The organism is Nocardia fodinahabitans (genome assembly GCF_052983615.1).
In genome coordinates this window covers 3999906-4112934 of record NZ_JBRJJC010000001.1, presented here as the reverse complement: position 1 = coordinate 4112934, position 113029 = coordinate 3999906, and the positions used below count along the sequence as shown (strand labels likewise).

114 protein-coding genes (2 of these 114 only partly in view) are annotated in these 113029 nt (G+C 68.4%); 48 read left to right on the top strand and 66 right to left on the bottom strand.

Annotation, left to right across the window (positions count from 1 at the left end):
• Nucleotides 1-145, top strand: partial view of a sensor histidine kinase gene (locus NV348_RS19190; protein WP_447148129.1) — the 3' portion only. The gene continues 1307 nt to the left of window position 1, outside the view; 145 of the gene's 1452 nt are visible here — the last part of the coding sequence; its start codon lies off the left edge, out of view; its stop codon occupies nt 143-145.
• A gap of 50 nt (nt 146-195) precedes the next feature.
• Here NV348_RS19190 and NV348_RS19185 read toward each other — a convergent pair whose 3' ends face one another.
• The 5 genes from NV348_RS19185 to NV348_RS19165 all read right to left on the bottom strand — a co-directional run bounded on the left by NV348_RS19185 (nt 196) and on the right by NV348_RS19165 (nt 5175).
• Nucleotides 196-750 (bottom strand): hypothetical protein, encoded by a 555-nt coding sequence (locus NV348_RS19185; protein WP_447148128.1) that lies wholly within the window; start codon nt 748-750, stop codon nt 196-198.
• 62 nt (nt 751-812) lie between these two features.
• Nucleotides 813-1868, bottom strand: coding sequence for an aromatic ring-hydroxylating oxygenase subunit alpha (locus NV348_RS19180; protein ID WP_447148127.1), 1056 nt, complete (start codon nt 1866-1868; stop codon nt 813-815).
• Between the two features lie 17 nt (nt 1869-1885).
• A complete protein-coding gene (locus NV348_RS19175; protein ID WP_447148126.1) occupies nt 1886-2839 on the bottom strand; it encodes a hypothetical protein in 954 nt (317 codons plus the stop codon).
• Between the two features lie 85 nt (nt 2840-2924).
• Complete coding sequence (locus NV348_RS19170) at nt 2925-4055, bottom strand: cytochrome P450 (protein ID WP_447148125.1); 1131 nt, start codon at nt 4053-4055, stop codon at nt 2925-2927.
• A 4-nt stretch (nt 4056-4059) separates the two neighbouring features.
• On the bottom strand, nt 4060-5175 hold the full coding sequence (locus NV348_RS19165; protein ID WP_447148124.1) for a cytochrome P450: 1116 nt from the start codon (nt 5173-5175) through the stop codon (nt 4060-4062).
• A 201-nt stretch (nt 5176-5376) separates the two neighbouring features.
• Between NV348_RS19165 and NV348_RS19160 the strand changes: the two genes are divergently transcribed.
• Nucleotides 5377-7029, top strand: coding sequence for an acyl-CoA synthetase (locus tag NV348_RS19160; protein ID WP_447148123.1), 1653 nt, complete (start codon nt 5377-5379; stop codon nt 7027-7029).
• A gap of 19 nt (nt 7030-7048) precedes the next feature.
• Here NV348_RS19160 and NV348_RS19155 read toward each other — a convergent pair whose 3' ends face one another.
• Nucleotides 7049-9043, bottom strand: a complete 1995-nt coding sequence (locus tag NV348_RS19155; protein WP_447148122.1) for an SDR family oxidoreductase — start codon at nt 9041-9043, stop codon at nt 7049-7051.
• Nucleotides 9044-9366: 323 nt separating this feature from the next.
• Between NV348_RS19155 and NV348_RS19150 the strand changes: the two genes are divergently transcribed.
• Nucleotides 9367-10377, top strand: coding sequence for an oxidoreductase (locus NV348_RS19150; RefSeq protein ID WP_447148121.1), 1011 nt, complete (start codon nt 9367-9369; stop codon nt 10375-10377).
• Nucleotides 10378-10458: 81 nt separating this feature from the next.
• Here the strand turns inward: NV348_RS19150 and NV348_RS19145 are convergent, their stop codons facing one another.
• The 12 genes from NV348_RS19145 to NV348_RS19090 all read right to left on the bottom strand — a co-directional run bounded on the left by NV348_RS19145 (nt 10459) and on the right by NV348_RS19090 (nt 22016).
• Entirely contained in the window at nt 10459-10944 is a 486-nt protein-coding gene (locus NV348_RS19145) for an Rv1363c family protein (RefSeq protein WP_447148120.1), read from the bottom strand.
• Nucleotides 10941-11777, bottom strand: a complete 837-nt coding sequence (locus tag NV348_RS19140) for an Rv1363c family protein (protein ID WP_447148119.1) — start codon at nt 11775-11777, stop codon at nt 10941-10943. Before NV348_RS19140 ends, NV348_RS19145 begins: the two co-directional genes overlap by 4 nt.
• A complete protein-coding gene (locus tag NV348_RS19135) occupies nt 11774-13177 on the bottom strand; it encodes an MCE family protein (protein ID WP_447148118.1) in 1404 nt (467 codons plus the stop codon). The genes NV348_RS19140 and NV348_RS19135 overlap by 4 nt, the downstream gene beginning before the upstream one ends.
• Nucleotides 13174-14391 (bottom strand): MCE family protein, encoded by a 1218-nt coding sequence (locus tag NV348_RS19130; RefSeq protein WP_447148117.1) that lies wholly within the window; start codon nt 14389-14391, stop codon nt 13174-13176. The genes NV348_RS19135 and NV348_RS19130 overlap by 4 nt, the downstream gene beginning before the upstream one ends.
• Nucleotides 14388-15650 carry an MCE family protein gene (locus tag NV348_RS19125; protein WP_447148116.1) on the bottom strand — a complete coding sequence of 421 codons (1263 nt, stop codon included), beginning with the start codon at nt 15648-15650 and terminating at the stop codon, nt 14388-14390. The genes NV348_RS19130 and NV348_RS19125 overlap by 4 nt, the downstream gene beginning before the upstream one ends.
• Nucleotides 15647-16714, bottom strand: a complete 1068-nt coding sequence (locus NV348_RS19120; protein ID WP_447148115.1) for an MCE family protein — start codon at nt 16712-16714, stop codon at nt 15647-15649. The genes NV348_RS19125 and NV348_RS19120 overlap by 4 nt, the downstream gene beginning before the upstream one ends.
• The gene (locus NV348_RS19115) at nt 16707-17735 is read right to left on the bottom strand and encodes an MCE family protein (protein ID WP_447148114.1); all 1029 of its coding nucleotides are present in this window, start codon (nt 17733-17735) and stop codon (nt 16707-16709) included. The genes NV348_RS19120 and NV348_RS19115 overlap by 8 nt, the downstream gene beginning before the upstream one ends.
• Nucleotides 17732-18931 (bottom strand): MCE family protein, encoded by a 1200-nt coding sequence (locus tag NV348_RS19110; RefSeq protein WP_447148113.1) that lies wholly within the window; start codon nt 18929-18931, stop codon nt 17732-17734. The genes NV348_RS19115 and NV348_RS19110 overlap by 4 nt, the downstream gene beginning before the upstream one ends.
• A 4-nt stretch (nt 18932-18935) precedes the next feature.
• Complete coding sequence (locus NV348_RS19105; RefSeq protein WP_447148112.1) at nt 18936-19787, bottom strand: MlaE family ABC transporter permease; 852 nt, start codon at nt 19785-19787, stop codon at nt 18936-18938.
• Nucleotides 19788-19792: 5 nt separating this feature from the next.
• A complete protein-coding gene (locus NV348_RS19100) occupies nt 19793-20557 on the bottom strand; it encodes an MlaE family ABC transporter permease (protein WP_447151091.1) in 765 nt (254 codons plus the stop codon).
• A 324-nt stretch (nt 20558-20881) separates the two neighbouring features.
• On the bottom strand, nt 20882-21784 hold the full coding sequence (locus NV348_RS19095) for a 3-oxoacyl-ACP reductase (protein ID WP_447148111.1): 903 nt from the start codon (nt 21782-21784) through the stop codon (nt 20882-20884).
• 43 nt (nt 21785-21827) lie between these two features.
• Complete coding sequence (locus NV348_RS19090) at nt 21828-22016, bottom strand: ferredoxin (protein ID WP_447148110.1); 189 nt, start codon at nt 22014-22016, stop codon at nt 21828-21830.
• A 188-nt stretch (nt 22017-22204) separates the two neighbouring features.
• Between NV348_RS19090 and NV348_RS19085 the strand changes: the two genes are divergently transcribed.
• Both NV348_RS19085 and NV348_RS19080 read left to right on the top strand, forming a co-directional pair.
• Nucleotides 22205-23398, top strand: coding sequence for an acyl-CoA dehydrogenase family protein (locus tag NV348_RS19085; protein WP_447148109.1), 1194 nt, complete (start codon nt 22205-22207; stop codon nt 23396-23398).
• A gap of 22 nt (nt 23399-23420) precedes the next feature.
• Nucleotides 23421-24518 (top strand): acyl-CoA dehydrogenase family protein, encoded by a 1098-nt coding sequence (locus NV348_RS19080; protein WP_447148108.1) that lies wholly within the window; start codon nt 23421-23423, stop codon nt 24516-24518.
• Between the two features lie 95 nt (nt 24519-24613).
• Here NV348_RS19080 and NV348_RS19075 read toward each other — a convergent pair whose 3' ends face one another.
• From NV348_RS19075 to NV348_RS19065, 3 genes are read right to left on the bottom strand one after another with little or no spacing between them, the layout of a single operon-like run.
• On the bottom strand, nt 24614-24985 hold the full coding sequence (locus NV348_RS19075) for a type II toxin-antitoxin system death-on-curing family toxin (RefSeq protein WP_447151090.1): 372 nt from the start codon (nt 24983-24985) through the stop codon (nt 24614-24616).
• Nucleotides 24982-25179 carry an antitoxin Phd gene (locus tag NV348_RS19070; RefSeq protein ID WP_447148107.1) on the bottom strand — a complete coding sequence of 66 codons (198 nt, stop codon included), beginning with the start codon at nt 25177-25179 and terminating at the stop codon, nt 24982-24984. Before NV348_RS19070 ends, NV348_RS19075 begins: the two co-directional genes overlap by 4 nt.
• A 42-nt stretch (nt 25180-25221) precedes the next feature.
• Entirely contained in the window at nt 25222-25878 is a 657-nt protein-coding gene (locus NV348_RS19065) for a TetR/AcrR family transcriptional regulator (protein ID WP_447148106.1), read from the bottom strand.
• A 99-nt stretch (nt 25879-25977) separates the two neighbouring features.
• Here NV348_RS19065 and NV348_RS19060 point away from each other — a divergent pair, with 99 nt between their 5' ends.
• A complete protein-coding gene (locus NV348_RS19060; RefSeq protein WP_447148105.1) occupies nt 25978-27156 on the top strand; it encodes an FAD-dependent monooxygenase in 1179 nt (392 codons plus the stop codon).
• Nucleotides 27157-27217: 61 nt separating this feature from the next.
• Here NV348_RS19060 and NV348_RS19055 read toward each other — a convergent pair whose 3' ends face one another.
• The gene (locus NV348_RS19055) at nt 27218-28861 is read right to left on the bottom strand and encodes an acyl-CoA synthetase (protein ID WP_447148104.1); all 1644 of its coding nucleotides are present in this window, start codon (nt 28859-28861) and stop codon (nt 27218-27220) included.
• A 59-nt stretch (nt 28862-28920) separates the two neighbouring features.
• Between NV348_RS19055 and NV348_RS19050 the strand changes: the two genes are divergently transcribed.
• Complete coding sequence (locus NV348_RS19050; RefSeq protein ID WP_447148103.1) at nt 28921-29703, top strand: crotonase/enoyl-CoA hydratase family protein; 783 nt, start codon at nt 28921-28923, stop codon at nt 29701-29703.
• A gap of 177 nt (nt 29704-29880) precedes the next feature.
• On the opposite strand, the gene NV348_RS19045 is transcribed toward NV348_RS19050, so the two are convergent.
• Nucleotides 29881-30294 carry a VOC family protein gene (locus tag NV348_RS19045; RefSeq protein WP_447148102.1) on the bottom strand — a complete coding sequence of 138 codons (414 nt, stop codon included), beginning with the start codon at nt 30292-30294 and terminating at the stop codon, nt 29881-29883.
• A 153-nt stretch (nt 30295-30447) separates the two neighbouring features.
• On the opposite strand from NV348_RS19045, the gene NV348_RS19040 reads away from it, so the two are divergent.
• Nucleotides 30448-31446 carry a sigma-70 family RNA polymerase sigma factor gene (locus NV348_RS19040; RefSeq protein ID WP_447148101.1) on the top strand — a complete coding sequence of 333 codons (999 nt, stop codon included), beginning with the start codon at nt 30448-30450 and terminating at the stop codon, nt 31444-31446.
• 13 nt (nt 31447-31459) lie between these two features.
• Here the strand turns inward: NV348_RS19040 and NV348_RS19035 are convergent, their stop codons facing one another.
• Together NV348_RS19035 and NV348_RS19030 are read right to left on the bottom strand one after the other, a co-directional pair.
• Nucleotides 31460-32995, bottom strand: a complete 1536-nt coding sequence (locus tag NV348_RS19035) for an acyl-CoA synthetase (protein WP_447148100.1) — start codon at nt 32993-32995, stop codon at nt 31460-31462.
• A 21-nt stretch (nt 32996-33016) separates the two neighbouring features.
• Nucleotides 33017-34054 carry an LLM class F420-dependent oxidoreductase gene (locus NV348_RS19030; protein WP_447148099.1) on the bottom strand — a complete coding sequence of 346 codons (1038 nt, stop codon included), beginning with the start codon at nt 34052-34054 and terminating at the stop codon, nt 33017-33019.
• A gap of 61 nt (nt 34055-34115) precedes the next feature.
• On the opposite strand from NV348_RS19030, the gene NV348_RS19025 reads away from it, so the two are divergent.
• Genes NV348_RS19025 through NV348_RS19005 form a run of 5 tightly spaced genes read left to right on the top strand, consistent with a single transcriptional unit; the run spans nt 34116 to nt 38591 of the window.
• Nucleotides 34116-35090 carry a Zn-ribbon domain-containing OB-fold protein gene (locus NV348_RS19025; protein WP_447148098.1) on the top strand — a complete coding sequence of 325 codons (975 nt, stop codon included), beginning with the start codon at nt 34116-34118 and terminating at the stop codon, nt 35088-35090.
• 9 nt (nt 35091-35099) lie between these two features.
• Nucleotides 35100-36119: a thiolase family protein gene (locus NV348_RS19020; RefSeq protein ID WP_447148097.1), complete on the top strand. Its 1020-nt coding sequence runs from the start codon at nt 35100-35102 to the stop codon at nt 36117-36119.
• Nucleotides 36116-37285, top strand: a complete 1170-nt coding sequence (locus NV348_RS19015; RefSeq protein WP_447148096.1) for a thiolase family protein — start codon at nt 36116-36118, stop codon at nt 37283-37285. The genes NV348_RS19020 and NV348_RS19015 overlap by 4 nt, the downstream gene beginning before the upstream one ends.
• Entirely contained in the window at nt 37282-38172 is an 891-nt protein-coding gene (locus NV348_RS19010) for a TIGR03619 family F420-dependent LLM class oxidoreductase (RefSeq protein ID WP_447148095.1), read from the top strand. The genes NV348_RS19015 and NV348_RS19010 overlap by 4 nt, the downstream gene beginning before the upstream one ends.
• On the top strand, nt 38169-38591 hold the full coding sequence (locus tag NV348_RS19005) for a nuclear transport factor 2 family protein (protein WP_447148094.1): 423 nt from the start codon (nt 38169-38171) through the stop codon (nt 38589-38591). The genes NV348_RS19010 and NV348_RS19005 overlap by 4 nt, the downstream gene beginning before the upstream one ends.
• Nucleotides 38592-38826: 235 nt before the next feature.
• On the opposite strand, the gene NV348_RS19000 is transcribed toward NV348_RS19005, so the two are convergent.
• Nucleotides 38827-40125: a cytochrome P450 gene (locus tag NV348_RS19000; RefSeq protein ID WP_447148093.1), complete on the bottom strand. Its 1299-nt coding sequence runs from the start codon at nt 40123-40125 to the stop codon at nt 38827-38829.
• Between the two features lie 132 nt (nt 40126-40257).
• Between NV348_RS19000 and NV348_RS18995 the strand changes: the two genes are divergently transcribed.
• The gene (locus NV348_RS18995) at nt 40258-41421 is read left to right on the top strand and encodes a steroid 3-ketoacyl-CoA thiolase (protein ID WP_447148092.1); all 1164 of its coding nucleotides are present in this window, start codon (nt 40258-40260) and stop codon (nt 41419-41421) included.
• Between the two features lie 365 nt (nt 41422-41786).
• Nucleotides 41787-42203 carry a helix-turn-helix domain-containing protein gene (locus NV348_RS18990; protein ID WP_019044759.1) on the top strand — a complete coding sequence of 139 codons (417 nt, stop codon included), beginning with the start codon at nt 41787-41789 and terminating at the stop codon, nt 42201-42203.
• A 130-nt stretch (nt 42204-42333) separates the two neighbouring features.
• On the opposite strand, the gene NV348_RS18985 is transcribed toward NV348_RS18990, so the two are convergent.
• The 5 genes from NV348_RS18985 to NV348_RS18965 form a co-directional block, all read right to left on the bottom strand.
• Nucleotides 42334-43368, bottom strand: coding sequence for a hypothetical protein (locus NV348_RS18985; RefSeq protein WP_447148091.1), 1035 nt, complete (start codon nt 43366-43368; stop codon nt 42334-42336).
• Nucleotides 43365-43880 carry an ImmA/IrrE family metallo-endopeptidase gene (locus NV348_RS18980; RefSeq protein ID WP_447148090.1) on the bottom strand — a complete coding sequence of 172 codons (516 nt, stop codon included), beginning with the start codon at nt 43878-43880 and terminating at the stop codon, nt 43365-43367. Before NV348_RS18980 ends, NV348_RS18985 begins: the two co-directional genes overlap by 4 nt.
• An 11-nt stretch (nt 43881-43891) precedes the next feature.
• On the bottom strand, nt 43892-45142 hold the full coding sequence (locus tag NV348_RS18975; RefSeq protein WP_447148089.1) for a hypothetical protein: 1251 nt from the start codon (nt 45140-45142) through the stop codon (nt 43892-43894).
• A gap of 201 nt (nt 45143-45343) precedes the next feature.
• Nucleotides 45344-46258, bottom strand: a complete 915-nt coding sequence (locus tag NV348_RS18970) for an SDR family oxidoreductase (protein ID WP_447148088.1) — start codon at nt 46256-46258, stop codon at nt 45344-45346.
• Between the two features lie 185 nt (nt 46259-46443).
• Entirely contained in the window at nt 46444-47220 is a 777-nt protein-coding gene (locus tag NV348_RS18965) for an SDR family oxidoreductase (protein WP_447148087.1), read from the bottom strand.
• Between the two features lie 70 nt (nt 47221-47290).
• On the opposite strand from NV348_RS18965, the gene NV348_RS18960 reads away from it, so the two are divergent.
• The 4 genes from NV348_RS18960 to NV348_RS18945 all read left to right on the top strand — a co-directional run bounded on the left by NV348_RS18960 (nt 47291) and on the right by NV348_RS18945 (nt 50835).
• Nucleotides 47291-48055, top strand: a complete 765-nt coding sequence (locus NV348_RS18960; RefSeq protein WP_447148086.1) for an enoyl-CoA hydratase family protein — start codon at nt 47291-47293, stop codon at nt 48053-48055.
• A gap of 5 nt (nt 48056-48060) precedes the next feature.
• A complete protein-coding gene (locus tag NV348_RS18955) occupies nt 48061-48942 on the top strand; it encodes a CoA transferase subunit A (protein ID WP_447148085.1) in 882 nt (293 codons plus the stop codon).
• On the top strand, nt 48939-49685 hold the full coding sequence (locus tag NV348_RS18950; RefSeq protein ID WP_447148084.1) for a CoA-transferase subunit beta: 747 nt from the start codon (nt 48939-48941) through the stop codon (nt 49683-49685). Before NV348_RS18955 ends, NV348_RS18950 begins: the two co-directional genes overlap by 4 nt.
• Nucleotides 49686-49749: 64 nt before the next feature.
• Nucleotides 49750-50835 carry an NAD(P)H-dependent flavin oxidoreductase gene (locus NV348_RS18945; RefSeq protein WP_447148083.1) on the top strand — a complete coding sequence of 362 codons (1086 nt, stop codon included), beginning with the start codon at nt 49750-49752 and terminating at the stop codon, nt 50833-50835.
• Between the two features lie 140 nt (nt 50836-50975).
• On the opposite strand, the gene NV348_RS18940 is transcribed toward NV348_RS18945, so the two are convergent.
• Nucleotides 50976-51119: a hypothetical protein gene (locus tag NV348_RS18940; RefSeq protein ID WP_447148082.1), complete on the bottom strand. Its 144-nt coding sequence runs from the start codon at nt 51117-51119 to the stop codon at nt 50976-50978.
• Nucleotides 51120-51161: 42 nt separating this feature from the next.
• Entirely contained in the window at nt 51162-53132 is a 1971-nt protein-coding gene (locus NV348_RS18935; RefSeq protein ID WP_447148081.1) for a molybdopterin-containing oxidoreductase family protein, read from the bottom strand.
• Between the two features lie 179 nt (nt 53133-53311).
• On the opposite strand from NV348_RS18935, the gene NV348_RS18930 reads away from it, so the two are divergent.
• Complete coding sequence (locus tag NV348_RS18930) at nt 53312-53647, top strand: hypothetical protein (RefSeq protein WP_447148080.1); 336 nt, start codon at nt 53312-53314, stop codon at nt 53645-53647.
• A 39-nt stretch (nt 53648-53686) separates the two neighbouring features.
• Here the strand turns inward: NV348_RS18930 and NV348_RS18925 are convergent, their stop codons facing one another.
• From NV348_RS18925 to NV348_RS18905, 5 genes are all read right to left on the bottom strand, one after another.
• The gene (locus NV348_RS18925) at nt 53687-54316 is read right to left on the bottom strand and encodes an Rv0361 family membrane protein (RefSeq protein WP_447148079.1); all 630 of its coding nucleotides are present in this window, start codon (nt 54314-54316) and stop codon (nt 53687-53689) included.
• Nucleotides 54317-54591: 275 nt separating this feature from the next.
• Nucleotides 54592-55752 (bottom strand): acetyl-CoA C-acetyltransferase, encoded by a 1161-nt coding sequence (locus NV348_RS18920; RefSeq protein WP_447151089.1) that lies wholly within the window; start codon nt 55750-55752, stop codon nt 54592-54594.
• 46 nt (nt 55753-55798) lie between these two features.
• Nucleotides 55799-56410, bottom strand: a complete 612-nt coding sequence (locus NV348_RS18915; protein WP_447148078.1) for a TetR/AcrR family transcriptional regulator — start codon at nt 56408-56410, stop codon at nt 55799-55801.
• 64 nt (nt 56411-56474) lie between these two features.
• Nucleotides 56475-57272, bottom strand: a complete 798-nt coding sequence (locus NV348_RS18910; protein WP_365010086.1) for an SDR family oxidoreductase — start codon at nt 57270-57272, stop codon at nt 56475-56477.
• Nucleotides 57269-58456: an acyl-CoA dehydrogenase family protein gene (locus tag NV348_RS18905; protein ID WP_447148077.1), complete on the bottom strand. Its 1188-nt coding sequence runs from the start codon at nt 58454-58456 to the stop codon at nt 57269-57271. Before NV348_RS18905 ends, NV348_RS18910 begins: the two co-directional genes overlap by 4 nt.
• A gap of 55 nt (nt 58457-58511) precedes the next feature.
• Here NV348_RS18905 and NV348_RS18900 point away from each other — a divergent pair, with 55 nt between their 5' ends.
• The 8 genes from NV348_RS18900 (at nt 58512) to NV348_RS18865 (ending at nt 66998) form a co-directional block, all read left to right on the top strand.
• Entirely contained in the window at nt 58512-60062 is a 1551-nt protein-coding gene (locus NV348_RS18900; protein WP_447148076.1) for a FadD3 family acyl-CoA ligase, read from the top strand.
• A complete protein-coding gene (locus tag NV348_RS18895) occupies nt 60059-60928 on the top strand; it encodes an enoyl-CoA hydratase (protein ID WP_447148075.1) in 870 nt (289 codons plus the stop codon). The genes NV348_RS18900 and NV348_RS18895 overlap by 4 nt, the downstream gene beginning before the upstream one ends.
• The gene (locus tag NV348_RS18890; RefSeq protein WP_447148074.1) at nt 60929-62071 is read left to right on the top strand and encodes an acyl-CoA dehydrogenase family protein; all 1143 of its coding nucleotides are present in this window, start codon (nt 60929-60931) and stop codon (nt 62069-62071) included.
• A gap of 109 nt (nt 62072-62180) precedes the next feature.
• Nucleotides 62181-63239, top strand: coding sequence for an acyl-CoA dehydrogenase family protein (locus NV348_RS18885; RefSeq protein ID WP_447148073.1), 1059 nt, complete (start codon nt 62181-62183; stop codon nt 63237-63239).
• A gap of 67 nt (nt 63240-63306) precedes the next feature.
• Nucleotides 63307-64359, top strand: coding sequence for an acyl-CoA dehydrogenase family protein (locus NV348_RS18880; protein ID WP_447148072.1), 1053 nt, complete (start codon nt 63307-63309; stop codon nt 64357-64359).
• Between the two features lie 119 nt (nt 64360-64478).
• Nucleotides 64479-64931 (top strand): MarR family winged helix-turn-helix transcriptional regulator, encoded by a 453-nt coding sequence (locus NV348_RS18875; protein ID WP_447148071.1) that lies wholly within the window; start codon nt 64479-64481, stop codon nt 64929-64931.
• 31 nt (nt 64932-64962) lie between these two features.
• Nucleotides 64963-66159 carry an MFS transporter gene (locus NV348_RS18870; protein ID WP_447151088.1) on the top strand — a complete coding sequence of 399 codons (1197 nt, stop codon included), beginning with the start codon at nt 64963-64965 and terminating at the stop codon, nt 66157-66159.
• Nucleotides 66160-66248: 89 nt separating this feature from the next.
• Nucleotides 66249-66998 carry a DUF427 domain-containing protein gene (locus tag NV348_RS18865; RefSeq protein WP_447148070.1) on the top strand — a complete coding sequence of 250 codons (750 nt, stop codon included), beginning with the start codon at nt 66249-66251 and terminating at the stop codon, nt 66996-66998.
• On the opposite strand, the gene NV348_RS18860 is transcribed toward NV348_RS18865, so the two are convergent.
• Both NV348_RS18860 and NV348_RS18855 read right to left on the bottom strand, forming a co-directional pair.
• Nucleotides 66999-67331, bottom strand: coding sequence for a hypothetical protein (locus tag NV348_RS18860; RefSeq protein ID WP_447148069.1), 333 nt, complete (start codon nt 67329-67331; stop codon nt 66999-67001). It lies immediately after the preceding gene.
• A gap of 2 nt (nt 67332-67333) precedes the next feature.
• Entirely contained in the window at nt 67334-68512 is a 1179-nt protein-coding gene (locus NV348_RS18855; RefSeq protein ID WP_447148068.1) for a 3-ketosteroid-9-alpha-monooxygenase, oxygenase component, read from the bottom strand.
• Between the two features lie 194 nt (nt 68513-68706).
• Here NV348_RS18855 and hsaA point away from each other — a divergent pair, with 194 nt between their 5' ends.
• The 6 genes from hsaA to NV348_RS18825 all read left to right on the top strand — a co-directional run bounded on the left by hsaA (nt 68707) and on the right by NV348_RS18825 (nt 73449).
• A complete protein-coding gene (hsaA, locus tag NV348_RS18850; protein WP_447148067.1) occupies nt 68707-69870 on the top strand; it encodes a 3-hydroxy-9,10-secoandrosta-1,3,5(10)-triene-9,17-dione monooxygenase oxygenase subunit in 1164 nt (387 codons plus the stop codon).
• A 3-nt stretch (nt 69871-69873) separates the two neighbouring features.
• The gene (gene hsaD / locus NV348_RS18845; protein WP_447148066.1) at nt 69874-70746 is read left to right on the top strand and encodes a 4,5:9,10-diseco-3-hydroxy-5,9,17-trioxoandrosta-1(10),2-diene-4-oate hydrolase; all 873 of its coding nucleotides are present in this window, start codon (nt 69874-69876) and stop codon (nt 70744-70746) included.
• Entirely contained in the window at nt 70743-71648 is a 906-nt protein-coding gene (gene hsaC, locus NV348_RS18840) for an iron-dependent extradiol dioxygenase HsaC (protein WP_447148065.1), read from the top strand. The genes hsaD and hsaC overlap by 4 nt, the downstream gene beginning before the upstream one ends.
• An 18-nt stretch (nt 71649-71666) precedes the next feature.
• Nucleotides 71667-72242, top strand: coding sequence for a 3-hydroxy-9,10-secoandrosta-1,3,5(10)-triene-9,17-dione monooxygenase reductase subunit (gene hsaB / locus NV348_RS18835; protein ID WP_447148064.1), 576 nt, complete (start codon nt 71667-71669; stop codon nt 72240-72242).
• A 166-nt stretch (nt 72243-72408) separates the two neighbouring features.
• A complete protein-coding gene (locus tag NV348_RS18830; protein ID WP_447148063.1) occupies nt 72409-72990 on the top strand; it encodes a YdeI/OmpD-associated family protein in 582 nt (193 codons plus the stop codon).
• A 258-nt stretch (nt 72991-73248) separates the two neighbouring features.
• Nucleotides 73249-73449, top strand: a complete 201-nt coding sequence (locus NV348_RS18825) for a hypothetical protein (RefSeq protein WP_447148062.1) — start codon at nt 73249-73251, stop codon at nt 73447-73449.
• Nucleotides 73450-73466: 17 nt separating this feature from the next.
• Here NV348_RS18825 and NV348_RS18820 read toward each other — a convergent pair whose 3' ends face one another.
• Nucleotides 73467-74291, bottom strand: coding sequence for a GNAT family N-acetyltransferase (locus NV348_RS18820; RefSeq protein ID WP_447151087.1), 825 nt, complete (start codon nt 74289-74291; stop codon nt 73467-73469).
• Nucleotides 74292-74516: 225 nt separating this feature from the next.
• Here NV348_RS18820 and NV348_RS18815 point away from each other — a divergent pair, with 225 nt between their 5' ends.
• Nucleotides 74517-75272 carry an ADP-ribosylglycohydrolase family protein gene (locus tag NV348_RS18815; protein WP_495885072.1) on the top strand — a complete coding sequence of 252 codons (756 nt, stop codon included), beginning with the start codon at nt 74517-74519 and terminating at the stop codon, nt 75270-75272.
• A gap of 64 nt (nt 75273-75336) precedes the next feature.
• Here NV348_RS18815 and NV348_RS18810 read toward each other — a convergent pair whose 3' ends face one another.
• From NV348_RS18810 to NV348_RS18795, 4 genes are all read right to left on the bottom strand, one after another.
• Entirely contained in the window at nt 75337-76005 is a 669-nt protein-coding gene (locus tag NV348_RS18810) for an endonuclease domain-containing protein (protein WP_447148060.1), read from the bottom strand.
• A gap of 644 nt (nt 76006-76649) precedes the next feature.
• The gene (dmpG, locus tag NV348_RS18805) at nt 76650-77699 is read right to left on the bottom strand and encodes a 4-hydroxy-2-oxovalerate aldolase (protein ID WP_447148059.1); all 1050 of its coding nucleotides are present in this window, start codon (nt 77697-77699) and stop codon (nt 76650-76652) included.
• A gap of 12 nt (nt 77700-77711) precedes the next feature.
• Nucleotides 77712-78617: an acetaldehyde dehydrogenase (acetylating) gene (locus NV348_RS18800; RefSeq protein ID WP_447148058.1), complete on the bottom strand. Its 906-nt coding sequence runs from the start codon at nt 78615-78617 to the stop codon at nt 77712-77714.
• 24 nt (nt 78618-78641) lie between these two features.
• Nucleotides 78642-79427 carry a 2-keto-4-pentenoate hydratase gene (locus tag NV348_RS18795; RefSeq protein ID WP_447148057.1) on the bottom strand — a complete coding sequence of 262 codons (786 nt, stop codon included), beginning with the start codon at nt 79425-79427 and terminating at the stop codon, nt 78642-78644.
• Nucleotides 79428-79679: 252 nt separating this feature from the next.
• Between NV348_RS18795 and kstD the strand changes: the two genes are divergently transcribed.
• The 3 genes from kstD (at nt 79680) to NV348_RS18780 (ending at nt 82778) form a co-directional block, all read left to right on the top strand.
• Nucleotides 79680-81359 (top strand): 3-oxosteroid 1-dehydrogenase, encoded by a 1680-nt coding sequence (kstD, locus tag NV348_RS18790; RefSeq protein ID WP_447148056.1) that lies wholly within the window; start codon nt 79680-79682, stop codon nt 81357-81359.
• A 37-nt stretch (nt 81360-81396) separates the two neighbouring features.
• Nucleotides 81397-82257, top strand: a complete 861-nt coding sequence (locus NV348_RS18785) for an enoyl-CoA hydratase ChsH3 (RefSeq protein WP_447148055.1) — start codon at nt 81397-81399, stop codon at nt 82255-82257.
• A 104-nt stretch (nt 82258-82361) separates the two neighbouring features.
• Nucleotides 82362-82778 carry a pyridoxamine 5'-phosphate oxidase family protein gene (locus NV348_RS18780; protein ID WP_447148054.1) on the top strand — a complete coding sequence of 139 codons (417 nt, stop codon included), beginning with the start codon at nt 82362-82364 and terminating at the stop codon, nt 82776-82778.
• 6 nt (nt 82779-82784) lie between these two features.
• Here NV348_RS18780 and NV348_RS18775 read toward each other — a convergent pair whose 3' ends face one another.
• The 6 genes from NV348_RS18775 to zapE all read right to left on the bottom strand — a co-directional run bounded on the left by NV348_RS18775 (nt 82785) and on the right by zapE (nt 88095).
• Nucleotides 82785-83216: a hypothetical protein gene (locus NV348_RS18775; protein ID WP_447148053.1), complete on the bottom strand. Its 432-nt coding sequence runs from the start codon at nt 83214-83216 to the stop codon at nt 82785-82787.
• Nucleotides 83213-84487 (bottom strand): DUF58 domain-containing protein, encoded by a 1275-nt coding sequence (locus tag NV348_RS18770; protein WP_447148052.1) that lies wholly within the window; start codon nt 84485-84487, stop codon nt 83213-83215. The genes NV348_RS18775 and NV348_RS18770 overlap by 4 nt, the downstream gene beginning before the upstream one ends.
• The gene (locus NV348_RS18765; protein ID WP_218720579.1) at nt 84484-85446 is read right to left on the bottom strand and encodes an AAA family ATPase; all 963 of its coding nucleotides are present in this window, start codon (nt 85444-85446) and stop codon (nt 84484-84486) included. Before NV348_RS18765 ends, NV348_RS18770 begins: the two co-directional genes overlap by 4 nt.
• 17 nt (nt 85447-85463) lie before the next feature.
• On the bottom strand, nt 85464-85985 hold the full coding sequence (locus NV348_RS18760; RefSeq protein ID WP_447148051.1) for a hypothetical protein: 522 nt from the start codon (nt 85983-85985) through the stop codon (nt 85464-85466).
• 70 nt (nt 85986-86055) lie between these two features.
• Nucleotides 86056-86991, bottom strand: coding sequence for a DUF4129 domain-containing protein (locus tag NV348_RS18755; RefSeq protein WP_447148050.1), 936 nt, complete (start codon nt 86989-86991; stop codon nt 86056-86058).
• A 138-nt stretch (nt 86992-87129) separates the two neighbouring features.
• Nucleotides 87130-88095 carry a cell division protein ZapE gene (gene zapE, locus NV348_RS18750; protein WP_447148049.1) on the bottom strand — a complete coding sequence of 322 codons (966 nt, stop codon included), beginning with the start codon at nt 88093-88095 and terminating at the stop codon, nt 87130-87132.
• Between the two features lie 63 nt (nt 88096-88158).
• Between zapE and NV348_RS18745 the strand changes: the two genes are divergently transcribed.
• Complete coding sequence (locus NV348_RS18745) at nt 88159-88755, top strand: TetR/AcrR family transcriptional regulator (protein ID WP_447148048.1); 597 nt, start codon at nt 88159-88161, stop codon at nt 88753-88755.
• Here NV348_RS18745 and NV348_RS18740 read toward each other — a convergent pair.
• Genes NV348_RS18740 through NV348_RS18710 form a run of 7 tightly spaced genes read right to left on the bottom strand, consistent with a single transcriptional unit; the run spans nt 88725 to nt 96094 of the window.
• Nucleotides 88725-89165, bottom strand: a complete 441-nt coding sequence (locus NV348_RS18740) for an NUDIX domain-containing protein (protein WP_447148047.1) — start codon at nt 89163-89165, stop codon at nt 88725-88727. The two genes, NV348_RS18745 and NV348_RS18740, sit on opposite strands and share 31 nt — an antisense overlap.
• A gap of 10 nt (nt 89166-89175) precedes the next feature.
• Nucleotides 89176-90345 (bottom strand): lipid-transfer protein, encoded by a 1170-nt coding sequence (locus tag NV348_RS18735; protein ID WP_447148046.1) that lies wholly within the window; start codon nt 90343-90345, stop codon nt 89176-89178.
• A complete protein-coding gene (locus NV348_RS18730) occupies nt 90342-90764 on the bottom strand; it encodes a MaoC family dehydratase (protein ID WP_447148045.1) in 423 nt (140 codons plus the stop codon). The genes NV348_RS18735 and NV348_RS18730 overlap by 4 nt, the downstream gene beginning before the upstream one ends.
• The gene (locus tag NV348_RS18725; protein ID WP_447148044.1) at nt 90761-91720 is read right to left on the bottom strand and encodes a bifunctional MaoC family dehydratase N-terminal/OB-fold nucleic acid binding domain-containing protein; all 960 of its coding nucleotides are present in this window, start codon (nt 91718-91720) and stop codon (nt 90761-90763) included. The genes NV348_RS18730 and NV348_RS18725 overlap by 4 nt, the downstream gene beginning before the upstream one ends.
• Before the next feature lie 15 nt (nt 91721-91735).
• On the bottom strand, nt 91736-92899 hold the full coding sequence (locus NV348_RS18720; RefSeq protein ID WP_447148043.1) for an acyl-CoA dehydrogenase family protein: 1164 nt from the start codon (nt 92897-92899) through the stop codon (nt 91736-91738).
• Nucleotides 92884-93966 carry an acyl-CoA dehydrogenase family protein gene (locus tag NV348_RS18715; RefSeq protein WP_447148042.1) on the bottom strand — a complete coding sequence of 361 codons (1083 nt, stop codon included), beginning with the start codon at nt 93964-93966 and terminating at the stop codon, nt 92884-92886. Before NV348_RS18715 ends, NV348_RS18720 begins: the two co-directional genes overlap by 16 nt.
• 4 nt (nt 93967-93970) lie before the next feature.
• A complete protein-coding gene (locus NV348_RS18710; RefSeq protein WP_447148041.1) occupies nt 93971-96094 on the bottom strand; it encodes an acyl-CoA dehydrogenase family protein in 2124 nt (707 codons plus the stop codon).
• Between the two features lie 127 nt (nt 96095-96221).
• On the opposite strand from NV348_RS18710, the gene kstR reads away from it, so the two are divergent.
• The 7 genes from kstR (at nt 96222) to NV348_RS18675 (ending at nt 104594) form a co-directional block, all read left to right on the top strand.
• Complete coding sequence (gene kstR, locus NV348_RS18705; RefSeq protein ID WP_218720591.1) at nt 96222-96836, top strand: cholesterol catabolism transcriptional regulator KstR; 615 nt, start codon at nt 96222-96224, stop codon at nt 96834-96836.
• A 312-nt stretch (nt 96837-97148) separates the two neighbouring features.
• Nucleotides 97149-99719, top strand: a complete 2571-nt coding sequence (gene otsB, locus NV348_RS18700; RefSeq protein ID WP_447148040.1) for a trehalose-phosphatase — start codon at nt 97149-97151, stop codon at nt 99717-99719.
• Nucleotides 99720-99896: 177 nt separating this feature from the next.
• Complete coding sequence (locus tag NV348_RS18695; protein WP_447151086.1) at nt 99897-100760, top strand: metal ABC transporter solute-binding protein, Zn/Mn family; 864 nt, start codon at nt 99897-99899, stop codon at nt 100758-100760.
• 5 nt (nt 100761-100765) lie between these two features.
• Nucleotides 100766-101617, top strand: a complete 852-nt coding sequence (locus NV348_RS18690; RefSeq protein WP_447148039.1) for a metal ABC transporter ATP-binding protein — start codon at nt 100766-100768, stop codon at nt 101615-101617.
• Nucleotides 101617-102483 (top strand): metal ABC transporter permease, encoded by an 867-nt coding sequence (locus NV348_RS18685; protein WP_447148038.1) that lies wholly within the window; start codon nt 101617-101619, stop codon nt 102481-102483. Before NV348_RS18690 ends, NV348_RS18685 begins: the two co-directional genes overlap by 1 nt.
• A gap of 63 nt (nt 102484-102546) precedes the next feature.
• The gene (locus tag NV348_RS18680) at nt 102547-103719 is read left to right on the top strand and encodes an acyl-CoA dehydrogenase family protein (protein ID WP_447148037.1); all 1173 of its coding nucleotides are present in this window, start codon (nt 102547-102549) and stop codon (nt 103717-103719) included.
• A 74-nt stretch (nt 103720-103793) separates the two neighbouring features.
• A complete protein-coding gene (locus NV348_RS18675; protein ID WP_447148036.1) occupies nt 103794-104594 on the top strand; it encodes an enoyl-CoA hydratase/isomerase family protein in 801 nt (266 codons plus the stop codon).
• A 3-nt stretch (nt 104595-104597) separates the two neighbouring features.
• Here the strand turns inward: NV348_RS18675 and NV348_RS18670 are convergent, their stop codons facing one another.
• The 6 genes from NV348_RS18670 to carD all read right to left on the bottom strand — a co-directional run bounded on the left by NV348_RS18670 (nt 104598) and on the right by carD (nt 109500).
• Nucleotides 104598-104876, bottom strand: coding sequence for a DUF4190 domain-containing protein (locus NV348_RS18670; RefSeq protein ID WP_447148035.1), 279 nt, complete (start codon nt 104874-104876; stop codon nt 104598-104600).
• Nucleotides 104877-105250: 374 nt separating this feature from the next.
• Nucleotides 105251-106234, bottom strand: coding sequence for a 23S rRNA (guanosine(2251)-2'-O)-methyltransferase RlmB (gene rlmB / locus NV348_RS18665; protein WP_447148034.1), 984 nt, complete (start codon nt 106232-106234; stop codon nt 105251-105253).
• A complete protein-coding gene (gene cysS, locus NV348_RS18660) occupies nt 106234-107637 on the bottom strand; it encodes a cysteine--tRNA ligase (RefSeq protein ID WP_447148033.1) in 1404 nt (467 codons plus the stop codon). Before cysS ends, rlmB begins: the two co-directional genes overlap by 1 nt.
• A 102-nt stretch (nt 107638-107739) precedes the next feature.
• Complete coding sequence (gene ispF, locus NV348_RS18655; RefSeq protein ID WP_447148032.1) at nt 107740-108207, bottom strand: 2-C-methyl-D-erythritol 2,4-cyclodiphosphate synthase; 468 nt, start codon at nt 108205-108207, stop codon at nt 107740-107742.
• The gene (ispD, locus tag NV348_RS18650) at nt 108204-109010 is read right to left on the bottom strand and encodes a 2-C-methyl-D-erythritol 4-phosphate cytidylyltransferase (protein WP_447148031.1); all 807 of its coding nucleotides are present in this window, start codon (nt 109008-109010) and stop codon (nt 108204-108206) included. The genes ispF and ispD overlap by 4 nt, the downstream gene beginning before the upstream one ends.
• A gap of 1 nt (nt 109011) precedes the next feature.
• Nucleotides 109012-109500 (bottom strand): RNA polymerase-binding transcription factor CarD, encoded by a 489-nt coding sequence (carD, locus tag NV348_RS18645; RefSeq protein ID WP_019044685.1) that lies wholly within the window; start codon nt 109498-109500, stop codon nt 109012-109014.
• A 352-nt stretch (nt 109501-109852) separates the two neighbouring features.
• Between carD and NV348_RS18640 the strand changes: the two genes are divergently transcribed.
• Nucleotides 109853-110560: a copper chaperone PCu(A)C domain-containing protein gene (locus NV348_RS18640; protein ID WP_447148030.1), complete on the top strand. Its 708-nt coding sequence runs from the start codon at nt 109853-109855 to the stop codon at nt 110558-110560.
• A 79-nt stretch (nt 110561-110639) separates the two neighbouring features.
• Nucleotides 110640-112040, top strand: coding sequence for a DNA repair protein RadA (radA, locus tag NV348_RS18635; protein ID WP_447148029.1), 1401 nt, complete (start codon nt 110640-110642; stop codon nt 112038-112040).
• 155 nt (nt 112041-112195) lie between these two features.
• Here radA and NV348_RS18630 read toward each other — a convergent pair whose 3' ends face one another.
• Nucleotides 112196-112876, bottom strand: coding sequence for a hypothetical protein (locus tag NV348_RS18630; protein WP_447148028.1), 681 nt, complete (start codon nt 112874-112876; stop codon nt 112196-112198).
• Between the two features lie 82 nt (nt 112877-112958).
• Nucleotides 112959-113029, bottom strand: partial view of a carbonic anhydrase gene (locus NV348_RS18625; RefSeq protein ID WP_447148027.1) — the 3' end only. The gene runs 553 nt beyond the window's last position; 71 of the gene's 624 nt are visible here — the last part of the coding sequence; the start codon falls outside the window, past its right edge; it ends in the stop codon at nt 112959-112961.

The window sequence follows — 113029 nt, the reverse complement described above, 5'->3', positions numbered from 1 at the left end:
CAGCAGCGGCGGCACGGGCCTCGGGCTGTCCATCGTGGCCGCGCTGGTAGCGGCCCACAACGGCACAGTGGCGGTCGCGCCGACACCGGGCGGTGGCGCGACCTTCGTGGTCCGGCTACCCCGAGACAACCGCGGCCCGGCCTGAGTTCAGGCCGGGCCGACGGGCACGGAGGATGCGCTACGCGACGCGGTGGATCAGCCTTGCAGCAGCACGGCGGCCGTCGTCACGACGTGCTGCATCGGCACCGTGATGCAGTTCTCGTCGAGGTGATCGGGATCCGGGCCCGACACCGACGCGGTCGTGAGCTTGTACCCACCCGCGGCGCCCGTCATCAAGCCGAAGGGGCCGACGCCGCCGTAATAGAGCGTGCCGGACAGTTCGAAGGGCGTGCCATCGGACGCGGTGAGCGACATCGTCATTCGGCCGGTACCCGTGTTGGCGATGCAGTCGCTGATATTGCGGATTCCGAAAATGCCCAGCCCGGTCTGGGCATCCCACGTCGCAAAGCCGGGCTTCCCGTCGAATGTCTTCCCGCCGAGCCGGCCGGTGCAGGTGATCGGCCCGGACCCGGAATCATTCAGCGGTTCGGGCGTCAGAGTCGCAGGCGGCGTCATCACCTCGCGCGCGTTGAACGTGCACAGTGCCAGAGATGGCGATTCGTTCGGATCGGCTGTCGCGGCGGCAGGGTATACGGCAGCCGCCGCGCAGAAGATCGCCGATACGGCGCCGATGAACATACGTGTACGCATGCGAAGATTCCCACCTTGTTTCCGACGGCCATGGTGAGCCCATTGCCATAGTTGAATTTCGGTTATTCCGACGGATAGAACTGACGGGTCCAGAGACGGAACCGGCTCAGGGTCGACTCGCCCGCGACGAGGCGCGGATGGGGGTTGTAGCGCTTGTTCTCCCAGATCGGAATGTCTTCTCCGAGCACCTTGACCACTCCACGCAGCGCGGCTCGAGCGACCACCGGGGCGAGCGCCTTGGACGCGGCCCCACCCGTGCCTTGGCAGGTGACCACCGAGTGTAAATGCGTGCGCCACGGCCCGATCGGCGTCTGCAGGCCCCACATCTGGGCGACCACACCCAGTCGCGGGATCGTGAACCGAATATGGGTGTAGCCCAGGCCAGCCATGACAATCGTTTGCTGGTTGTCGAGGAACCCGGCGCCGCTCTGCCCGGTCGATCGGGTATGCACCCGGAACACCGGCCCGTCGGCCTCACACGGCTCGGCCTCCGCCATATGGACGCCGTGCAGGATTGACAGATGCCGGAAATCGGCGGCGTTCTCCGCCATCTCCTGGGCGTGGGTCGGGATCTCTCCCGACCACCGAAACATCGGCACCACCGCGGGATCGGCGACCTCGGGCAACTCCCAGGTCGGCGCCCGGCCCTCCGGACCGTGCCAGACGAACACCATGCCGTGCTGCTCCCGCACCTCGTAATGGCTCAACCCGGCCGGAATCGTCGCTCCGTCGGGGCTGTCCACGCAACGCCCGTCCGGGGCGAATTCGAAATGATGGAACGGGCACACCAGGTTCTCACCCGTCACCGCGCCTCCCACTCCTAGATGCGCACCCAGATGCGGGCAATACGGTCGCACCACACGCACCAGGCCCGAGCGCGTCCGATAGACCACGACCTCGCCGTCCATCAGCCGCGCCCGCCGGACTGTTCCCGGCTTCAGATCACGAATATCGGCGACCCAGAACCAGCCGGTCGGATACCCCAGCGGGTCAACGGATTCGGCGGGCCGAACCGCGCCCGATGGCGAGGACGTACCCTTGGCTCGAAGAGCGGATTCCTGCGTGACGCGCGGCATCAGCCCGGCCACCTCCGTCGGCAACTCGTAGTTGTCATGCATGGATCAGGTCTGTCTTCTCAGACGGTCTCAGCGCGGATTCCGCCGAGTATCTCGAGCAGTTCGGCCCGCCGATCGAAGTCGGATGGCTGGGTGAAAAGCTCGACCAGAAACGGCTGGGCCACAGGCGCGGGCAAGCCGGGGCCGATCACCAGCGCGGCCTGGCTGCCGAGATTGTCCATCTCCTCGACCAATGGCTCGTATCGCGCGGGCAACAGGTTGTGTCCCAGCATGAACTCGTGGACTTCGTGCGCGGTGGTGAGTGACCGCCGGTTCACCGGGGAACAGATCGGTACCTTCGGGTCTCGAAATGTCATGGCGTCGATGAACGGTTTCATGAAATCGGCGGCGTACTGCTGCAACGGCGAATGAAATGCGCTGTGGTAGCCCGGGAACAGGAACATATGGACTCCCTCGGGCGCGGCCGCCTGCAACTTGTGCAACGAGGACTGATAGCCCGAAACGACGAAGGAGCGCCGCTCGAGATCGACCGGACCGGTGTCGACGGCGAGATACACGCCCGGATGATCGGGTCCATAGTAATTCTCCGGACGGTCCGATACAGCCGTGCCGATCAGCATCATGCCCTGTTCCGGCGAATCAGGGTCCGACGGCGGCACCAGTCGGCGCTGATGAAGCATGGCGTACAACTCATGTCGCTCGATCGCGCCCGCCACGCAGGCACCGATCAACGCGCCCAGGCTCAGCCCCCCGACCGCGTCGGCTTCGAAACCGCCTTCGGTCAGGTCATCGACCAGCCCGAGCGTTAATGCCGCATGTCGCAGCGCATTACGACTGTGTTCATCCTCCGATGCCTCGTCCTCACCTGCGACGCGGAACTCAGATTCCGATACGCCCACTACGGCGGCAGCCTCCGCATACGCCTTCCGGACGGCCGGGCTGCGACGGTGGAATTCCTCCACTACATCGGCCTCGACGGTTACCTGACCCCCGAAAATAAATGAAACCCGCATGATCTCCCCTGACCCCCTGACAGATGACCGCACCTTTCTCGAGCACGGCCGGCTATAGATGATTTTGGCGTCACGCCAATCGGCTTCACCAGATGACGGGAAGCTCGGCGACCCCGCCGGTGAAGGTATCTTCTCGCATCCGCACATCGGCCGGATCGACTGCCAGCCGCATAGTGGGGAATCGTGAAACAAGCTGCGAATAGACGACTTGCAGTTCGACCCGGGCAAGGGGCGCGCCTACGCAATAGCGCAGTCCGTACCCGAATGTCAGATGCGCCGCCTCTTTCCGGGCGATGTCGATACGGTCCGGATCTGTGAACACCGCTGCATCGTGATTGGCCGCTGTGAGATCCAGTACCACCAGATCGCCCGCGCCGATCCCGACGCCGTCGACCTCGAAATCCGCACGGGCATATCGGGGCAGTCCCACGGCATTCGGCACGCGCAGCAGCTCTTCCGCTGCGTTGGCGACCAACTCCGGGCGATCCACCAGCGCCTGCCATTGCTCCCGGTCCTGCAACAGATGCATTGCGCCCATGCCGATTTGCACGACCGAGGTCTCATGCCCGGCGAACAACATGACCATGGCGAGCAGAGCTGCCCCGGAGTCCGTGAGGTCGTCGCGCTCACACAGTTGCGAGAGGACGTCATCGGCTGGGTCCGCCCGCTTGCGCACCACCAATTCCAAGCAATAGCCCAGCATTTCACCTGCCGCGGCAGCCGCTTTGAGAGCGTCGGTGGCAGTGGCCATGGCATCAGTCCAGCTACGCAGCCTGTCGCACTCCTGCACAGGCGCACCGAGCAGCTCACAGATAACCATCAGCGGCAACGGCGACGCCACCGCGGCGTAGAGATCCGCCGGCGAGCCGGACTCCGCCATGGTGTCGAACAGCCCAGAGGCGATTTCCTCGACTCGCCCGCGAAATGCACGCATCTTCGCCGGCGCGAAATGCGGCTGCAGAATGCTGCGCATTCGCTCGTGCTCGGCGTGCTCGGTAGCGAAATCACCCATCGGTCCACCGAAGAACGTCGATTCCGCGACCCGGGCTGCCGTTTCCGGTGCCGGATGGGCGCGACCGAGGTTCGGATCGGAGAACAGTTTTCGCACCTGGTCGTATTGCGATACCAACCAGCCCTCGTGTCCCGTCGCGGTCGAGATCCGGCGGATACCGCGGTGGTCGATCGGGCAACCGGGCGCAGACGTTTCGCGTGTCATTCGGTCACCACTCCACCGGCAAGGCGACCAGGCCCTTGGTGGCCACGTCCTCTCGCATCGTCAACGTCGCCGGGTCGACCGCGAGCCGCATCGTCGGGAACTTCGCGATCAGCTGGGCGAACAGGACGGAGAGCTCGATGCGGGCGAGCGGTGCACCGACGCAGTAGCGTGGCCCAAAGCCGAACGCGAGGTGTGCTCCCTGCTTACGAGTCACATCGACTTCGTGTGGCTCGGTGAAGACCTCGGGGTCGTGATTCGCCGAATCCACGTCGAGCAGCACGAGATCGCCGGTCGAAACTGTCTGGCCTTCGATATCCATGTCCGTACGGGCGTAGCGAATGAATCCCGTCGAATCCTGCACTCGCAGTATCTCTTCCACAGCGGTGGCGAGAAGTCCCGGATTGTCTACCAATCGCTGCCACTGGCTACGATTCTCGAGCAACTTCATGAGTCCCAAGCCCATTTCGACGACCGTCGTCTCTTGCCCCGCCAGCAACAGCATCATCGCCAACGTGGCGATCGAGTCGTCGGTGAGCTCAGGGTTCTCACACAGTCGGGACAGCACGTCCGGGCCCGGCTCAACACGTTTGCGCTGGATCAGCGTCATGCAATAGACGAACCACTCGGCGCCCGCCTGACCGGATTTCTGCCCGTCGTACTTGTCGAATATCGCCGCGCTCCAATGCTGGAACTTCTCCCGATCTTCGAACGGCGCACCCAGCAGTTCGCAGATCACCAGCACGGGTAGGCGACTCGCGACATACTCATGAAAATCGGCCGGCGATCCGAGGGCAGCGAATTCTTCCAGCACCTCAGTGGTTACCGATTCGATGCGGGGCAGCAGTTCGCGCATCGCAGACGGCGAGAAAAGCGGATTGAGCAGTGTCCGCAACCGCTCATGATCCTCCCACTCGGTATCGAAGCTGCCGATCGGACCGCCGAACATCGTCGACTCAGTCTTACGAGGCGCCATGTCCGGCGTCGGATGTGAACGACCAAGTCTCTTGTCGGAGAACATTTTTCGCACGTTGGAATAGCCACTTACCAGCCATGCATCATCCCCGGTCTCGGTGGTGATGTGGCGAATCGGGCAGCTCAGCGCGGTGGATTCCGTACTCAATTTTGCTACTCCCCCAGTAAGAACGCGTAATCGACCGCAGGACAGGCAGATCCATCTCCACCCCTCGATCTACTCCCGCAACGAGGGTAGAACACGTTCCAGTAGGATGCAAGCGGTAGGCGATACTGGTTGCGCAGCGTGAGGTTCGGCATCGCTTCACCGTCGTTGCCCTCAACGGAAACTCGTTCTACCTTGTGCGGCATGGCTTTCAACGTTGCGGATCTATTCGAGCACGCTGTCGACGCGGTGCCGGAGCGCATTGCTGTCCACTGCGGCGATCGTCGGGTCACCTACCGGGAGCTCGATGAGCGGGCGAATCGTCTGGCGCATCATCTGGCAGCCCATGGCATCGGCTACGGCGACCATGTCGGCGTGTACGCACGCAACTCGATCGAGGCAATCGAGGCGATGTATGCCGCATTCAAACTGCGTGCGATTCCGGTGAGCGTCAACTACCGCTATGTGGCCGACGAGGTCCGGTACATCGCCGATAACGCCGACCTGGTCGCATTGATTCACGAACGCAGGTACTCCGATATCGTCGCCGACGTCATATCTCAGCTTGTCAAGCTCGATCAGGTGATCGTTGTCCAGGACGGGTCAGACCTGGATTACTCCCGGTACGCCGGTGTCGAGTACGAGGACGCGCTGGCTGCCCAGTCGTCGGTGCGTGACTTCGATGAACGCAGTTCTGAGGACACCTACATCCTCTATACGGGCGGCACCACCGGGTATCCAAAGGGCGTGGTGTGGCGGCATGAGGACGTATGGCGCGCGCTCGGCGGCGGCATCCAGCATGTCACCGGGGAATACATTACCGATGAGTACCAGTTCGCGAACCAAGCCAAGGCCACCGACTACATCATGACCTGGCTGCCGGCAGCGCCGCTGATCCATGCCGCGCAGTGGATTGCTTTCATGGCGTTGAACTCTGGCGGCACGGTGGTCTTGGTACCGCAGTTCGACCCGGCTGCCATCTGGCGCGCGGTTGAAAAGCACAGGGTCCATTTCCTGCAGATCGCAGGCGACGCGATGGCACGTCCGCTGCTCGACGCCCTTCAGGCGGGCGACTACGACACGTCATCACTGGTCGCGCTGAGCAGCGGCGCGGCACTGTTCTCCCAGTCGCTCAAGCTGCGGTACATCGATACGTTTCCGAACCTGGTCATCACCGACAACATCGGCTCCTCGGAGAGCGGGTTGACCGGAATCGGCTTGTTGGGCAAGGGCTTCGATCACTCAGACGGGCCGCGCGTGAACGTCAGCAAGCAAGCGGTGCTGATCGGCGACGACGGCGAGCTCGTCGCGCCCGAGCCCGGTGCGGTGGGCAGGCTGGCCCGCAGTGGCCCCGTGCCGCTGGGCTACTACAAAGACCCGGAGAAGAGCAAGACGATATTTGTCGAGATCGATGGGCAACGATACGTCGTGCCCGGCGATTTCGCTCGCTACGAGGAGGACGGCACGGTCACCTTGCTGGGGCGCGGCTCGGAATGCATCAACACCGGTGGCGAGAAGGTGTTTCCAGAGGAGGTCGAAGGTGCGCTGAAGTCGCATCCTGATGTGTTCGACACCGTGGTGATCGGCATTCCCGATGACCGTTTCGGCTGGTCGGTCGCTGCCGTCGTGCAGCCGCGAGAAGGTGCGACGGTCGATTTCGCGGACCTGAGCAGCCATGTTCGATCCAAGGTCGCGGGCTACAAAGTGCCGCGCACCTGCTGGATTGTCGACGAGATCGACCGCCACCCCAGCGGCAAGGCCAATTATCCGTGGGCGAAGAAGTACGCGGAGGCGAACCCGGAGAAGGCATTGAAGCGATCCACCGCCCCCGACCTGGGTTCCGGTGTGGCCGGATGAATCGCTCCCACGTGCGCTTCTACCAGTAGGCACCGGGGATCAGCGTGGCGGCGCGGCGGGCGGCGCGCACGATGACGCGCACCGCCTCCGGCCGGGCAGGTCGAGCGAGGCCTGACTTCGAGAGTGCGATCGGCGGGTTCGCACCTTTTCGCTCTGCTTCGCCTTTGGCCGCCGCCGAGTCAGGGAAGCGGCGGTACAGGTCGTGCAGGGTCCGGGCCATGATGCCGGGGGTGAACAGCGAGCCCAATTCACCCGCGGTGCCGGCCGGGGTGTCGATGCGCCTGGGGCGTTCGACGAGCGCACGGACGACGACGGCGGCGGCCCAGTCGGCGGAACGGCTCGGGAAGACCTCGTAGTTCTTGCTGGGTGCGCTCATCGGAGTGTCCACCAGCGGCATATGGATGGTGGTGAACGTGACCCCGTCGGACATCATTTCCACGGCGGCGACCTCGGTGAACTTGTCCAGCGCCGCCTTGCTGGCCGCATACGCGGCGTAACGTGGTGGAGCGACCTGGACTGCGGAGCTGGACACGTTCACGATATGGCCGAAGCGACGCTCCCGCATCTGCGGGGCGAGGGCGAGAACCAGGCGGACCGCGCCGATGTAGTTGACGGCCATGGTGCGATCGAAGTCGTGCACGCGATCGGTGGAGCGGTGCAAGGATCGGCGGATGGAGCGGCCCGCGTTGTTGACGAGCATGTCGACGTGACCGTGCTCGGCCAGAATGTCTTTGACGGTGCGGTCGACCGCCTCGGCATCGGTGATATCGCAGGGATAGCCGAAAGCCTCTCCACCTGCGGCGCGAATCTCCATCACGACCTCGTCGAGTTCGGATTCGCGCCGGGCCAGGAGAAGCACCATCGCCCCTTTCGCTGCGACCGCCAGTGCGGCGGCGCGACCTATTCCGGAGGACGCGCCGGTGATCAGCACATGCCGACCCGTGAGCGGTCCCCCCGCTGGGGTCCTGCGATTGCGGGCCGGGTCCACTTCGCGCTCCCAATAGCGCCAGAGATTTCCGGCGTACTCCGCGAACGCCGGAACTCGAATACCGCTTTCGGCCAGCGCGTTCCGAGTCTCGACACTCGTGAACACGGCGCGAACAACGATAGCGCGCAGTAGGGAGCTCGGGATGTGATAGCGCTTCATCGCGGTAGCGAGCAGGTGCGAGGACTGCAACAGCTTGACCAACACCTGCACCGGCACGATCACGGTGCGGTTCGGGCCTCCTGCAGCGGCGACCAGGGATGCACCGATCTCGACGGATGACTGCATACGCGGGTTGGCCAAGTGGAAGGTCCGGCCGTCCAGGTCGGATCTGCGCATCAGCTCGACCATCGCGTCGGCGACGTAGTCGACGGGGACTACGTTCGTGACGCCCAGGTCGGTCATTGGCATCGGCAGAGACGAGGGCAACTGGGCGAATATCCGGAACAGCGGAAAGAAGAAGTACAGGCCATCGACCTCTGCGATCTCGCCGGTCCGCGAATCGCCGACGATGGCGGATGGGCGGTATACGCGGTGCCGCACACCGGATTCTCGGACGATCTTCTCTACTTCGAATGCCATGCGGTGATGGAGAGTTGGGAATCCCTGACCCAAATCGAAGTCGCGCTCGGAGAATTCGCCACACCAGTCGCCCGCTACCGCGATGGACGACACATGGTGCAGTGTCGCATCGCACTGTCGCGCGAGCTCGACTACGGCGCGAGTGGCCGCGACGTTGGCGGCGGCCTGATCGTCACCTACGGTCAGGCCATAGTCGGCGGACAGGTTCAGCACATGGTCGGCGGACGGCGCCGGGCGGTCCAATCCAAATCCCGGCGCGTTGAAATCACATGTCAACGGGCGCACGCGCTCGCCGCCGTCCCACTCGTGCGCAAGCTCGTTCAATGTCTCGACCGAACATGCTCGGACCAACACGAACACCTCGGCTTCCGGTTCCAGTATCAGGAGCCGGGGCAGCAGGTGGCGGCCGATGAAACCTGTCCCACCTGTGACAATGTAGATCGACATGCCTGCACCACTCCTTCGAATTAGCCTGCGGCACTTTCCCACACGCGGGACACGAACAAGGCCCGGCGATTGCCGTCGGACTTTGCCGCGACGAGGACGCCGTCTCGGCGTCGAAGTTGTCGGCAGTACTCAACCCCATCAAGGTGCTCCCGCTTCCCGGCATGCACGTAATCGACTGTGCACCACAGTAATTAGCGGGTCGCCGTCGAGACACCCCCTCCACACAACCGTAGAACGTGTTACAGTTCGACGCAAGTGCATACATCGACAACAAGTGCATGCGGAAGCCCGTCACAGACAAATCAGCAGTTGAAGATTCGAGGATGGCCGGCATACGCTCGGCTCGTGGGGGATCAGCTTTGACAGCAAGACAGACCTCAGAATGGACTGCGGACGCGATCCCGGACTTGTCCGGCAAGACAGCCGTTGTTACAGGGGCTAATACAGGTCTGGGTTTCGAAACTGCGCACATGCTGGCCGCACACGGCGCTCTCGTCGTCATGGCGTGTCGCAACCGATCGAAAGCGGCAGACGCCGCCGAACGGATACTCACCTCGATTCCGTCCGCGAAACTCCAGGTAGTCGCATTGGATCTGAGCTCACTGGAATCGGTTCGAGCAGCTGCGGAATCAATCCGGTCACAATGCGATCGAATCGACCTTCTCATCAACAATGCCGGGACAGCGAACATCCGGCGCGAGGTCAGCCCGGACGGCTTCGAACTGACCTTGGCCGCCAACCACCTCGGACCCTTCGCGTTCACCGGGTTGTTGCTTGACCGCGCGATATCGACACCCGGCGCCCGCATCATCACCGTCAGCAGCCGAAGTCACGCCCGTGGCGTCCTCGAATTCGACGATCTCCATTTCAGCCGCCGGCCGTACACATTGGCGACGGCATACGCGCAATCCAAACTCGCCGGGCTGCTGTTCACCCACGAACTGCACCGACGACTCGTGGGCACCGACACCATCGCCGCAGCAGCGCACCCTGGAACAGCGATCACGGACTTCGCCAAAAACATGAGCCGTCCGGTGCGGGTCATCAGCGATGTCGCCCGGAAGCTCGCAGCCCTGGCGACCCTACCCGGGCGCGAGCCCCTGGCGATGGGGGTGAACACAGCCGCGCAGGGTGCGTTGACCACCCTGCGCGCGGCTGCTGATCCGACGGTGCGCGGCGGCGAGTTCTATGGGCCGCACCAGGGCTCGAAAGGCCACCCTGTTCGCATCGAACCCGCGCCTAATGCGCGCGACGAGACGGCCCAACGTCGATTGTGGAGCGAATCCGAACGATTGACCGGCGTGCGATACCCCGCCAGAGCCGACGAGTTGTGAACAGTCCGCACTCAGGCGTTGCTCAGAACTGGCCGAGTTCATCCGGCATCTCGTAGTGACCGCCGAGATGCCACGCTGAGATCAGACCGGGGTGACCTGGGCGACCAACCAGCGGTCGTCGGACTTGTCCAGCGATACCCGCACCCGGCTGCCCGACGTGGTGCCATCGGGGGTGTCCTTGCTGGTGGTCAGCTGGTTCAGGTACAGCAGCACCACCGCGTGCTCGGGATCGGCGGACACGACGCCTTCGGCCTGGGTGGTGGCTTTGACGGTGAGCTGCTTCTCCTTGGCGCCCGGCGCGATGGCTTCCTTGATCAGCTTCAGGTAATCGTTGCGGAAGTCTTCGGTCAGGCCGTCGGCCGCCTTGGGCAGCTCGGTGTCGACCGTGGCGGGCTCGTAGGTGAACATGGCGCTGACCGTGCGGCTGGCCGTGCTCATCGCGTCGGCGCGGGCCTGCTCGGTCCGGTCGTGCTGCCAGAGCTGGTAGCCGCTCACACCGAGCACGATCGCGGCAATCAGGCCGAGGGCGGCGAGGCTGCCGAAGACGATCTTCATACGCTGAGTCATCCGACGAACTCCACCTTCGAGACGGTCATTCCGGAATCGGCGTTGGACACCGTGACCCGGAACCGGTACTGCCGCGACTGCGGTTCGGGCGAGCCGTTGTTGCTCACCATCTGCTTCGCGGCGACGAGCACCTGCGCGGATTCGTCATCCGCGGTGACGATGCCCGACTCGACCACCTCGCCGGTGGAGACCACATTCGCCTGCTTGACGACCTCCATGAAGGGATCGACACGGCCGTCGAACTCGGTCTTGAAGTCACCGGAGGCCACCGACAGGATCCGGTCGATGTCCTCCTTGGCCGTATCGGCGCGGATCGTGGTGAGGTTCAGCACCGCCTGGCGGGCGGTCTCGGTGTACTGCGCGCGCAGGTCCTCGTCCTTGTTCACCGAATAGGCGGTGAAGGCGGCGAAACCGGCGCCGACGACCAGGGCGAGCACGAGCACGCTCGCCGCGACGAGCGCCAGGATGCGGGCGCCCGAGCGGGGTGCCTTGTCGTCGGCGGACTCACTCGGGTCGACCGGCTCGCTCGCGGCGAGCTTCACGGTGGCATCCGCGGAGGACGCCGCGGTCTCGGCGGACTTCACGGTGACGTCCGCCGGCTTCACCGTGGCCTCGGCGGACTGCACGGTGGCCTCGGCGAGCTTCACGGTGACGTCCGCGGACTTCGCGGGAGCGTCGGCGATCTTCGCCGTGATCTCGGCATCTACGTCCGCCACCGGCGATGCGGTTTCGCTCTTGCTGATGGTGACCGTTCCGGCCGCCGTCTCCTCGACCGGCGGACCGGCCGAGCGTGCGGCCCGCCTGCGCGAGCGGCGGTTGTCGTTGTCGTTCATCGTTGCTGCTCCTCCAACATCGCCTGCCAGCTGGCCGGAACGGTGCCCGAGCCATCCGCGGCGATGTCGCCTTGGCGGTACGTGCGTCCGTCGGTGCCCAGATAGCTGCCCGTGGACGGATCATAGGGGCGCGCTGCGGCGGGGGTCACACCGCCCGTCGATGCGCCTGCCGGTGCCGATGCCGGAGCGACCGGCTGGACCGGTCCGAACGGCGGGTTGTTGCCTTCCGGGACGTACCCGGTCCGGCACAGTTCCGGCGTGGGTGCGCGGACGCCGGGGAACTCCATGCACGGCGTGTTGCGGATGCCACGTACCGCGATGTTCGAGTCCTGCGGCACCTTGCAGTACAGCCCGGGTGGAGTCTCCATCGGCGATAGGTCGCTCGGCTGCCGCCACTGGTCCGCGGGCAGGAAGCCGGTGGTACAGGCGGGTGGGTCCTGGACGGCGGTCATGAAGTCGACCATCAAGCCGTATTCGATCGGCCCGCGGATGGCGGTCCGCAGCGCCGCGATCAGCGGCGGGAAGACGACCATGAGCTGTTCCAGGCTCGCGTTGTACGTCACGCCGACCTGCCCCAGACTCACCAGATTGCTGGCGAGCAGCGGCAGTGTCGGGCGCAGATCCTGGAACTGCTTGTTCACCGTCTCCATCGCGGAAGGGCTGTTGTTCAACAGGTTTCGCAGCGCCGGATCGTGCGCACGCAGCTGATCGGTGACCGTAGCCAGATCCGCTGTCCAGGAACGGATATCGTCGGCGGAGCGAGTCTGCGTGTCCAGCAGCGGACCGATCTGGTCGAGCAGCTTCTTGGTCGGCTCGATATCGGTTTCGGCCTGCTGCACCAGCAGCGCCGCCGAGTCGATGAACCGCTGCAGATCGGGCCCGGCGCCGTTGAACGCGAGGAAAGCTTCGTCGATCACCTGACGCAGGCGGGTGTCGGCGACCGTCGCGAGCAACTGGTCGGCCTGGTCCAGCATCGCGCCGACATCCTGGGGCAGGTGCGTGCGCTGCTCGGGGATCACCGAGCCGTCGCGCAGATGCCCGTCGGCCGGCTGTTCGGTGGGCACCAGGTCGACGTACTGCTCGCCGATGGCCGAAACACTACGCACCCACGCGCTCGAATCGGCGGGCACCTTGTAGTCGCTGTCGATCGACAGATCCGCTTCGACCCCAGCCGTAGTCAGGCGCACCGCCTCGACCTTGCCGATGTTCTGCCCGCGATAGGACACATTGGCGGTGGGGTAGAGCCCACCCGTGGCGGCCAGCTGCACAGTCACCGCGTACCGGCCGATCCCGAGCATTGCGGGCACCTGCAGGTAGGTACCGCCCATCACGACGAGACCGACCACGGTGAGCACCGCGAAGATCGCGAGCTGGGCTCGCACGAACCGGGTGAGTGTCATCGACCCGCCCCTTCCTGGCCGGGCAATGGCGCGGTGATACCGGGTATGGCGGGCAGGCCGGGAATGGATGGCAGCCCTGGAATAATCGGCGTGGGTGCGGGGGCCGCGAAGGGCGCGGTGGCGGGGTCAGCGGCTCCGGTGGCGGTCGTCGGCGCGAACGAGCCGACGATACCCTCGACACCACCGAAGCGACCGCCGAGTGGGGTACCGGTGAGCCAGTTGCTGTCGAGGCGGCTACCGGTCAGATCGAGCGTGACGAACAAGTTCAGGTAGTCGCCCATAATCGCGTTGTCGATGTTCCTGATCGGGAACGGGAAGGTCGGCAGGATGCCGAGCGCCTGGATCAGGTTGTTTCCGGTGTCGGCCAATGTCTTCAGCACGGGACCGAGGCTGCGAAGATTGGCCACCAGATCGTCACCGCTGGTCTTGATGAGTCGTTCGCTGACGTCACCGAGCTCACCGAGTGCGGTGATCGCCGCGGTGATATTCGCCGACCGGTCGGCCAGCGCGGTGAGTGCGGGATGGATCTGTTCGATCGCCTCGGCGATCACCTCACGCTGACCGGCCAGTTTCACCGAGAGCTGGTCCAGGCCCTCCATCGCGGCGATGATGCTGCCGGTCTGTCGCTCCAGTCCGGTGGTCAGCTCGTTGAGCTGCGGCAGCAGGTCGGCGATCTCATCCTCGCGGCCGTTCACCATCGCGTTCAGTTCGGTGGTGATGGTCTCGAGCTGCGCGATGCCGCCGCCGTTGAGCACCACCGACAGCGAGGAGAGGACCTGCTCGGTGGTCGGATAGGCGCCCGCCCGCTCGAGCGGGATGACGTCGCCATCGCGCAACTGTCCCGTCGGTGCGACGGTCGTCGGCGCGGACAACTCGACGTGGTTGCTGCCGAGCAGACTGGTCTGGCCGATCTTGGCGACCGCGTTGGCGGGCAGGCGGACATCGGGGTTGAGCGAGACCGTCACCAGCGCGTGCCAGCCCTCGACCTCGATCCCGGTCACGTTGCCGACCTCGACGTCGTCCACCCGGACCGGCGAATTCCGGGTCAGGGTGGTGACATTGGGCATCTGGATCCGAACGGTATACGAGCCGGCCATGCGCCCCTCGGAGCCCGGCATGGGCAGCGAGTTGAGCCCGTCGAATTGGCAGCCGGTGGTGCCGAGCGCGACGGCGACGCCGACGGCCAGCCCGGCGAGTGTGCGTTGCCGCCTCATCGCTGTCCTCCTGGAACGGCAAGCCCGGCAAGACCTTCGGGCACGGTGATCGGAGCCGCCGCCGGCGCCCGATCGGGCTGTCCCGCACCGGCCAGGCTCGGGTCGCTGTACACCAGCTGCTCGGGGAAGGCGGTCACGCCGCTGGCGGGGTTGGTCATGATCGGCACGTAGTTCATCGCCAGTGAACTGATCACCGGTGCCAGGAACTCCGCGCACAGATCCGCGGACCTGTCGGAGTTGTTGTGCTCGAGCGCCCGGATCGAACCACACAGGAAGCTCAGCGGACTGGCCGAGTTGTTCAGCGAGACCGAGCCGGTGAACGAGCCCTGCGCGGGCTTGTAGAGCTGGTAGAAGTTCACCATCGCGGTGGGGCTGGAGTGCAGCACCCGTTCGATCTGGGGCCGCTTGTCGACCAGGGTCTGGGTGACATCGGCGAGCTTCTCGACACCCTCGGTCAATTCACCCCCGGTGCCGTCGAGGAACCTCTTCACATCAGCCAGCGCCACATCGAGACTGTCCAGTCCGGCACCGAGATCCGCCGACGCGCCGGCCAGCACCGACGACACCGAAGCCAGCCGGCCACTGAACTGCACGATCTGCTCGTTGCTCGCCGAGAGCACCTCGACGAACTTCTGCAGGTTGCGGATAGTGCCGAACAGGTCGGTCCGCCCGTCGGACAGGGTGGTCATGGTCGCGGACAGTTCACGCAGGGTGTCGCGGAATTTCTGGCCGTTGCCGTCGAGGTTGTCGGCCGCGGTGTCGACGAAGCGGCCGAAGGAGCCCTGCTTGTCGTCACCGACCGGACCGAGCGCCGCCGACAGTTTGGTCAGTTCGGCCTTGATCTCGTCCCACTCCACCGGCACCGCGGTGCGCTCGAGCGGAATCTGGGCACCGTCGGCCAGTTTCGGGCCGCCGCTGTAGGCGGGCGCGATCTGCACGAAACGCGCCGACACCAGCGACGGCGCGATGATCACGGCGCGCGCGTCCGCGGGCAGATCGACGCTGCTGTCGATGCTCATCTGCACGCGCACCTGGCCCCGACCCGGTTCGATCGAGTCGATGCGGCCGACGGTGACACCGAGCACCCGAACCTCATCGCCTTTGTACAGGCCGGTGGTCGAGGTGAACGCGGCGGTCACCGTGTTCTTTCCGCCGCCGGTGACGAGGTAGACGCCGACCGCGACCAGCGCCGCGATCACTACCACCGCCACCGCGATCGTCCAGCGCGGCAACCCGCGCACCTGCTGGGTCAAGCTCATCGCGGGGGATCCTCCTCAGCAGGAGCGATGTATGGCGTCCTCGGGTTGGTGAAGATATCGATCAGGTCCTGTGGCACTTGTTCCGGCCAGACCAGCGCGTCGACGAGCGGGCGAATCTGGGGACTGTCGACGTTCACCACGTAGGCGTTGAACCAGGGCCCGCTGCCGACCTGCTCACCGAGCGCGGCGGCGTAGGGGCCGAGGCCGTCGAGGGCATCGTTGAGGTTCTGTTCATTGCGCTGGAGCAGGGCGAGTACCGAATTCAGGCGGTCCAGCGTCGGCCGCATCTGCGGCTCGTTGTCGGCGACCAGACCCGAGAGCTGCCTGGCCACATCGTCGATGTAGACGACGAGCTGGTTGATCGCGGCCCGGCGCCGGTCGAGCTCGCCGAGCAGCTCGTTGCCGTCGATGAGCAGCGTATTGAGCTGGGTGCTGCGGTCGGCCAGGATCTTGGTGACGTTCTGCGCCCTGGCCAGCAGGTCGGTCAGCGCCTGATCGCGCACATTGATACTGCGCGACAGAGCGGTGACACCGTCCAGCGCGTTGCGCAGCGGGCCCGGCGTGTCGGCGAAGGCCGTCGACAGGGTGTCGAGGGTCTGGTCGACTTGATCCAGATCGAGATCGCGCACGGTCCCACCGAGGTCGCTCAGTGCTTCGTTGAGCGAGTAGGGCGAGGTGGTGCGGTCGACCGGGATGGTGTCACCGGTGCCGATCGCGCCGGGGCCGTTCGGCACCACGTCCAGCGATTTGCGGCCGAGCACCGTGTTGGTCTTGATCGCGGCGGTGGTCTTCTCCCCCAGCACGATCGACTCGTCGAGGTCGAACTTCACCAGGACCTTGTCACCGTCGAGGCTGACCGCCCGCACCTCGCCGGAGCGCACACCGGCCACATGCACCGGGTCGCCCGGTACCAGACCACCGGCGTCGAGGAAGTTCGCGGTGAAGGTCGCTCCCGAGCGGATGAAGGGCAAGTCGGTGAATTGCAGCGTCGCGAGCGAGATCGTGACCGCCAGCACCACGCCGACGATACCGATCGTCGCTGCCGACGATTTGTTGTCATTCATTGGGCGCGCACCTTCCGGTCGCCTGCAGACCCGGCATGTGGACTTCCATCGGCTTGCCGTCGGGGCCGGTGATCAGGAGGTTGGCACCGCAGACATACAGCTGCAGGAAGGAACCGTAGGCACCGATCCGGATGAGCTTCTTGTAGGTATCCGGCAGCTTTCCGAGCACCCATTCGATGTGATCGGAGCCCTCGTCCAGGTTCGTGGCGAGCCTGCCGGTCTGTTCGATGGTGTTACGCAGATCGGGACGGGCCTGCACCAGCAGGTCGTTGAGTTCCTGGGTCGCGCCCGCGATCCGCGGCAACGCGTTGCCGATCGGGTCGCGCTGTGCCGACAGGTCGCTGACCAGGCGCTGCAGTTCATCGATGGTGGTGGCGAACTGGTCACCGCGATCGTCGATGGTGGCGAGCACCGTGTTCAGGTTGTCGATCACGCTGCCGATCAGCGCGTCGCGGTCGCCCAGGGTCTTGGCGAAGTTTCCACCGCTGTTCAGCAGCGAGACCAGGGTGCCGCCCTGGCCTTGGAAGATCTGCAACAGTGCCGCGGTGAGGTCGTTGACCTGAGCCGGGTCGAGTCCGCGCAGCAGCGGCTTGAATCCGCCGAGCAGCAGATCCAGATCCAGGGCGGGCTGGGTCTGCTCGCGGCCGATGGTGTCACCACCGGAGAGCCGCCGAGCAGAGCCGGGACCCTCCAGCAATTCCATGTAGCGGTCGCCGACCAGGTTCTCGTACTTGATCGCCGCACGGGTACTGGCCAGCACCGCGTACTTGCTGTCGACATCGAACTCGACGTGCGCGAGGTTGTCGTCACCGACCTTCACCGAGGTCACCGAACCCACCGGCACACCGGCGATGCGCACCTTGGCGCCGGGCAACATGCCCGAGGAGCTGGTGAACACCGCGCGATAGCCGTTCTCACTGGAGAACCGCGCCTGACTCAAGACAATCGCCAGGCCGGCGAACACCAGCGTCATCACCACGGTGAAGATCGCCAGTTTGATCGTCGTTCCCGTGTTCTTCACCGCGTCACTCCCGGCAGTCCGTCCAGCAGCAGCTGGAATACCTTTGGCACACCGTGGAATTCGTGCTGGGTGTTCGGCGTATACACCGAACCCTCACTGGTGTCGGTCACCAGATAGTCCGAATGGCTGTCCGGTACCCGGTCCACCACGCCCTCGCAGCGCGGGCCGCCGGTGGCGTTCACCTTGGGCAGGTCGTTCGGGTAGGTGTAGGGCTCGGCACCGAGCATGAAGCTGGCGTTCATACCGACACCCGGCATGATCCCGCCGAACATGTCCTCGGCGATCGGGATCAGCGGGCCGAGGCCGTTGATGACGCAGCTCAGTGCGGGCGCGTACTCGAACAGCAGCGCGGTCGTCGGGCGCAGCAGGTCGAGCGCGGTCACCAGATCGTGTTCGTTCTCACGCAGAACCGAACCGACCGTGTCGGACAGCCCGATCACATTGACCAGCACGTTGTCGAGCTGACCCTGCATCTCGGCGATGGTCTGCGAGGTGACCGTCGCGTTGTCGACGGTGCGCAACAGCGGGTCGGCGACCTCACCGTAGAGCCCGGTCACCGCAGCGGTCTTGTCCAGATCGGACTGCAGGGTGGGCAGGTACGGATTGAGTTCGCGCAGATAGCGATCCGAACGCACCAGCAGGTCGCCGAGCTTGTCGCCGCGGCCTTCCAGCGCGGTGCCCAGCGCGGTCAGCGTCGCGTTCAGCTTCTCCGGCTCCACCTGGGCGAGCACATCGGACAGGTGCTGGAACAGCGTGTTGAACTCGACGGTCACCGAGCTCACCGACACGGTGGTACCGGGGGCCAGCGCCGTGGACGATGGCTGCTCGGGGACGATGAAGTTGACGTACTTGGCGCCGAACACCGTGGTCGAGCGGATGTCGACACCGGCGTTGGCCGGTACCAGCTTCAGCTGGTCGGGGTCGAGCTCCAGCCGCAGCTGGGCGCCGTCGTCGCGCAGGTCGATGTCGGCGACCCGGCCGATCTCGACACCGCGCACCTTCACCTTGGCGTCGGGGTCGAGGACCAGACCCGTGCGTGGCGTGTCCACCAGCACCACAGCGGTGTTGGTGAACGCGCCCTGGAACAGTGCGATCGCGAGCGAGGCGCCCGCGACGAGCAGGCCGACCAGCGCGAGCGCGGCGAGCTTGCGCCCGAGCCCGCCCTGCAGTGCGGCAACAAACCGATTGGTATCCATCGCGCTATCCCGAGAGGTGGAAGTTGCCGGAGGTGCCGTAGATGGCCAGCGAGATCAGCAGCGTCACTGTGACGACCGCGACCAGCGAGGCCCGCACCGCGTTACCGACCGCGACACCGACGCCCACCGGGCCGCCCGCGGCGGTGAAACCGAAGTAGGTGTGGATCAGCATGACGGCCAGTGCCATGACGATCGCCTGGGCGAACGACCACAGGATGTCGCTCGGAATGAGGAACGTCGAGAAGTAGTGGTCGTAGACACCGGCCGACTGTCCGTAGATGACCACCGTCGCGAAGCGGCTGGCGATGAAGGAGGCGATCACCGCGAGCGCGTAGAGTGGCACGATCGCGATCAGACCGGCCAGCACCCTGGTGCCGACCAGGAACGGCACCGGCCGGATCGCCATGGACTCCAGCGCGTCGATTTCCTCGGCCACGCGCATCGCGCCCAGCTGGGCGGTCGCGCCGGCGCCGATGGTGGCGGCCAGACCGATGCCGGAGATCACCGGTGCCGCGATCCGGACATTGATGAAGGCGGCGAAGAAGCCGGTCAGTGCCTCGACGCCGATATTGCCGAGCGAGCTGTAGCCCTGGACCGCGATGGTGCCACCCGCCATCAGGGTCAGGAAGCCGACGATCACGACGGTGCCGCCGATCACCGCCAGTGCGCCGCTGCCCATGCTGATCTCGGCGATGAGCCGGATGGTCTCGGTGCGGTAGTGCACCAGTGCGCGCGGCACCGAGCCGAGCGCCTTGACGAAGAAGATCGCCTTGTCGCCCAGAGAGTCCACGGATTTCGACGCGCGCTCGAAACGACGGACCGTGCGCGGGAACTTGCTGCGAACAATGAATGCCATTTCGGTCACCGCACCGTGAATTTCAGGCCGATCGCGGTGACAACCACATTCACCACGAACAGCGCCATGAAGGCGAATACCACCGTTTGGTTCACCGCGTCGCCGACACTCTTGGGTCCGCCTTTCACCTGCAAGCCCAGATAGCAGGCGACCATTCCGGCGATCAGCCCGAACAGACCGGCCTTGATCTCCGAGATGATCAACTCGGGCAGGTTCGTCAGCAGCGGAATGCCGTTGACGAACGCGCCGGGGTTCACCCCCTGCAGGAAGACCGAGAAGGCGAAGCCACCGACGATGCCGACGGTGCACACGAGGCTGTTGAGCATCAGGGCCACGAACATCGAGGCGAGCACGCGCGGCACCACCAGTCGGCTGACCGGGTCGATGCCGAGCACCTTCATCGCGTCGATCTCTTCACGGATGGTGCGGGCGCCGAGGTCGGCGCAGATCGCGGTGGCGCCGGCGCCCGCCACGATCAGCACCGTGACGATGGGGCCGACCTGCGTGACGGCGCCGAACGCGGCGGCCGCCCCGCTGAGGTCGGCGGCACCGATCTCGCGCAGCAGGATGTTGAGGGTGAACACCACCAGCACCGTGAATGGGATCGCGACCAACAGCGTCGGCACGATCGAGACGCGAGCGACGAACCACGACTGGTCGATGAACTCACGCCACTGGAACGGGCGCCGGACCGCGGCCTTGGCCACTTCCGCGCCGAGTTCGAAAAATCCGCCGACCGCCCGCAACGGGACAGCAAGGAGGTCGTTCACGCTTTTTCCTCCTTGTTCGACGGGCGGGCCGATGTGCCCGCATACCCGTACTTCACCGCCACCCCGATCTGAAGACTGCCCAAAGACTAGAACATGTTCCTGTTGATGTCTGCCATTTGGGGAGACTATTACCAGGACTTTTTTGCGAAATCTGCCGCCGAAACTGAAACGAATACTGACCGAATGCCGTTTACCTCCTGTGAGGCGCCACACACCCCGACGCTCATGTCTACCAACACCTGGACCTGTGATCAACACAACTCGGCAGACATGCCCGTCGTGGCGCGCGGCGAGCCAACACCCGGCAAATCGGTGGCGGGCAGATCAGCCCAGATCGCGGAGCGAACGGGCCGAGAACGTGTGGTCGGCGGGACGCTCGGCAAAGTAGCCGTGCAGCGTCGAGGCGAGGTCTTCCTCGGACCATTCGGCGCCCGCGGCGTCGAAGCGGGCCTCTACCTCGGGAGCCGCCATCAGGGCGACCATCGGGCCGTAGACGACGAAAACCTGACCGTTCACCGCGTCGGCGGCGGGCGAGGCGAGATAGGCGACGAGCTTGGCCACATGCTCGGGCGCGAGCGGGTCGACCGAGCCCTCAGGCGCATCGGAGAAGACGGCCTCGGTCATCGCGGTCCTGGCCCGGGGGCAGATCGCGTTGGACCGTACGCCGAAGCGGGACAAGCCACGCGCGGCCGACAGCGTCAGCGCGGTGATGCCCGCCTTCGCGGCGCCGTAGTTCGCCTGACCCTCCGGCCCGAGCAGACCGGCCTCCGAGGAGGTGTTGACCAGCCGGCCGAAGACGGGCGCACCCGCGGCCTTGGACGCCGCGCGCCAGTAGGCGCCCGCGTTGCGCGAGAGCAGGAAGTGTCCGCGCAGGTGCACGGCGATCACCGCGTCGAAGTCCTCGTCGGACATGTTGAACAGCATGCGGTCGCGGGTGATACCCGCGTTGTTGACGACGATGTCGAGGCCGCCGAGGGATTCCTGGGCGGTCGAGATCAGCGCGTCGGCGGTGGCGCGCTCGGCGATGCTGCCGCCGACGAACTCCGCCTTGCCGCCGAGCTCGCGAATCGCGGCGATGGTCTCGGCGGCGGCGTCCTCGGTGAGGTCGTTGACGACCACCGCGGCGCCCGCCGCGGCCAGCGCGAGGGCCTCGGCCCGGCCGAGACCGGCGCCCGCGCCGGTCACGATCGCTACCCGGCCGTCCAGTGAAGTCTGCATCACACTCATCCGGCCGACTTTAGAACGTGTTTCACTTTACGACAAGAGCCGATCACGCCAACCTCAGCGCGGCCTTGGGACACTGCGCCACCGCTTCCTCGATGTCGGCGACGCGATCGTCGGGCACTTCGCCCTCGAGTACGTGCAGATTGTCGTCGTCATCGAGTTCAAACATGTCAGGGGCGATTCCTACGCACACGCCGTTCGCTTCGCACCGGTCGAAATCGACGATGATCTTCATGAGAACTTCCTTCCACGCGGTCTCCGCGACACTAACCCAGACAGCACAGCCCGCGAGGCGGAACAGCTGCCGATTCACTGTCAATACTGGAACATGTTCCAGTTGATATGCAATGATCGGTTTCGGTGGGGCCCATCCCCTGCGCCCCGCCGACGTCCGTTTTCGCAGCTGAGACCGAGGTAGGAACCATGCGCGTCGCGTATACGCCGCAGCAGGAAGAATTGCGCGCCGAGCTGCGCGAGTATTTCGCCCAGCTGATGACGCCGGAACGACGCGCGGCGCTGAGCCTGCAGACCGGCGAGTACGGCGAAGGCAACGTCTACCGCGAGGTTGTGCGTCAGATGGGCCGCGACGGCTGGCTGACGCTGAGCTGGCCCAAGGAGTACGGCGGCCAGGACCGCACGACGATGGATCAGCTGATCTTCGTCGAGGAAGCCGCCATCGCCGGCGCGCCCGTCCCGTTCCTCACCCTCAACTCGGTCGCGCCGACGATCATGCAGTACGGCACCGAGGAGCAGAAGAAGTTCTTCCTGCCCAAGATCGCCTCGGGTGAGCTGCACTTCGCCATCGGCTACTCCGAGCCCGGCGCGGGCACCGACCTGGCCTCGCTGCGCACGGCCGCGGTGCGCGACGGCGACGACTTCGTCATCAACGGCCAGAAGATGTGGACCAGCCTCATCGCCTACGCCGACTACATCTGGCTCGCGGTGCGCACCGATCCGACGGCCAAGAAGCACAAGGGCATCTCGATGTTCATCGTGCCCACCGCGACCGAAGGGTTCTCCTGGACGCCGGTGCACACGATGGGCGGCCCCGACACCAGCGCCACCTACTACCAGGACGTGCGAGTGCCCGCCACCTCGATGGTCGGGCCGGAGAACGGCGGCTGGTCGCTGATCACCAACCAGCTCAACCACGAGCGCGTCGCGCTGACCTCGGCCGGGCCGCTCTCGCTCGCGGTCAACCAGACCGTGCAGTGGGCGCGCGAGACCACCGGGCCCGACGGCAAGCGGGTGATCGACCAGGAGTGGGTGCGCCTGAACCTGGCGCGCGTCTACGCCAAGGTCGAATACCTCAAGCTGCTCAACTGGGAGATCGCCAGCCGCGCCGACCAGGGCGGCGAGGCGGCACCCAAGCCGTGGGACGCCTCCGCGTGCAAGGTCTACGGCACCGAACTGTCCACCGAGGCCTACCGCCTGCTGATGGAGGTCGTCGGCTCGCACGGTTACCTGCGCCAGGACTCCCCCGGCGCAGTGATGCTCGGCAGGCTCGAGCGGATGCACCGGGCCGCGCTGATCCTCACCTTCGGCGGCGGCACCAACGAGGTGCAGCGCGACATCATCGCCATGACCGCCCTGCGCCAGCCCGCGTCCGCCCGCTGATCCCGAAAGCCGGTATCTCCTCATGGATTTCACACCCACCGAAGCCCAGCTCGATCTCGCCCGGCTGACCGGCGAGATCTGCGCCAAACTCGTCACCGCCGACCGTCTGCGCGAGCTCGACACCTTCGGCCGCTACGACGAGCAGCTGTGGAAGTCGCTCGCCGAGACCGGCGTGCTGGCCGCGGCCCTGCCGGAAGACCTGGGCGGCAGCGATTTCGGCATGCTCGAGCAGACCGCGATCCTGCGTGAGCTGGGCCGCGTCGTCGCCGCGGTGCCCTACCTGTGGTCGATCGTCATCGGCGCCGGTGCGCTGGCGAAGTTCGGCGACGCCGACCAGCGACAGCTGGCCGCGCGGGCCGGCGCGGGCGAGATCGTGCTGACCGCGGCGCTGGCCGAGGAACTGCGCGCGACCACCGCCGCGCCGGGCATCGTCGCCGAGCCCGCCGGTGCGAACTGGACGCTGACCGGCACCGCGACCACCGTCGCCTTCGCCGATCGAGCCGAGCGAATCCTGGTGCCCGCCATCACGTCCCATGGTGTCGGTGTCTTCGTGGTCGACCCGGACCACGCGTCGGTCACCCGCACCGCCCAACAGGTCGTCGACCTGAGCGCCGAGTTCGTCGTCGACCTCGCCGCCACCCCGGCCACGCTGCTCGGCAGCATCGAGTCCGGCGCCGACATCCTCACCTGGCTGCGCGAACACGCCTGGCTCGGCCTCTCGGCCCTGCAGCTGGGCACCCTGGAGCGCGCGCTCGAGCTGACCGCCGAGCACACCCGCACCCGCGAGCAGTTCGGCAAGCCGATCGGCTCGTTCCAGTCCGTCGCCCAGCGCCTCGCCGACGCCTACATCGACATCGGCGGCCTGCGCCTGACGGTCACCCAGGCCGCCTGGCGCCTGTCCGAGAACCTCCCCGCCGCCGAGTCCATCCACATCGCCAAGTTCTGGGCGGCCGACGCGGGCCACAAGGTCGCCCACACCGTCGTCCACGTCCACGGCGGCCTCGGCATCGACCGCGACCACATCACCCACAACTACTTCACCGCCGCAAAGCACCACGAATTCGCCCTCGGCGGCGCCACTCCCCACCTCCTCGCCCTGGGCGCGGAACTGGCGAGCTAGCCACTCGCACCCGTCGGCAGGGCCCGTGCAGATCGAATCACGATCCGCGCGGGCCCGCTTTCGTTGTACTGCTTCAAGTGCGAGCGCCGTGGGCGTTATCGAGCGAAGCGGACGAGTTCCTTCGCGATGGCCGGCACATCGAGGTGGCCCTGACACACGGCGAGCACGAATTCCTCAGCGCGGTCAACGTCGAATGTCTCGTCGAGCGGGGCTCCATTGAGGTGCAAGAACACCCAGGTCGCGTACCAAGCGAGTCGCTTGTTCCCGTCGACCAGGCCGTGATTGCGGGCGAGTGATTCCATCAGCGCGGCAGCCTTCTGCCACAGATCGGGATAGGCGTCCTGCCCGAAAACGCTCGACTGGGGCCGCGCCGATGCGGAATCGAGCAGCCCGTAGTCACGGACGTCCGGGGTGCCGAGCCGCTTGGCCAAGCTCAGCAGCTCCGACAACGTCAGATACTGCATCAGGCAAGCCTTCGGTTCAGCTCTTCACTGACCCGGAGCACATGATCTGCCGCCTCGTTGAACAGTCGTGCCCGCTCGTTGACCGCTGCGACCACCGCATCGTGCGCAAACTGCTGCATACTCCGCCCCTCAGCCTCGGCGCGCTGCCTGAGCGCGTCCAATTCCGCATCGGTGAATCGCACATTGAGACCAGCCATGCCCCGATGGTACCGCGTGGTACCAGCTGGTTTCTGCAGGTTTTACGCTTGCCCCGACGTTCGCCAGGGCGAACTCGAATCGACAAGGTCGCCGGATTTCCCCGCATCACCGATAGCGCCCGAGGGCTCGGGAGTCAGGTAGCGCTGGAGGGTGGGGGCGATGTCGGTGACTATCTGCGCCGGTGTCAGGTCGACTACCGGGGGGATGCGCAGGACGTAGCGGCACAGGGCCAGGCCGAGGAGTTGGGTGACGATGAGGGCGGCGCGGCGGGGAGCATCGGCGGGGGTGCCGAAGCGCAGGACGGCGGGCAGCACTTGCTGGGCGAAGACCTCGCGGAAGCGGGCGGCCACCGCGTCGTCGGTGATCGAGGAACGCAGCAGGATCAGCAGGACGGTGTTGTCGTTCTCCTCCCAAATCGTCAGGAATCGGCGGATCAGCATCTCCCCCATGGCGTCCGGGTCGGCGGCGGCGAGGTCGGGCAGGTCTAGGTCGATCTGGGCGGCGGCGGCGAAGAGGCCGTCCTTGGAGCCGAAGTAGCGCATGACCATCGACGGATCGATCGCGGCGTCGGCGGCGATCGCGCGGATGGTCGCCTTCGCGTAGCCGTCGGCGGCGAAGCGGGCGCGCGCGGCGGCGAGGATGGCGGCGCGGGTGGCGTCCGAGCGGCGGGCCGGGGTCTCCTGGTCGGCGGAAGTCATGTCAACAAGTGTAGGCCAACAACTGTTGACTTTCATCGACGGTCGGGTTTACCGTTATGCCTACAAGCGTTGGCAAACAAGCGTTGACCAGGAGTCGTCATGACCGCCACCCCACTGCCCGAAGCCACGTCCGTCGTCATCGTCGGCGCGGGTCCCGCGGGTCTCACCGCCGCGATCGTGCTCGCCGAAGCGGGCGTCGATCATGTCCTCATCGATCGGCTGAGCGAGGGCGCCAACACTTCTCGCGCCGCGGTCGTGCACGCCAGGACCCTGGAGGTCCTCGACGAACTGGGCATCGCGAAGGAGCTCGTCGCGCGCGGCATCCAGGTCCCCACCTTCAAGGTGCACGACGGCCCGAAGACGTTGGCCACCATCGAATTCGACGCATTGCCGACCGCCTACCCCTACACGCTGATGATCCCCCAGGACGTGACCGAGCAGGTCCTGCTCGACCGGCTGCACCAGCTGGGCGGCACCGTCCACCGCCCGTTCACCGTCGAGCGCGTCGGCGACGAGAACGGCCGTGTCACTGTCGAATACACCACCGCCGACGGCACGGCGGGCACCATCGCCGCCGGCTACGTGATCGGCGCCGACGGCATGCACAGCGTCGTGCGCGAACAGGCGGGGATCGACTTCACCGGCGACACCTACCCCGCGTCGTTCGTCCTGGCCGATGTCCGGATGAGCTGGCCGACCCCGCGTTCGGAAGTCTCACTGCATCTTTCGCCGGAGGGCGTCACGGTGGTCGCCCCGCTCCCCGATGCGGCGCAGGAGCGTTACCGCGTCGTCGCCACCGTCGACGACGCCCCCGAGCACCCGACCCTGGACGACATCCAGACCCTCCTCGACGCCAGGGGCCCCGCGGGCGAGGTGCGCGTCGACGAGGTGCTGTGGAGCTCGCGCTTCCGCGTGCACCACCGCGTCGCCGACCACTACCGCGCGGGCCGCGTCCTGCTCGCCGGCGACGCCGCCCACGTGCACAGCCCGGCGGGCGGCCAGGGCATGAACACCGGCATCCAGGACGCCGCGCTTCTGGCCCGGCTGCTGGCGAAAGTGGTTGCCGGCGCACCGGATTCGCTGCTAGACGAGTACGAGACCGTCCGCAGGCCGATCGCGCTGGACGTCGTCGCCTTCACCGACCGGATGACCCGCATGGCCACCCTGCAGTCGGCCCCGGCCCGCACCGCGCGCAATACCGCGCTGCGCCTGCTCACCGGCATCCCCGTGGTCCGCGGCAAGCTGGCCTATCAGCTCGCCGAACTCGCCAACCGCTGACACACGAGAGAGGGGCCCTCCCGGCCACGTTGCCGGAAGGGCCCCTCTGCTGTCGATACCTCTACGCCGAGCCCGCGTCGGCGTGCTCGTCGGCAGGCCGCTCCTCGGTCTGCGACTTCGCCCACCGGTAGTCCGGCTTGCCCGCCGGCGAGCGCTTGATCTCGTCGACGAACCACAGGCTGCGCGGCTGCTTGTACGACGCGATCTCCTGGGTCAGCACCGGCTTCAGGTCGGCCAGGGTCGGCCGCTTGCCGCCGCGACACTGCACGACCGCGACCACCCGCTGGCCCCACCGCGCGTCCTCGACGCCGACGACCAGCGCGTCGAAGATGTCCGGATGCGCCTTGAGCGCGCCCTCGACCTCTTCGGGGTAGATCTTCTCGCCACCGGAGTTGATGCTCACCGAACCACGGCCGAGCATGGTGACGGTGCCGTCCTCCTCGACGCGCGCGAAGTCGCCCGGGATCGCGTAGCGAACCCCGTTGAACTCCTTGAACGTCGCGGCCGACTTGACCTCGTCCTTGTAGTAGCCGAGCGGGATGTGGCCGCTGCGCGCCAGCAGGCCGACGACGCCGGAACCCGGCTCGACCGGATTGCCTTCCTCGTCGAGCACCTGGGTGGCCGCGTCGATCTTCACCCGCGGGCCGCCGGTGTGGGTCTGGCCCTTGGCGATCGTCGCCAGACCACCGAAGCCGGTTTCCGAGGAGCCGATGGAGTCGGTGAGCAGCCGGTTGGGCAGCAGCTCGAGGAACTTGTCCTTCAGCGGCGGCGAGAACAGCGCGGCGCTGCTGGCGAGCACGTACAGCGACGAGAGGTCGTAGGGCTCACCGGTTTCCGGATTACCCTCCTCGAGCGCGTCGAGCATCGGCCGCGCCATGGCGTCGCCGGTGATGAAGATCAGGTTGATCTTGTGCTTGTCGACGGCCTGCCAGACGCCGTGCCCGCTGAACTCGGGGATCATCACGGCCTTGCCGCCGCCGAACAGGCTGTGGAAGGTGGCCCACTGCGCGCCGCCGTGGATCATCGGCGGGATCGGGTAGCGCACCATCTGCGGGTTGGCCGCGCCGATCTTGGCCAGCTCCCACTCGTCCTTGGTGTACTCGCCGGTGATGAAGTTGATGCCCGCGCCGAGCACCCGCCACACGTCCTCGTGCCGCCACATCACGCCCTTGGGCAGGCCGGTGGTGCCGCCGGTGTAGAGCATGTAGATGTCGTCGGGCGAACGCTCGCCGAAGTCACGCTCTCCGGAGGAAGCGGCCAGCGCCGCCTCGTACTCCACCGTGCCGGGCGCGGTCGGCCCCTCGGTGCCGTCCTCGACGACGAGCACGGTCTTCAGGCCGGGGACCTTCGGGAGGACCGCCTGCACCTTGTCGGTGTAGCGGCGCTCGTGGATCAGCGCGACCATGTCGGAGTTGTCGAAGATGTGCAGTAACTCGTTCTCGACGTAGCGGTAGTTGACGTTGATCATCACCGCCCGCGCCTTGAAGATCGCGACCATCGCTTCGACGGCTTCGACGGTGTTCCGGGAGTAGATTCCGACTTTGTCGCCGGGTTTCACACCCTGTTCCTGCAGGTAATGGGCCAGCTTGTTGGCCCGCTCCTCCAGTTCGGCGTAGGTCGACTCGCGATGTTCGCCGACCAGCACGATCCGGTCGGGCATCAGGTCGACGGCGTGTTCGACGAGATCGGCTATGTTGTAGCTCACAGGAACAAAAATAGAACGTGTTACTGTTTCTGACAAGCTCGAACGTCAGGAGATATCGAATGGCCCACTGTCTGGTCGAGAAGCGAGACCATGTCCTCATCGTCACCATGAACCGGCCGGAGGCGCGCAACGCCCTCTCGGGCGAGATGATGGCGATCATGCGCGACGCCTGGGACCAGGTGGACAGCGATCCCGATATCCGCGTCGCGATCCTCACCGGCGCGGGCGGAGCCTTCTGCGCGGGGATGGACCTGAAGGCGATGAGCTCGCAGCATCCGGGGGACACCGCCTCCTCCGGCAGCTGGGACCCGGCCTACCTCCCCGCGCTGCTGAAGGGGCGGCGACTGGCCAAGCCGCTGATCGCGGCAGTCGAGGGCCCGGCCATCGCCGGTGGCACCGAGATCCTGCAGGGCACCGACCTGCGCGTGGCCGGGGAAAGCGCCAAGTTCGGCGTCTCCGAGGCCCGCTGGGGCCTGTTCCCGCTCGGCGGTTCCGCGGTGCGGCTGGCCCGGCAGATCCCGTACACGGTGGCCGCTGATCTGCTGCTGACCGGTCGGCACATCACTGCCGCCGAGGCCAAGGAGATCGGCCTGATCGGCCACGTGGTCCCCGACGGAACCGCCCTCGACAAGGCCATGGCGCTGGCCGGCCAGATCGCTGACAACGGCCCTCTCGCCGTCCAGGCGATGCTGCGCACGCTGCGCGAAACCGAAGCGATGCCGGAGAACGAGGCGTTCCCCATCGAGGCGAAGATCGGCATCGAGGTGTTCAGATCAGCCGATGCCAAGGAAGGGCCGCGCGCCTTCGCGGAGAAGCGCAAGCCGAACTTCACCGGGCAGTAGGACGTTCGCCGGTCGCACTGCCACTGCGCCCCGACCTCGAGGAGGGGCCGCCGCGCAGCGGCGGTTCGCGGCCGTCCCGCCGGTCAGGTGCCGTTGCGTAGGCGACGAAGGAGCAAGCAACGGTGCCTGACCGGCGGGACACAAGGGGCCGCGAACTCGAGCGCGCCAGCGCTCCAACTACACCGGGTAGTTCATGTAGAACGGCTCCCACTGGTGACCGTCGGGGTCGAGGAACGTGCGGCCGTGCATGCCCACCTGGGCCTCCTGGGCGCGCTTGTCCTCGTTGGTCTGCTCGGTCGCGCCCGCGGCGACGGCCGCGTCGGTCAGCGCGTCGACTTCCTCGGCGCTGGCCAGCGAGAGCGCGTAGCCCGCGGCGGCGGTATTGATCGTGTCAGCGATAGGGCGGGTGCTGAAGGTCGAGAAGAACGGCTTGGTCAGCAGCATCAGGCAGATGTTGTCATCGATGACGATGCACGACGCGTTCTGATCGGTGAAATCCTCGTTGACCTTCCAGCCCAGCGCCTCGTAGAAGCTCTTCGAGCGGTCGAGGTCGGCGACGGGGAGGTTGACGAAGATCATCTTGCTGCTCATGGTGGTGAACCTTTCGGGAGCGTCGTTGCGGTCTCGTTCATGTAGACGCGGCCACCCCGGCGGATTCATCGCTGGACAGCGAAGTTCGCGAAATCTCGATGGTCCGTTTTCTCCCCTGTCGACTGTCGGACCCCTGTGGCATCGTGGGAAACTATGAGCGACGCCACAACCGCTACCACCGGCCCGGACCCCGCTGTACTGGCCGAATTCGAAACCCACCGGCGCGAATTGTGCGCGTACGCCTACCGCATGCTCGGCTCCTCGTTCGAGGCCGAGGACGCGGTGCAGGAGACGTTCACCCGCGCCTGGCGCTCCTACGATTCGTTCGAGGGCCGCGCGAGTCTGCGCTCGTGGCTGTACAAGATCGCCACCAATATCTGTCTGGACATGCTCGACCGGCCGCAGAGCCGGGCCAGACCGATGGACCTCAACGGTCCAGGGCGTCCGGATTCCCCGCTGCCCGCCCCGCAGCCCGACTACGTGTGGATCGAGCCGATCCCGAACGCGCTCGCCTTCGGCGCCGACCCGGCCGAGCACGCCTCGACCAAGGACACGCTGCGCCTGGCGTTCGTGGCCGCCTGCCAGCATCTGCCCGCCACCCAGCGCGCGATCCTGATCATGCGCGAGGTGCTGCGCTTCTCCGCGGGCGAGACCGCGGAGGCGCTGATGATGTCGCCCGCGTCGGTGAACAGCGCGCTACAGCGCGCCAGGGCCACCATGTCCAAGGTGCAGCCGACCGTCACCGACGGCTTCGACGAGTCCGATCCCGACCAGCGCAAGCTGATCGACGATTTCGTGAAGGCCTTCGAGGCCTATGACATGGATGCGCTCACCACGCTGCTGAAAGCCGATGTGGCGCTGTCGATGCCGCCCTTCGATCTCTGGATCTCCGGCCCCGAGAACGTGGCCGCGTTCATGCTCAGCACGGGCAGCGCGTGCCGCAATTCGCGGATGGTGCCGCTGGCAGGCGCCAACGGGCTGCCCGCCTTCGGGCACTACAAGCCGAGCGAGGAGCCCGGCGTCTGGGTGCCGTGGTCGATCACCGTGCTCGAACTCCAGGGCGACATCATCTCGGGCCTGAACTTCTTCCTCGACACCGAGAAGTTGTTCCCGCTCTTCGGGCTCGCGCCGGAGTGGCGCGAAGCCGTCTGAGCGGGAACATCTTTCACAGCAGGCGGCGCTTGTACAGCTTGCCGTTGGGATCGCGGGGCAGCTCCGCACGGTATTCCACCGTGCGGGGCAGCTTGTACTTGGCGAGCTGGCCTGCCGCGAACTCGAGGATCTCGGCGGTGAGCGCGTCGTCGCCCGCCGCACCGTCGACCGGCTGCACGAACGCCTTGACCTGCTGGCCCCAATCCGGGTCGGGCACACCGAGGACCGCCACGTCGGCCACCTTCGGGTGGCTCATCAGCACACCCTCGATCTCGGCCGGGTAGATGTTCACGCCGCCGGACAGGATCAGGTCGGAGCGGCGGTCGCAGAGGAACAGGTAGCCGTCCTCGTCGAGGTAGCCGATGTCGCCGACGGTGAACAGGTCACCGACGCGCGACTCCTCGGTCTTCTCCTTGGCGTGGTGGTACTCGAAGCTGGAGGCACCCATCCTCATGTAGACCATGCCCTCCTTGCCCGCGGGCAATTCGGAACCGTCGGTCTCGTCGAGGATCTTGATGACCGACCACGGCCAGGCCTTGCCGACCGACCCGGGCTTGGCCAGCCACTCGGTCCCGTTGATCACCGTGCCGCCGCCCTCGGTGGCGGCGTAGTACTCGGTGACGACCGGACCCCACCATTCGAGCATCTGCCGCTTGGTCGCCTGCGGGCACGGCGCGGCGCCGTGCACCATGCTGCGCAGCGAGGACACGTCGTAGCGGGCGCGCACGTCCTCGGGCAGGGCGAGCAGGCGGTGGAACTGGGTGGGCACCATGTGGCTGTGCGTCACCTTGTGCCGCTCGATCAGCGCGAGCATGTCCTCGGGATCCCACTTGTCCATCAGCACCAGCTTGTGGCCCATCTGGATCGAGATCGTCGAGAAGTTCAGCACGGCCGTGTGATAGAGCGGCGAGCCGCAGATGTGCACATGCTCGTCGTAGGGCGCGAGTTCGAACAGGGCGAAGAAGGCCTTGTTCGGTGCGGGGACCTGGTCGGGATCGGCGCCGGTCAGCGGGCGGCGAACGCCCTTGGGGCGACCGGTGGTGCCCGAGGTGTAGAGCATCGGCGCACCGACCGAACGCTCGTCCGGGCGGCCGGTGTCGGCGGCACCGAGCCACGACACCGGGCGGAAGCCCTCGATGGTGCCCGCCGAGAAGCGGGCGTCGGCGGGCAGTTCGGCCAGGTCGGCGGCCTCGGCGGCGGTAGCCGCGAACCGCTCACTGGCCAGGAAGGCCGAGGCCTCGCTGTCGCCGAGGATGTAGGCGATCTCCGGCGCGGTGAGGTGCCAGTTCACCGCGACGATGTACAACCCCGCCTGGTAGGCGGCGAAATACGCGGCGATCGCCTCCACACCGTTGTGCAGCATGCTGACGACCACGTCGCCGGTGCGCAATCCGATGCCACGTAGTCCGTTGGCGTAGCGGTTGGCGAGGGTGGCCAATTCTCGATAGCTGATCTCCCTGCCGTCCGGGTCGACGACGGCGATCCGCTCGGGATCGGCCGCGGCGATATTCCACAGTCCGAGGACTTCCGTTGTCTGCTGGCTGCTCACCCCTCGAATTTAGAACCTGTTCTACTCGGTTACAAGAGCCTGGAGCCGACGAAGTTGATCGGCGTCGGAAACCGAGATCAGCATCATCGTCACGCCGGCGTCCTCCCATTCCTTCAGCCGCGTGCGCACGTGCGCCTCGTCGCCGAAGATCGCGGTGTCGGTGATCAGCTCGTCCGGCACCGCGGCGGCGGCCTCGGCCTTGCGCCCGGCCTGGAACAACGCGGAGATCTCGTCGACCTCGGCGCTGTAGCCCATCCGCTTATAGACCTGCGCGTGGAAGTTCAGCTCGGGCGCGCCCATGCCGCCGATGTAGAGCGAGGTCACCCATCGCATCCGCTCGATCTCGGCGCCCGGGTCGTCGGTGAGGACCACCTGCGCGCTCGCGGCGATCTCGAAATCGGCCCTGCTGCGCCGGGCACCCGGCCGCGCGAAGCCCTCGTCGAGCCACTCGTTGTACATGCCCGCCAGGCGCGGGGCGTAGTAGATCGCCAGCCAGCCGTCGGCGATCTCGGCGGTCTGGGCGACGTTCTTCGGACCCTCCGCACCCAGCCAGATCGGCAGGTCGGCGCGCAGCGGATGCACGATCGGCTTGAGCGGTTTGCCCATGCCGGTGGCACCGGGACCGGTGTAGGGCAGGCCGTAGTACTTGCTGTCGGAGGTCACCGGCGCCTCGCGGGCCAGCACCTTGCGCACGATGTCGACGTACTCGCGGGTGCGGCGCAGCGGCTGCGCGAACGGCTGCCCGTACCAGCCCTCCACCACCTGCGGCCCGGAGACGCCGAGGCCGAGGATGGCCCGGCCGCCGCTGAGGTGATCGAGGGTGAGCGCGTGCATCGCCGCCGCTGCGGGCGTGCGGGCCGAGAGCTGCGCGACCGAGGTGCCAAGGCGCACCCGCTCGGTCGACGAGCCCCACCAGGCCAGCGGCGTGAAGGCGTCCGAGCCCCACGACTCGGCCGCGAACACCGCGTCGAAGCCCGCTTCCTCGGCCGCGATCACCAGCTCGCCGGCGTTGGCGGGCGGCTGCGCACCCCAGTAACCGAGTTGCAGTCCGAATTTCATGACCGACGCCCTTTCCGGCGAATCCTTGCCAGCAGAATAAGAACCTGTTCTACTCGATATCGTGACCCAGGGGAATACCGCAGTGGAAGTATTGAGTGCACCCCTTCGGGTGCAGTTCGACTACACCAGGTCCGTCGGACCCATCATCGGCGCCTTTCTGACCGGACTGCGCGACCGCCGGATACTCGGCGTGCGCGGCAGTGACGGCCGGGTATTGGTGCCGGCGCAGGAATACGACCCGATCACCTCGGCCCCGCTGGCCGAGCTGGTCCAGGTCGAGCCGACCGGCACGGTGCAGTCGTGGACGTGGGTGGCCGAGCCGCTGCCCGGGCAGCCGTTCGACCGCCCGTTCGCGTGGGCCCTCGTCCAGCTGGACGGAGCCGACACGGCGATGTTGCACGCGCTGGATGTGACCGACCCGAGCCAGGTGCGCACGGGTCTGCGCGTGCGGGTGCGCTGGGCCGAGGAACGGACCGGCACGATTCAGGACATCGCCTGCTTCGAGCCGGGCGAAGGCGCCGCGGCCGCGACACCGTCCGAGGACTCCACCGCCGAGCCGGTGACCATGCTGACCACACCGGTCGACATGAACTACAAGCACACAGCCTCCCCGCAGGAGAGCGTCTACCTGCGCGGTCTCGCCGAGGGCAAGCTGATCGGCGGCCGCTCCGAAGCGGGCGGGCGGGTCTACTTCCCGCCGCGCGGCGCCAACCCGACCGACGGCACGCCCACCGACGACCTGGTGGAGCTGCCCGACAAGGGCACGGTGACCACCTTCTGCATCGTCAACGTGCCGTTCCTCGGCCAGCGGATCAAGCCGCCGTACGTGGCCGCCTACGTGCTTCTCGACGGCGCCGACATCCCGTTCCTGCACCTGGTCCTCGGCTGCGAGGCGTCCGAGGTGCGGATGGGCATGCGGGTCGAAGCCGTGTGGAAACCGCGCGAGGAATGGGGCCACGCGCTGGCCAATATCGACCACTTCCGGCCGAGCGGTGAGCCCGATGCCCCGTACGAGTCCTACCAGCACCACCTCTGAGAGGCGACGTTGAGTACACCAGAAATCGCGGTGGTCGGGTTCGCCCACGCACCGCACGTGCCGGAGACCTTCGGCACCACCAACGGCGTCGAGATGCTCGTGCCGTGCTTCCAGCAGCTCTACGCCGACCTCGGCATCACCAAGACCGATATCGACTTCTGGTGCTCCGGGTCCTCGGACTACCTGGCGGGACGGGCGTTCTCGTTCATCTCCGCGGTCGACGCGATCGGCGCGGTGCCGCCGATCAACGAGTCGCATGTGGAGATGGACGCCGCGTGGGCCCTCTACGAGGCCTGGGTGAAACTGCTCTCCGGCCAGGCACAGACCGCGCTCGTGTACGGCTTCGGCAAGTCGTCGGCGGGCACCCTGCGGCAGGTGCTGAGCAGGCAGCTCGACCCGTATCTGGTCGGCCCGCTGTGGCCCGACGCCGTCTCGGTCGCGGGGCTGCAGGCCCGCGCCGGGCTGGACGCGGGCCGCTGGACCGAGCGGGAGATGGCGGCCGTCGCCGGCGGTGACATCGAATCCCTGCTCGCCGAGCCGTATGTCGCCGATCCGCTGCGCGCGCACGATATCGCGCCGATCACCGACGGTGCGGCCGCGATCGTGCTGGCGGTCGGCGATCGAGCCAGGGAGCTGTGCGAGCGCCCGGCGTGGATCACCGGGATCGCGCACAATATCGATGCCCAGGCGCTCGGTGGCCGCGACCTCACCCGCTCACCATCCACCACCAGGGCGGCCGCCGCCGCGACCCGTGGTGACACCGCCTTCGACCTGGCCGAACTGCACGCGCCGTTCAGTCATCAGCAGCTGATCCTGGCCGAGGCGATCGGCCTGTCCCCCGAGACCCCGGTCAACCCGTCCGGCGGTGCGCTCGCGGGCAACCCGATGTTCGCGGCGGGCCTGGAACGGATCGGCAACGCCGCCACGGCCATCATCTCCGGCACCGCCGACCGGACCCTCGCTCATGCGACCAGCGGCCCCGCGCTGCAGCAGAACCTGGTCGCCGTTCTGGAATCGGAGGCACGATGAGCTTCCCCGCGGCGGTGCTCGGCACCGGCCAAACTCATCACGTGACGAAGCGCGCGGACGTATCCATGGCGGGCATGTGCCGCGAAGCGATCGATCGGGCGCTCGATGACGCGGGCCTGACCATCGACGACATCGACGCCGTCGTCGTCGGCAAGGCCCCCGACTTCTTCGAGGGCGTCATGATGCCCGAGCTCTATCTCGCCGAGGCCCTCGGTGCCATCGGCAAGCCGTTGCTGCGCGTGCACACCGCCGGCTCGGTGGGTGGCTCGACCGGTGTCGTCGCCGCCAACCTGGTGCAGGCCGGCGTGCACGGCAAGGTGCTCGCGATCGCGTGGGAGAAGCAGTCGGAGTCGAACGCCATGTGGGCGTTGTCGATTCCGGTGCCGTTCACCATGCCGGTCGGCGCGGGCGCGGGTGGCTACTTCGCCCCGCACGTGCGCTCCTACATCCGGCGTTCCAATGCCCCGATGCACATCGGCGCGATGGTCGCGGTGAAGGACCGGCGCAACGGCGCGAAGAACCCGCTCGCCCATCTGCACCAGCCCGACATCACCCTCGAATCGGTGCTCGCCTCCCAGATGCTGTGGGACCCGATCCGTTTCGACGAGACCTGCCCGTCCTCCGACGGCGCCTGCGCCCTGGTGATCGGCAATGCCGAGGCCGCGGCGGCGGTCGAGGCCCAGGGCAAGAAGGTCGCCTGGGTGCACGGCACCGCGATGCGCACCGAGCCGACCACCTTCTCCGGTCGTGACCAGGTCAATCCGCAGGCGGGCCGGCACGCGGCCGCCGCGCTGTGGAAGGCGGCCGGGATCACCGACCCGCTCGAGGAGATCGACGTCGCCGAGATCTACGTGCCGTTCTCCTGGTTCGAGCCGATGTGGCTGGAGAACCTGGGCTTCGCCGCCGAGGGCGACGGCTGGAAGCTCACCGACAAGGGCGAGACCGAGATCGGCGGCCGGATCCCGGTGAACCCGTCCGGCGGCGTGCTCTCCTCGAACCCGATCGGCGCCTCCGGCCTGATCCGCTTCGCCGAAGCGGCCAAGCAGGTCATGGGCCGGGCGGGCGCCTACCAGGTCGAGAACGCCCGCAAGGCGCTGGGCCACGCGTACGGCGGTGGCTCCCAGTACTTCTCGATGTGGGTCGTGGGAAGCGAGCGACCGGAATGAAGTTCACCCTCGGTATCGCGCTGAGCCCGCTCGACCAGCTCACCGAGCTGGCCAAGACGGCCGAAGAATGCGGATTCACCTCGATCGGCCTGCCCGACTCGCTGTTCTATATGAAGTCGCAGGCCGCCGACTATCCGTACACGCCGGACGGCAGCCGGTTCTGGGGTCCGGAGACGCCGTGGGTCGACCCACTGATCGCCGCGGCCTCGATGGCCGCGGTGACCACGACGCTGCGGTTCTACACCAACGTCCTCAAGCTCGGCTCGCGCAGTCCGCTGCTACTGGCTCGCCAGGTCGGCTCGATCGCCAACATGTCGGGCAACCGCTTCGGCTTCGGCATCGGGATCGGCTGGGCACCGGAGGAATTCGAGTGGTGCGGGGTCCCCTACGCCCGCCGCGGCGCCCGGGTCGACGAGATGATCGAGATCATCCGGCTGGTCCTCGACGGCGGCATGGTCGAGTACCACGGCGAGTTCTTCGACTTCGACGAGCTGCAGATCAGCCCGGCACCGAGCGAGCGGGTGCCGTTCTACGTCGGCGGGCACACCGGTCCGGCACTGCGCCGGGCCGCCAAGATCGGCGACGGCTGGACCTCGGCGATGATGAAGTTCGACGACCTGGTCACCACCATCGACACCCTGCGCGAACTGCGCGCGGAGTACGACCGGTCCGACGTGCCGTTCGAGATCCAGGCCGTGTGCATCGACAAGTTCGGTCGCGACGGCTACCAGGATCTGGCCGACGCCGGCGTCACCGACACCATCGTGGTGCCGTGGCTGTCCGACGGTATCGGTTTCGACGGCGAGCTGGCCGCCAAGCAGGACTCGCTGCGCAAGTTCGCGGCGAAGTACATCGCCGACCCGATCGTCGCGAAGGGCAAGCCATGAGCGAGACCACGGTGGATCGTTCGGCACGTGCCGCCGGCCTGGCTTCCCAGGCCGCGGTAGGGGCCAGGGACAAGGCGGCCTGGGTCGCCTTGTTCGCCGCGGACGGCATCGTCGAAGATCCGGTCGGCCCTTCGGGTTTCGACCCCGAGGGCGTCGGCCATCGCGGCCACGAGGCGATCGGCGCGTTCTGGGACAAGGCGATCGCGCTGACCGAATCGATCGAGTTCCTCTTCGAGGACTCCTTCGCCTGCGGCAACGAGATCGCCTTCACCGGCAAGATCCGCACCACCATGGCGGGCCACGTGATCGACGCCGAGGGCGTGTTCACCTACAAGGTCGACGCCGAGGGCAAGATCGCCGCCCTGCGCGCATTCTGGGAGGTCGACCGCGCCATGGCCACCACCCGCAAAGTCTCCTGAACACACCACACACACACAGAACAGCCCCGGCACCACTGAGGTACCGGGGCTGTTCCACATCCACATGACCCGACCACCACGCCCCGACCCCGAGGAGGGGCAGGCCGACGCAGTCGGCCGTCGCGGCCGTCCCGCCGATCAGGCGCCGTTGCGCAAGCGACGAAGGAGCAGCAACGGCGCCTGATCGGCGGGACAGGAGGGGCCGCGACCTCGAGCGCGCCAGCGCTCCAACAACTCACTGCGCGACCGGGCAACCCGAGGTCTTGTAGTCGACCGGCATTTCCTTGATGCCGTTGAGCCAGCCCGAGCGCAGGCGCTTGGGCGGGGCGATCTTGGTGATGTCGGGCAGGTGGTCGGCGATGGCGTTGAAGATCAGTTCGACCTCGAGCCGGGCCAGGTTCGCGCCGAGGCAGAAATGCGCGCCGGTGCCGCCGAAGGCCAGGTGCTGGTTGTCGGCCCGGGTGATGTCGAACTTCTCCGGGTTCTCGAAGACGTCCTCGTCGAAGTTGGCCGAGCGGTACAGCATCACCACCCGCTGACCCTTCTTGATCTGCACGCCGCCGAGCTCGGTGTCCTCGAGCGCGGTGCGCTGGAAGGAGGTCACCGGGGTCGCCCAGCGGATGATCTCGTCCACCGCGCCGGCCGGGCGCTCCTTCTTGAAGAGCTCCCACTGGTCGGGGTTCTCCATGAAGGCGATCATGCCGTGGCTGATGGCGTTGCGGGTGGTCTCGTTGCCCGCGACCGCGAGCAGGACGACGAAGAAGCCGAACTCCTCGAGCGTCAGCGCCTCGCCGTCGACATCGGCCTCGATCAGCAACGTCACCAGATCGTCGGCCGGGCAGGCCTTCTTGGCCTCGGCCATCTGGTACGCGTAGCCGAGCAGCTCCATCGACGCGGCGAGCGGATCGACGTCGGCGTTGTCGGGATCGTCGTAGCCGGTCATATCGTTGGACCATTCGAAGACCTTCATCCGGTCCTCCTGCGGTACACCGATGAGCTCGGCGATCGCCTGCAGTGGCAACTCACAGGCGACCTGGGTGACGAAGTCACCCGAGCCCGCCTCGGCGGCGGCCTTCACGATCTGCTCGGCGCGGGCAGAGAGCTCGGCGCGTAGCCCGTTGACCGCGCGCGGGGTGAAGCCCTTGGCGATCAGCTTGCGCAGCTTGGTGTGCTCCGGCGCGTCCTTGTTCAGCAGGACGAAACGCTGCAGTTCGATCTGCTCGCGCTTGATGTCGTCGTTGAACCGCGGGATCGTGGTGTTCTCGTTGGTGGAGAACACATCGCTGCGGCGTGAGACCTCTTTGACGTCGGCGTGCTTGCTGACCACCCAGAAGCCGTCGTCGTGAAAACCGCCGACATCGGGCGACTGCGCGTTCCACCAGATCGGGGCGGCCCGCCGCAGCTCGGCGAACTCCGCCACCGGGACACGCTCGGCGTAGATATCGGGGTCGGTGACGTCGAAGTCGTCCGGCAGGTTGGGCCGGATATTCGTCGCGTGACCGGGTCGGGCGTTTTCGGTGCGATGATCGACCACCGGATGCCTCCGTCGATAAACTGAAACACGTTCTACAATCATTCAAGCACAGGGATTGCCGCGGCGGAAGAACCACGCGGTTTTACCCTGAGCCTAAGAACAGAACTTGTTGCAGTTACGAGGGAGAATCACATGGGCACACCCGTGATCGTCGAGGCCGTGCGGACCCCGATCGGCAAGCGCCGCGGACAGCTTTCGGGACTGCATGCGGCCGAGCTGCTCGGCCTGGCCCAGCGCGGCCTGCTCGATCGAGCCGGCATCGACCCGGCCGAAGTCGAGCAGGTGATCGGCGGCTGCGTCACCCAGGCGGGCGAGCAGTCCAACAATGTCACCCGGGTCGCGTGGCTGCACGCGGGCCTGCCCTGGCAGACCGGTGCCACCACCGTCGACGCCCAGTGCGGCTCGGCGCAGCAGGCCAACCACCTCATCGCGGGCCTGATCGCCACCGGCGCGATCGACGTCGGCGTCGCGTGTGGCGTCGAGGCCATGAGCCGCGTGCCGCTGGGCGCCAACATCGGCACCGAGGCGGGCACGCGCAGGCCCGCGTCGTGGTCGGTCGACCTGCCCGACCAGTTCGTCGCCGCCGAGCGAATCGCCCGCAGGCGCGGCATCACCCGCTCCGACATCGACGAATTCGGTGTGCGCTCACAGCAGTTGGCCGCGCAGGCCTGGGCCGAGGGGCGCTTCGACCGCGAGGTACTGCCGGTCTCGGCGCCGGTGCTCGACAGCGAGGGCAACGCCACCGGCGAGAAGCTCGAGGTGACCAGGGACCAGGGTCTGCGCGCCACCACGCTCGAGGCCCTGGCCGCGCTCAAGCCGGTCATCGCCGACGGCATCCACACCGCGGGCACCTCGTCGCAGATCTCCGACGGCTCCGCCGCCGTGCTGCTGATGGACGAAACCGTCGCGCGCAACAAGGGTTTGCGCCCGCGGGCGCGCATCCACACCCAGGTACTCGTCGGCGCGGAGCCGGAGTTCCACCTCGACGGCCCGGTGCAGGCGTGCACCCGGCTGCTCGAGCGCTCCGGAATGAAAATTTCGGATATCGACCTTTTCGAGATCAATGAAGCATTCGCCTCGGTTGCACTTTCGTGGGCTTCTGTACATCAGCCAGACATGGACCGGGTAAATGTCAACGGCGGTGCGATCGCAATCGGGCATCCGGTCGGCTCCACCGGTTCCCGGCTCATCACCACGGCTTTGCACGAGCTGGAGCGAACGGGCAAGGGCACGGCCATGGTGCTCATGTGCGCAGGCGGCGCACTCGCCACCGGAACGATCATCGAACGCCTGTAGACTGACGATCACCGAAACCGGGCGCCCAGGTTGAACATTCATCCCAGGGCGCCCGGAACGTGTCGTACGCCACACAATCCAGGGGGCGAGGGGGAACATGAGACATCAGCTAACTTTGAGCTACCATCGACCTAAGGTTGAAGAACCCCGCGACGGGCACGAACCCGGACACCCTCCGGCTCCACAAGAGTCGTTGGCGTGACCCGCAAACGCGACCGTCGCGGCCCCTGCACGCAGGTGGGCGTCGGAAACCGTAGAGAAATCCCGAATCAGGCGTAGGTTTTCAGTTACTGAGCCGCTAATATCAATGATACGTATCCGAGATAACGACTGTTAGTACAGTGAAGGGAATTGGGCGGCTCACAATGGCTGATTTCGCGGCGCGGCTGAACAAGCTGTTCGAAACCGTGCATCCCCCGGGGCGCAAGCCGCACACCAACGCAGAGGTTGCGGCTGCGCTGACTGCCTCCGGGCATCCGATCTCGAAGCCGTATCTCTCGCAGCTGCGGTCGGGACAACGAACGAACCCGTCCGACGAGACGGTGGCCGCCCTGGCGAAGTTCTTCAAGGTCAAGCCTGACTACTTCTTCAACGACATCTACGCGGCCAAGATCGATCACGACCTGGAGCTGCTCGCGCAGCTGCAGGGCTACGGGCTGCGTCGGCTGTCCAGCAGGGCATTCGACCTCTCGGAAGAATCACAGAATTTGCTCACCTCCATGGCGGAGAAGTTGCGGGCCAGCGAAGGTTTGCCCGAAATTCCGCCGGACGGAACGGAATAGGAACCACAGAGCGGTCGGCCTGACGCACCTGATGGTGTCCTGGGACCGGCCGTGAAAGACGGATACGTGCACAGTGAACGGGCCTGAGACGGTGTGATCCACCAGCTCAGGCCCGTTCTCTGTGCTCGATTCAGTTCGAGGCGGCGGCGCTCTTCGGCGTGGCACCGGCGGCGGCGACCGCCGCGTCGTACTCGGACGCGATCGCCAGCACCCAGCCGCGCGGGCTGACTCCGGGCGGCGGCGCGATCCAGCGCGCATCGACGAACAAGTCCCCCAACGGATCTCGCGTCCATTCGGCCACGATCGCGGCCCGCTCCGACACCGACGTCGGCGGCTCGCCCGCCGCCGGGATGACGATGCCGCTGCCGGAGAGCAGATAGAGCGCGTCCATCACCTGGGCCACGTGGTCGGACGCCTTGAGCTGCGTCGACGTGGCGTTCTGCTCGGGCGCGACCACATCGGGGAAGCGGCCGACCATCAGCTTGTGCAGCGGCCGGATCCGGCGCAGCAGAATCCGGGCCCGCCACCACAACTCGACCACGATCGACACCGCACCCAACGCGATGAGCAGGCTCGCGATCTCCCAGGCCTGCCAGCCCCAGGTCGGCTCGCCGGGCGGGCTGGGTTCGGCGTGCTGGAAGGCGCGGCCCGCGTTGGCGACCGCGAGCACGGCCACCAAAGCCGTTCCCGCCGTGTAGATCGCGATACCGCGACCCAGCGTGGTCCAGTCCAGATTGCGCAGACCGGTGGTCACGATGAACACCGCGCCGAGCGCGACCACGATCCAGCCGAAGGTGAACGACCACCCCAGCGTGATCGCGATGGCGAACGCGCCGATGCCGTAGACCACCATCGCGATCTGGCGCAGATTGCGGCGCGACACCACCGGCCACGCGGCCGAGGCGACCACCGAGGTGGCGGTGGTGAACAGAATCCACGCCGAATCCACGATGCCGGCGGACAACCACCCGCTACGCACCCCGCCGGGCAGCAGATTATCGACGGCGACCGCGATGTCGGGAATGGCGACGGTCGCCGCGAGCGCGACAGCGGCGACCGCGACGACGATGGCGACGCGGGCGGTCGTCGCGGGCTTGACCAGCACACGACCCACTCGCGCACCCGCGGCAACCCAGACCAGCAGGGCTGTCAACCAGAGTGTCATCCGAGTGCCTCATCGAATCGAAGGACCGAGACGCCTGCGCCCCGGTTGTTGAACACACGCAGCCGGGTCATGAGCATGGCCGCGAAGGTCTCGGCCTCCCACTCGGCGAGATCGTCGGCGCCGTCGTCGACGATCTGCGCGTGGGCGCGCTGACTGAGCATGTAGGCGATCAGGTCGTCGCTGACCTCGAGCGTCGTCTCCACCGCGGGGGCGCCCTCGTGGTCGAAGACGATATGGCCCAGTTCGTGCGCGAGGGTGTGATCGCGACTCGGCAGGGAATCGGCCAGGACGATGATGTCGCGCTCCGGGTAGAACCGGCGCTGGCCGCACACGCCCGGGCCCAATTGCGCACTGGTGATCTCGATTTCGCGCTGCCGCTCCAGCGAGATCGCCGCGACCACCTCATCGAGAGTGGTCGCGTCGGAGTCGGCGGCGACCGCGCAGACCGCGTCGACGGCGGCGGCGACGCGGCGATAGGACCTGGAGGTGCTCTGGGTCTTGCTCTTGCTCATCGAAGATCCCCTCACGACCTCGGTCCGAAGAATTCGGCACGCGCCGCGTTCACCCGAGCCTGGGCTGCCGCGGCACCTTGGAAACTCACTGCGCCCGAACCGGTTCCGGCCAGGGTCAACGCGATCAGGCCGCCGATCACCGACAGCAGCTTCGGTTCGGGCAGACCGCTGTTGTCACTGGTCGGCTTGAACTCGGGATTCGGCTTGGCCGCCGGCGCCGGTGCGGCGGCTGCGGGCGGTGCCGCGGGCGCCTCGGCGGCGGGCGGCGCCGCAGCCGGAACCGGTACCGCCACAGCGATATTCGGCACCGAGGGCGCGGAGGGAATCGCGATCGGCGGTAACGCGGGCGCGGCCGGTACGGAGGGGATCGGGATCAGCAGCAAGAGCAGCGGCGAGGCCGAGCCCACCGCGGCGGAACCGACGGCAGCCGAGCCGACCGCGGCCGAACCCGCGCCGGCGGAACCGACGGCGGCCGAACCGACACCGGCCGAACCCACCGCGGCGGAGCCGGTGCCGAGCAGGGCGGAGCCGAGGCCGAGCGTGGCGGAGCCGGTGCCCACCGCGGCCGAGCCGACGGCGGCCGAGCCGGTACCGAGCACCGCGGCGGCACCGGCCGAACCGGTACCCAGGACCGCGGCCGCACCGGCCGAACCGGTCGCGAGCACGGCGCCCGCGCCCGCCGAACCGGTACCGAGGACCGCGGCGACACCTGCCGAACCGGTGCCGAGAATCGCGCCGACGCCCGCCGAACCGGTGCCGAGCAGCAGGCCGAGACCGGCCGAACCCGTGCCGAGGACCGCGCCCGCGGCGGCCGAGCCTGCCGCGGAGCCGGCGGCAGCGGAACCCGAGGCGGAACCGGAACCGGCGACTTCCTTCTTCGGGACGTCCTGGGCGACCTGGCCGGGGATGGTCAGCGGCTGCCACTCGCCCTCGTCGGCGACCTGCGCACCCGCGGGGTGCTGCGGGTCGGCCGGGGCCTGGCCGTCGGTCTCGCCTGGGGTGCCGCCCTGACCGTTGTCGCCTTGATTGCCGTCGCCGGAACCGCTGGGGAGGCGCAGTTCGGCGGGCTTGCCGTTGCCGTTGTGCTGACCGCCGTTCTGCTGACCGTTGTCGCCCTGGCCACTACTGCCGCTCCCGGGCGCCTGAGCGGCGGGAGTCGGTGGTTTCTCCGGTGCGGCGACGGCGACCGCCGGCCCGAGTAAAGCGGAACCGGCCAGCACGCTCGCAGCGGCAAGTACGCGCAAGATGCGACCAACGGCCATGCGCTTGTCATCCCCTTAGTAATTCAGCGCAGCAATACCCCCGGTCGCGACACATTCCGGGCTCGACGAACAGTAGCCCATAGTAAACCCACCCCTGCTTCCACGCAGAAGAGAGCAAGAGTCGTCCAGCCCCCTGAACGTGTGTGACATGCCATAAGCGCAGGCCGGGGAGGTTTCCCCGGCCTGCGCTCATGAGGTTTGCTATGCGCCGTACACGGGCTCCGGCGGAGTGCTCTTCTCGATCAGTTCGGCCACCACCGGGCCCAGCTCGGCGGGGTTCCACCGCGCGCCACGGTCGACCGGAGCGCCGTGGCGCCAGCCCTGCGCGAGCGCCACCTTTCCGCCCTCGACCTCGAACATCCGGCCGGTCACACCGGCCGACTCGGTGCTGCCGAGCCACACCACGAGCGGGGAGATGTTCTCCGGCGCCATGGCGTCGAAGCCCGAATCGGGGGCGGCCATGGTGTCGGCGAAGACCGTTTCGGTCATCCGGGTGCGGGCCGCGGGCGCGATCGCGTTCACGGTGACGCCGTAGCGGCCGAACTCGGCCGAGGCGGTGAGGGTCAGACCCGCGATGCCCGCCTTGGCCGCGCCGTAGTTGCCCTGCCCGACGCTGCCCTGCAGACCGGCGCCGGAGCTGGTGTTGATGACGCGGGCGTCGACCGGGCGACCGGCCTTCGCCTCGCCGCGCCAGTACTCGGCCGCGTGCCGCATGGTGGCGAAGTGGCCCTTGAGGTGCACGCGGACCACCGCGTCCCACTCGTCCTCACCCAGGTTGACCAGCATCCGGTCGCGCACGAAACCGGCGTTGTTGACCAGCACGTCGAGGCCGCCGAAGGTGTCGACGGCCTGGCGGATCAGGTTGCGGGCACCCGCCCAATCGGCGACGTCGTCGTAGTTCGCGACGGCCTCGCCACCGGCGGCGACGATCTCGTCGACGACCTGCTGGGCCGGGGTCTCGGTGGTCGCTGCGCCGTCGAGCGCGGTGCCGACGTCGTTGACCACCACGCGCGCGCCCGCCGCGGCGAAGGCCAGCGCGTGCGCGCGGCCGATCCCACGGCCTGCGCCGGTGACGATGACGGTGCGGCCCGCGCAGATCTGCTGCTGGTCGGTCATGTGAAAGCTCCTGTGTCTCTGGCGGCTGGCGCCGCGGGTTTCGGCTGCGTCTCTGGCGGCTGGCGCCGCGGGTTTCGGCCTCGTGACCTCGCATCCGAGGGGCGATACTGCGCCTTCGGCGTTCCGTCTCGCCCCTCGGATGCGAGGCGGCCGAAACCGTGGGGGGTGGGGGTGGGGGGTGGGACTCAGTGGTTGGCGGTGGCGGCGTCCAGGAAGGCCGGGCGTTCGCCGCCGCCGTGGACGAGCAGGGTGGCGCCGCTGATGTGCGCGGCCAGCGGGGAGGCCAGGAAGATCGCGGCGCTGCCCACGTCGGCGGGGCTGGCGAGCCTGCCCAGCGGCACGGTCCGGCCGACGGCGGCCACCCCGTCGGCGTCGCCGTAGTGGAGATGACTGAGTTCGGTCTCGACCGGGCCGACGACCACCGAGTTCAGCCGGACCTTGGGCGCCCATTCGACGGCCAGCGAGGACGCCAGGTTGTCCAGGCCGGCCTTGGCCGCGCCGTAGGCGGCGGTGCCCGGCGACGGGCGGTGCCCGCTGACACTGGTGATCATCACGATCGAGCCGCCCGCGTCCTGCTTCTGCATCGCCGCGTTGGCGTGCTGGGAGATCAGCAGGGGCGCGAGCAGATTCAGCTCGATGATCTTCTGATGGAACCGCGGGCTCGCGGCGTCGGCCATGGCGAACGGCGCACCGCCCGCGTTGTTCACCACATGATCGACGCGGCCGTGCCGATCGAGGATCTGCTCGAACAGCGCGGCGACGGCGTCGGGGTCGCGCACATCGCAGGTGAAGTGCTCCGTGCTGCGCTCCCCCACCGTGATCGGCTCGTCGGCGGGCCTGCGCGCGCAGGTCAGCACGGTCGCGCCCGCGGCGAGGAAGGCCCGGCTGATACCGGCGCCGACACCGCGGACGCCGCCTGTCACCAGAACGATCTGCTCGGAAAGGTCGATTTCTACAGCCACCGTGCTAACCTACCAAGCAATTGCTTGCTTTGTCTCGGGTTCGCCTGGGGCGCGCACGATGGGACTTGCGATGGGGATAAACCGTCACACCGAAACCGAGGGCGTCGAAGTCGTCACAGTCGACTACCCGCCGGTCAACGCACTACCGTCCGACGGTTGGTTCGCCCTGGCCGACGCGGTCCGGGCGGCAGGCCGCAATCCGGAGACCCGGGTGGTCGTGCTGCGGGCCGAGGGCCGCGGCTTCAACGCCGGCGTCGACATCAAGGAGATGAACGCCGACACCGGCCACACCGCGCTGATCCGCGCGAACCACGGCTGCTTCGAGGCCTTCGCGGCCGTCTACGACTGCGAGGTCCCCGTGGTGACCGCCGTCAACGGCTTCTGCCTCGGCGGCGGCATCGGCCTGGTCGGCAACTCCGATGTCATCATCGCCTCCGACGACGCCACCTTCGGCCTGCCCGAGGTGGACCGTGGCGCGCTCGGCGCGGCCACCCACCTGGCCCGGCTGGTCCCCCAGCACCTGATGCGGACCATGTTCTACACCGCGGGCAAGCTCACCGCCCAGCAGCTGCACCACTTCGGCTCGGTGTACCAGGTGGTGCCGCGCGCCGAACTCGACGCCGCGGCCATGGAGGTCGCCAAGAACATCGCGAACAAGGACGGCCGCGTGATCCGGGCGGCCAAGCGCGCGCTCAACGGCATCGACGTGCAGGACGTGCACCGCTCCTACCGCTACGAGCAGGGCTTCACCATGGAGCTCAACCTCGCCGGTGTCGCCGATGAGATCCGGGCGCGTTTCGACGACGATCTCGCCGCGCAGAAGAAGGAGAAGTAGACGCCATGCGCGACAAGAGAATGACACTCGACGAGGTCGTCGGTGAGCTGCGCAGCGGCATGACCATCGGCCTCGGCGGCTGGGGTTCCCGGCGCAAGCCGATGGCGCTGGTGCGCGCGCTGCTGCGCTCCGACGTCACCGATCTGACCGTGGTCACCTACGGCGGCCCCGATCTGGGCCTGCTGTGCTCGGCGGGCAAGGTGCGCAAGGCGTACTACGGCTTCGTCTCGCTGGATTCGGCGCCCTTCTACGATCCGTGGTTCGCCAAGGCCCGCACCGAGGGCGCGATCACCGTGCGCGAGATGGACGAGGGCATGGTCAAGTGCGGTCTGCAGGCCGCGGCGGCCCGGCTGCCGTTCCTGCCGATCCGGGCCGGCCTCGGGTCCTCGGTCATCGACTTCTGGGAAGGCGAGCTGCGGACGGTCCAGTCGCCGTATCCGGCCGCCGACGGCCGGACCGAGACGCTGGTCGCGATGCCCGCGCTGAACCTCGACGCCTCCTTCGTCCACCTGGACCTGGCCGACAAGCACGGCAACGCCGCCTACACCGGCGTCGATCCGTACTTCGACGACCTGTACTGCCTGGCCGCCGAGCGGCGCTACGTCTCGGTGGACCGCATCGTCGAGACCGAGGAACTGGTGAAAGCCGTTCCGCAGCAGTCGATCATCCTCAACCGCATGCTGGTCGACGGTGTCGTCGAGTCGCCCGGCGGCGCGCACTTCACCTTCTCCGGCAGCTACGGCCGCGACGAGAAGTTCCAGAAGCACTATGTGGCCGCCGCGGCGACGCCCGAGTCGTGGGCCGAGTTCAAGGCTCGCTACCTGGATGTCTCCGAAGCCGAATACCAGGCCGCCGTCCACGCTTTCGCCGAGGAGCAGAAGCTATGAGTATCAGTCGTGCTGAGGTCTGCGTCGTCGCCGCCGCGGAGATCTTCCGCGGAGCCGGTGAGATCATGGCGAGCCCGATGTCGACGGTCACCACCATCGGTGCCCGGCTGGCCCGGCTCACCTTCGAGCCCGATCTGCTGCTGTCCGACGGCGAGGCGCTGTTCTTCGCCGAGGTCCCGGCCATCGGCGCGAAAGCCCCGGTCGAGGGCTGGATTCCGTTCTCCAAGGTGTTCGACGTGGTGGCCTCCGGCCGTCGGCACGTGGTAATGGGCGCCAATCAGATCGACCGGTTCGGCAACCAGAACCTGTCGGCCTTCGGTCCGCTCCAGCAGCCGACCCGGCAGATGTTCGGTGTGCGCGGCGCGCCGGGCAACACCATCAACCACGCCACCAGCTACTTCGTGCCCCGGCACAACAAGCGGGTGTTCGTCGACCAGGTCGACATCATCTCCGGCATCGGTTACGACCGCATCGATCCCGAGAACCCGGCCTACCGCTTCCACCACCTGCACCGCGTGGTGACCAACCTGGGCGTGTTCGACTTCAACGGTCCCGACCACACCCTGCGCGCGCTGTCGCTGCACCCGGGCGTGAGCGCCGACGAGGTCGCCGAGAACACCTCCTTCGAGGTGGCCGAGCTGGGCACCGCGGGCGAGACCAGGCTGCCCACCGAGGAAGAGTTGCGGATCATCCGTACCGTGCTCGACCCCAAGGGTTTCCGTGAGAAGGAAGTGGCGGCGTGAGCGGCCGGAGGCGGCAGCGGAGCGTGACCACACAGGCCGCCCGAGCACGCCGGAAGGAGACAGCATGAGTGCCCACTTGCGGACTCCGCTGACCGAACTGGTCGGCATCGAGCATCCGGTCGTGCAGACCGGCATGGGCTGGGTCGCCGGTCCGCGCCTGGTCGCGGCCACCGCCAACGCGGGCGGCCTCGGCATCCTGGCCTCGGCCACGATGACCTTCGAGGAGCTCGAGGCGGCGATCGCCAAGACCAAGTCGCTCACCGGCAAGCCGTTCGGCGTGAACATCCGCGCCGACGCGACCGACGCCACCGAGCGCATCGATCTGCTCATCCGTGAGCAGGTCAAGGTCGCCTCCTTCGCGCTCGCGCCGAAGAAGGACCTGATCGCCAAGCTCAAGGACGCCGGTGTCGTGGTGGTGCCGTCGATCGGCGCCGCCAAGCACGCGGTGAAGGTGGCCTCCTGGGGCGCCGACGCGGTGATCGTGCAGGGCGGCGAGGGCGGTGGGCACACCGGTCCGGTCGCCACCACCCTGCTGCTGCCGTCGGTGCTCGACGCGGTCGACATCCCGGTGGTCGCGGCGGGCGGCTTCTTCGACGGTCGCGGCCTGGCCGCCGCGTTGTCGTACGGCGCCGCCGGTGTCGCGATGGGCACCCGTTTCCTGCTCACCCAGGAGAGCACCGTCCCCGAGGCCGTGAAGCAGGAGTACCTGGCGCGCGGACTACAGGACACGGTGGTCTCGGTGAAGGTCGACGGCATGCCGCACCGGATGCTGAACACCGAACTGGTCGAGAAGCTGGAGCACTCCGGTGGCTGGCGCGGCCTGTCCGCGGCGGTCGGTAACGCGGCCAAGTTCAAGTCCATGACCGGCATGAAGTGGTCGACGCTGATGCGCGACGGCCTGGCGATGCGCAAGACCAAGGACCTCAGCTGGTCCCAGGTCGTGATGGCGGCGAACTCGGCGATGCTGACCAAGGCCGGTCTCGTCGAGGGCCGGACCGACGCGGGCGTGCTGCCCGCCGGCCAGGTCACCGGCATCATCGACAGCCTGCCGACCGTGGCCGAGCTGATCGACGAGATCGTCGCCGACGCCATCGCCCGGATCGAGGCGATCTCGTCGCTGACCATCGAGCCGGCCACCGAGGCCCACTGACCCGGAGCCGTACCCGGCTCCCTCCACAAGCTCGCCCCGATCGACGGCCCAGAGCCAACCGTCGGTCCCCTGGGGCGATCGAACACCGGACCCGGTGCCGCACTCACGAGGTGCGCATCGGGTCCGGTGCGCTTTACGGCTCAGAGCGCGAAGACGGTGAACTGCGTGGTGCCGGGCAGATGCGCCAGCGGCGTGGTCCGCACCGTCGCCTCGATCCGCCCCGGACCCGTCGACAGCAGCACGCCGACCGCGGGACCGGTCTGTCCGGCGGGGCCGCCGGCCACGACGGTCGCGACCGAGGCGGTCGCCGTCGTGCCGCACCTCGATCAGCGGGGACGCACCTCGACGCGGTTGTCGTGGAACACCGCGCCGCCGCCGTAGTCCGAATCCCGTTCGGCGACCGTCGCGTTGACGGTGGCGCCGTTGGTGAATTTGGCCCAGCGGCCCTTCGTCGTGCCCGCGACGCCGGGGCGGACCCGGTCCGACACCTCGGCCACGGCCTCGAACGACCCGCGCGCGTTGGACACCAGGACCGGCGCACCGTCGGCGATACCGCGGGCGGTGGCGTCGTCGGGATGCAGGGTGATGGTGGATTCGCCTGCCCGGCGGCGCAATTCGGGGTTGCCGCCGAAGGAGGTGTTCAGGAAGTAGTGCGAGGCGGCGGAGATCAGCACCAGTCCGTCGCCCGGGTCGGCGGGTGGCGTGTAGTCCGGGAGCGGATCGTGTCCGGCCAGTTCGGCACGCGCCGAGACGAATTGCAGTTTGCCCGCCGGGACCGAGCCGGGCTGGATCTTGAGGAAGCCGTCGGCCCGGAGCCGGTCCAGGTCGTGGCCCTTCAGCAGTTGCCTGGCCAGTTCCTCGTCGGAGTCGTAGAGGGCCGGTTCGATGAGACCGAGGCGGCGCGAGAGCCTGCGGAAGGTCTCGGTGGTGGACAGGCATTCACCCGGCGGCTCGACGGCGGGCTCGTTCCAGACCAGGTAGAGGTGGCCGTAGCCCGCGATCACGTCGAGGTGTTCGGGCTGCATGGTGGCGGGCAGCACGATGTCGGCGTAGTCGACGGTGTCGGTGCCGAAATGCTCGAGCACGACGGTGAACAGATCGTCGCGGGAGAGTCCTTCGATCACCCGGCGCTGGTCGGGGTTCGAGCCGACCGGATTCGCGCCGATCACGAACAGCGCCTTGACCGGCGGATCCTCGGTCTCGAGCAGGGCTTCGCCGAGCCGGGTCATCGACAGGGTGCGGACCGGGTGCGGCAGCAGATCATCGCGGACCAGCGCCGCGTCGTCGAGCTGGAAGTGGCCGCTGGTCGAATAGTGCAGTCCGCCACCGGGAATCGCCCAGTCGCCGGTGACGCCGGGCAGGCAGGCCAGCACCCGCAGCGCCATACCGCCGCCCGCGTGTCGCTGCATGCCCTGGGAGGCGCGGATGGCGGTCGGCCTGGTGCGGGCGATCCGCTCACCGAGCGCGACGATCCGCTCCCGCGGCACGCCGGTGATCGCCGCGGTGCGCTCCGGGGTGAATTCCCTGACCCGGTCGCGGAATTCGGGCCAGCCCTCGGTGTGTTCGGCAATGAACCGCTCGTCCTGCGCGCCGAGCGAGACGATGACGTGCAGCAGCCCGAGCGCGAGCGCGGCGTCGGTGCCGGGCAGCGGCGCGAGGTGCTCGTCGCAGCGTTCGGAGGTCTTGGTGCGCACCGGGTCGATCGATACCAGGTAGGCCCCGCTGTCCTGCACGAACTTCCACAGATGGTGACCGGAGGTGAGCGGGTTGGTGCCCCACAGCAGGATCAGTTCCGACTTCGCGAAATCCTCGGGATCCATGCCGCCGGAGGTACCTAGCGTGTAGCGCAGACCGGTGCCGCCCGCGACGGAGCAGATCGTCGCGGCGTGGTGCGAGGCGCCGAGGACGTTGAACATCCGGCGACCGGCATAGCCCTCGAGTCCCTGCAGGTAGCCGAGGCTGCCGGTGCCGTGGAACGGCCAGATCGCCTCGCCACCGAACTCGTCGACGATGCCGGTGAGCCGGGTGGCGATCTCGTCGAGCGCGTCGTCCCAGCTGATCCGCTCGAAGCGGCCCGAGCCCTTGGGCCCGACCCGGCGCAGCGGGTAGCGCAGCCGGTCGGGCGAGCCGACCTGCTCGAGATAGCGATTGACCTTGACGCACAACGCGCCACGGGTCACCGGATGGTCCTTGTTCCCCCGCAGCCCGGTGGCCTTGCCGTCCTCGACGGTCACCACCCACGAGCACGCGTCGGGGCAGTCGAGCGGGCACGCACCGAGCACCTTCACCCGGCCCATCGTAGGCCGGGGGTACGACACCCGCCCGGCGGCGGCCGGGGGTAACACCGACCGTACGAAATGTGACGTAAGTCACGTAAGAGTGGTTTTGCGAACGCGGCACCGCCGGAGATCCAGATGCGCGGAGGCCCTGTCACAGGTCGGGGCATCGTGCCCCCACGCTTGGTGGGAGGTAGGAGATGAGAACGCTCGGCAAGAAATTGATGGTGAGCGCGTCGGCGGCAACGCTGCTCGGCGCGGGGGTGGTGATGGGCGCGGCGCCTGTCCAGGCGCAATGGGGTCCGTCGGGATGCTCGGCCCATCCGGTCAACAACACCTCGGCGTACTCACAGTGTTATTGGCCGGTCCGGCATCAGGTGCGGATCGAATGCAGGCAGTGGTGGGGCTGGTTCGGCAGCAGCTGGGCCACCTACGAACGCCGCGGCCACGTGGCGTGGGACGGGCAGCAATCCTGGGCCCACTGCGATATACCCGGCACTCTCCAGCGCTGGGATGTCGTGACCTACTGGTGGTGAACGAGAAACGGGTCGGCCGAAGGGGCCGACCCGTAACCCTCATTCCGTCTCGATGACCGGGTTGAGAATTCCGCATACCTTCCAGCCGCCGTCTTCCTCGACCAGTTTGTAGGTCGCGGTCGAGGTGGTCTTCGTGCCGAGGATCTCCATCGACATCGCCGTCGTGAAGGTCCCGGAATCGCTACCGGACGGGACGTCCACGCTCTTCAAGGTTGTCGTCGTCTTCGGGAGCCCGGTGTCCGACGGCGCCCCGGTCGGCGTCGACTTGTTCTTGTACTTCGCGATCTCGTCCCGATCGGAGGAACACACCAGATCTTCGAGGTCGCCCTTCTGATCGACCCACGCCTGCGCCGCCTCGCGCGGGGTGTCGTAGCCGCCGCCGATGATCGAACCGCCGCCGCCACCGAACATGAACAACGCGCCGACCGCGACCGCGATCAGAACGGCAGCACCACCGACGAAGAGGGCGATCTTTCCACCGCTACCACCGGACGGGCGGGGCGGCTGACCGTAACCACCCGGCGCACCGTACTGCGGCCCGCCCTGCGGGTACGGCTGCCCCGGCATCGGCCGTCCCTGCGGGTAGGGCTGCCCTGGCATCTGCTGTCCCTGCGGATACGGCTGCCCCTGCGGATACGGCTGGCCCGGATACGGCTGACCCGGCGGCATCGGCTGTCCCGGCCGACCTTGATACGGGTTGGGTGGTTGTGGGTGACCCATTCGGAATTCTTGCTCCTGATCTCACGAGTGACACCCAGATCCGGCACCACTTCAGCTCATGGCTTACCCACTGCGCCACCGTGTTATCGCGGCTACCCATGGGTGAGCAACGTTCCAGTGTGGGTGACCGAGCGATCGCTCGCAAGTGCGGAAACCGCCGTATACCGCACTACGGCCCGGTGCTGGAGACTCCAGCACCGGGCCGTTGTGGGCTCCGCGGCGAATTACTCGGCGGCGCCGAGGCGTTCGATGATGGTGACGTTCGCGGTGCCGCCACCCTCGCAGATGGTGAGCAGGCCGTAGCGGCCGTTCACCCGCTCGAGCTCGTTGAGCAGCGTGGCGAACAGCTTGGCGCCGGTCGCGCCGAGCGGGTGGCCGAGCGCGATGGCGCCGCCGTTGGCGTTCACCTTCGCCGGGTCGGCGCCGATCTCCTTGATCCAGGCCAGGACCACGGGAGCGAAGGCCTCGTTGATCTCGATGGCGTCGATGTCGTCGATGGTCAGGCCGGCCTTCTCCAGCGCCCACTGGGTGGCCGGGATCGGCGCGCTGAGCATCATGAGGGGGTCGGCGCCGCGCGCGCTGACGTGATGGATACGGGCGCGCGGGGTCAGGCCGTACTCCTTGACCGCCCACTCCGAGGCGAGCAGCGTGGCGCTGGCGCCGTCGGAGATCTGGCTGGCGACCGCCGCGGTGAGCGGGCTGCCCTCCGACAGCGGCTGCAGGCTCGCCATCTTCTCCAGGCTGGTCTCGCGCGGACCCTGGTCGACGGTGAAGTCGCCGACCGGCACGATCTCGTTGTCGAAGCGGCCCGCGGCGATGGCGGCCTTGGCGCGCTCGTGGCTCTGCAGGGCCCAGCGCTCCATGTCCTCGCGGCTGATGCCCCACTTCTCGGCGATCATCTCGGCGCCCTTGAACTGGGAGACCTCGCCGGTGCCGTAACGCGAGTCCCAGCCCTTCGCGCCGACGAACGAGGACTCGAAGCCGTACGGCTTGCCCGCGACCATGGCGGCGCCGATCGGGATGGCGCTCATGTTCTGCACGCCGCCGGCCACGATGACCTCGGCGGTGCCGCTCATGATGGCCTGCGCGCCGAAGTTGATCGCCTGCTGGCTGGAGCCGCACTGCCGGTCGACGGTGACGCCGGGCACTTCCTCGGGGTAGCCCGCGACCAGCCACATGGTGCGGCCGATGTTGCCGGCCTGCGGACCGAGGTTGTCGACACAGCCGACGATCACGTCGTCGACGATCGACGGGTCGATGCCGGTGCGCTCGACGAGGCCACGCAGCGCGGCCGCGCCGAGATCGGCGGAGTGCACCTCGGCCAGCGCGCCACCGCGCTTGCCGACCGCGGTACGCACCGCATCGATCACATAGGCCTCCCGCAGTGGGGCGTAGGGGCGGCGCTCGGCTGATGCGGTCATGTTGGAACTCCTATTTCGCGGTGCTCCCGGGCACGGTGAGCCCGTCGAGCACGATGGTGAGATATTGCTGAGCAAGGCTTTGCACGGTGATCGGGCCACCGGGGGTGTACCAGCGGACCGCGACCCACACGGTGTCGCGCAGGAAGCGGAACGCCAGTTCGACGTCGAGTTCGGGCCGGAAGCTGCCGTCGGCGACACCGGCGGTGAGCACCCGGTGCCACAGGTCGCGGAACTCGGTGTTGAAGTCGCGGATGTAGGCGAAGCGCTCCACGTCGCGCAGGTTCTTGGCCTCGGCCTGGTAGATGGCGACCGCGGCGTGGTGCCGGTCGAAGGCCTCGTAGGAGGCGATCACCAAGGCTTCCAAGGTCTCTCGCGAGCTCAGCCCGGCGGCCGCGATCTCGCGGTAGCGGCCGAACAGGTCGTCGAGGAAGCCGCGCAGGATCTCGTCGACCATCGACTCCTTGGAGTCGAAATGGTGGTAGAGGCTGCCGGAGAGGATGCCCGCCGAGTCGGCGATATCCCGCACCGTGGTGGCGCGCAGTCCACGCTCGGCGAACAGGTTCGCGGCGAGGTCGAGGAGTTCGGCGCGGCGAGAACGTTTCACGGTGTCGGATGCGGTCACGACGTCATCCTACAACCAAGCATTTGCTTGGTTTCCGGGAACGCCGCACTCGGGGGCTCGCTCGTCATGCGCGCTGACTGCTCACCGAGACCACCTCGCCGGTCAGGTACGAGGTGTAGTCGCTGGCCAGCATGGCGATCGTCGCGGCGACCTCCCACGGCTCGGCGGCGCGGCCGAAGGCCTCCCGCTCGCTCAGGGCGTCGAGCAGCTCGCTCGAGCTGACCTTGTCCAGGAACGGATGCCGGGCGATGCTCGGCGCGACGGCGTTGATCCGCACCCCGAACTCGGCGGCCTCGACCGCACTGCACCTGGTCAGCGCCATCACGCCGGCCTTGGCGGCAGCGTAGTGCGCCTGGCCGTGCTGCGCGCGCCAACCGAGCACGCTGGCGTTGTTGACGATCACGCCACCGTGGCCGGCCGACCGGAAGTACCCGAGCGCGGCACGGGTGCAGCGGAAGGTACCGGTCAGGGTGATGTCGAGAACCTGATCCCACTGCTCGTCGGTCATGTCGACGACCGGGGTCTCACCGCCGAGGCCGGCGTTGTTGACCATGACGTCGATCCGGCCGAGTTCGGCGGCGGCATCGGTGAGCAGCTGGTTCACCTGCGCGGTATCGCGGACGTCGCAGACCACGGCGCCGACCTTGCGCTCGGGGAACTCCTTGGCGAGCAGCTCGGCGGTCTCGGTGAGCCTGCGCTCGTGCCAATCGGAGACGACGACGTCGGCGCCTTCTTCCAAGAGCCTGCGCGCGGTGGCCGAGCCGATGCCGGTGCCCGCCGCGGCGGTGATGACGGCCTTACGGCCGGTCAGCAGGCCGTGGCCGGGGATGGACGGGGGCGGGACGGAGAGCGGACCGGTCACGGGCGGGCCTCCCGCGGCAGGCCGAGCACACGCTCGGCGATGATGTTGCGCTGCACTTCGTTCGAACCTCCATAGATCGTGTCGGCGCGGCTGAACAGGTACAGCCGCTGCCATGCGGTCATGTCGTCGGGACCCAGGACCAGCCCGGCGGCGCCCTGCACCGCCATGGCGAGTTCGCCGAGTCCGCGATGCCAGTTGCCCCACAACAACTTCGAGACCGACGCGCCACCGGCATCGTCGACGTCCTCGCTCATGGTGCGCAGCGCGTGCGCGCGCAGCACCCGCAGGCCGACCCAGGCGTTGTCGATGCGCTCGGCGATCAGCGGGTCGTCCGCCGCGCCGGTCCGCCGGGCCAGCGCCTCGATGTCGGCGAGCTCGCGGGCGAAGCGGATCTGCTGGCCGAGCGTGGAGATGCCGCGCTCGAAGGTCAGCGTGCCCATCGCGATGCGCCAGCCCTCGCCCGGTTCACCGACGACCAGGCCCGCCTCGGTGACGGCGTCGTCGAAGAACACCTCGTTGAATTCGGAGGTGCCGGTGAGCTGTTCGATCGGGCGCACCTCGATGCCCGGCTGATGCATCGGCACCAGCAGGTAGGACAGGCCCTTGTGCCTGCTCGACCCCTTCTCGGTGCGCGCGATGACGAAGCACCAGTCGGCGACGTGCGCGAGCGAGGTCCAGATCTTCTGGCCGTTGATCACCCAGCGGTCGCCGTCCAGGCGCGCGGTGGTGCTCACCGCGGCCAGGTCGGAGCCGGCGCCCGGCTCGGAGTAGCCCTGGCACCACAGCTCGCCGACCGAGCGCACGCCCGGCAGGAATCGCTTCTTCTGCTCTTCGGTACCGAAGGCCAGCAGCGTCGGGCCGAGCAGTTCCTCACCCACATGCGAGACCCGCGCCGGCGCGTCGGCCTTCGCGTACTCCTCGTGGAAGATGACCTGCTGGCGCACGCTGGCACCGCGGCCGCCCCATTCGACCGGCCAGCCGAGGCAGGTCCAGCCCGCGGCGGCGAGGTGCCGGTCCCAGGCCAGCCGCTCTTCGAAGAACTCGTGCTCGCGCCCCGGCCCGCCGGTGCCGCGCAGGTCACGGAACTCCCCGGCCAGGTTTTCGGCCAGCCAGTCGCGTATTTCCGCGCAAAACTCCGCGTCGGAGGTCGCGGTATCGGAATCTGAGGTCTGGATCACGCCCACGTCGGTAGGATAACCTACCAAGCACTTGCTTTGTTAGCCGATTGGTGAGGACCCCGTGACAACCCCTGCACAGACCACCCCGCAGGCACTGCGAGACGTCGCCGCGGCGCATCCGCACGAGCCGGCCCTGATCGACGGCGCGACCCGCCTGACCTGGTCCGACCTGCTAGACCAGGTCCGGATCGCGGCGCGCGCCCTGATCGCCCGCGGTATCGACCGCGGCGACCGGGTCGCGATGTGGGCGCCCAATACCCATCACTGGGTGGTCGCGGCGCTGGCCGCGCACTCGGTCGGCGCCGCGCTGGTGCCGCTCAACACCCGCTATGTCGCCGCCGAGGCGGCCGACGTGCTGGTCCGGGTGGACGCGAAGGCACTGTTCGTCGCCGGGCCGTTCCTCGGCCGCGATCGCGCCGCCGAACTGCGCGCGACGGCGCCGGAGCTCGAGATCGGCACCGTCGTGGTGATCCCGGTCGAGGGCGAGTCCGCCACCGACGACGCGTCGCTGAGCTGGTCGGCCCTGCTCGAGCTGGCCGAGACCGTCTCCGCCGAGGCGGGCGAGGAGCGGGCGAACGCCGTCTCCCCCGACGACATCTCCGACATCCTGTTCACCTCCGGCACCACCGGCCGCAGCAAGGGCACGCTCGTCGCGCACCGGCAGGCGCTGGGCGTGGTGCGCGGCTGGGTCGAGTGCTCGACCCTGCGCGCGGGCGATCGCTACCTGATGATCCCGCCGTTCTTCCACAACTTCGGCTACAAGGCGGGCATCCTCGCGTGCCTGGTCACCGGGGCCACGATCGTGCCGCAGGCCACCTTCGACGTGCCCGCCGCGCTGGCGCTGATCGAGTCCGAGCGGATCACCGTGCTCACCGGGCCGCCGACGATCTACCAGACCATCCTCGAGCATCCCCAGCGCGGCGAGCGCGATCTGTCCTCGCTGCGGGTGGCGGTGACCGGCGCGGCGACGGTGCCGGTGGTGCTGATCGAGCGGATGCGCGACGATCTCGCCTTCGAGGTCGTCATCACCGCCTACGGCCTGTCCGAGTCGGCCGGTTTCGGCACCATGTGCCGACCCTCCGACGACGCGGCCACCATCGCCAACACCTGCGGCGGCCCGATCGCCGACTTCGAGCTGCGCCTGTCCGAGGCCGGTGAGGTGCTGCTGCGCGGTCCCAACGTGATGCTCGGCTACCTCGACGATCCCGAGGCCACCGCCGAGGCCATCGACGCCGACGGCTGGCTGCACACCGGCGACATCGGCATCGTCGACGAGCGCGGCTATCTCAAGATCACCGACCGGCTCAAGGACATGTACATCACCGGCGGGTTCAACGTGTATCCCGCCGAGATCGAGCAGACCCTGGCCCGGCTCGATGGTGTCGCCGAATCGGCGGTCATCGGTGTGCCGGACGAGCGGATGGGCGAGGTCGGCAAGGCCGTCGTCGTCCGCAAGGCCGGCTCGACGCTGACCGCGGACGAGGTGATCGCCTTCGCCGCGTCCAGCTTGGCCAATTTCAAAGTGCCCCGGCTCGTGGAGTTCCGCGACCAGCTGCCCTACAGCGCGGCGGGCAAGGTGCTCAAGCGTGAGCTACGTGAGGAGAAGTCGTGAGTTCCGAAACCGAAGCCGAGGTCGTCACCTACGAGGTGCGCGGGTCGGTGGCCGTCGTCACCATGAACCGGCCCGAGTTCCGCAACGCGCAGAACTCGAAGATGACCTACGCCCTCGACGCCGCGTTCGTGCGGGCCGTCGAGGACCCCGAGGTCAAGGTGATCGTGCTGGCGGGCAACGGAAAGCACTTCAGCGCGGGCCACGACATCGGCACGCCGGGTCGCGACCACGACGTGCACTACGAGAACAAGGCCGCGCTGTGGTGGGACCACCTCGACCGCGCGGGCGGCGATCAGCGCTTCGCCCGCGAGTCCGAGGTGTATCTGGGCATGTGCCGCCGCTGGCGGGAGATCCCCAAGCCGACCATCGCGATGGTGCAGGGTGCCTGCATCGCCGGCGGGCTGATGCTGGCCTGGGTATGCGACATGATCGTCTGCTCCGACGACGCCTTCTTCTCCGACCCCGTTGTCCGGATGGGCATTCCGGGTGTGGAGTACTTCGCGCATCCGTGGGTGATGGGTCCGCGCGCGGCCAAGGAGTTCCTCTTCACCGGTGACCGGTTCGACGCCGCCCAGGCCAAGGAGTGGGGCATGGTCAACCGGGTCGTGCCGCGCGCGGAACTCGAGTCCGAGGTGCTGGCGCTGGCCGAGAAGATCTCCGCCATGCCGCAATTCGGGCTCGCGCTCACCAAGAAGGCCGTCAACCAGGCCGAAGACCTGATGGGCATGCGTTCCGGCATGGACTCGGTCTTCGGGCTGCACCATTTCGCACACGCGCACAACGCCGAAGTCGGCGCCGATTCGCTCGGCGGGATGACCGCCCGCTCGATGAGGGGCGCCGCGACCGAACAGAACGGGACCAAGTAAGTGGACCTCGAGATCGACCCGGCAGTACGGGAGTTCCAGCTGGAGGTGCGCGAGTTCCTCGCCGCCAACGTCCCCAGCGAGCCGTTGCCGTCCATGGACACCGCGGCGGGTTTCGAAGCCCATCGCGCGTGGGAGGCCAAGCTGGCCGAGGCCCGCCTGTCGGCGGTGTCGTGGCCCACCGAGTACGGCGGCCGCGATGCCTCCATCCTCGAGTGGGTGCTGTTCGAGCAGGAGTACTACGCGGCGGGTGCGCCGGGGCGCGTCGCCCAGAACGGCATCTTCCTGCTCGCGCCGACACTGTTCGAGCACGGCACCGAGGAGCAGCTGGCCCGGATCCTGCCGCGGATGGCGCGCGGTGACGACATCTGGGCGCAGGCCTGGTCCGAGCCCGAATCGGGCAGCGACCTGGCGAGCCTGCGCTCGACCGCGAGGCGCACCGAGGGTGGCTGGATCCTCAACGGCCAGAAGACCTGGAGCTCGCGCGCCACCTACGCCGACTGGGCCTTCGGCCTGTTCCGCAGCGACCCCGAGGCGCAGCGTCATCACGGCCTGACCTACGTGATGTTCCCGCTGTCCGCCGACGGCGTGAGCGTGCGGCCGATCCCGCAGCTCGACGGCGAGCCGGGCTTCGCCGAGATCTTCCTCGACGACGTCTTCGTCCCCGACCGCGACGTCATCGGCGCGCCGAACGAGGGCTGGCGGGTCGCGATGGCGACGTCGAGCAACGAGCGCGGCCTCTCGCTGCGCAGCCCCGGCCGGTTCAGCGCGACCGCGCAGCGGCTGATCGACCTGTGGACCGAGACGACCGAACCCACCGACACCGCCGCGCGCAATGCCGTGGTGGACGCCTGGATCGGCAGCGAGGCCTACCGGCTGCACACCTTCGGCACCGTCACCCGGCTGACCGACGGCGGTCAGCTCGGCGCGGAGTCCTCGATCACCAAGGTGTACTGGTCCGAACTCGATATCGCCATGCACCAGACGGCCCTCGACCTGCTCGGCTCCGCCGCCGAGCTGACCAGCACGTGGACCGACGGCTACCTGTTCTCGCTGTCGGGCCCGATCTACGCGGGCACCAACGAGATCCAGCGCAACATCATCGCCGAGCGCATCCTCGGCCTGCCGCGGGAGAGCAAGCGATGACGCGGCGCGTCGAGCTTCACGGCACCGCGCGACCCGCGACGCACCAGCCGCGCACGGAGACCAGCACCCGCTCGGGCCGAATCGCCCCACCGAACACAGGAGGTCCGCGATGAGATTCGCCCTCAGCACCGAACAACTCGATTTCGCCGGCGAGCTGCGCAAGATCCTCGACGCCGGGCACACTCCCGCGGCCGCGCGCGCGTGGGCCGAGGGCGACACCGCCAAGGGGCGCACCCTGCTGCGGCAGGTGGCCGAGATGGGTGTGTTCGGCCTCATCGTCGACGAGCAGTACGACGGCGCGGAAGCCACCCCGGTCGACCTCGTCGTCGCCCTGGTCGAGCTGGGCCGAGCCGCGGTGCCGGGTCCGGTCATCGAGTCGACCGCGGTGATTCCCGCGCTGCTGCAGCGTCTTCCGGAGACCGAACCCGCGCGGCGTTGGTTGCCCGCCCTCGCGGGCGGCGGATTGCTCGGCACCGTCACCTTCGCGGACCCGCAGCGCGGCATCGCTCTCGATGCCGACACCGCCGACCTGGTGCTCGTCGCGGCAGGCGGGCGGCTGACTGTCGGCCGACGCGCCCCCGAGTCCGCCGGCGGCGATCAGCCGACCGACGCGACCGATGGACGGGCCCCCGGATCGATCGCCTCGATCGACCCGGCGCGCAAGTTGTTCCACGTCGCGGCCGACGAGACCGTCGCCGAGGACGTCCAGGACGCACTCGACTACGCCTTCGATATCGGCGTCCTCGCCTGCGCCGCCCAGCTGCTCGGCGCGGGCCGGGCGCTGCTCGACCAGACCACCACCTATGCCAAGCAGCGCAAGCAGTTCGGTCGCGCGATCGGTGAGTTCCAGGCCGTGAAGCAGCAACTCGCCGATGTGCTGATCGCCCTGGATCTGGCCGAGCCGCTGCTCTACCGTGCCGCGCTCACGCTGGACTCCGGCGATCGCGCCCGCGATGTGTCGGCGGCCCTCGTGGCCTGCGGCGATGCCGCCCACCGCGCCTCGCGCGCGGGTTTGCAGGTGCACGGCGCCATCGGCTACACCGCCGAATGCGACCTGTCGCTGTGGATCACCAAGGTGGCCGCCCTGCGCACCGCCTGGGGCACCGCCGATTTCCACCGCGGCCGCATCGCGGACGCACTGCGCGCGGCCGAACCCGCGGCGGTCTGAGGCGAGCGGATGCCACTCCCCGTACCCACCGACGCGGTGACCATCACCGACTCTGCCGAGGAACCCCATGTCATCGAATGAACTGCTCGAATTCCGCACCTCCGTCCGCGCCCTGCTGGCCAAGCACGCCACGCCCGCCGCGGTGCGCGCCGCCATGGACACCGACCTCGGGTACGACCCGAAGCTGTGGACCATGCTGTGCGAGCAGGTCGGTGTCGCCGCGCTCGCGGTGCCCGAGGAGTGGGGTGGCGCGGGCGCCGGGCTGGTCGAATCGCTGATGGTGGTGGGCGAATTGGGCCGGACGCTGGCCGGGGTCCCGATGCTCGGTTCCGCCGTGCTCGGCGTCCAGGCGATCCTGCTCTCGGGCGACGAGCAGGCCTGCGCCCGGCTGCTGCCGGACCTTGCCGAGGGTTCGCGTACGGCCGCGCTGTGCTGGGCCGACGCTTCGGGCTGGGACTCCGCCGGGGTCGCCGCGAACGACGGAAAGCTCAACGGCGCGGCGCATTACGTGCTGCACGGCGCCCAGGCCGACCTGCTGCTCGTGCTCACCGACGACGGCCTGTTCGAGACGACGGCCGACGCGCCCGGCGTCGTCGTCGCCCCGACACCGGGCCTCGACCCCACCCGCAAGCTGGCCGTCATCGCCTTCACCGACACCCCGGCGACGCCGATCGGCTCGGCAGACCCGGCGGCCCTGCGTTCCCGCCTGCGCGAGATCGCCTGGGCCGCGCTCGCCGCCGAGCAGGTCGGGGCGGCCAGGCACTGCCTGGAGATGACGGTGGACTACACCGCCTCGCGCGTGCAGTTCGGCAGGCCGATCGGCAGCTTCCAGGCGCTCAAGCACCGGATGGCCGATATGTACGTGCTGGTGGAGTCGGCCGAGTCGACGGCGCTGGCCGCCGCCCAGGCCGTGGCCGACAACAGCGACTCGGCCGCCGAGGACGTCTACGTCGCCCGCAAGCACTGCACCGAGACCTTCTCGCACGTGGCCGCCGAGACGATCCAGCTGCACGGCGGCATCGCCATCACCTGGGAGCACGACGCCCACCTGTATTTCAAGCGGGCGCACGCCACCGCCGAGCTCTTCGGCACCGGCCGCCGTCCGGTCGCGGCCGCCTGACCGCACCCATCGAAAGCCCTGGTCGCAACCCCGCGGCCAGGGCTTTCGGCGTGTTGTGCGGGATGTCACCGGAGACGTTCGCTGGAATTAGATAATTAGCTTATGTAATAATACTGCTCGTGCAGCAGACAGAGCAGCCCTCCCCGGACGACATCGTGGTCGACCTGTTGGTCACTGCCGGTCGGCTCACCCGGCTCGCCGGGGCGATCAGCGACGACGATCTGCCCCGCGCGCTCCTGCGTGCCCTCGCCGTGCTCGACGAACACGGCGGCCTGCGGGTCAGCGACTTCGCCCGGATCGACCGATGTTCCCAACCGGCGGCAACGGCGCTGATCGGCCGACTGGTCGCCGACGGATTCGCCTCCCGCACCAGGGACCCGCAGGACTCCAGGGCGGTTCTCATCGAACTGACCCCGGCGGGCCGGAACCGCCTCGTCGAGGCCAGGCGCGCCTTCGCGGCCGCCGTGGCTCCCGGACTCGCCGAATTCGATCTCGATCGCCTGATCCGGCTCGACACCGACATGAACGACCTGCTGACAGCCCTGCGTGCGGTTGCCCGCGGTCATCAGTGATGCAACAGGAGCTCCAGTGAGCCTTCCCCAGTTGACGCGCGCCGACGACACCGCCGCCGCAGCCACCACCCCGTCCGGGCAACCCAAGGCCGTCTGGGCCGTCGCCTTCGCGAGCGTGATCGCGTTCATGGGCATCGGCCTGGTCGACCCGATCCTCAAGCCGATCGGCGAACAGCTGCACGCGAGCCCCTCGCAGGTCTCGCTGCTGTTCACCAGCTACATGGCCGTCACCGGCGTCGCCATGCTGGTCACCGGTGTCATCTCCAGCCGCTTCGGCGCCAAGAAGACGCTGCTGTCCGGCCTGGCGATCATCGTGGTGTTCGCCGCGCTGGCGGGCATGTCGAGCACGATCGGCGAGATCATCGGCTTCCGCGCTGGCTGGGGTCTGGGCAACGCGCTGTTCATCGCGACGGCGCTGGCCACCATCGTCGGCGCGGCCACCGGCGGCGTCGCCAAGGCGATCATCCTCTACGAGGCCGCCCTCGGCATCGGCATCGCGACCGGTCCACTGCTGGGCGGCCTGCTCGGCGGCATCAGCTGGCGCGGACCGTTCTTCGGTGTGTCGGTGCTGATGGCCATCGCCTTCATCGCGATCGTCGTGCTGCTGCCCGAGATGCCCAAGCCGGCCGAGCCGACCTCGATCACCGCGCCGTTCAAGGCACTGCGGCACAAGGGTCTGCTGACCGTCAGCATCACCGCGCTGCTCTACAACTTCGGCTTCTTCACCCTGCTCGCCTACACCCCGTTCCCGCTGGACATGGGCACCTACGCGATCGGTTTCATCTTCTGCGGCTGGGGCATCCTGCTCGCGCTGGCCTCGGTGTTCCTCGCCCCGAAACTGCAGGCGCGCTTCGGCACCCTGCCGATGATGGCGCTGTCGCTGGCGCTGTTCGCCGCCGACCTGGCCGTGATGGGTATGTTCACCGAGCACAAGATCGTGCTGATCGTCGGCGTCGTGATCGCCGGTCTGTTCCTCGGCGTGAACAACACGCTGATCACCGAGGCCGTGATGATCTCCGCGCCGGTCGAGCGCTCCACCGCGTCGGCGGCCTACAGCTTCGTCCGGTTCGCCGGTGGCGCCGCGGCACCGTGGGTGGCGGGCAAGCTCGGCGAGCACAGCGTCTCGCTGCCGTTCTGGCTCGGCGCCGCGTTCACCACCGCCGCGGTCGGCGCGCTGTTCGTCGGCCGCGACGCCCTGGCCCACCCGGCGCCGCACAGCGTCGGGTAGTTGGAGCGCTGGCGCGCTCGAGTCGCGGCCCCTCCTCGGGGTCGGGGCGTTGCGGCGGGTGGCGTACGTGGGCGGCGTAGCGTCGAAGCATGAGCGATGAGCGGCGCGGGCGGGTCAGGGTGGAAGCCGGGCAGAAGCGCGTGCGGGTGTATATGCGCGGCAGGTTGGTGGCCGATACGTTGCGGCCACTGCTCGTCTGGGAGATTCCCTACTACCCCACCTATTACGTCCCGCTCACCGACGTGCACGCCGACCTGGAACCCAACGGCATCAGCGAGCACTCCCCCAGCCGGGGCGAGGCCACCGGCTACGACGTGGTGGTCGACGGGGTCCGCGCCGACGGCGCCGCGCAGCGCTATCTCGACTCGCCGCTGCCGGAGCTCAACGACGCCGTCCGCCTGGACTTCGCCACGTTCGACTGGTTCGAGGAGGACGAGCCGATCATGGTCCACCCCCGCGACCCGTACTCGCGCGTCGACATCCTCGCCAGCACGCGGCAGGTGCGGGTGGAGATCGACGGCGTCACCGTCGCCGAGTCGTCGGCGCCGCGGATCCTGTTCGAAACCGGCCTGCCCGCACGGTATTACCTGCCGCTCACCGATGTGCGCATGGACCTGCTCAGTACGTCCGACACGCACACCAGCTGCCCGTACAAGGGCACCGCCGACTACTGGCACGTCGAGGTCGACGGCACCGAACACCGTGACATCGTGTGGATCTATCGCACCCCGCTGCCGGAGAGCCAGAAGATCGCCGGCCTGGCGTGCTTCTACAACGAGAAGGTCGACATCTATCTCGACGGCGTCCGGCAGGACCGCCCGCACTCCCCGTTCAGCTGATCATTCGGGGATCTCGAGCACGCCCTCGTCGACCGCCCACTTGATGGACTTCTCCAGCGACGGGCACGACTCCGGCCTGCCCGGCCGGGCGCCGTGCGCGCTGAGCTGGGCGAAGACCGGGCAGTGCGTGTCCGGCCGTTCGGTCCACTGCACCGAGGTCTGGTGCGCGCTGGACTTGCGCACCAGAACCTCGGTCTGGCAGGCCTGACACCGCACCGGTGCCAGGCCCTCGTCCAGGTAGTGCTGCTTGTCGACCGTGGTCTGGGCCCGCACCGCGGCCTGCCGCACGGGCTGATCGGCGAAGTCGGGTGCCTTGGCCCAGGTCGGTGACATGGTTACACGCCCGCTTCGGCTTCTGCCTCGGCCTTGCGGCGCAGGTTCTCCGCCACCTCGGCCTCCCAGGCCTGGTTGGCCTTGGTGGTGTCGACCTCGAACTCGAAGCGCTGGGTCATCTTCTCGGTGACGTCGGCGACATCGACATAGAACTGCTCGTACCAGCGGCGCAGCTGGTAGACCGGGCCGTCCTCCTCGCACAGCAGCGGGTTCTCGACCTTGGACTTGTGCTTCCAGATCTCCACGTCCTGGAGGAAGCCGTCGCCGAAGAACTCGGTCATCGAGTTCGCCAGCTTCTCGGCGGTGGCGTCGTCGATGCCCTTGGGCTTCTCCACGGCCAGGCCGTACTGCAGCACGAACTCGTCCTGACTGACCGGGTAGTGGCAGTTGATCAGCACGACCTTGATCTCGTACCCGCCGTAGATGTTGACCAGCGGGTTGATCATGTAGGACGGCCCGAAGTACGACGCTTCCGACTTCAGCAGCGTCTCGCCGCCGTACTTGGCGGCCATGCCGATGTCGGGCCTGCCCTTGGTCTCCAGGAACTGCGTCGCCACATGTCCCTCGAAGACGTTCTTGAAGTACGTCGGGAAGGCATAGTGGATGTAGAAGAAGTGCGCCATGTCCACGACGTTGTCGATGATCTCGCGGCAGTTGGAGCCCTCGATGCGCATCGTGTTCCACGTCCACGGCGTCCAGCCGCTGTCATGATCCTCGCGCGGGTTGCCCTCGGAGTCCGTGTAGGGACCCTCGATGTGCGGGATCGTGACCTCGGCGGGCGGCTCGTTGCCCTCGTGGTCGTGCCAGATGAACAGCTGGCCGTTGCGCTCGAGCGTCGTCCACTTCCTGGTGCGGGCCAGCGGCGGAACGCGGCGCGCGTAGGGGATCGACGTGCACTTGCCGCTGGCGCCCCAGCGCCAGTCGTGGAACGGGCAGGCGATGTCGTCGCCCTTGACCGTGCCCATGCTCAGGTCGCCGCCCATATGCCTGCAGTAGGCGTCGAGCACACGGATCTCGTCGTTGGTGTCGGTCCACACCACGAGCTTGGTCCCGAAGATCTCGATCGCGTGCGGCTTGCCGTCGCGGAAGGTCTTCGCGAGGCCGACACAGTGCCAGCCGCGCGCAAACCTGGTCGGCGTGGTGCCGACATCGAGTTCCCTCACCTTGGGGTTGACTGCCATCCCGAACCCTCCTTCTTCACTAGAACACGTTACAAAACGAGGGCGCTTCACGCCAGCTATCCAGCGAAGTTCGCTCCACGCCCCTGTTATATCCGAGGTGGGGCGATCTTCTCGACAGAAATGAGAACCTGTTCTAATCTCAGAGTCGAACAAGAACCGGTTGTCGATCCGACAAGGCAGGAGCGGGCTCCGAAATGACGCAAGAAGTGACCGAACGGGTCGAGGCACTGCTGCCGACACTGCGTGAACGTGCGCAGGAGGCCGAAGACCTGCGCCGCATCCCCGATGAATCCATGAAGGCGCTGCAGGAGACCGGTTTCTTCCGGCTGCTCCAGCCCAAGCAGTGGGGCGGCCACGCCGCCGACCCGGTCGTCTTCTACGACACCGTGCGCAAGATCGCCAGCGCCTGCGGGTCCACCGGCTGGGTGGCAGGCATCATCGGCGTGCACAACTGGCACCTCGCGCTGTTCGACCAGCAGGCCCAGCAAGACGTCTGGGGCGAGGACACCGACGTGCGGATCTCGTCGTCCTACGCCCCGATGGGCGCGGGCCAGGCGGTCGAGGGCGGCTACATCGTGCGCGGCTCGTGGGCCTGGTCCTCGGGCTCCGATCACGCCACCTGGGCGGTCCTCGGCGGTCCGGTGATCAAGAACGGCAAGCCGGTCGACTTCGGCAGCTTCCTGATCCCGCGCTCGGACTACCGCATCGATGACGTCTGGAACGTCGTCGGCCTGCGTGGCACGGGCTCCAACACCGTGGTCGTCGAGGACGTCTTCGTCCCGTCGCACCGCTTCCTGAGCTTCCGCGCGATGAGCGAGGGCCGCGCGCCGGGCCTCGAGCAGAACACCGACGCGGTCTTCAAGATGCCGTGGGGCACCATCCACCCCACCACCATCTCCACGCCGATCGTCGGCATGGGCTACGGCGCCTACGAGGCGCACGTCGAGCACCAGGGCAAGCGCGTGCGCGCGGCCTTCGCCGGCGAGAACGCCAAGGACGATCCGTTCGCCAAGGTGCGCGTCGCCGAGGCGGCCAGCGACATCGACGCCGCGTGGCGTCAGCTCTCGGGCAATGTCGCCGAGGAGTACGCGCTGCTGCAGGCGGGCCAGGAAGTGCCGTTCGATCTGCGCGTGCGCGCCCGCCGCGACCAGGTCCGCGCGACCGGCCGGGTGATCGCCTCGATCGACAAGCTCTTCGAGTCCTCGGGCGCCACCGCCCTGGCCAACGGCACGCCGCTGCAGCGCTTCTGGCGCGACGCGCACGCGGGCCGGGTGCACGCGGCCAACGATCCCGAGCGCGCCTACGTGATGTACGGCACGCACGAGTTCGGCCTGCCCGTCACCGACGCCATGGTGTAGCCGATGACCCAGACCGCTGAAATCACTTATGCATCGACCTCCCGCTACGCGCAGGTCACCCCCGAGCTGAAGCTGCACTACCACGAGGCGGGCGTCGGCAACGGCCCCACGATCGTGCTGCTGCACGGCGGCGGGCCCGGCGCCTCGGCGTGGTCGAACTTCGCCCGCAACATCCCGGTGCTGGCCGAGAACTTCCACGTGATCGCGCTCGACCAGCCCGGTTTCGGCAAGTCCGACAAGCCGGTCGACCACCCGCAGTACTTCGTGCACGCGTCCACCGCGCTGCTCGCCCTGCTGGATCACCTGCAGATCACCGAGCGGGTGCACCTGCTGGGTAACTCGCTCGGCGGTGGCACCTCGGTGCGCTTCGCCCTGGACAACCCCAAGCGCGCGGGCAAGCTCGTGCTGATGGGCCCGGGCGGGCTGAGCACCAACCTGTTCGCGCCCGACCCCACCGAGGGCGTCAAGCTGCTCTCGGCGTTCAGCTACGCGCCGACCAGGGAGAACCTGGAGAAGTTCCTGCGGATCATGGTCTTCGACCAGTCGCTGATCACCGAGGAACTGATCGACGAGCGGTTCGCCCTGGCGAGCACGCCCGAATCGCTGGCCGCCGTCCGCGCGATGGGCAAGTCCTTCGCCGGCGCCGACTTCGAGAAGGGCATGCTCTGGCGTGACGCGTACAAGCTGCGTCAGCCGGTGCTGCTCATCTGGGGCCGCGAGGACCGGGTGAACCCGCTCGACGGCGCGCTGGTGGCCACCAAGGTCATCCCGCGCGTGCAGCTGCACGTGTTCGGCGGCTGCGGCCACTGGGCCCAGCTGGAGAAGTTCGACGAATTCAACCGGCTCACGGTCGATTTCCTCGAGGAGCAGCGATGAGTATTCGTGCCCTTGGCTACATGCGCATCGAGGCCACCGACATGGCGGCCTGGCGCGAGTACGGCCTGAAAGTGCTCGGCATGATGGAGGGCACCGGGCTCAACCCCGACGCGCTCTACCTGCGCATGGACGATTTCGCCGCGCGTCTGGTGATCGTCCCCGGCGAGCAGGACCGCCTGCTGGTCTCGGGCTGGGAAGTCACCGATGCCCGCGGCCTGCAGGAGCTGCGCGAGACCCTGGGCAAGGCCGGCGTCGCCTTCACCGAGGGCACCAAGGAAGAGCTGGGCGAGCGTCGCGTCGAGGGCATGATCCGGTTCCAGGATCCGTCCGGGAACACCCTCGAGGCGTTCTACGGCGCGCAGTACCTGGGCCGCCGCTTCGTGAGCCCCTACGGCCACAAGTTCGTCACCGCGGAGCAGGGTCTGGGCCACGTGGTCCTCACCTGCACCGACGATGCCGCGGCGCAGGCGTTCTACCAGGACATCCTGGGCTTCCGGCTGCGCGACTCCATGCGGCTGCCACCGCAGATGGTCGGCCGTCCCGCCGACGGTGACCCGGCCTGGCTGCGCTTCTACGGCTGCAACCCGCGCCACCACGCGCTGGCGTTCCTGCCGCTGCCGAATCCGACCGGCATCGTGCACCTCATGGTCGAGGTGGAGAACTCCGACGACGTCGGCCTCTGCCTGGACCGCGCGTACCGCAAGAAGGTGAAGATGTCGGCCACCCTCGGCCGGCACATCAACGACAAGATGCTGTCCTTCTACATGAAGACGCCGGGCGGATTCGATATCGAATTCGGCTGTGAAGGACTGGAAGTCGACGACCACGACTGGGTCGCCCGCGAATCGACCGCGGTCAGCCTGTGGGGTCACGACTTCACCGTCGGATTCAAGCAGCAATAGGAAATGGCGGCGAGGGACATGACCGAACAGACACCGGCGATCGACGGCCGGCAATTTCGTAATGTGCTGGGGCAGTTCTGTACCGGCATCACCGTGATCACCGCGCTCGACCCGGCGGGTGAGCCGATCGGCTTCGCCTGCCAGTCCTTCGCCGCCCTCTCCCTCGACCCGCCCCTGGTGCTGTTCTGCCCCACCAAGGGGTCGCGCTCCTGGGCGGCGATCGAGGCGGCGGGCAAGTTCTGCGTGAACGTGCTCGCCGAGGCACAGCAGCCGACCTGCGCGCGCTTCGGCTCGCGCGAGACCGACAAGTTCGCCGGTGTCCCCTGGCACACCTCCGAACTGGGTGTTCCGGTGCTCGACGACTCGCTGGCCACCATCGAGTGCACGGTCGACTCCGTCGTCGACGGCGGTGACCACTACATCGTCATCGGCCGGGTGCATGCCCTCTCGGAATCGGAGACCACCGGCGGTCGCCCGCTGCTGTTCTACCGGGGCCAGTACACCGGCATCGAACCCGACAAGACCACCCCCGCGCCCTGGCGCGCGGACCTGGACCATTTCCTCACGACCACCAGCCTCGACACCTGGCTGTGATATCAGCGGCTGGCGCCGCGGGGTTTTCGGCCCCTTGTGCCTCGCCTTCGAGGGGCGATACTGCGGCTTCGCCGTTACGTATCGCCCCTCGAAGGCGAGGCGGCCGAAAACCCTGGTGTGGTTAAGTGCTCAGTTGGTGAGCACTTAAGCACGGATCATGGTTTTCATGAGTACCGAATACCTCACCTGTGGTTCCGCGAGCGCGTGGGAGGACTGGCTGGCCGCCCATCACGACACGGTGGGTGAGGTCTGGGTACGGATCGCCAAGAAAGGTGCGCCCGAGCCGTCGGTGACGATCACCGAAACCCTCGACGGCGCCCTCTGCTACGGCTGGATCGACAGTCATCGGCGCGGCCTCGATGCCCACCACTACGTGCAGCGTTACTCCCCGCGCCGGGCCCGCAGCCCGTGGTCGCAGGTCAATGTGGCCAAGGCCGAGGCCCTCATCGCGGCGGGACGGATGCGGCCCGCCGGGTTCGCGGCGATCGAGGAAGCCGTCGCCGATGGACGCTGGGCCGGGGCCTACGAGCGTCAGCGCACCGCCGAGATGCCCGCCGAGTTGGCCGCCGCGCTGGCCGAAGCCCCCGAGGCCCGCGCCGCCTACGCCGTCCTCGGCCGCTCCGACCAATACCGCCTCTACCTGCCGATCCTCAAGGCAACGACCCCCGCCGCTCGCGCGAACCGGATCTCCCAGGTCATCGAGGCCCTCACCGCCAGGACCCCAGCTTTCCGTGACAGCACCCGCTAGGCTCATCCTCTTCGCTGCGCAGCGGAGTCCCGGGAGCCGTGAGCGATGAGCGACCACATTCAGCTGCAACCCCCTGACTACCATCGGTGTCTCGACACGGTGTTCGCCTCGCCGACGGCCTGCCGCGCACTGCTGCAGCGGCTCTCCGACATGACCGAGCACGAGATTCACTCGCGATGGTCGCCTTGGCAAGGACACGAGCCACCGCCGCACGGACTCCAGGTAGCGGATCGAATCCCGGCTGAGGTGCGACAGGCGATGCTGCAGGCCGAATACGACTCCTGCCGCGAACTCCTCGACTTTCAACAGCGCGAACTGGCCGACGTGGTGGGGATCCCGCCGGCGCAGCTGAGCTACGTCGAACTCATCGCCGCTTTGCGCAGGAACCTCACGGATCAGCGGGATCGGATCATCGAACTCGAGGCCGCCCTCTCTCGCGGACCGTCTCTCGACGACTGAGCCTCAGCCCTCCGGACTCAGAATTCCTTGACCAGCACCGCGCGGGTGTAGAGCAGCGAGAACCCTCGCCCTTGCGCGTTCCGTTGCGACATGGAGCCGGGCTGAGTCGTGATCACCGCGAGGTCGCACCCCGCTGCCACCGCCTCGGTCAGGCGCGCCGACAGCAGCGCGGTCTGGACCCCACGCCTGCGATGCGCGGGCAACGTCGCGGCCCCTGCGAGCGCCGCGACACCACCGCCGGTACGCATGCTGGCCCCACCCGCGGCATCCCCGTCTCGATACGCGACGTAGCGACGAGTGTCGTCGACGGCAGCCATATCCCGCATCACCGCCGCGATCGCTTCCCGCGGAAACTCCTCATGCGACTGAACGCCCTCGTCGTCGGGATGCGCGAACCCATCGACAACGACATCGAGCCACAAATCGAATCCGTCCTCGTCACGGCGCACCTCGACCCGCTCGGACCCCGTCCAGCTACGACCGGCCAACTCCATCCCGAGCACATTCTCGAACGACATCAACCGATACCCCCGCCCGGTCAACTCCACCGCGATCCGCGGATCCGCCAGCTGCGCCAGCTCCACCTGCACCGGCACCCCCACCGCCGCATACGTGGCCTCCACCGCCTCCCACTCCCTCACCGAAGGCACCCCGCCGAACCCGACCCCCACCACTTTGTTCAACGGCGACCCCACCTCCGCGAAACACGCGGCCCCACCCGCGAACTCCCGCACGAACCCCCCACCACCAGGCACTCGCCCCACCCCCACCCGAGCCGCCCCGGCAATGGCATCGGCCTCCAACCGCTCCACCCGAGCCGCCATCTCGACCCCACAGAACAACGTCCCCGCAGTTTCACCCATGACCCACTTATATCGCCCCTGTCCACCGAATTTCGCGAGCACGCAGGCAGCCGCGTGACGCGTGTGGTGCCCGGTTCGCACTGCCGAGATCGCGCGCGGCGCGCGGCTTCTTCATCCGCGACAGCACAATTCGGAATATGCTGCCCGACAGCACTACCCACCCTCGACGACGGCGGCGATCAGCATTTCGACCAACCACCACCGATGACTCCGGTACGCCTGAGGAGGGCTCAGGACTCTTTGCGTGGCCTGGCCGTCGGAGACGCGTTCGGCGCCTGCTGGACGGCCGATTCCGCTGCGCTGACCGCCCCGCTGCCCACCGGCCCCTGGTTGTGGACCGACGATACCGAGATGGCCTGCTCGATCGTCGACGTGCTCGCGCGATTCGAGCGTATCGACCAAGATGCCCTGGCCGCTTCTTTCGCCACTCACTACAACATCTACCGGCGATACGGCCCGGGAACCAACCGCATCCTTCGCCTCCTCCGTGCCGACCGCGGCACCTGGCGCGACCTCGCGCCCCAAGCCCGCAACGGGCAGGGGTCATGGGGCAACGGAGCCGCCATGCGGATCGCCCCACTCGGCGCGTATTTCGCCGACGACCTCGACCGCGTGATCGCCGAGGCGACCGCTTCCGCGGAGGTCACCCACACCCATCCCGACGGAATCGCGGGAGCGATCGCCGTCGCTGTCGCCGCGGCAACCGCAGCCACCTTCTCGTCCGCCGAGGAATGGCTGGACCAGGTCATCGAGCACACCCCGGACAGCACCGTCCGCCGAGGGATTCGCTACGCCGCGAAACTCCTGACCACCACCGACCCACACCTCGCAGCCACCGAACTCGGCAACGGCGCACAGGCATCGGCCGCCGACACCGTCCCCTTCTGCCTCTGGACAGCAGCCAACCACCCCGCCGACTTCCCCCGCGCCCTCCCCACCTGGCTCCTACCCCCGCCCTGAACCAAGATCACCACGCTCTGGTGGCGGGCTGGTCTCGGCCGATGCCGCCACCACAGCGTGGTGATCAACTGTTCAGACGAGCGCCGCTGGCGGTGAGGGCCGAGTGGATGCGGTTGAGGATGATGTGGGGGCGGCGGTTGAGGAGGTTTGCGCCGACTCGGATGATCTGCCAGCCGTGTTCGGCGAGGATCGCGGATCGGTCGATGTCTTTCGTGCGCTGGGTCGGGTCGGTCCAGTGGTGGGCGCCGTCGTATTCGACGGCGACGCGCCATCGACGCCAGCCCATGTCCAGGCGGGCGAGGAATCCACCGCCGCTGTCGCGGACCACGATCTGGGTGGTGGGTGCCGGGAGGCCGCTGTGCACGATCAACAATCTGGTGAGTGACTCCGGGGGTGATTCGGCGCCCGGGTCGACCAGCGGCATCACCCTGCGCACCTGCGCGGAACCACGCTCACCCAGGTGTCCGGCCGCGAAGGAAATGACAGCGTCAGGGGTGAGTTTCGTTGCGCGGCACAGGGCGTCGAGTACCGGTACCGCACTGCGCGTGGGAAGCCCCCGGGCAAGGTCGAAGGCTGTCCGTTTCGGCGTAGTCACCGGGAAACCGTCGACGACGCATCGTTCGTGCTCGGCTATCCGAGCTTGGCGAGTGCTGATCCACTCCGGTGGTCGGCGATAGGTCGGTACCGCGATCTCGGCGGGCAGCTCCGCACCGATCCATTTGCTTCCGAACATCGCGGCAGCCGAATACCCGACAAGCACACCAGCCCCTTTGGTCCAATGCACCGCTGCCCTGGCTCGCCCCACCGCATCGAGTCGATGTCCCCGCGGAACATAAACGTCCTGCGCGACCCGATCGAAGTCGTGCCGCAATTGCCACCGCGTCACCACCCCAGCGGCAACCGCCCACGACCCGACAAAAGCCCCCTCGAATTCCCCCATGGCCAGGCATGATGCCCCACCGAACCGACAAAACACGACCCCCGTGGCCCCACTCCCCCGCCAACTCCGCTGGACAGTTGATCACCACGATCTGCTGGCGGGCCGCTCTCGACCGATGCTCACACCACAGCGTGGTGATCAATCGTCCAGCGGAGCTAGCGAGTGGGGCGCCAGGGGATTCGGCCGTTGCCGTCGCGCCCCATCGCGCGGACCCGGGCAGTGTCGAGTCCCGTCGAGCGGCAGGCCTGTTGCCCGCTGTCGAGGACTTCGCGCGCGTGATCGTTCGTGCAGGCACCGAGGTGGTCGCCGACGGCCATGCATACTTCGTCGGCGGAGACCACTACCCTGCCGCCGGTGCGCTCACGCGGTGACGGACGGTACGGAAACGCCGAACGGCGTGACCCGGGTGCCGGGTCACGCCGTCAGGGGTGTGGGGGTCAGGCCGAGGCGGTGGCTTCGCGCTGGAGTTCCAGGGCGATGTCGATGAGCTGGTCTTCCTGGCCGCCGACGAGCTTGCGCTTGCCTGCGCGGACGAGCATTTCGGCGGCGGAGACGCCGTAGCGTTCGGCTTGGCGTTCGGCGTGGCGCAGGAAGCTGGAGTAGACGCCCGCGTAGCCCATCATCAGGGCTTGGCGGTCGAGGAGGCATTCCGAGGGCATGGCCGGGCGGACGACGTCTTCGGCGGCGTCGGTGACGGCGAAGAAGTCGACGCCGGTCTTGATGCCGAGTTTGTCGCAGACGCCGATGAAGGCTTCGACCGGCAGGTTGCCGGCGCCCGCGCCGAAGCGGCGGGCCGAGCCGTCGATCTGGGTGGCGCCCGCGCGCACGGCGTAGACCGAGTTCGCCACAGCGAGGCCGAGGTTCTCGTGGCCGTGGAAGCCGACCTGGGCGTCGTCGCCGAGTTCGGCGACCAGCGCCGAGACGCGGTCCGAGACCTGCTCGAGGACAAGGGCGCCGGCCGAGTCGACGACGTAGACGCACTGGCAGCCCGCGTCGGCCATGACGCGGGCCTGCTTGGCCAGGTTCTCCGGCGTGGTGGAGTGGGCCATCATCAGGAATCCGACGGTCTCCAGGCCGAGTTCGCGCGCGAGTCCGAAGTGCTGGATGGAGACGTCGGCCTCGGTGCAGTGGGTCGCGATACGGCAGATGGACGCGCCGTTGTCCTGGGAGATCTTGATGTCTTCCTTGACGCCGACGCCCGGCAGCATCAGGAAGGCGATCTTGGCCTGCTTGGCCGTCTCGGCGGCGGCCTTGATCAGCTCCTGCTCAGGGGTTTTCGAGAAACCGTAGTTGAACGAGGACCCGCCGAGACCGTCACCGTGTGTCACCTCGATAACCGGAACACCCGAATTATCCAGGGCGGCAACAATATCGCGCACCTCCGCCACGGTGAACTGGTGCCGCTTGTGATGCGAACCGTCACGCAGCGAGGTGTCGGTGACACGCACATCGAGTTCGCCCGAGAAGGGCTTCAGGATATTGCTCATGGTCGAATCTCCTTACACCCGAGCCGAGATGATCTGGTCGGCCAGCACGTCACCCACGCGGGTGGCGGCGGCGGTCATGATGTCGAGATTGCCCGCATACGGCGGCAGGAAGTCGCCCGCACCCTCGACCTCGACGAAGATCGACACCTTCGCCATGCCACCGGAGATCACCGAGGGGTCGTCGAACTGCGGGTCGTTGAGCAGCCGGTAGCCGGGCACGTATTCCTGGATCGACTTCTCCATGGCGAAGATGCTCTCGGCGATGGCGTCGCGGTCGGCGTCTTCGGGGATGGCGCAGAAGATGGTGTCGCGCATGATCATCGGCGGCTCGGCCGGGTTCAGGATGATGATGGCCTTGCCCCGCTGCGCGCCGCCGATGGTCTCGACGCCTTTGGAGGTGGTCTTGGTGAATTCGTCGATGTTGGCGCGCGTGCCCGGACCGGCCGAGACCGAGGACACCGACGCCACGATCTCGGCGTAGGCGACCGGCACGACGCGCGAGACCGCGGCGACCATGGGAATGGTGGCCTGGCCACCGCAGGTGATCATGTTGACGTTGGCCGCGTCGCGCAGCGAGTCCAGGTTCACCGGGGGGATCACGGCCGGGCCGACCGCGGCCGGGGTGAGGTCCACGGCACGGATGCCGGCGGCTTCGTATTTCGGCGCGTAGGCGCGGTGCACGTAGGCGGAGGTGGCTTCGAACAGCAGGTCGGGCTTCTCGTCGAGGGCGAGCAGCCAGTCCGCGCCCTCGGCGGAGGTTTCCAGACCGAGCCCGCGTGCCCGCTTCAGTCCTTCCGAGTCCGGGTCGATGCCGATCATCCAGCGCGGCTCGATCTTGTCCGAGCGCAGCAGCTTGTAGAGCAGGTCGGTGCTGATGTTGCCGGACCCCACGATCGCGGCGGTGACTTTGCTGGTCACGGTGTACTCCTTGGGAAGTCTGGTTCAGCTGAAACGCAAACGGACGGAACCGAGTCCGGTGAACTCGGCGAGGAAGTCGTCACCGGGGCGGGCGTCGATGGCGCGGGTGCAGGAACCGGGCAACACGATGTCGCCCTTCTTCAACCGCACGCCGAAGGTCGCGACCTTGCGCGCCAGCCACGCGACGGCGATCACCGGATCACCCAGCACCGCGTCGCTTCGGCCCTCGGCGATGACCTCGCCGTTGCGGGTGAGCACGGCATCGATGGCGGTGATGTCGATGTCGCCGGGCGCGACGCGCTCCTTGCCGAGCACGAAACCGGCGGAGGAGGCGTTGTCGGAGATGGTGTCGGCCAGGCCGATCTTCCAGTCCTTGATGCGCGAATCGATGAGTTCGATCGAGGGCGCGTAGGCGACGGTCGCGGCCAGCACGTCGGCCTCGGTGCAGTCCTCGCCGGGCAGGTCGGCGCCGAGCACGAACCCGACCTCGACCTCGACCCGCGGCAGCAGGTACTTGGAGGTGTCGACGGGAACGTCCTCGAAGACCTCCATCTCGGCGAGCAGGTGACCGTAGTCGGGTTCGTCGACGCCCATCATCTCCTGCATGGCCTTCGACGACAGCCCCACTTTGTGGCCGACGATCTTCGCGCCGTCGTCCAGCCGGCGCCGGATATTGAGCAGCTGGATCTCGTAGGCGTCGACCACATCGATGTCGGGGAACCGGTCGACGAGCGGCGACACGGCGACCCGATCGTCTTCGGCACGGGCCAGTTCGTCGGCGAGTTGAGTTCGTACCGCGTCAGGCAGCACGCGGACCTCCTTGGCAGCACGGTCAATGGTTGGGCGATACGTCGGTCGGACCAGGCCGCACAGCGAGGTCTCCAGACCCCAAAACTGTAACGGGTTTCCCGGACGACCGTCGCCCGTTCACCTGACAATACAATGCCACCTCAGGTGATTTCTATAACACGTTCCAGTATGTGTAGGGGAAACGCCGAGTCGACTGGAACAAGTTCCAGTTTGGACTGTGAAACCGCCAACCGCTTCTATAACGTGTTGCACATGAGTGATCGGGATTACGATGTGGTGGTCGTCGGTAGCGGCGCCGCCGGGATGACCGCCGCCCTCGCCGCGGCCCACAAGGGACTGAGCGTTGTGCTGCTGGAGAAGGCCGCGCACTACGGCGGGTCGACAGCCCGATCCGGCGGTGGCGTCTGGATTCCGGGCAACAAGGCGCTGAAGGCCTCCGGCCGCCCCGACGACCGCGAGGATGCGCGTACCTACCTGCACAGCATCATCGGCGACGTGGTGCCCGCCGAGAAGATCGACACCTACCTCGATCGCGGCGCCGAGGCGTTCGACTTCGTCCTCGATCACACCCCGCTGAAGATGAAGTGGGTTCCCGGCTACTCCGACTACTACCCGGAGGCTCCCGGCGGCCTCAGCCAGGGCCGTTCGTGCGAGCCGACGCCGTTCAACGGCAAGGTGCTCGGCGCCGAACTGGCCAACCTGGAACCGCCCTACGCCAAGGCTCCGCTGAACGTGGTCGTCATGCAGGCCGACTTCGTGCGACTCAACCTGATCAAGCGCCACCCCAAGGGCATGATGCGGGCACTGCGCGTCGGCGCCCGCACCTACCTGGCCAAGTTCACCGGCAAGCACCTGCTCGGCATGGGCCAGGCGATCATCGCCGCCATGCGCAAGGGCCTGCTCGACGCGGGCGTTCCGGTGCTGCTCAACACCCCGCTCACCGATCTGGTGGTCACCGACGGCAAGGTCACCGGGGTCAAGGCCACTGTCGACGGCGAGTCGGTCACCTTCAACGCGCGCTACGGCGTGGTCCTTGGCAGCGGCGGGTTCGAGCACAACGCCGACATGCGCGCCAAGTACCAGCGACAGCCGATCACCACTGAGTGGACAACGGGCGCCGCGGCCAACACCGGCGATGGCATCGTCGCGGGTATGGCAGCGGGAGCGACCGTCGGATTCATGGAGGACGCCTGGTGGGGTCCGACCATCTTCAAGGGCGGCAAGCCCTGGTTCGCCCTCGCCGAGCGCAACCTGCCCGGCACCATCATGGTCAACGACCGGGGCGAGCGGTTCGGCAACGAGTCGGCGCCGTATGTCGAGGCGGTGCACACCATGTACGGCGGTGAGTACGGTCAGGGCGCGGGCCCGGGCGAGAACATCCCGGCCTGGCTGGTGTTCGACCAGCGCTACCGCAACCGCTACATCTTCGCCGGGCTGCAGCCGGGTCAGCGCTTCCCCTCGCGCTGGCTGGAGAACGACTACATCGTCAAGGCCGACACCATCGAGGAACTGGCCGGGCGCATCGGCGTGCCCGCCGACAGCCTCAGCGCGACGGTCACCCGGTTCAACGGCTTCGCCACCGCGGGCAAGGACGACGACTTCGGTCGCGGCAACAGCCACTACGACCGCTACTACGGCGACCCCACCGTCAAGCCCAACCCGTGCCTGGCCGAGATCTCGCAGGGCCCGTTCTACGCGGCCAAGATGGTCCCCGGCGACCTCGGCACCAAGGGTGGCCTGGTCACCGACACCGTCGGTCGCGTACTGCGCGAAGACGATTCGGTGATCGACGGCCTCTACGCCGCGGGCAACACCAGCGCGCCGGTGATGGGCCACACCTACGCCGGCCCCGGCGCGACCATCGGCCCCGCGATCACCTTCGCCTACCTCGCGGTGCTCGACATCGCCGAGAAGGCCAAGGCCACCGCGTGACGCACGCACAGACCCCGACCACGCAGGAGTAAGCACCATGCCCATCGACCTCCAGACCGCGCTCGGCGCGCCGACGCCTGCGCGGGAGTTCAGCTGGACGCCCACCGACGTGCAGCTCTACCACCTCGGCCTCGGCGCGGGCGCGCACCCGACGGACCCGGTCGAGCTGACCTATCTCGACGACCAGGCGCCCCAGGTGCTGCCCACGTTCGCGACGGTCGCCCCGACCCTGCGTGAGACCGAGGCGCCGCGCGTCAGCTTCCCCGGCATCGAGATCGACCTGGCCAAGGTCGTGCACGGACACCAGGAAGTGGTGGTGCACAAGCCGATTCCGGCCAGCGGCAAGGCGACCAGCACCGGCCGGATCAGCGAGATCTGGGACAAGGGCGCCAACGCGGTGATCGTCCAGGAGAACACCGTGGTCGGCTCCGACGGCGAACCGCTGTGGACCGTCCGGTCCTCGATCTTCGCCAGGGGCGAGGGCGGTTTCGGCGGCGAGCGTGGCCCGAGCGCCAAGGCCGCGCTGCCGGATCGGGCGCCCGACGCGGAGCTCATCGCCCCGACGCTGCCGCAGCAGGCCCTGCTCTACCGGCTCTGCGGTGACCGCAACCCGCTGCACTCGGATCCGGAGTTCGCCAAGGGCGCCGGTTTCCCCGCGCCGATCCTGCACGGCCTGTGCACCTACGGCGTGGTCTGCAAGGCGCTCACCGACGGCCTGCTCGACGGTGACGCGAGCCGGGTCGGCGGCTTCCGGGCCAAGTTCGCCGGGGTGCTGTACCCGGGCGAGACGCTGCGGATCAAGGTGTGGCGCGAGGGCGACGAGCTGATCGGCGCCGCCACCGTGGTCGAACGCGAGGACGCGCCGGTGCTCGGCGAGATCGCACTGAAGATCGCCTGATCCGGCAAATGCCCTGGTGGCGGGACGGCCTGCGCCGGTCCCGTCACCAGGGCATTCGCTTGCGCGCACCCGGACTTGTCGGTGCGCGGTGCGATCATCCGACGATGGCGCTCACACCATCGGAAAAGCAAGAGTTTCTCGCGCGACCGCATGTGGCCGCGCTGTCGGTCGGCCTCCCCGATCGGGGACCGCTGACCGTGCCCATCTGGTACGCCTACACACCCGGTGGCCGACCGTGGATCACCACCCTGCCCGCGTCGGCGAAGATGCAGGCGATCACCGCGGCCGGGCGATTCGGTCTGATGGTCGACACGGTCGTGCCCGAAGTGAAGTACGTGTCGGTCGAGGGCGCGGTAGCCGATGTCCAGCCGTCGACCACCGCGCAGATCGCCGAGATCGCCGCGCGGTATCTGAGCGGGGAAGCCCTGGAGCAGTATCTGGTCTTCGCGCACGAGCAACTGGGTGAGCACGTCACGGTCTGGTTGGAGCCCGAGCACTGGCTGGGGGCATTGATCGGTTAGCCCCACCTACCCGGCGGGCGGACGCAGGGTGAGGCCGCCGACGAGCAGGGCGTAGATGAAGACGATGAGGATCGGCGCGGCCAGCGGCGCCCACACCAGCTCCACCGGGACCAGGGCCGCGGTGGCGGCGGCGACGGTGAACAGCACCGCGCCGCCGACCGACGGAATCGTCGTCGGCACAACGCCTTCGGGCGCGTGCAGCACGGCCGCGTTGAGCAGGTAGGTGGTGGCGACCAAGCCCGTCGCGGCCGCGGCGATCACCCCGACATCGGCGAACGCGAGCGCCGCGATCACCACCAGTACCGCGCCGACGGCGGCGGGCCGCCACCACCAGCTCACGATCACCAAGGCGAGCGCGGCCACCCCGGCGAACGGGTTGATCAGCGCGACGGCGGCCACCAGCAGCAGGCCGGCGAGCAGGGCGAGGAATCTGGTCATCGGCGCACCCGCACTGTTCGGCGATGGTCGGGCAGCAGGCGCATGGCCTGATCGAGCCTGGTGTCGGCGGGCCAGGCGATGATGTCGACGCCGACGGTGCCCATGTCGCGATACATCGAGGCCCGCTCCAGCTGCCACATCTTGGCCATGGTCGGGTCGAGGCCGTCCTCGAACGGGGTACCGCGCAGCACGTCGACCGCGATCACCACGTGGCCGCGTTTGCGCAGGTCGATCAAGGCGAGCGCGAACTGGGTGTCGAGCAAGGTGGAGAACGCGACCACGATCGCGCCGATCGGCACCGCGGCGTGCGGTGCCAGCGTGCCGGTGGTCTCGACGTGCTCGTCACCGACGCCGAGCACCGTGTCGACGATCCGGTAGAACTGCCTGCGGCCGATATCGGGCCGCAGCCAGCGCGGCGTATCGCCCAGGCACACCACCGCCGTCCGGTCGCCGGCCTGCAGGGTGGACTGCACCACCTGCGCCGCACCGCGCACCGACAGTTCCAGCGAGGCGGTGGCCGGACCCGGCGCCTGCTGGGAGGTGTCGACCAGGACAACCACATCGGCGGAGCGGTTGGTGAATCGTTCGGTGACATAGAGCCTGCCGCGGCGGGCGCTCACCGGCCAGTTGACCGTGCGCAGCTGGTCACCGGGCGCGTAGGCGCGGATATCGGCGTATTCGACACCCGGACCGTGCTTGCGGGTCAGATGGGTGCCGATCCGATCGGGAAGTTCGGTGCGCGGCAATCGCATTCGCTGTGGATCGGCGATCGGGTACACGTACAGCTTGGCCGCGGGCAGCTCGACGGTGGCTACCGCGAGCCCGGCCGGGCTCAAGGCGGACACCTTGACCTGCACCGGATATCGGCCCCAGCGCACCGCCGACAGCGCCAGCTGCAAGCCCGCGGGGGCGCCGCCGGAGTCGTGCGACTCCTCCACCTCGAGCTCGAGACCGGACAGCGGCACCGGCGTCATCCGCAGCAGCGCGTGCCCGCTCTCGACGAAGGCGACGGCGTTGCAGCCGACCACCTCGCCCTCGAAGCAGCGCACGGTGCCGCTGCCGTCGACCTGGATCCTGGTCGGGTTCTGCTGCCACGGCGCGGTGGCGAGCACACCGAGCATCGGGGCGGCGAAGACCACCAGCTGCCATTGTCCGCGCAATACCGCGACGACCAGCGCCGCCGCGGCGCACCCGGCCAGGATGAACACCAGCGGGGCGGGCCGCCAGCGCAGGTCGACCTCGACCGTCCTGGATTCGTCGCGGTGCTTCATGTGCTGGTGGCGCGGGGCACCGGTAGCCGGCGCAGCAGTTCGGCGATGACGTCCTCACCCCGGATGCGGCGCACCCACATCTCCGGACGCAGGGTGATGCGGTGCGCCATCGCGGGCACCGCCAGCGCCTTCACGTCCTCGGGGATCACATAGTCGCGGCCGAGCAGCAGGGCGCGGGCCCGCGACATCTGCACCAGATCGAGTTCGGCGCGGGGGCTGGCGCCGACCTCGACCTGCGGGTGGCTGCGCGTCGCCGAGGCGAGCGCCACCACGTAGTTCACGACATCGGGGTGCACGGTGACGAACTCGACCGACTGGCGCATCTCCATCAACCCCTGCGCGTCGACGACCTGGCCGACCTGCGGCGGCGTCGCGCCGCGCTCGAGCCTGCGCCGGATCATCTGCGTCTCGTCCTGCTCGGACAGATACCCCAGCCGCAGCTGGATGGCGAACCGGTCGAGCTGGGCCTCCGGCAGCGGGTAGGTGCCCTCGTACTCGATCGGGTTGTCGGTGGCGAGCACGATGAAAGGCTGTGGCAGCAGGAAGGTTTCGCCATCGATGCTCACCTGCCCCTCGGCCATCGCCTCCAGTAGCGCCGCCTGCGTCTTGGGCGGGGTGCGGTTGATCTCGTCGGCGAGCAGAACATTCGTGAAAACCGGACCGCGACGGAAATTGAACCGGCCCGACGACATGTCGTAGATCGTCGAGCCGAGCAGGTCGGCGGGCAGTAAATCGGGCGTGAACTGCACGCGGGTGAAATCCAGGCCGAGCGCGGCCGCGAAGGACCGCGCGATCAGCGTCTTACCGAGACCTGGCAGGTCCTCGATGAGGACATGTCCTCCGGACAGCACGGCGATCATGATGAGCTGCAACTCATCTCGCTTGCCGACCACGACTCGGCCCAGCTCACGCAGTACGGCGTCGGAGCGCTGGACGGTCACGTTCAACGGCATGGTCATCGGTGGCCTCTAACCCCTCACATCGTCTGCAATCGGCGCAGGATCTCGTCCAGCGCCTCCCTACCCGGTGCGCGACCGGTCTGATCGCGCAATGCGGAATTCGCCGGGTCGACCCAGCGCCACAGTTCGGGACCGAACTGCAGTTGCCCGGCCGCCTCGGTGGCCCGCCGGTTCTTGGCTACCCGTAATCCGGTCGACAACTCGAATTCCTTGGCCAGCAGGGGCCGCAGGTGGCGGTCCCAGTCGGCGCGGGTGCCGTCGGCACGGGCGGTCAGCATCTCCGCGCGCGCGTGCCAGCGGCCGAGCATCTCGGCCGGGCCGTTGTCGATGTACTCGGTCAGCGGTTCCTCGCGCACCACGCGATGCCGCAGCGACCACAGCAGCGTGGCCAGCGCGATCGCGACCGGCACGGCGACGGCGAGCAGCACGGTGTCGCGGGCCAGCCGCACCAGCGCGGCTTCGGTCAGCAGCACCACCACGATCGCGGTCCCGATAATGGCCGAACGGCTCACCGCCGCAACGGATTCGGTCGAGGTCATGCGGACTCCATTCGGAGTGCCCGGGCGCCCTGCGTGGTCACTCGAGCCGGCGCGTCCCAGCGCTGATCGCTCATACCGGTACCAGCCTTCTCTGCAGATCGGAGAGGACGATGCGCAACAGCTGTTCGGCGCGCATGCGCTGCCATTCGAGCATCGAGTGCGGGCTGAACCGCGCCTCCTCGAACAGCGCCACCAGCTCGCGCGCCGAAGCGTCGTGCAGCACACCGCTTTCGAACGCGCGGGCCAGCACTTCCATGGGGGTGTCGGAGGCCTGCGGGCGGGCGGCGTGGTCGCTGGACAGACCACGCTCCATGGCCACGTAGCAGGCGATGATGGCGGTGCGTGGGTCCTGGCCGGGCGCGTTCATCGCGGCCAGGCCCATCTCCGCGGCCCTGGTGAGCGAGTCGACCGCGCTCGGTGTGACCTCGGGCTGGGCCGGGGCGGCAGGCGCGGGTTCGCGGCGGGTGGCCACCGCGACCACGACGAGCCCGAGTAGTGCCACCGCGATCAGCACGACGGCCAGCACGGCCGCGATGATGAGCGCGGTGCCGGTGAGTTCGGCGGCGCCGGTGCCCGGGTCGGGCGCGGGCGCGTCGGTCGGGGTCGGGACGGGGCCGGAGCCTTCCGGCAGGGTTTCGGTGGCCGGGCGCATCGGCCGGGCACCCGGCAGCAGGAACAGCGCGGTGACGCCGCCCGCGAAGACCAGCGCGATCACGGCGAGGACGATCGGCCCCAGCAGAACCAGCCTGCGCCACCGGAACCGCGGTGTGGCTTCGCGTTCGGCTTGCGGCATGGCCAGCGGGAGGCGATGCTGACTGGCGATCACCCCGGCCACCAAGATCACGACGGACACCAGCAGCAGCACCGGCATCACCGCCACCAGCAGCGGCGAGGGGGCGCTGTTCGACTCGGCGGGTCCGGCACCGGGGAGGTAACCCCGCAACGCGATCGTCGCAGCGGCAAGCAGTGCGATCACGACGATCGCCCGCGGAATGGGCTGACTCACCCCGATCACAGCTGTACCACCAAACCCCAGAGCCTGCACAAAACAGCCACATAGTTACACGCCGAGTGGTTCGCTCGGGAGGAAATCGATAGTTTGGATGACCTCCCCATTTATTGTCCCCCCGAATTCTGTGACTTGTTACGCGCCGCGAACGATCGGCACGCCGACCAGGGGCAACTCACCGAGTCTGCTCGCCGTTCTGGCCAGGTCGGGGACCGCCGAGACGCCCGCCGTCAGCGCGATCACCGGCTCGGGCGCATGGATCGTGCAGGGCAGGTCGGCGTCGTAGAGGACATCGACGAGGTTGACCAGGCGCATCGAGCAGTCGAGCGGCACCGCGCGCAGCGGTGGCACCGCGCGCAGCGTCCAGCGGCGGAATCGGCCGGTCAGGCGCAGGTAGTCGGCGGCGCTGGTGGGGGCACCACACAGGTGCGCGAAGTCGAAGGTGACCGCGTCGCCGTCGACGGTCCGCGCCCGCACGCACCGGCCGTCGCCCAGGTCGAGATCGACGCCGTCACCGGTGGACTCGCCCGCGTCGAGCACGTAGCGACCGGCGACGAAACCGTGGTCACGGTGGGCGCCGATGGTGCGGTAGTCCAGCGGTCCGTCCAGGGTGACGACGTCGAGGTGGGCCAGGATGCGGTCGATGGTCGGCACGAACCGGTCGTGGAACAGCGGGTTCGGCAGCAGCTCGCGCGGCGGGTAGTTCGAGGTGACGACCAGGGTGCGGCGCTCGGCGAACAGCGTGTCGAGCAGGCGGGCGATGAGCATGGCGTCGCCGATGTCGTGGATGTGGAACTCGTCGAAACACACCAGATCCGCGTCGCCGAGCAGGTCGGTGACGGCCCGTTCGATGGAGCCGAGCGTGTGCGCGGCCGCGTGCAGCGCGGCGAAGAAGGCGTGGAAGTGGAAGCGGCGCTTGCGCTCCGGCGCCGCGCTCGCGAGGAACCGGTCCATCACCATCGTTTTGCCGCGACCGGGCCTGCCGTGCAGGTAGACGCCGCGATGGCGCCTGCGCGGCCTGCCGTGCCGATCGAGCAGGGCCGCGAGCGTGTGGGCCGCCGCGACCTGCGCGGGATCGAGAACCACCGTTGCTGTTGTCATGCCGACCTCCTCGTCCTCTACATTTGTAGAGGAACGGCGAAACGACGACCAGGGAAGGTGACGATGTCCACAGACCGCCGCGCGCAGCTCGTGACCGGCGCGATCGACCTCATCGCGACCAGCGGCATCCGCGCGCTCACCCACCGCGCCCTGGACACCCGGCTCGGCCTCCCACTGGGCTCCACCTCGTACTACTTCCGCACCAGACACGCGCTGATCGAGGCGGTGGCCGACGGCATCACCGCCCGCTCACGCGCGGATTTCGCCGCGGCACGGCGGGAACCGGCCGGCGACCCCGCGCACGACATCGCCGCCTGGGTCGATCATCTGCTCGCGCACCGCCGCAACGAACTGATCGCCCGGCACGCGCTGCTCATCGAGGTGCTCTCCGACCCCGACCTACACGAACGCCTGGCGGGCAGCCTGTTCTCCCTGGACGGGGCGACCGAGCTGTGCACCGCGCTAGGCGCGGCCGAGCCGCGGGAATCGGCTGGTGACCTCCTCGCGGTACTGGAGGGTTTGGTCTTCGACCGGTTAGCCGGCGTCCGCGCCGGGGTACCCGCGGGCACGCCGGACAGCGTCGCTCAGCTGGCCCGGCCGCTGCGCTGTTTTCTCGGCGCGGACCAGAATCAGGAAACCGGCCAGCCGAATTCGGAATAGGGCTCGTCAGAATTGAGCGCCGCGATTCCCAGCGCGGAATACTCGATCAGATCCGCGGGGAGTTCGTGCGGCGTAAACCACTGCACCGCATAGCATTTATCGGGTTCCCGATTGAAAGGCTCGCCCTGCCACCGATCGGCGCGGAAGAACAGCCCGAGGCGCGCGTCGCGGCCGGGCGCGGTCACGTGGGCGACATGGATCAGCCGCAGAGTGGCAGGGTCGATGTCGACCCCGACCTCCTCCGCGGCCTCCCGTGCGGCGGCGGCCGTCACCGACTCGCCGATCTCCAGTTTTCCCGACGGCAGATGCCACCGGTGGTCGTACTCGTCACCGCTGCGGCGCAGGCTCAGCAGGAGCACGCCGTCGCGGATCAGCAGCAGGTGGACGTCGACCAGGTGGCGTGGGGTCACCCGGTCGAGCCTACGAAGTGAGCACCAACCCCGAGGTGAGAACGCCGGTGCCCGCGGTGACCAGGATGCGCTCCAGGTCCTCGACCTGGTTGACCGAGGTGCCGCGGATCTGGCGGACCGCCTCGGCGATGCCGTTCATGCCGTGGATGTAGGCCTCGCCGAGCTGTCCGCCGTGGGTGTTGAGCGGGAGCCTGCCGCCGATCTCGATGGCGCCGTCGGCGATGAAGTCCTTGGCCTCGCCACGACCGCAGAAGCCCAGTTCCTCGAGCTGCATCAGCACGAACGGGGTGAAGTGGTCGTAGAGGATCGCGGCCTGCATGTCGGCCGCGCTCAGCCCGCTCTGGGCCCACAGCTGGTCACCGACGAGACCCATTTCCGGCAAGCCGGTCATGGCGTCGCGGTAGTAGCTGGTCATCACGTACTGGTCGGCGCCGCTGCCCTGGGCGGCGGCCGCGATGATCGCGGGACGCTGCGGCAGATCGCGGGCCCGCTCGGCGCTGGTGACCACGATGGCGACGCCGCCGTCGGACTCCTGGCAGCAGTCGAGCAGGTGCAGCGGTTCGGCGATCCAGCGCGAATCCTGGTGCTGCTCCAGGGTGATCGGCTTGCCGTAGAAGAAGGCGTTCGGGTTCACCGCGGCGTGCTTGCGATCGGCCACCGCGACGGCGCCGAAGTCGGCACTGGTCGCGCCGGTGACGTGCATGTACCGGCGCGCGACCATGGCGACCTGCGCGGCCGGGGTGCCGAGCCCCTGCGGGTAGGCCCAGCCCGCGTCGATGCCCGAGGACGTCGGCGCGGCCGCCAGCGCGGGTGAGAACTGCCCGAACCTGGCGCCGGAGCGCTCGTTGAACGCGCGGTAGGCGACCACCACGTCGGCGACCCCGGTGGCCACCGCCATGGCGGCCTGCTGCACGGTCGCGCAGGCCGCGCCGCCGCCGTAGCCGATGTGGCTGAAGAACTTCAGGCTCGGGATACCGACCGCCCTGGCCACGGCGGCCTGGGTGTTGGTGTCCATCGTGAAGGTGGTCAGGCCGTCGACATCGGCGGGCGTGAGGCCCGCGTCGGCGAGTGCCGCGCTGACCGCCTCGGCGGCCAGCCGCAATTCGCTGCGGCCGGAGTCCTTCGAGAAGTCGGTGGCACCGATGCCGACGATGGCGGCATGCCCGGACAGGCCCGTCATGAGTTCTCCAGAGAGGGAAGGGCGATCACCACGGTCGCCGTGATGTGCTCACCGAGGCTGTCGCGGCCACGCACATCGATGGTGACCAGCGCGCCGGACACCGCGGTGACGGTGCCCGAGAGAGTCAGCGTGTCACCGGCGTACAGCGGCACACCCAGCCGCAGCGCGATCGACTTCACCAGGGCGCTCGGCCCGGCCCAGTCGGTGACGAAGCGCTGCACCAGGCCGGTGTCGGTGAGAATGTTGACGAAGATGTCGCTGGACCCGCGCGCGTGCGCCTTGTCGCGGTCGTGGTGCACGTCCTGGAAATCCCTGGTGGCCAGGGCCGTGCTGATCACGAAGGTGGGATCGGCGTGGATCGCCAGCTCGGGTAGCGTGTCGCCCACCGCGACGGCGGTGGGTTCGGTCGTGGCGGTCACTGCGCGGCCTCCCAGTAGGGCAGAACTGTTCCGTCGGCTAGCTTTTCGAAGGCGGCCCGGACGGGCACGCCGACGGCGACCTCGGCCGGCTCGATGCCACGGAGCTCTCCGAGCATGCGCACCCCTTCGTCGAGCTCGACGAGGGCGACGACGAACGGCAGGTCACGGCCGGGCACCTTCGGCGCGTGGTGCACGACGAAGCTGAACACCGTGCCGGTGCCCGCGGCGACGACGTAGTCGGTGGTCTCGGCCTTGTCCTGCCACAGGGCGGGGACCGGTGGATGCCGCAGCGAACCGTCGGGCAGGCGCTGGATGCGCAGCTCGCCGATTTCGGTACCGGCCCAGAAGAATTCGGTGTCCTTGGAGATGACCGGGCCGACCCGCTCGGCGGGTGCGACGGCGATCTCGGCCGCCTCGGACGCCGGTGCTTCCTTCGCGGCGGGCACGAATTTCAGGATGCGGAACAGCATTTCGGTGACCACCTCGTCACCGACCGACCAGGTGGTGGTGAAGGTGAGGAACCAGCCGTCGCCGAGCCCGGTGCGCTTGGGGCCCCGGAACTCCGAGAGCCTGCTGGCGACGGTCACCTCCTCCCCCGGCCGCAGGTAGCGGTGATAGGTCTGCTCGCAGTTGGTGCCGACGACGGAGGTGTAGCCCGCGTCGTCGAGCAGCTGGGTGGCCAGGCCGAGCGGGTCGTCGGCGGTCCGCACGCCGTGCAGACCGGTCATCGTCCACACCTGGGCCATCGCGGGCGGGGCGACGATGCCGGGGTGTCCGGCGGCCTTGGCGGCGGCGTCGTCGACGTAGATCGGGTTGACGTCGCCGATCGCCTCGACCCAGTTGTTGATCATCGGCTGGTTCACCGGGTCGCGTCCGGCCCGCGGGGCGGACGCGCCGGCCGCGGACAGTTTCGCCAGCGCTTCGGGAATGTCTTCGGGGGTAATGCTTTCCGGCACGCCCTGCTCCTTAGTTCATCGGGGGACGCGCGGCAGTTCCAGGCCGGCGGAGGCGACCAGTTCGCGCATGATCTCGTTGACGCCGCCACCGAAGGTGACGACGAGGTTCTGCTTCGTCCGCCGGTCCAGCCAGCCGAGCAGTTCGGCGGTGCCCGGCTCGGCCGGATCGCCGTAGCGGCCCACGATCTCCTCGACCACGCGCCCCGCTTCTTGCAGTGACTCGGTGGAGAAGATCTTGGTGGCCGAGGCGTCGGCGATCACGGTGTTCTGCGCGGCGGCCGGGTCGGCGGCCGCGACCTGCCAGTTCAGCAACTCGTTGAGCCGCACCATGGTCCGCACCCGGCCCAGCGCACGGCGCACCTCGGGCTCACCGAGCAGCTGATGCTCGGCCGACCAGTCGTGCAGGCGGTCGTAGAGCTGCTCGATCTTGCCCGACGGGCCGAGGCTGACCCGCTCGTGGTTGAGTTGGGTGGTGATCAGGCGCCAGCCCCGGTCCACCTCGCCGACCAGCATCTCCGCCGGCACTCGCACGTCGTCGAAGTAGGTGGCGTTGGTGTGGTGGGCCCCGTCGCAGGTGATGATCGGGGTCCAGGAGTAGCCCGGATCCTTGGTGTCGGCGATCAGGATCGTGATGCCGCGGTGGCGCGACTCCACCGAACCGGTGCGGCAGGCCAGCCAGACGTAGTCGGCCTCGTGCGCGCCGGTGGTGAAGATCTTCTGCCCGTTGACGATCCAGTCGCCGTCGGCGTCGCGCACCGCGGTGGTGCGCAGCGCGGCCAGGTCGGTGCCCGCTTCGGGTTCGGAGTAACCGATCGCGAAATGGATGTCACCGGACAGGATTCCGGGCAGGAATTTCTTCTTCTGCGCGTCGGTGCCGTACTTCTGCAGCGTCGGGCCGACGGTCAGCAGCGTCACCAGGGGCAGCGGCACATCCGCGCGCACCGCCTCGTTGAAGAAGATCTGCTGTTCCATCGGGCCGAAACCCTGGCCGCCGAATTCCTTCGGCCAGCCGACGCCGAGCCAGCCGTCGCGGCCCATCCGGCGCACCACCTCGCGGTAGGCGTCGCCATGCCGGTTGACCGCCATCTCGGCGTGTTCCTCCGGCGTCACGAGATCGGCGAAATAGGAACGCAATTCCTCGCGCAACCGCCGCTGTTCGGCGGTCAGATCGATGAACATCTTGCTCCCAGAAGGTCGAGGCGCAGGCCCTCGCCACCGAGCAGACGGGCGAGATCCTTGGCCTGTGAGTAGTAGCGGTGCATCGGGTGGGTGATATCCACACCCAGTCCACCGTGCAGGTGATGACATTTCTGCATGGCGCGCGGAACTTCGGCGGCCGCCCAGTAGGCGAGCACCTCGAGATCCTCGTCGACGCGGCGCTGGTGTTCGGGCGACGCGTCGTCCTGAGCCAGTGCCCAGCACGCCGATTCCGCCGCCACGTGCAGGGTGCGCGAGACCACGTACAGATCGGCGATCTGCTGGGCCACGGCCTGGAACTCGGCCAGCGGCCTGCCGAACTGCTCGCGGGTGCGCACGTGCTCGGCGGTCAGCCTGAGCGCGCCCTCGAGCAGCCCGTCGGCGACCGCGCCGATGGTGGCCAGCGCGTACCGGTGCAGCCGGGGCAGCACGTCGGCGGGCAGCAACTGGTCGGCGGGGATCTCGACGTCGTCGAGCACCACCGTCGCCTCCGGGATGCCGGCCGAACCGGCGACCGGGAGCAGCTCGAGCCCCGGCGCGACCGATTCCACGAGCGCCACGCCCGCGTCGGTGGGCACCAGGATCCAGCGCGCCTGTTCGGCGTAGATCACGCCGACCTTGCGGCCGGTGATCCGCACCGTGTCACCGGCGCGGACCGCCTTGGTGGTCGGCGCGGTGGTGAACGGCGCACCCGGTTCACTCAGGGCCGCCGTGAGCACGGTGCCCTTGCCCACCTCGGCGACCACGCGGCCGGCGAGTTCCGCCGACAGCGCGGGCAGCAGCGGCAGCACGCCGAACCCGAAGGTCGGCAGCGCAGGCACCGCGACGGCGTCGGTGGCCAGCTCCATGAGCAGGGCCGACACCTCCAGCAGGCCCATGCCGTCGCCACCGAACTGCTCGGGCACGGCGACCGCGAGCAGGCCGGAGTCGATCAGACTCGGCCACAATTCCATATCTCGGGCCTGCTCACGTTCGAGCAGGCTCACGACCACCTCGGCTACGGCGTCGGCGCTTTCGTCGCGGGTGAAGTCCACGGCGTCCTCCCTCATCGAGCTAACTGTCCGCATCGCGCGGCAGGCCGAGAATCCGCTCGGCGGCCACGGTCAACAGGATCTGCTCGGTACCGCCCGCAATGGAGAGACAGCGTGTGAGCAAGAATTCTTTCAGGGCTTCGTCTTCCAGGGAACCTTCTGGGCCAGAAAGTTCCAGGGCGTACTCCGCCAGGTCCTGCCGGTGCCGGACACCGACGAGTTTGCGGACGCTGGCTTGGGCGCCCGCGTCGACTCCGGCCATGGTCGCCACCGCGATTCGCTGCTCCAGCAAAGAGCCGGCGATCGAGGAGGTGATCAGCTCGCCGAAACGGTCCTCGCGGAGTTCGGTTCCCCATCCGCCGACCGGGAAACGGTCGAGCAGCGCCTCCAGCGCGCCGCCGATACCGCCGCCGCCCATGGCGACGCGTTCGGCCGACAGGGTGGTCCTGGCGATCTTCCAGCCGTTGTTCAGCGCGCCGACCAGACCGTCGTCGGGGACGAAGACCTCGTCGAGGAAGACTTCGCTGAAGCGGGCTTCACCGGTGATCGTCACCAACGGGCGCACCTGCACGCCCGCGGCGTGCATGTCGACCAGGAAGTAGCTGATCCCGCGATGCTTGGCCGCGGTGGGATCGGTGCGAGCCAGGCAGATGCCCCAGTTCGCCTCGGATCCCAGCGAGGTCCACACCTTCTGGCCGCGCAGCACCCAGCCGCCGTCGACCTTCTCGGCGGTGGTGCGCAGCGCGGCGAGATCCGAGCCGGCGCCCGGTTCGCTGAACAGCTGGCACCAGGTGACCTCGCCGTGCAGGGTCGGCCAGACGAACCGCTCGATCTGCGTCTCGGTGCCGTAGCGCAGCAGGGTCGGCACCGCCCAGCCGGCGACCGCCAGATCCGGGGTGGTCAGGTCGGCACGGCGCAGCTGCTCGGCGACCTGCAGGCAGGTCATCGGATCGGCTTCGCGCCCATACGGTTTCGGCCAGTGCGGCATCACGAAGCCGCCCTCGACCAACGCCCGCTGCCGCTGTTCGGGCGACAGGGCCGCGATAGCGGCGATCTCGGCGGTCAGCGCGGAGTCGCCCGCCACGTCACCGAGCACGCGCTCGGCGCCGGTGGTGCGGCGCTGCCCGGCCCTGGCGAGCTCGGCGACCCTGGCCCGCCAGCGGGCGGAACCGCCGAGCAGCTGCCGCAGGGCACTGGCCCGGCGCAGGTAGAAGTGCGCGTCGTGCTCCCAGGTGAAGCCGATGCCGCCGAGCACCTGGATGGCGTCCTTGGCGGTGTCGACCGCGGCGTCGAGCGCGGTGGCGGCGGCGACGGCCGCCGCGATCGGCAGTTCGGCACCGCCTTCGTCGACGGCGGCGGCCGCGTCGGCGGCGACGGCGCGGATCAGCTCGGTGCGGCACAGCATCCAGGCGCAGATGTGCTTGATCGACTGGAAGCTGCCGATCGGCTTGCCGAACTGCTCGCGGACCTTCGCGTAGTCGACCGCGGTGCGCAGGCACCAGCCCGCGACACCGGCCAGCTCGGCGACCGCGAGGGCGACGAACAGATCGGTGACATCGGCGGCCGGCTCGAAGCCGTGTGTCGCCGCCACCGCCACCTCGGCGGCGGTCACCCGGGCCAGCGGGACCGTGTGATCGCTGTTCGCCAGCGTGGTAATCGTCACATCGGCCGCCGGGATCAGCAGCCAGCGCACGCCGTCGACGGTGTCCGCGGGGAGCAGCACCTGGGTGTCGGCGTCGGCACCGTAGACGTAGTCCCACGCGCCGGTGACGGTCCAGCCGTCGCCGGCGGCCACCGCCTTCGCGGTGGGCGCCTCGGTCGGCACGGCGATGCCGCACGGCGCGCCCTCGGCGACCGCGCCCCGGGTGATCAGCGCGGCCAGCGCGGTGGCCAGCACCGGACCGCCGACCAGGTCGTCGGCGGTTTGTTCCAGCAGCACGGCCAGGTCGGCGACGGTGCCGCCGAGACCGCCGTGCTCTTCGGCGAGCGCGACCTCGAAGAGGCCGAACTCGGTCAGCGCGGGCCAGTACTGGCGCCAGCTACCGGCACCGCCGGCCCGCATTGTTGCAATCGGCGCGACCGAACTCGCCCAGCCCCGCAGCGACTCCGCGGCGGCTTTATGCTCGTCAGTGGTGGCGATGGTCACAAGAAAAACCGCCCTTCCGGCGTGGCTCCCACTCCTAGAACATGTTCTAATATCCGGGCCGGGTGTAAGTCAAGAGACCTACACTTGGCTCGTGTTTTCAGGCGCTCGCAGCGAAAGGGTTTCCACGATGGACAGTCCGGCCCCCACGCCCACCGTGACGACACTGTCCGAGGACGAGCTGAGCTCCAACGCACAGCGCGAACGCCGCAAGCGCATCCTCGACGCGACCCTGTCGCTGGCGTCCAAGGGCGGCTACGACGCGGTCCAGATGCGCGCGGTGGCCGAGCGGGCCGATGTCGCCGTCGGCACCCTGTACCGGTACTTCCCGTCCAAGGTGCACCTGCTGGTCTCGGCGCTGGCCAGGGAATTCGAGCAGTTCGAGGGCAAGCGCCGTCCCCTACCCGGCGACGGCCCGTCCGAGCGCATGCACGGCCTGCTCACCCAGATCACCCGGATGATGCAGCGCGACCCACTGCTCACCGAGGCCATGACCCGCGCCTTCATGTTCGCCGACGCCTCGGCGGCCGCCGAGGTCGATCGGGTCGGCAAGGTGATGGACCGGGTCTTCGCCCGCGCGATGAGCGACGGCGAGCCCGACGAGCGCCAGCTCGCCATCGCCAGGGTCATCTCCGATGTGTGGCTGTCCAACCTCGTCGCGTGGCTCACCCGCCGCGCTTCGGCGACCGACGTCACGGAACGACTCGAGCTGACCGTCGACCTGTTGCTGGGCGATCGCGGATAGACCACAAATCACCCATGCCCGTTGACACACGTCGGCTGTGCGCCTTCCCCTGGGAAGATGCATAGCCGACGTCGCATATGCGGAACCATGCATCTACCGGGCGCTAGGGCGTCTCCACCGGGCTCAGGGGCACGATGAGCTCGACTGATCCGGTCCGCCCCGATGGGCGAAAGGCCCGGAATTAGCGACGCGGTCGCGAGGATCCGGCCGACTCTCGAGCGCACAACCCGCCGCGCCGCTCGCGCGGCAAAATTGACGCAGTATTGTTTTTCGCGCCCCCTGATCAACTCCTCCCATCACTAGGTTGGATGCGTGAGCGCACAGGATTTGCCCTTGGATGTCCGCCGTGCACTGGCGTCGGTTGCGCGCGTGCCACGGCTCTTGGTTGCCACGGACTACGACGGGACGATTGCCCCGATCGTGTCCGACCCCGCGAAAGCGTTTCCCCAACGGGAATCGGTCAGCGCCTTACGCGCGCTGGCAGGGTTGGCGAACACGACCGCCGCGGTGATTTCCGGTCGGGCACTACGCGATCTGGCCGCGCTCTCGCGCCTGCCGGTCGAGGTGCAGCTGATCGGCAGTCACGGTTCGGAGTTCGACGTGGGCTTCGTGCACGCGATCGACAACGACGCCAAGCAACTGCTGACGGAGATCAACTCCGCGTTCACCCAGATCGCCGCCGAGAATCCCGGCGTGACGGTGGAGATGAAGCCGGCCAGCGCGGCACTGCATGTCCGTAACGCCAGCCCCGAGATCGGCAGGCGCGCAGTGAATTCCGCACGCCAGGGTCCGGCGTGCTGGGTCGGCGTGCAGGTGACCGAGGGCAAGGCGGTGATCGAGCTCGCGGTGATCCCCACCGACAAGGGCACCGCCCTGGACACCATCCGGCACCAGGAAAGCGCCTCGGCCGCGGTCTTCTTCGGCGACGACGTCACCGACGAGAAGGCGTTCCGGGTGCTGTCGGGCCCGGACGTCGGCATCAAGGTCGGCGAGGGCGAGAGCCTGGCCAAGCTGCGCGTCGACTCGACCGAGGACGTGGCGCGCGCGCTGGCGTTCCTGGCGGAGGAACGCCGGACCTGGCTGGCCGGTGCCAGCGCGCCGCGGATCGAGCGGCTGAGCATGCTGGCCAGCCCGCGTTCGGTCGCCCTGCTCACCCCCGACGCGACGGTCACCTGGTTCTGCCATCCCGAGCCGGATTCCGCGGCGGTGTTCGCGCACCTGCTCGGCGGCGCGGGCGCGGGCCACTTCACCGTGGCGCCGGAGCGGGCGGGGCTGCCGCTGTCGCAGCGGTACGTGGACGGCACGATGACCGTCCAAACCCGCTGGGCCAGTTTGCAAGTCACCGACTACCTGCCGCACGACGTCGCCCCCGACCGCACCGACCTGACCCGGGTGATCACCGGGGACGCGAAGGCCGTCGTGACGTTCGCGCCGCGACCGGAATTCGGCCAGGTGCCGGTGCGCATCGAAGCGGTGCCCAACGGCCTGCGGGTCAGCGGCACCAACGATCCGATGGTGCTGCGCTCACCCGGGGTGGAGTGGGAGATCCACTCCGACGGCACCAACGAGCAGGCGCGCGCGGTGGTCGATCCGTCCGGTGCGCCGGTGGTCCTCGAACTGCGCTGCGGCACCGCCGATCTCGCGCCCTCGATGACGCCGGAACACCAGCGCCGCCAGCTGGCCGAGCAGTACTGGTCGCAGTGGGTGGCCGGGCTGCAGCTGCCGCCGCTCAAGCCGGATCTGATGAAGCGCTCCGCGCTGACCCTGCGCGGGCTCGTGCACCGCCCGTCCGGCTCGATCCTGGCCGCGGCCACGACCTCGCTGCCCGAGGACATCGGCGGTGTGCGCAACTGGGACTACCGCTACTGCTGGCTGCGCGACGCCTCGCTGACCGCGCAGGCACTGGTGACGCTGGGCTCGTTGACCGAGGCCGAGGAGTTCCTCGGCTGGGTGCATCGGGTCCTCGACACCCTGCCCGGCCCGGAGCGGTTGCACCCGCTGTACACGATCTACGGCGAGACGCTGCCGCCCGAGGCCGTCATCGACCTGCTGCCCGGCTACGCCGGTTCGCGACCGGTGCGCGTGGGCAACGCGGCGAACATGCAGGTGCAGCTCGACGTGTTCGGGCCGATCGTCGACCTGATCACCTCGATGGCGCACGAGCGGGAACGCCAGGGCGCGGTCGAGGCGGTCAAGGCACTGCCCGACGCCGACTGGGAGCTGGTGCACGCCATGGTCTCGGCGGTGCAGCGACGCTGGACCGAGCCCGATCACGGCATCTGGGAGATCCGCGGCAATCCGCGGCACCACGTGTACTCGAAGGTGATGGGCTGGCTCACGATCGATCGCGCGCTGACGCTGGCCGCGCGGTTCGACCGCCCGGTCGACCCCGAGTGGGCGGCGCTGCGCGACGTCATCGCCGAGGAGGTGAAGGCGAAGGGCTGGAACGAGGAGGTGCAGTCCTTCACCGCCGCCTACGACGGCACCGACCTCGACGCCGCGACGCTGCACATCGGCCTGAGCGGGCTGATCGACCCGGCCGACCCGCGCTTCGCCGCCACGGTGATCGCGACCGAGGCCGAGCTGCGCAGCGGTGCGACGGTCTACCGCTACCACCACGACGACGGCCTGCCCGGCGGCGAGGGTGGGTTCCACCTGTGCGCCGCCTGGCTGGTGGAGGCCTACCTGCTCATCGGCAGGCGCTCGGACGCCGAGGCGCTGTTCGCCCAGCTGGTCGCGGCCGCCGGGCCGACCGGCCTGCTGAGTGAGGAGTACGACCCGGTCGCCGAACGCTCCCTCGGCAACCACCCCCAGGCCTACAGCCACCTCGGCCTGCTGCGCTGCGCCCAGCTGCTCAGCCAGCCGGCGGACGTGCTGGTCTGACGGTTCCACGCAAAAGCCGGGCTCGGACTCCGAGCCCGGCTTTTGCGTGTGGTTCGTACCGGGTACTCGTTCCTGCTAAAGTAAAACGGTAACGATTTCCATTATGATCTAGGGCACAGCTCCCCGTGCCTGATCGAGCACGGCCAGGAGTACCGCGTGAACAGTCGATTCGCCCGCATGTGTGCCGGTCTCACGGCGGGAGTGGCGGCCGCGGTCGTCCTCACCGCCTGCGGCGGCAGCTCGAAGGATTCCGACGGCCTCTCGATCGTGGCCTCCACCAATGTGTGGGGCTCCATCGCGACCGCCGTCGCCGGGCCGGAGGTCCAGGTCACCTCGATCATCAGCGATCCGGCCGCCGACCCGCACTCGTTCGAGACCTCGGCCACCGACACCGCCAAGATCAGCGACGCCGATCTCGTGGTGTTCAACGGCGGGCACTACGACGAGTTCATCGAGAAGGCCATCTCGGGCAAGGACAAGCGGACCGTCGAGGCGTTCGAGCAGCGGACCGACAAGAGCGACGACAACGAGCACGTCTGGTACGACGTCACCACCGTCGCCGCGGTCGCCGACCGGATCGCCGCCCAGCTCGGCGAGGTCGACGCCGCCAACGCCGCCGCCTACACCGAGCGGGCGACCACCTTCAAGAACCAGCTGATCGGCATCAGCACCATCACCGGCACCATCGCCACCCAGCACCCGAACGCGCCCGTCGCCCAGTCCGAGCCGCTCGCGCACTATCTGCTGCTGGCCGCGACCGCGCAGGACAAGACCCCGCACGAGTTCCAGGAAGCGATCGAGCAGGAGACCGACCCGGCGCCCGCCGCCGTCGCCGCCACTCGCGACCTGATCACCGGCAAGCAGGTCAAGGCGCTGATCTACAACACCCAGACCCAGGACAAGATCACCCAGGACCTGCGGGCCACCGCGCAGAGCGCGGGCGTGGCCCTCGTCGAGGTGACCGAAACCCTGCCCGCTGGAGTGGATTACGTCCAGTGGCAGACCGCGAACGCCAAGGCGCTCGCCGCGGCGCTGCGCTGATCGCCATGTCCACGACCGAGGAAGCGGCACTGTCCGCCACGCCGATCGCCCCCGCCGACAACGTCGCCGCAGCCATCCGGCTGCGCGCGGCGAGCTTGTCCTTCGGCGCGCGCACCCTGTGGCGCGATCTCGATCTCGACGTGGCGCCAGGGGAATTCATCGCCGTCCTCGGCCCCAACGGCTCCGGTAAGACCTCGCTGCTGCGGGTCCTGCTCGGCCTGCTCGAACTCGGCTCGGGCAGCGCGGAGGTCGCGGGCGCGCCGGCCGGGGTCGGCAACCCGGGCATCGGCTATGTGCCGCAACAGAAGACGATCGACGCCGGGGTGCAGTTGCGCGGCCTCGATCTGGTCGGGCTCGGCGTCGACGGGCACCGCTGGGGACTCGGCTGGCGCGCCCGCAAAAAACGGGCGCGCAAGGTCGAGGCCGCCGTGGCCGCCGTCGGCGCGCAGCGTTTCGCGCACGCCCCGCTGGACACGCTCTCCGGCGGCGAGCAGCAGCAGCTGCGGGTCGCGCAGGCGCTCGTCGGCGACCCCGCCGTGCTGCTCTGCGACGAACCGCTGCTGAGCCTGGACCTGGCCAATCAGCGGCTGGTCGCCGAACTCGTCGACCAGCGGCGTCGCGAACACGACACGGCCGTGCTGTTCGTGACCCACGAGATCAACCCGATCCTGCCGATGGTCGATCGGGTGCTCTACCTGGTCGACGGCGAGTTCCGGATCGGCACCCCCGACGAGGTGATGACCTCGGCCACGCTCTCGGAGCTCTACGGCACCGAGGTCGAGGTGCTGCGGGTGCGTGACCGGCTCGTCGTCGTCGGCACCGGCGACGACATGGACGCGCTCGGCGGTACCGCCTGATGGACAAGCTCGACAAGGTTCTGCACCAGATGTTCGACGTCGGCACCACCGCCGACCTGCTCACCTACGACTTCGTCCAGCAGGCACTGCTCGCCAGCGCGCTGCTCGGGCTGCTCGCCGGTCTGATCGGACCGCTGATCGTCAGCAGGCAGATGTCGTTCGCCGTGCACGGCACCAGCGAGCTCTCGCTGACCGGCGCGTCGGCGGCGCTGCTGGCCGGCGTCGGCGTCGGGATCGGCGCGATCGCCGGGTCGGTGGTCGCCGCCGTGCTGTTCGGCTGGCTCGGTTCCCGTGCGCGGGAACGCGATTCGGTGATCGCGGTGGTGCTGTCGTTCGGTCTCGGCCTGTCGGTGCTGTTCCTGTGGCTCGCGCCGGACCGCGCCGGATCGAAGTTCTCGCTGCTCACCGGCCAGGTCGCCAGCGTCGGCTACGACGGGCTCGCGCTGCTGGTCACCTGCACCGCGGCCGTGCTGGCCGTGCTCGCGGTGATCTACCGACCGCTGTTGTTCGCCAGCTCCGATCCCGAGGTCGCGGTGGCGCGCGGGGTGCCGGTGCGGGCGCTGTCGGTGGTGTTCGCGGTGCTGCTCGGCATCACCGCCGCCTTCGGGGTGCAGATCGTCGGCGCGCTGCTGGTGCTCGCGCTGCTGATCACCCCGGCCGCCGCGGCGGCGCAGCTGACCGCGAGCCCGCTGCGGGCGACGGTGCTGTCGGTGGTGTTCGCCGAAGTCGCCGCGGTGGGCGGGCTGCTGCTCTCGCTGGCGCCCGGGGTGCCGGTGTCGACCTTCGTCACCGGGATCTCGTTCACCATCTACCTGGTGTGCCGGTTCGTCGGGCACCGCAGTCGGCGGCCGGTCGCCGCTCGCTGAAATTTGGTGCCACTTGGGGCCGAAATTGCCCGAACCGGGGCACGGGCGAGCAGACTACACAGCATGATCGACTTCGCCGTCCCGGAAGATCTGGCCGCCCTGCGGGATCGAGTTCGCGCCTTCGTCGCCGAAAAGATCGTGCCGTTCGAACGCGATCCGCGCCTGACCACGCACGGGCCGACCGACGAACTGCGCGCTGAACTGGTCGAACTGGCCAGGGCCGAGAAGCTGCTGACCGTCCAGGCGCCGGTGGAGTACGGCGGGCTCGGCCTGACCCACGTCGAGCAGGCGGTGGTCTACGAGGCCGCGGGCTGGTCGACGCTCGGCCCGGTCGCGATGAACTGCGCCGCGCCCGACGAGGGCAATATGTTCCTGCTCGGCAAGGTCGCCGACCCGGACCAGGTCGAGGAATATCTGATGCCGGTGATCCGCGGCGAGCGGCGCTCGGTGTTCGCGATGACCGAACCCGACGGCGCCGGCTCCGACCCCGGCCAGCTGCGCACCGAGGCGGTGTTCGACGGCGAGAACTTCGTGATCAACGGGCGCAAGTGGCTGATCACCGGTGCCGACGGCGCGAAGACCTGGATCATCATGGCGCGCCTCGCGGAGAACCCGCATCTGCCCGCAGGACCGACGCTGTTCCTCACCGACGGTGATACCGAGGGCATCGTCATCGAGCGGATCATGAACACGATGGACCGCAACTACGTCGGCGGGCACGCCGTCGTCCGGTTCGAGAACCTGACCCTGCCGCCCTCGGCCGTGCTCGGCCGCACCGGGCAGGCCCTGCGCTACGCCCAGCTGCGGCTGGCGCCCGCGCGGCTCACCCACTGCATGCGCTGGCTCGGCGCGGCCGAACGGGCCCAGCGCATCGCCGTCGACTACGCGCGCACCCGCACCGCGTTCGGCAGGCCGATCGGCGAGCACGAGGGCGTGTCGTTCATGCTCGCCGACAACGAGGTGGCGCTGCACCAGTGCAGGCTGACCATCTGGCACAGCTGCTGGCTGATGGATCAGGGGCAGCAGGCCAGGCACGAATCGTCGATGGCCAAGTCCTACGTCTCCGAGGAACTGTTCAAGGTCACCGACCGCTGTGTGCAGGTGCTCGGCGGGATCGGAATCAGCGACGAGACCGTCGTGGAGATGCTGTTCCGGGACATGCGGGCCTTCCGCCTGTACGACGGCCCGACAGAAGTCCACAAGTACGCCATCGGCAAGCACTTGCTGCGGGAGTGAAGCGGTACGCCTGCATGGTTACGCAAGCTGCCTCCTCCGACGCTGACCGCCCGCCGCTAGTAACATTCGATCCCATGAGTTCGGAACTGCTCGTCGATGTCGCTGCCGGAGTCGCCGTGCTCACGCTCAACCGGCCGGCGCAGCAGAACGCCGTCACCCCGACGATGGCCGCCGAGCTCAGCGCGGCCCTGCGCCGGTGCGACAGCGAGGACTCGATTCGCGCCGTCGTCATCACCGGCACCGCGCCCGCCTTCTGCGCCGGCGCGGATCTGTCCGCCCGGGTCAACGGCGAGGTGACCCTGGATCCGCCGCCCTGGCAGGTCCGCAAGCCGGTGATCGCCGCCGTCAACGGCCATGCCGTCGGCATCGGGCTCGCCCTGGCCCTGCAGTGCGACCTGCGGTACTTCGCCCGCGACGCCGTCTACGGGCTCAGCCAGGTCCGCCGCGGTGTGCTCGCCGACGGCTACGCGCACTGGACCGTGCCGCGCCTGGCCGGGCTGGCCAACGCCGCCGACATCATGCTGACCGGGCGCACCTTCGACGGTGACGAGGCCAAGTCGATGGGCCTGGCCAATGCCAGCCTGCCCGCGGGCGAGGTGCTGCCGACCGCGATGGCGGTCGCCCACGACATCGCCAACGGGCCGGCCCCGCTGCCCGTCGCGCTGACCAAGCGGCTGATCTGGGAGAGCCTCGGCATGACGCCGGCCGTCGTCGGACAGCTCGAATCCGAGCTCAACGCGCACGTCGCCAAGAGCGTCGACGGCGGTGAGGCGATGGCCGCGTTCAAGGAACGCCGTCAGCCCAAGTGGACCGGTAGCATCAGCGCCGAGTGGCCCGCCTGGGACGCCCTCGAGGAGCGCCCCAGCCTGGACTGAGGCTCAGAAGTTCCCGTTGCAGGAACCCGCGATGTAGAGCATCGCGAACAACACCATCAAGATGGTGCCGATGATGCCCGCGATGTACCCGATCATCACCTGGGAGCGCCCGGAGAGGGCGCCGTAGGACGCATCGATCTCGTTGAGGGCCCGCTTGCCGAGCACCCACGCGACCGGCCCGAAGACCCCGCAGCAGAACGGGCTGAGCAGCCCGAGCACGAGGATCAGGTTCGCCTGCGGGTGCTCGACCGTCTCACCGATCGGCTGGTTGGGTATCGCCACCCACCGAATTCTACTGTGCAGGAGGGCCGCTGACGCAGCACTACGCGCGGGCCCACGAAACAAACCCGGCCACGCACACCCCGACCCCGAGGAGGGGCAGGCCGACGAAGTCGGCCGTCGCGGCCATCCCACCGATCAGGCACCGCGGCGCAAACGACAACCCCGCGAAACAAACCCAGCCCCGCACGCCCCGACCCCGAGGAGGGGCAGGCCGACGAAGTCGGCCGTCGCGGCCGTCCCGCCGATCAGGCGCCGTTGCGCAAGCGACGAAGGAGCAAGCAACGGCGCCTGATCGGCGGGACAGGAGGGGCCGCGACTCGAGCGCGCCAGCGCTCCAACAACTCAGCCCTCGAGCGCGCCAGCGCTCCAACAACTCAACCCAACCGGCGCTGCCTGGCGATGTCGGCGAGGACCACACCGGCGGCGACCGAGGCGTTGAGCGACTCGACCGGACCGGCCATCGGGATGCTCAGGATCGAGTCGCAGTTCTCGCGCACCAGCCGCGACAGGCCCTTACCCTCGGACCCGACGACGACCACCGTCGGCACGCTGCCGTCGAACTCGTCGAGCGGGGTGTCACCGCCGGCGTCGAGGCCCACGATCTGGAAGCCCTGCGAAGCCCAGTCCTTCAGCGTGCGGGTCAGGTTGGTCGCCCTGGCGACGGGCAGGCGCGCCGCGGCGCCCGCGCTGGTCCGCCAGGCCACCGCGGTGACGCTGGCACTGCGCCGCTGCGGGATGACCACTCCCTGACCGCCGAACGCGGCGACCGAGCGGATGACCGCGCCGAGGTTGCGCGGATCGGAGATGTTGTCCAGCGCGACCAGCAGCCCCGGCTCGCCGGAGGTCTTCACCCGGTCCATCAGGTCGTCGGGGTGGGCGTAGCGGTACGGCGGCACCTGCAGGGCCACGCCCTGGTGCAAACCGTTGGCGCTGAGCCGATCCAGATCGGTGCGCGGCACCTCGAGGATCGAGATGCCCATGTCGGCGGCGCGCTGCACGCTCTCGGAGAGGCGATCGTCGTTCTCGGTGCCGACGGCGACGAAGAGCGCGGTCGCGGGCACGTCGGCGCGCAGACACTCGAGCACCGGGTTGCGGCCGAGGACCAGCTCGGGCCCGTCGTCGGACTTGCGGCCGACCCGCGGCACGCCGGACTTGCCGGTCGGACGGGACTGCGCCGCTTTGGCTTTCGCGGCAGCGGCGGCGCGCTTGGCGGCGGGATGCTTGGTGCGCTCGGTGGCGGGCGGGGTCGCGCCCCTGCCCTCGAGGCCGCGACGGCGCTTGCCGCCGGAACCGACGACGGCACCCTTCTTGGTGCCGCCCTTCCGGATCGCTCCGCGTCGCTGTGAATTGCCTGCCATCAGTTCGCCTTTCCGCTAGATGCGCCCAGCGACCATTCCGGCCCCTGCGGGGTATCGGTGACCTCGATACCCGCTGCGACGAGCCGATCCCGTGCGGCATCGGCTTCTGCCCAGTTCTTCTCCGCCCGCGCGCTCGCCCGGCGATCCAGCTCGGAGCGGACCAGCACATCGAGCGCGTCCAGCGCCGCCGAGTTGTCGGCCGGGGTGTACCAGTGCGAGTCGAGCGGATCGACGCCGAGGATGCCCAGCATCGCGCGGACCTGACCGGCCAGCTCGGCCGCGGTCTCCAGCGCGCCCGCCTCCAGCGCGCGATTGCCTTCGTGCACCACGTGGTGAATCTCGGCGAGCGCCTTCGGAATCGCCAGATCGTCGTCGAGCGCGGCGGCGAATCCGTCGGTCCATTTACCGATCGGGACCTCGCCGACCCGGTCGCGCACGCGATGCACGAATGCCTCGATGCGCTGATACGAGGCGACCGCGTCGTCGAGTGCTTTGTCGGAGTATTCGAGCATCGAGCGGTAATGCGCGCTGCCCAGATAGAATCGCAATTCGACCGGGCGGACCCGGCTGAGCACATTCGGCACCGAGAGCACATTGCCGAGCGACTTCGACATCTTCTCCCCGCCCATCGTCACCCAGCCGTTGTGCAGCCAGTAACGCGCGAAGCCGTCGCCGGCCGCCTTGGACTGAGCGATCTCGTTCTCGTGGTGCGGGAAAATCAAATCCATTCCACCGCAGTGGATATCGAATTCGGGGCCCAGATAGAACTCGGCCATCGCCGAGCATTCCAGGTGCCAGCCGGGGCGGCCGGGGCCCCACGGCGAGGGCCAGCTCGGCTCACCCGGCTTGGCCGACTTCCACAGCGTGAAATCGCGCGGGTCGCGCTTGCCGCGGGTCGGGGTCTCGCCCTGGTGCACGTCGTCGAGTTTGTGGCCGGACAGCTCGCCGTAGTTCGGCCAGCTCAGCACGTCAAAGTAGACGTCACCGTCGGCGGCGTAGGCGTGGCCGCGCTCGATCAAGCGCTCCATCAGCCCGGCCATCTGGGTGATGTGGCCGGTGGCGCGCGGTTCGGCCGAGGGCGGCAGCACGCCGAGCACCTCGTAGGCCGAATCGAAGGCGCGCTCGTGCGTGGCGGCCCATTCCCACCACGGCCTGCCCGCCTCGGCGGCCTTGTTCAGGATCTTGTCGTCGATATCGGTGACATTGCGGATGAACCGGACGTCGTAGTCGTGCGCGAGCAGCCAGCGGCGCAGCACGTCGAACGCGACGCCGCTGCGCACGTGCCCGATATGGGGCTGACCCTGCACGGTGGCCCCACACAGATACACCGAGGCACGGCCGGGGACCAGCGGGGTGAATTCCCGCAGGGTCCGCGTGTCGGTGTCAAAAAGGCGCAAGGTCACGGCATTCGATCCTAGTCGGTGGGATGGTGGTGGGGATGACCGGCCGGTTCGTGGCTCGCCGTGGTTCTGGAACGGCGGATCGAAGCGGCGAGAAGTGTTGGGCTACGAACACGCCGTGATCAGACAGGTGGCGATGGCCGCGATGCCCTCGCCGCGGCCGGTCAGCCCGAGACCGTCCGTGGTGGTGCCGGAGACCGAGACCGGGGCGTCGAGCAGCTCGCTCAGCACTTTCTGTGCCTCGGCGCGACGGGGACCGATCTTCGGGCGATTGCCGATGACCTGCACCGCGGCGTTGACGACGGCGAAGCCCTCTTCGGCCAGCAGCCTGCGGACCTCGGTGAGCATGGCGGCGCCGGTGACCCCGGCCCATTCGGGACGGCCGACACCGAAGACCGCGCCGACATCGCCGAGGCCGGCGGCGGAGAGCAGCGCGTCGCAGAGCGCGTGCGCGGCGACGTCACCGTCGGAATGCCCGGCGCACCCGTCGGCATCGGCGAACAGCAGCCCCGCCATCCAGCAGGGGCGGCCGGGCTCGATGGGGTGCACGTCGCTGCCGATACCGACTCTCATCGGGCGACCGCCTGGTCGGGGTGCTCCGAGACGGCGGAAACGGCCGCGTCGGCCGGGCACTCGGCGTCGGCTCCGTGTACAAGAGTGGAGGCGCGGTCGCCCGGGACGCGTGCTCGATCGGCGCACAGCGATTCGGCCAGGCGCAGGTCGAGCGGGGTGGTGATCTTGAAGGCGAGCGGGTCGCCCGCGACGGTGCGCACGGCGACGCCGAGGCGTTCGACCAGGCCGGCGTCGTCGGTCGCGCCGACCTCGGTGGCATAGGCGTCACGCAGCAGGTCGGCGGCGAAACCCTGGGGAGTCTGGATAGCGCGCAGGTGGGCGCGATCGGGGGTGCCGGTGACCACGCCCGCGTCGTCGACCGCTTTCACGGTGTCGACGACCGGCAGAGCGGGGACGACGGCGGGACTGCCCGCGTGCAGCTCGGCCGCCACCCGCGCGATCAACTCCGGTGGAGTGAGCGCGCGAGCGGCATCGTGCACGAGGTAGAACGCGGCGTCGGGCGCGGCCGCGATTCCGGCGCGCACCGAATCGGTGCGCTCGGCGCCGCCAACGACGACCTGCACCGGCACAGGGGGCATCGAACCGCCGGTCAGCGAGGTCGTTGACAGCAGAGCGGACGCGGCATCGACCAGTTCGGCGGGCACGACCACGACGACCCGGTGCACCGCACCGGACGCGATCAGCCCATCGACGGCCAGCCGGACCATAGGTGTGCCGCCGACCGGGACGAACGCCTTCGGGGTGGATTCACCCAGGCGCACGCCACGACCGGCGGCAGGGACCAGTGCTACGACAGGTCGCACTCTAGGAAGCCGCGGCGAGGACCTCGTCGAGCAGCGATTCGGCCTTGCCGTCGTCGGTGCCCTCGGCGAGCGCGAGCTCACCGACGAGGATCTGGCGAGCCTTGGCCAGCATCCGCTTCTCACCGGCGGACAGGCCGCGATCCTGCTCACGACGCCACAGATCACGCACGACCTCGGCCACCTTGTTCACATCGCCGGAGGCGAGCTTCTCGAGGTTGGCCTTGTAACGGCGGGACCAGTTGGTCGGCTCCTCCGTGTGTGGCGCGCGCAGCACCTGGAAGACGCGGTCGAGACCCTCCTGGCCGACGACGTCACGGACGCCGACATATTCGGCGTTCTCCGCGGGAACCCGAACGGTCAGGTCGCCTTGCGCGACCTTCAGGACCAGATACTCTTTCTGCACACCCTTGATGGTGCGGGTCTCGATTGCTTCGATCAGCGCCGCTCCGTGGTGGGGGTAAACGACGGTGTCTCCGACCTTAAAAATCATGTGTCCCGTGCCCCTTTCGATGTTCACAGTTTAACATGCGACTCGATAACGGCGCGATCAACTGTGCAGGTCAGGGCCACAACGAGGCCATCGTAGGGGTTGACAACACGGAATTGATGTGCATTGTGTTGCGCCAGAACAGGTTAACCACCAGCACAGCGAGCCGTATCCTCTCCCCGCGTGCCCGGCACCGATCCGGCAACCCGGCTCGAGACACCGAACTGTTACTTCCGCGCCCGCGCGTCGCGAGCCCGGACGCCACGCGCGCGAAGCGAACTACTACGCTGCCTAGTTACTACCCTCCGATCCGCTGTGTGGACGGAGTGAGCCCGGTCGACATGGAGGACAAACCGTGACTGCCCTGAAAGCTGTGACCGCCCCGTCGGCGCGACGTCGCATGGCGACGGTTGCCGCGCTCGCCGCTGCCGCGGGTATCGCCCTGAGCGGCTGCAGTGCCGGCCAGCACACCCAGACCTCGTCGCAGGCCGCCGCGATCAACGGCAACCACGCGAACGTGGGCCCGATCTCCCTGCGCAACGTGCACATCGTCTACCCGGCCGCCCCGGCTGAGCACGACAAGGGCGGCAAGGCCGTGATCGCGCTGTCGATCATCAACGGCAGCGAGACCGTCACCGACGAGCTGACCAGCGTCACCACCGACCTGGGCACCGTGAAGCTCACCGGCCCGGCGGGCGACTCCAAGTTCGTGCTGAAGCCGCAGCAGACGGTCGTCGCGGGCCCGGTCAAGGTCACCGGCGGTGCGTCGGCCGACGATCAGCACGGCGCCGCGCCGACCACGTCCGCCGCGCCGACCACCTCGGCCGCGCCGACCACCTCCGCGGGCGGTCAGGACGTCCCCTCGATCGATCCCGCGGCCAAGCCCGGCACGATCGAGATCACCGGCCTGAGCAAGCAGATCTACCCCGGGCTGACCTACAACGTCACCTTCAACTTCAAGGGCGCGGGCACCGTGCAGGTGGCCGTCCCGGTCGACGCCGCCGAGGTCGACCGCGTCGAGAACGAGATGTCCGGCCCGGCCCCCGAAGGCGCCGGTCACTGAGACCAGGCCGAACAGAAAGCCGTCGCGGTTGCCCGCGGCGGCTTTTCTTTTTGTCGGAGCCGGTCCGTAGGGTGCGCGTGTGGCCAAGACCAAAGCAGTCTTCCGGTGCACCGCGTGCTCGCACGAGGTGTCCAAATGGGTGGGTAAATGCCCGGATTGCGGTGCCTGGGGGACGGTGAACGAGGTGGCCGTGTCCGCGGCGGCCGCGGCGCCGGGCAGGCGGGCGATGCTGCCGAGCACGGCGGCCGCGCCGCTGTCGCAGATCGACGCCAAGGTCACCCGGGCCCGCTCGACCGGGGTCAGCGAGCTGGACCGGGTGCTCGGCGGCGGCGTGGTGCCCGGGTCGGTGGTACTGCTGTCGGGTGAGCCCGGCGTGGGCAAGTCGACCCTGTTGCTCGAGGTCGCGCACCGGTGGGCCGCCCAGCGCGACGAGACCTCGCTGTATGTGACGGCCGAGGAGTCCGCCGGGCAGGTGCGGCTGCGCGCCGATCGCACCGGCGCGGTGCACGACCGGGTGTACCTGGCCGCCGAATCGGACCTGTCGATCGTGCTGGGGCACGTGGAACAGGTGCGGCCGACGCTGCTGGTGGTCGACTCGGTGCAGACGATGCTGGCGCCCGAGGTGGACGGCGTGATCGGCGGCGTCACCCAGGTGCGCGCGGTGACCGCGGCGCTGACCTCGCTGGCGAAAGCCAGCGGGATCGCGGTGCTGCTGGTCGGTCACGTCACCAAAGACGGCAATGTCGCGGGCCCGCGCACGCTCGAGCATCTGGTCGACGTGGTGCTGCAATTCGAGGGCGACAAGAATTCGGCGCTGCGCATGATCCGCGGCATCAAGAATCGTTTCGGCAGCGCCGACGAAGTGGGCTGTTTCGAATTGCACGAGGACGGCATCGCCTGCGTCGACGACCCGTCGGGCCTGTTCCTGCACCACCGCACCGACACCGTCCCCGGCACCGCGGTGACCGTCGCGATGGACGGCAAACGGCCGCTGGTCGCGGAGGTGCAGGGGTTGACCGTCAAGACCGAGATCCCGCAGCCACGGCGCGCGGTGAGCGGTCTGGACTACAACCGCGTCGCCATGGTGCTGGCCGTCCTGCAGAGCCGTGGGCGGGTGTTCCTCGGCAAGCACGACGTCTACGCCGCCACCGTCGGCGGCATGCGCCTGAACGAGCCGACGGCCGATCTGGCCATCGCGCTGGCCATCGCCTCCGCCGAGGCGGACATCGCGCTACCCGCGGGCTGGGTGATCCTGGGCGAGGTCGGGCTGGCGGGTGAAGTCCGTAAGGTGACCGGGCTGTCCCGGCGCTTGGCCGAGGCCGAACGACTCGGTTTCACCACCGCGCTGGTGCCGCCCGGTTCGGAGAAAACCAAGATCGGTTCGATGCGTATCCACGAGGTCGGTGACCTTCGCTCGGCGCTGCGATTGGCCGAACTCCGCAAATCACGCGCACCCCGGGATCCGGTCCCGGTGGAATAACTCCGGCAAACCCGGGATAACGCCGAAATCGACCATTCCCGTGCCAACAACCATTGACATGGCCGCCGATCATGCGAAGCCTGCAAATCCACCCGACTTGAACATGTGACTTACAGCGCACCCGCACAATGCCGGGCGCGCACGGTCGTCCGCGGCTAGGTCGCGAGGTTGAACGGCTCGGCTGCGCTGCGCACTGCGCCGAGCTGCGCCACCACCATGTAAGCCCCGGCGGGCACCGGCAGGCGCTCACCGGCGCACTCCGGCTGGGACGTGGTCCCGAACCAGGTGCCCTTGTAGGACAGCTGCTCACCGGCTTTGAGCGTCTTCACTTCCGGCGGTCCATCCGGGTTGCAGTCGTTGCTCGCCCACAAGCGCCGCTGCCCGTCGAGCGTGTACACCAGGAATTGCGGACCGGGACCGAGGTCGCGCGAACACGGCGCCGAGGAGATATTGGTGATGACGGTGCCGAACCCGGGCTGATCGCCCACCCGGTACGTAGGCTGGCCGACGGTCACCTTCAAGGCCAGCGACTGATCACTGCACGGCTCTGCCGCGGGCTGATCCGTCGCCGAGCTGGTCGCCGCGGCGCTCGAGGTCGCGGCGGCGCTGCTCGACGTCGCGCTGCTCGACTCGGCCGAACCGCTGCTGTCGGTCGAACTGCTCGCCGCGGCGGTGGTCGACGTGGCCGCGGCGCTGCCGCCGGACGAGTCACCGCCACGCGCCACCATCGTGACGAGCCAGATCACGATCGCGAGCGCGACGACGATGACGCCGATGGCGAGTGCGCGGCGACGCCAGTAGATCTCCGGTGGCAGCGGTCCATTCGGTTCCAGCACGCCTCAACGGTAAGCGCACCGCGCGGACCCGCGCTCGATGACCTCGGCGTGTCGGGGGTCGAACCAGGACGATCGCCCGGTTTCAGACCACCTCGCCGATGTTCCCGACGGCGCGACGCAGGTGCACGCGCCCGTCCTCGAGTTTGTAGGTGA

Bases quoted from the DNA above. Each gene is read 5' to 3' on its own strand.
- NV348_RS19185 (WP_447148128.1), bottom strand. From the start codon at position 750: ATGCGTACACGTATGTTCATCGGCGCCGTATCGGCGATCTTCTGCGCG.
- NV348_RS19180 (WP_447148127.1), bottom strand. From the start codon at position 1,868: ATGCATGACAACTACGAGTTGCCGACGGAGGTGGCCGGGCTGATGCCG.
- NV348_RS19175 (WP_447148126.1), bottom strand. From the start codon at position 2,839: ATGCGGGTTTCATTTATTTTCGGGGGTCAGGTAACCGTCGAGGCCGAT.
- NV348_RS19170 (WP_447148125.1), bottom strand. From the start codon at position 4,055: ATGACACGCGAAACGTCTGCGCCCGGTTGCCCGATCGACCACCGCGGT.
- NV348_RS19160 (WP_447148123.1), top strand. From the start codon at position 5,377: ATGGCTTTCAACGTTGCGGATCTATTCGAGCACGCTGTCGACGCGGTG.
- NV348_RS19155 (WP_447148122.1), bottom strand. From the start codon at position 9,043: ATGTCGATCTACATTGTCACAGGTGGGACAGGTTTCATCGGCCGCCAC.
- NV348_RS19150 (WP_447148121.1), top strand. From the start codon at position 9,367: ATGGCCGGCATACGCTCGGCTCGTGGGGGATCAGCTTTGACAGCAAGA.
- NV348_RS19145 (WP_447148120.1), bottom strand. From the start codon at position 10,944: ATGACTCAGCGTATGAAGATCGTCTTCGGCAGCCTCGCCGCCCTCGGC.
- NV348_RS19140 (WP_447148119.1), bottom strand. From the start codon at position 11,777: ATGAACGACAACGACAACCGCCGCTCGCGCAGGCGGGCCGCACGCTCG.
- NV348_RS19135 (WP_447148118.1), bottom strand. From the start codon at position 13,177: ATGACACTCACCCGGTTCGTGCGAGCCCAGCTCGCGATCTTCGCGGTG.
- NV348_RS19130 (WP_447148117.1), bottom strand. From the start codon at position 14,391: ATGAGGCGGCAACGCACACTCGCCGGGCTGGCCGTCGGCGTCGCCGTC.
- NV348_RS19125 (WP_447148116.1), bottom strand. From the start codon at position 15,650: ATGAGCTTGACCCAGCAGGTGCGCGGGTTGCCGCGCTGGACGATCGCG.
- NV348_RS19120 (WP_447148115.1), bottom strand. From the start codon at position 16,714: ATGAATGACAACAAATCGTCGGCAGCGACGATCGGTATCGTCGGCGTG.
- NV348_RS19110 (WP_447148113.1), bottom strand. From the start codon at position 18,931: ATGGATACCAATCGGTTTGTTGCCGCACTGCAGGGCGGGCTCGGGCGC.
- NV348_RS19105 (WP_447148112.1), bottom strand. From the start codon at position 19,787: ATGGCATTCATTGTTCGCAGCAAGTTCCCGCGCACGGTCCGTCGTTTC.
- NV348_RS19095 (WP_447148111.1), bottom strand. From the start codon at position 21,784: ATGAGTGTGATGCAGACTTCACTGGACGGCCGGGTAGCGATCGTGACC.
- NV348_RS19090 (WP_447148110.1), bottom strand. From the start codon at position 22,016: ATGAAGATCATCGTCGATTTCGACCGGTGCGAAGCGAACGGCGTGTGC.
- NV348_RS19085 (WP_447148109.1), top strand. From the start codon at position 22,205: ATGCGCGTCGCGTATACGCCGCAGCAGGAAGAATTGCGCGCCGAGCTG.
- NV348_RS19080 (WP_447148108.1), top strand. From the start codon at position 23,421: ATGGATTTCACACCCACCGAAGCCCAGCTCGATCTCGCCCGGCTGACC.
- NV348_RS19070 (WP_447148107.1), bottom strand. From the start codon at position 25,179: ATGGCTGGTCTCAATGTGCGATTCACCGATGCGGAATTGGACGCGCTC.
- NV348_RS19065 (WP_447148106.1), bottom strand. From the start codon at position 25,878: ATGACTTCCGCCGACCAGGAGACCCCGGCCCGCCGCTCGGACGCCACC.
- NV348_RS19060 (WP_447148105.1), top strand. From the start codon at position 25,978: ATGACCGCCACCCCACTGCCCGAAGCCACGTCCGTCGTCATCGTCGGC.
- NV348_RS19050 (WP_447148103.1), top strand. From the start codon at position 28,921: ATGGCCCACTGTCTGGTCGAGAAGCGAGACCATGTCCTCATCGTCACC.
- NV348_RS19045 (WP_447148102.1), bottom strand. From the start codon at position 30,294: ATGAGCAGCAAGATGATCTTCGTCAACCTCCCCGTCGCCGACCTCGAC.
- NV348_RS19040 (WP_447148101.1), top strand. From the start codon at position 30,448: ATGAGCGACGCCACAACCGCTACCACCGGCCCGGACCCCGCTGTACTG.
- NV348_RS19030 (WP_447148099.1), bottom strand. From the start codon at position 34,054: ATGAAATTCGGACTGCAACTCGGTTACTGGGGTGCGCAGCCGCCCGCC.
- NV348_RS19015 (WP_447148096.1), top strand. From the start codon at position 36,116: ATGAGCTTCCCCGCGGCGGTGCTCGGCACCGGCCAAACTCATCACGTG.
- NV348_RS19010 (WP_447148095.1), top strand. From the start codon at position 37,282: ATGAAGTTCACCCTCGGTATCGCGCTGAGCCCGCTCGACCAGCTCACC.
- NV348_RS19005 (WP_447148094.1), top strand. From the start codon at position 38,169: ATGAGCGAGACCACGGTGGATCGTTCGGCACGTGCCGCCGGCCTGGCT.
- NV348_RS18995 (WP_447148092.1), top strand. From the start codon at position 40,258: ATGGGCACACCCGTGATCGTCGAGGCCGTGCGGACCCCGATCGGCAAG.
- NV348_RS18990 (WP_019044759.1), top strand. From the start codon at position 41,787: ATGGCTGATTTCGCGGCGCGGCTGAACAAGCTGTTCGAAACCGTGCAT.
- NV348_RS18985 (WP_447148091.1), bottom strand. From the start codon at position 43,368: ATGACACTCTGGTTGACAGCCCTGCTGGTCTGGGTTGCCGCGGGTGCG.
- NV348_RS18980 (WP_447148090.1), bottom strand. From the start codon at position 43,880: ATGAGCAAGAGCAAGACCCAGAGCACCTCCAGGTCCTATCGCCGCGTC.
- NV348_RS18975 (WP_447148089.1), bottom strand. From the start codon at position 45,142: ATGGCCGTTGGTCGCATCTTGCGCGTACTTGCCGCTGCGAGCGTGCTG.
- NV348_RS18970 (WP_447148088.1), bottom strand. From the start codon at position 46,258: ATGACCGACCAGCAGCAGATCTGCGCGGGCCGCACCGTCATCGTCACC.
- NV348_RS18960 (WP_447148086.1), top strand. From the start codon at position 47,291: ATGGGGATAAACCGTCACACCGAAACCGAGGGCGTCGAAGTCGTCACA.
- NV348_RS18955 (WP_447148085.1), top strand. From the start codon at position 48,061: ATGCGCGACAAGAGAATGACACTCGACGAGGTCGTCGGTGAGCTGCGC.
- NV348_RS18950 (WP_447148084.1), top strand. From the start codon at position 48,939: ATGAGTATCAGTCGTGCTGAGGTCTGCGTCGTCGCCGCCGCGGAGATC.
- NV348_RS18945 (WP_447148083.1), top strand. From the start codon at position 49,750: ATGAGTGCCCACTTGCGGACTCCGCTGACCGAACTGGTCGGCATCGAG.
- NV348_RS18935 (WP_447148081.1), bottom strand. From the start codon at position 53,132: ATGGGCCGGGTGAAGGTGCTCGGTGCGTGCCCGCTCGACTGCCCCGAC.
- NV348_RS18930 (WP_447148080.1), top strand. From the start codon at position 53,312: ATGAGAACGCTCGGCAAGAAATTGATGGTGAGCGCGTCGGCGGCAACG.
- NV348_RS18925 (WP_447148079.1), bottom strand. From the start codon at position 54,316: ATGCCGCCGGGTCAGCCGTATCCGGGCCAGCCGTATCCGCAGGGGCAG.
- NV348_RS18885 (WP_447148073.1), top strand. From the start codon at position 62,181: ATGAGATTCGCCCTCAGCACCGAACAACTCGATTTCGCCGGCGAGCTG.
- NV348_RS18880 (WP_447148072.1), top strand. From the start codon at position 63,307: ATGTCATCGAATGAACTGCTCGAATTCCGCACCTCCGTCCGCGCCCTG.
- NV348_RS18865 (WP_447148070.1), top strand. From the start codon at position 66,249: ATGAGCGATGAGCGGCGCGGGCGGGTCAGGGTGGAAGCCGGGCAGAAG.
- NV348_RS18860 (WP_447148069.1), bottom strand. From the start codon at position 67,331: ATGTCACCGACCTGGGCCAAGGCACCCGACTTCGCCGATCAGCCCGTG.
- NV348_RS18855 (WP_447148068.1), bottom strand. From the start codon at position 68,512: ATGGCAGTCAACCCCAAGGTGAGGGAACTCGATGTCGGCACCACGCCG.
- hsaA (WP_447148067.1), top strand. From the start codon at position 68,707: ATGACGCAAGAAGTGACCGAACGGGTCGAGGCACTGCTGCCGACACTG.
- hsaD (WP_447148066.1), top strand. From the start codon at position 69,874: ATGACCCAGACCGCTGAAATCACTTATGCATCGACCTCCCGCTACGCG.
- hsaC (WP_447148065.1), top strand. From the start codon at position 70,743: ATGAGTATTCGTGCCCTTGGCTACATGCGCATCGAGGCCACCGACATG.
- hsaB (WP_447148064.1), top strand. From the start codon at position 71,667: ATGACCGAACAGACACCGGCGATCGACGGCCGGCAATTTCGTAATGTG.
- NV348_RS18830 (WP_447148063.1), top strand. From the start codon at position 72,409: ATGAGTACCGAATACCTCACCTGTGGTTCCGCGAGCGCGTGGGAGGAC.
- NV348_RS18825 (WP_447148062.1), top strand. From the start codon at position 73,249: ATGCTGCAGGCCGAATACGACTCCTGCCGCGAACTCCTCGACTTTCAA.
- NV348_RS18815 (WP_495885072.1), top strand. From the start codon at position 74,517: ATGACTCCGGTACGCCTGAGGAGGGCTCAGGACTCTTTGCGTGGCCTG.
- NV348_RS18810 (WP_447148060.1), bottom strand. From the start codon at position 76,005: ATGTTCGGAAGCAAATGGATCGGTGCGGAGCTGCCCGCCGAGATCGCG.
- dmpG (WP_447148059.1), bottom strand. From the start codon at position 77,699: ATGAGCAATATCCTGAAGCCCTTCTCGGGCGAACTCGATGTGCGTGTC.
- kstD (WP_447148056.1), top strand. From the start codon at position 79,680: ATGAGTGATCGGGATTACGATGTGGTGGTCGTCGGTAGCGGCGCCGCC.
- NV348_RS18785 (WP_447148055.1), top strand. From the start codon at position 81,397: ATGCCCATCGACCTCCAGACCGCGCTCGGCGCGCCGACGCCTGCGCGG.
- NV348_RS18780 (WP_447148054.1), top strand. From the start codon at position 82,362: ATGGCGCTCACACCATCGGAAAAGCAAGAGTTTCTCGCGCGACCGCAT.
- NV348_RS18775 (WP_447148053.1), bottom strand. From the start codon at position 83,216: ATGACCAGATTCCTCGCCCTGCTCGCCGGCCTGCTGCTGGTGGCCGCC.
- NV348_RS18770 (WP_447148052.1), bottom strand. From the start codon at position 84,487: ATGAAGCACCGCGACGAATCCAGGACGGTCGAGGTCGACCTGCGCTGG.
- NV348_RS18765 (WP_218720579.1), bottom strand. From the start codon at position 85,446: ATGACCATGCCGTTGAACGTGACCGTCCAGCGCTCCGACGCCGTACTG.
- NV348_RS18760 (WP_447148051.1), bottom strand. From the start codon at position 85,985: ATGACCTCGACCGAATCCGTTGCGGCGGTGAGCCGTTCGGCCATTATC.
- zapE (WP_447148049.1), bottom strand. From the start codon at position 88,095: ATGACAACAGCAACGGTGGTTCTCGATCCCGCGCAGGTCGCGGCGGCC.
- NV348_RS18745 (WP_447148048.1), top strand. From the start codon at position 88,159: ATGTCCACAGACCGCCGCGCGCAGCTCGTGACCGGCGCGATCGACCTC.
- NV348_RS18735 (WP_447148046.1), bottom strand. From the start codon at position 90,345: ATGACGGGCCTGTCCGGGCATGCCGCCATCGTCGGCATCGGTGCCACC.
- NV348_RS18720 (WP_447148043.1), bottom strand. From the start codon at position 92,899: ATGTTCATCGATCTGACCGCCGAACAGCGGCGGTTGCGCGAGGAATTG.
- NV348_RS18715 (WP_447148042.1), bottom strand. From the start codon at position 93,966: ATGAGGGAGGACGCCGTGGACTTCACCCGCGACGAAAGCGCCGACGCC.
- kstR (WP_218720591.1), top strand. From the start codon at position 96,222: ATGGACAGTCCGGCCCCCACGCCCACCGTGACGACACTGTCCGAGGAC.
- NV348_RS18695 (WP_447151086.1), top strand. From the start codon at position 99,897: ATGTGTGCCGGTCTCACGGCGGGAGTGGCGGCCGCGGTCGTCCTCACC.
- NV348_RS18690 (WP_447148039.1), top strand. From the start codon at position 100,766: ATGTCCACGACCGAGGAAGCGGCACTGTCCGCCACGCCGATCGCCCCC.
- NV348_RS18685 (WP_447148038.1), top strand. From the start codon at position 101,617: ATGGACAAGCTCGACAAGGTTCTGCACCAGATGTTCGACGTCGGCACC.
- NV348_RS18680 (WP_447148037.1), top strand. From the start codon at position 102,547: ATGATCGACTTCGCCGTCCCGGAAGATCTGGCCGCCCTGCGGGATCGA.
- NV348_RS18675 (WP_447148036.1), top strand. From the start codon at position 103,794: ATGAGTTCGGAACTGCTCGTCGATGTCGCTGCCGGAGTCGCCGTGCTC.
- rlmB (WP_447148034.1), bottom strand. From the start codon at position 106,234: ATGGCAGGCAATTCACAGCGACGCGGAGCGATCCGGAAGGGCGGCACC.
- ispF (WP_447148032.1), bottom strand. From the start codon at position 108,207: ATGAGAGTCGGTATCGGCAGCGACGTGCACCCCATCGAGCCCGGCCGC.
- carD (WP_019044685.1), bottom strand. From the start codon at position 109,500: ATGATTTTTAAGGTCGGAGACACCGTCGTTTACCCCCACCACGGAGCG.